This is a genomic window from Paraburkholderia metrosideri (assembly GCF_904848625.1).
Taxonomy (GTDB): domain Bacteria; phylum Pseudomonadota; class Gammaproteobacteria; order Burkholderiales; family Burkholderiaceae; genus Paraburkholderia; species Paraburkholderia metrosideri.
Window position 1 is genome coordinate 1 of sequence record NZ_CAJHCP010000021.1, and the last position, 96404, is coordinate 96404.

Sequence of the window (96404 nt, forward strand, 5' to 3'; positions counted from 1 at the left end):
GGTGGGGTTGTCGTGGGTGGGGTTGTCGTGGGTGGGGTTGTCGTGGGTGGGGTTGTCGTGGGTGGGGTTGTCGTGGGTGGGGTTGTCGTGGGTGGGGTTGTCGTGGGTGGGGTTGTCGTGGGTGGGTGGTCAGCGTTTGGCTTGCTTGACGCGGATTAGTTGGAACCTCCCGCAGTTGCGTCGGGGGGCGGGCGCCAGTTCAGGGTTAGCGTCGCGCCTGCTCCCGACGAGGTTGCGTCTGACGTTTGCGAAGGTGCGTTGCGCGGAGGAAGGCGTGGTGCGGGAAATTTTTGCGCACCTGTTTCGCATGTGGATTTGCTCGATGACGATAGTGCGGAATGGCGAAGCTTGATGACTCTGGATTTTTGGAGTGGAAGTGTTGATGCGCAGCGCTGCGTTTCGGGCGATATTTTTTTGATTAGGATTACAGTTGATTTGGATTGGATGCGTGAGCTGAGCGAATGCGGCGCTGAAGAACGCGGGTGATCTGTCTGGGTCAAGCCGGGATGGGCGCGTGGCTGGACTACTGAGGTTGCTATTAACGCTCGGTTGGCTACGGCAGAGGCGCGTTCGGCCGCTCCACGTCATCCATAGCTCGTAGCGATCGACCCGTTTCTGCTGGCCACAAGTGCTGCGGGTGATCCAAGTGCCCTCCTACCCTGCCGACGGCAGCATTCGTGCGGATATGTGGCGTCCTCGGCGCACCGCGAGTCAGTTTCCTGCGGGCGCGCCGATGCTATGGCTGACCTGTCCGGCGAGACATTGCTGCACGCCGGACGCTCCGTGCGAATTGGCGGTTCCGGAGGCCGGACCACTCAGCACGAGGCACACGCACGGCGCACGGCAGAGTTGCAATGTCCGACGACGGCATTCGATAGGCTCATCGGAATCGCGCGATATAACTCGCCCAAGGAATCGAGTAGTCACTCCCATCCGTTCAAGGTGGATAGTGATTGCTGTAGAGGGATGTTTGGAGAGCGCGCGCGAGGGAGTCGCGGGAGCTTGGGTTTGGGTTTGGGTTTGGGTTTGGGTTTGGGTTTGGGTTTGGGTTTGGGTTTGGGTTTGGGTTTGGGTTTGGGTTTGGGTTTGGGTTTGGGTTTGGGTTTGGGTTTGAGCGCAGAGAATTCATTGAGCGTAGTCGTCGCCGGCTGGAACTCGATCTCCGCAATTGTTGCAATTCGCTCGCTTCGCCATAAACACAGCGAAGGACACAACGATGTGTCTTCCACCGCACCGTTGTGCGCGGCGAATTCGCGCGGGTCTCTCGCCTGCGCGCGGGAAGGCGTCGACTCAACTTTTGGATCAGGCTAAATGGGCGCCCGCGAGTCAATGTGATTCCGTATGAACACGCGTGGAATCGGTATTGAGGGTCGTTGGGGCAATGCGCGATGCCTGCTTTGCTTCGGATTGTCCTCTGTCGCCAACTCGGACTGGGTAGCTCGCTATCCGGCCCCACTACATATCACGTAACGAATACTACGATCTGGCACTATGCTGCGGTTTTGTTCAGGAACCGGCGTCATAGTTGCGAATCCGTCATGGATAGACATAAGATCACCCCTTTTCCGTGAAACACACATTGAAATTTTGGAGAAATTCCATATTAAACAATGAGTTGTTTTTGCCGATCAATTTTCGTTAGTGTTTCACGGGAAGTTTTGCGGCGGAATGACCGGAGCGTGGCGTCTATCGACGGAAGTGATCGAGTCGACTTCTTTTACCTTTCGGTTCTGCTTCCAAATTTTTCTAGCGGTGAACTGAAACGGCGATTGCCCTTGTGAAAAGAGATTGGGATAGATGAAATGGGAAAGTGATGCCCTTTAAATACGATGCGACCCTATTAAACGAGATCGAAGGGAGATCTCCTACGCTTCGGCGGTCGACCTGACCGAACTTCCAACGCACATCGACGAACATGGCGATTCTGGCAATCAAATAGTCACGTCGGCAGGTTGATGCCAGCTCCGCACCGATCCATCGAAGCCACAGATCGTTGCATCTTCTCGGAGCCCCACTCGTGCGATGAGGACGTTCGTGGATTTCGAGGATGCCTTCGGGGATTGCGTTCCACGTGGGAAACGGTCGCGTAATTCACTCCGCCGCGATTAAGGTCGTCGATGCGAAGGGGCACCAAGCGGTATGGACATGTTTTCTTTCCAGATCGCTGAGAGACATCTGGGCGGCTCACTTAGCTCCGGTAGTCCGGCTGCTAGGTCGCTAGACCACCAGCCCCAGACAATCGATGCGGGTAGATCTCAGGGGGAGATGCGTCTTCGGCAAGACCGATGCCGCCATTGATATGCCGCCAAGAATCTCCGTTCGTTATCCCTATCGCGATCATAGCGTCCTATGTGGCGTCGACAGCTAGGCCTGCGCAGTCCGAGACGAGGGGAATCAAACCACGTCGACCCGTCGTACCGGCACCAAGCTAGTTTTTCCGCCGGCTTATCCAGCACCCATCGAGCGCCCACCAAAATTCCTGTTGGCTTGACGAGCAACGCCCCGTCTGTGTGGTCGCAAAATAATTGGCTAGGACGGCGGAGGCGGACACAGATGCAGGAAGACGTGGTGTAACTCAGGGAATAGCAATCAACGGCTTGGGCGTCTTTAATCGACTATGAGCGGCGAGCCTTGTGGTGCTTACGCCGGCGCCGTACGCCAGAGAGGGCATCCATAGGTCGTCTTCTTTCCAACACCAACGCCCAATGCGGCTAGGCATTAGGATTACACCGAGGCCGAGATGCATGCTTCCTTGAAGCTATCCCACGGTGTCAAAACCGAGCTGTTGCGTAGTGATGGCGGCTTGCACCGCTTCATCCGCAGATTCTTCTGCTCATCTTTCCTATGACCTCAAATGTAATTTGAAGCCGATTCACGAGAATAGTCGCAGGTACGACGGGCGGCTTTGGGATCGCCTCCGCTTCGCTTAGTCCCGAAAACCGTTCAGGCATTTAGTCGTCAACGAGTGGCATGAGAACGAACCTAGGGCGGCTCAAAATGCAGGATTAGCAATCTGCTTTTGGCAGGGCCTTCTGCGAGGCATTCTCAAGCGAGGAGATTCGTAAGTCCCACCGACCAGACGCCAGATGCTCACCGACTAATTCACTCACGATGGAATGCGCAGAGTAATCGTCAAGTCAATGCCTAAGGACGCGGAGGCCGACTCCAAAGCATTGATCGAAAAGTCGAGCTATCTTGCCTTGGGGGCCGCCCAAGGTGTCAGACTTGTCCTTCCGAATTCAGCGTCCCGTTGCCGAGGCTGGTTGGACGAAATATATATTTGAAGCGCCTCCGTCAGTAGCGGTAAATAGTCGAGTACAACGCGCTACTTGCTCTTGAAAGTCGCCCGACCCAAATGTTTCTCAAGATATTTCCCCCTGGATGGTATTAGGCAGCGCCGGTAACAACAATCGCAGTCCGGCCCCCTGCTACACGGCGCTCCGTTTATTGCATAGCAAGACGCGCAGCGGGCCGCCACGTCCAAGCTGAATACGAGGGCTATTGCGAGGTCCGAGCGGCCCATCGCCGCTTTAAATCCTGCGCGTTTACTGAGTGCTTCGAAAATCTTTTTCTCTTCAACCAGCGGCCAGTTGCGAGCACTTCATGCGCAGAGAGTGTTAGCAGTCTCTACGCGCCATATATGTCCGAGGTCACGGATGAGAGGCAGAGCGCGGACGGCCAAGCGATCGCAGCCCCGATTCTTTTTCACACGGGAACGTTCCGAATCCGACGGGTCCGTCGAGCCGCTATTCGCCGAAGCCGGTTCCCGTGAGACGCAGCCCTACCGCGCGATTGGGAATGCCCGAAGAGGATCGCGTTCTCGATCACGAAAGCCGCAAGGCATATTCAGATGCCTGTTCGCTGACCGGATCATTAATGAACTGCTAGGAACTGCGAGCGGTGGACTGACAAATATCGATCGAAGTTCGGGGAAGGTGACGCAACCAGACGGTCTACCTGCTGCACCAGGTGTGTCTAGAGTCTAGACACATTGCCGTTCGTTTTGAGTGTCTAGACTCTAGACACTCCGACCCACCCCGGTATTCCTTACCCAAAAAAAAGCCCGCTTAAGCGGGCTTCACTTTTTAAAACGCTCTAACTAGTTTGCTTTCGGCTGCGGCTGAAACATCTGCCCGATAAGCTGCCGGATCTGTATCTCTTGCGCCTCGGTGAGCACGCCGGCCTTAATCTTCACAGTGAAGTTGCCAACGTCTTTGGTGATGCTTCCCGCTTGTTCTCTGCCCGCGAAAAACTTATCTATGCTGCGCGCGCCGGTATTCTCGGATGTGGTCTTCCGCGTAGCCAATGCAGCAATGGCCGGCGCCGCCTTGCCCTGATCCATTTCCCCTCTCACCACCAGCGGCCAGATTTCCATCGCAGCCTTTACCCCATCCTCGCCGTGTTTTTTGATCGCAGCAGCAATGGCTTGCGCAGCGGTCCCGCCAAGCAGTCGAGGCTGAATATCGAGGTCCTTCTTAACGAAATCTGGCAGATTCTCAAACGCCAGAAATTGATAGAGGCCCGCCCGCGATAAGCCCATCGCTTCCGCTAATCGCTTGCGATTCGGGAATTCAGACTCGGACCGTCGAATCGCAACACCAATCTCATAGTCGGCCAGGTCATCGCGGCTAATATTCTCGACCATGGCCAACACGGCCATATCGGAATCGGTGCAATCAGCGACAACAGCCTTGATCGAATCGATGCCCAACATTTTGTGTGCGCGCCACCGCCGTTCGCCCGCGACAATCTGATAGTCGTCGCCCATCCGCCGCACAACGATAGGCTGCATAAGCCCAACTTCGCGGATAGACTCGGCCAGCTCCGTCAGTTTCGCCTCATTGAATACCCGGCGCGGTTGCCAAGGATTCGGCAAAATCCCCGAGACTTGAAGCAGCGATGCAACACCTGTGGACTCCAACTCCTGAACGCGAAGTTGAGCAACGGCCAGAGCTCCCGCGAGGCCCGGCGCCGTCTGCGTCCGGTTGCTGCGTTTGACTTCGTCTTCGTTAATCGACGACGTCTTACGAATGCCGGACGTCTTGGCCAGCAATTGTTCTCGCATATTGCTCATTGCGCGTTCCTCCATTTTTCCGAATAGATTTCATCTATCCATCGGCAGTAGTCGACGAGAGGTTGTCGAACTCGCTGCAACGACTTCGCTGCACTATGGGTGCTGCTGATATCGAACACCGTTGAAAAGGCCAAGGCGCCAGTGCTCATCACCGAACTCGCCGGAACCTCAATTGAATGCAACCAATTTTCATAAGCACTTTGCGCCCACGCGCGCACAATGGGCGCCGACGAATTCCGACCGTAGTCAACTCGCGAAAGCACGAGTGAAACAAAGTCGTACTTCTTATCCTTCTCATACTTGATGAAACTCTTCGACACGTCCGAGAAGAGTCTCCAGAACGACAGCGAACTGATGAAGTCCAAATTCTCGGGCACCATCGGCATGATCATCGCGTCCGCTGCCATGAGAGCGTTCAAGTTCATATACGAGAGAGACGGCGACGTATCCATCAGGATGTAGTCGTACTTCTTTCGCAACGGTTCGAGCCCCTGCCGAAGCACAGTCCAGAAGCGAAAGCCCGGCTTCATTTTTTGCATGGCGGGCAGATGGAATTCGGCGCCGATCAGTTCCGTGTGCGCCGGGATCACATCAATTCCGTCCCAGTACGTCGACTGAACCCGCGCCTCCAGTCCTCCATCGATATCCTGATCGTAGACAAACGGCAACACCGTATCTTCCGGCGTCACGTCCTTCTCCGCGTAGAGCCCACAAAGTTCCGACAGCGATGCCTGTGGGTCAAGGTCAACCACCAGCACCTTGCGACCACGGAGGGAGAGCCCTTGGGCGAGACACATGGTGGTCGTCGTCTTCGCCGACCCTCCCTTCAACTGGGCCGTGATGATGATTTTCCCGTCCAGTTCCTTCAACCGAGTGACGAGCGATGTCTGATAGATATCAGATACCTTTTGCACCCAGATGCGCGCTTCTTCTAAGGTAAAGGTTCGAGTTCGGCCGGTGCCCGCCGCTGTGCCCGGCGGCAACTCGCCATCGCCTTTGGTGGCGAGATACTGAACTTGCGAATGAGAGATGTTGCACATCTCGGCAATCTCGCCTGTTTTAAAGACAGGAGCCATCTTTCGAGGACGCGGAGCGAGAATCGTGTCACGTAATTCGTTTGTGAAAATAGTGACCTTTTCTGCAAACTCGCTAATCTGCTCAAAATGAACTGTTCGGTCTACGGCAGGAAGTTGGCTCGTTCTGACCATTCTGAGGTTTTTCCGTAAAATTCTAGAAAGCTCAGAATACAGGAAATACTCGAAGTTAGCTTCCTAAATCGCTGTTTTTAAGTAAGATTTTTGCAAATTCCTGCCATTTTGCCATTTTCTAGCGACCGTGGATGAGTTTCAAAGCTCTCCAAAGCCGATTATCCAACTGCCGGCCTTGCTGAAGTGCGGCTCAAAAACGCGAATTAGCACAAATGACCTCACCTTCCTCGTTAAACAGCGGCTTCACCTGCCTGCGGCTGCTCAAAAAACCGGCACAAGGTGAGACCGTTTGTGCACTTCTACAATCGCAAAATCAGCGCCGATTCAAGTCAGCACAACGGACCTCACCTTCGTCGTAAAAATGAATCCTATGGAGCTGGCCAACGCAGAAGTAGGCCTTAGCGCGAACATCTTGCACAACCAACCTCACCTAAGCCCACGTATGTCGACAGTCCGGCCACACCTCCACAGCAACGGATCGACATTCCGCTCACGATTCTCTGCACAATCAACCTCACCTTTATCAATTTCAAAAACTCCGGCACAACCAACCTCACCTTCGCGTGCGGACTCAGTTTTTGTTTCTAGCCGCTGGTTTGTTTGTTTTTCTTAACTCGTAAACAAGCCAACCAACCAACAGGCGCATCTCATATCGATTAAATTCAAAGGCTTAACTATCGAAAGGTGAGGTTCAATGTGAAAAAGGTGAGATTGAATGTGCACGAAGGTGCGATTGGTTGTGCGACAAGGTGAGATCGGTTCCCCATCAAGGTGAGGTTCGATGTGCATGGAGGCGTCGCGAATCTGCAGGGTGAGGTGCATTGTGCAAGCGTTCCTCGGTTCGCCCCAAAGCCCGTCTACGTGGGACTTCAGCGCATAACGACCTCGCATGATGGTGAGATTGATTGTGTTGCAGGTGAGGTTTAATGTGCGCTCGCTGAGCGGACTCACCATGCGGACGCAGAAACCCAGCCTGATGGTGAGGTTCTGTGTGTTGACAGCTCACCACTGCGTGCTAAAGTCCCGACAGCAAAAAAGAACGGACAGAGAACATGGCGGCGGACGGTCCCGAAGAAGGTAAGTCGAAGGTAACGTCGCGCCAAATGGCGCTCGCGTTATTTGAAGACATGTTTGATCTCGGATTGCGCATTAATGAGGCCAATCGCGAGATCGGCTACCAGCGCAACGACTTCTTCACCGAAATCGTCAACATGGGTCTGCCGGCGCGCCGCTTTCTCGACGCCGCCTATTTCATCGTCGCGCAGGAGACGGACCCGCGCGACCAGTACGACGTCGAGTTGAACTACTTCAAGTGGTTGATGCGCTATGACAGCCGCAATCTCAAGCACTTGCGCACGATTGCCGATGAAGCTCAGAACGCCAAAGTCCGGGTCACGAACACGCCCATGGACCGTGACCCGAATGAAGACGATCTATGGGTTCAGGTTCAGCTCATAGGGATGGTCGGATTTCACCGTGGGCGCATGCGTTTCGACGTGCATCCTCGTCTCGTTCCGCACATTCGCGATCCGCAAAAATCTCACTGGCTTAGTCTGCGCATTTCAACGGCGTTTACGCGCAGCCTCGCGCGCGCGATTTACGACAAGGTTCTTCCACACGTTCCGGCAGGCAGGACCGATTGGATACAGCTCGACGAGATGCGCAACTGGCCCGGCAGAATGGGCGCGAACGCAGCCATCTTCAAATACTTCAAGCGCGACTGGCTCGAGCCGGCAGTTCGCGAGATTAATGACGTGTCGGACATTGAGCTGACATACGAGACGAGGACGGCGTCTACCTCGTCGAAAAAAATCGACCGTATTCGGTTTCTGCTCAAGCGCAAGGACACGGCGGACGCCGTGCTGGCCAGTTTGGCCGACGCCAGCCACCTTTATAAGACTCTTACGGACGAATTCACGCTGTCGACCAAGCAATTCAGCGAGATCTCGGAAAACCGCGATGTCTGGACCGACGAGCGCATCCAGCAAGCGATCGAGTACACGCGGTTCAGGATCAACCGCGGACAGGTTAAGAAGAGTCCTGCCGGTTATCTGATGAGAGCGCTGCGTGATAACTGGAAAATGTCCGACGCCGAACGGACGATGGTCGATGTGCAGGCGAAGCTCCTTTCCGACGAAGCGCAGGAGCAGGCGGTAAAAGCTGAAGTTCAGAATTCGGTGGCGCGCAGCGTTGCATCGCGCGAAGAAGAGGTTCGTGCGCGCATGAATGAGGATTCGCGTAAGGGACGTGACTTCTTCAACGCTGCCGATGCAAGAACGCGCAACGAGTTGCTGCACGCGTGGATGACGTCGCGCGAAGGCAAGCTGATGCTTCGGCGTATGAAGCTCGATCCATCGACGGTGACGGAGGATGTCATCCTCGCGAACACGGAACTGGTCTGGTATCTGGGGCAGTTCGTCTTCGGGCGGATAAATTCGTCACGAGCGGCTTGATCGCCTAGCCGGAACGGTTCTTCAGGCGTCGCGCACAACTCTCGCAGTTCGCCCACGCCGTGGCTACTGACGTGCAAGACCGCTCCGTCCGGTCTTGTCTGCAAGCGTGCACACTTAGGCTCACGCCTTCCGCTTGTAGTGAGAGGTTTACATTAGCCCATCGAACGGTATAGCCTCTGAATTCGTGTTGTCGAGGCTCGGAAAAAATACTGGGACGGGCGATGACGTCATACCACGGCAAGATTCGCGTTGTGCCCCTGGACGACCACACGGTTGTCCGGCGAGGGCTGGAAGCCCACTTTTCTCAAAGCCCCGACATTGCTGTTATAGCCAGTTTTGAGCGCTCACCTGACCTGGTGGCATCGCTCAAGACTAACAGCGCCGACGTCATCCTCTTCGATTACGCCCCCAGACCGGACGACATCGACGGTCTCAATCACATTCGGTTCATCGCGACTTGTTTTCGGGAGAGTCGTCTTCTGATCCCCTCTGGGAATGACACGCCGTCCACTATCAATATGGACATATGGGCGGGCGGTCATCGTTTCGTCGGCAAAAGCGAAAATTTGCATGAACTGGATCACGCTATCCGCACCGTAGCAGCAGGCAAGCTCCACCTTGGCGCGGCATTGGATACTCAACTCGCGGTCGCCTCCGCAATCAAAAATTCGCGTCAACTGTCACGTCCATCTGAGCCGGACGGCGCCGAAGATTCGCCCTCCGACGACGAAGGCCACGCGCAACTGTCCGATGATCTCTCGTCGAGGCCGCGTGAAGACGAGGGATTGCGCTCCAGCCTGGCGGCGACGCGTGCTTCGGATATCGCAGCCCAATTTGCCTGCAGTCCAAAAATCATCAGCATGCAAGAGCGCTGCGCATTCAGGACGCCGCTCGTTCGTAGCGATGTCGAACTATTCGCCGCACGTAACTCGCTGGAGGATTCGTGAGGCGCCGATGCCTGGGTAAGCTCGTTGTCCTTTTGGCCTTCCTCATGTTCGGATGGTCGGGCAGCGCGCGGGCGGCCGGCTCCCCTTTATTGACGCCCGAAGAGCAAGCGTGGATAAAGACGCATCCCGTTGTGCGCGTCATCGCCGAAAACAATTGGCAGCCGTTTGAATATCTGGAAAACGGAAGAATCGTCGGACTGGTCCCGTCATACATGGAACTGATTTCAGAAATGACGGGTCTGCGCTTTGAAGTCGTGCCGGGAATAGGGTGGGGGCAGGCTCCTGCTGCCTTTCAGCGAGGCGACGCCGACGTTGCCACCGTTATCTCGCGCAGCACTGCCGATCGCCTCGGAACCGACATCATCATCAGCAGGCCGTTTTTTGTTTCAGGCATCTCGATTGTTACGGATGACCAGGCGACTGTGATGTTCGATCTGGAGGATTTGCGCGGAAAACGGCTGGCCCTCAAAGGACAGGGAGGGCTCGAGTATCTGGTCCGCCAGCGGTATCCGTCGATCAAGGTACTTCCATTCGATACTCATGAGGAAGCTCTGCAGACGCTACTCGACGGCAAGGCCGACGCGGCGATAGGTCTCGACGCCACGATTTTGCCGGTGGTGCGGCGTAAGTTCTACGGCAGGCTGCATGTATCAGGTGCTGTTGCCTACTATCCAGTAGCTCTGTCGATGGTAACGCGCAGCGATCTTCCGCTGCTGGCTTCGATAATCGACAAGTCGCTTGCGGCGATACCAGTTCGCCAGGCGGAGGCCATCAAGGAGAGATGGTTGAGGCTTGCCGACTACGGTGAACCTTCGATCGAATCGATCCTTCGTTATCGGGCGCGCGAAGTGTTGGGCGCGCTCGGAATTCTGATCATATTTGCATTACTGACTATTTTCTCTCTCAGGGCGCGTACTGCCGCTATGCGAAGTGAGCGTGAGAAGGCCATGTTCCTCGCCTTCATGAGTCACGAAATCCGCACGCCCATGCATACGATTTTTTCGTCGCTCGAACTGTTGCAGCGCTCACCTTTGAATGAGAAGCAGGCTGAGCGCACTCGTACCGCTGTCATAGCATCGGAGACATTGCTGGAGTTATTGAATGATCTGCTCGAATACTCGAGGCTGGATTCACGCAGGCTGGAATTGGAGCAGATCGCCACGCCGATTGCGGCATGGGCGCGCCAGACCATTGATATGGTGCGGTGGCGCGCGGAAAAGAAACGCCTGACATTGTCTCTCGACGTCACCTGCGCGCCGGAACTGAACCTGATTATCGACCCGACGCGCTTACGCCAGATTGCTTCGAATCTGTTGGTGAATGCCATCAAGTTTACCGAAAGCGGGGTGGTCAAGTTGCGACTGGACTATGCGCCCCCGGCCAAAGCCGGTCGTCCAGGCGCGCTAACGCTTGAAGTCTCTGACACAGGCATTGGCCTGTCTGCCGAGCAGCAATTGCAGATCTTCGACGCCTTCCGGCAAGCCGACACTTCGACGCCCCGTCACTTTGGCGGTACGGGCCTCGGGTTGGCCATTTGCAAGGAGTTGGCGGTGTTGATGCGCGGGAGCATTGCGGTGAGGAGCGAGCCGGGTGGCTTGACCTCGTTCACAGTCCGCGTTCCGGTGCGCAGCGCGGAGTTCGCTGATGCTGAGGCGGTCCGCGTCAAGGGGGCGCCCTCTGTCAATCACGTTGAACGGTCACGTGCAGCGGAAGCCGCAGCGGTGGCCGCCGAGACGTCGTCGAAGCGCCCGTTGCTATTGGTGGTTGACGATCACGAGGCGGTGCAGATCGCGATCCGGGCTCAGTTAGATGAACTGGGATATGACGCGATCATGGTGGGTACCGGGACTGCGGCCCTCGAAGCGTTCGCGACACGCCGCTACGACATGGTGTTACTCGACTGCAACCTGCCCGATATTGACGGTTACACTGTGGCGGACCGTATGAGGGCGCACGAGTCCGTCATGATGGCTGAACATACTCCGATCATCGCGATCTCGGCGGCAGTGGACGAGCAGCACAAGGTGCGATGTATGACCAGCGGGATGGACGGTGCGCTTAGCAAGCCAATTCGCCTGGATATGTTGCGAGAACTCGTTGAACTTTGGTGTCCGGCATGGGCGCCGACCCCGCCCGTCGAATCGATTGAACCCATGCGTAACGACACCATGCAGCAGGTTTATTTACGCAGCTTGAAGGAGGATGTCGAGATTATTTTGCGCGCGATCGAGGAGAAGGATTGGGGCGGGGTGCGATATGCGGTTCATCGCATTAAAGGCTCTTCGCATGTGGCGGGGCAGCCAGAGATAGCTGTGATCGCAGAAAAATTCGAGGCATCTTTAGATTCAACGACGACCCCTTCGTCCGATCAGTTTGCAGAGATGCTGAACGGCCTGAGAGAGGCGCAGGAATCTCTGGAGATAGCGCCCGATAACGCGCGCCGTAATTGATTTTGGTAAATGCGTATGTCATCAACTTCGGTTGGTCGTTGCGCACGACAACCGGACATACCTGTTTGCTGCGCTGCTTTTCCATTCCGTCATACAGCGATCCCTTACACAGTTTCTACTAAATTTCCGGAATGGGAATTTGATGTATTTGTTGGTCGAACGTCGGCCTGAATAACGAAAGCAAGCCGAACGTTGCCTCCAACTTGCCCCGATACGAACTACACGTCAGAGATTGTTCTCCGCCGCTGAGGTCGTCACTTATTCGTCTTTCCAGACCCACTTCCTGTTCTGGCGCCGCCTGCTGCACGTTCAACCGACGGTCACGCGCACATCCCGGCAGAGAGTTGAGATTATTTAGGCTTAACCTTATATCTCGATTTTTTCGGCGCGGATATTATCGGTGCAATTGGAATCGAATGAGAATCGCCGCTATATATCGGCTGATGTTCCGCCGACGAGACAATCGTTTTATTTCGCATTTAACCATTTCGATCTCTAATGGAGATCCGCATCCGCAAAAAGCCAAGTGCAAACGCATTTTCTTTTTAAATTGATTTAGTTCGGTAACCAATTAATCAAAATAGCGATCGCGCGACGCCGTTATGCGTCGGTTTGTGGCGGATGTTCAGAGCTTTGCGGCAGTTTATCTAATGTGGCTGACAGGATAAGCGCTGGTAGATCTCTTTCTTGGGAATCAGTTTTTCTGAATGGTGGATGTTGAGCAATGGTGTCAATCGCTGTGAAGCCATCTTCTGACGGAATTTAGTTAGCTATAAATAACTTCAATTTATATTCGAGCGATGCTTGGTGAAGGATTTCGAGTCATTGATTTGTTTTATGAAAATTCATGCGTTTCGCAACGCGAAATTTGTTAATTTAAGGAATTAATGTGAATAAGTCGTATATTAGTGTATGGAATGAGGCCCTCGGCTCATGGGTGGCGGCGTCTGAAAACACGCGCGCACGCGGTAAGCGGAGCAGCTCACGAGTCGTAGCTGGGATAGGTATCGTGGCGGTCGTGCTGAGTGGGGTGTCGGGCATGGCATTAGCCGCTGTGATCACCGCACCGCTTCAGGCTCAGGACGGACTGTATTCGACCGGTGCTGCTTCGGCTACAGGTGGCGATTCTGTGGCTGTGGGAGCTGGCTTTACAGCATGTCAGCAAGGGGGTACTGCTGTTGGTGCAAGTTCCACTGCCGGGTATAACGGCTCGGCACTCGGCATTCAGTCGAATGCGTCAGGCAATGGCTCGAGCGCTTTGGGGTGGCATGCGACGTCCTCGGGTACCAATTCCACTGCAATTGGCTCCAACACCAATTCTGCTGGAGATAACTCAGTAGCGTTGGGTGAGGGCCGCTGCAGCAAGCGCTAATTCGGTGGCACTTGGTAGTAGCGCCAATGCATCGGCAGCAAACACGGTGGCGCTGGGCGCGAATTCAACGACGACAGCTAACCTGGCTGCAGCGGGGTACAACCCGGGCTCAACGGCGGTGTCGGGTACCGCCTCGGCCGCGAAAGGCGAAGTTTCGGTGGGCTCATCGGGCAACGAGCGCCGCGTGACGAACGTTGCAGCGGAAGCAGCCGTGACGGATGCGGTGAACGTCAGCCAGTTGCAGTCGGAAGCAGCGAAGTCGAACGCAATGGGGACGAACGCAGCAGCGGCGCTGGGCGGTGGGGCGGCCTATAACTCGACTACCGGCGCAATCAGCGCACCGAGCTACAGTGTGGGAGGCACGACAGTCCGCACTGTTGCTGATGCAGTTACCAACCTCGACGGTCGCACGACGCAGAACACTACAAATATTACGAGTGTTTCGGCTTCCGTGACGAACCTGAGCACCCAGATTAACAACGGCGAAGTGGGTCTGGTAAGGCAGGATGTGACGACCGGTAACATCAGTGTCGCAAGTGATATGGGCGGCGATACGGTTGACATGGGGGGCACCGCTGGTCCGCGTACACTGACGGGCGTGGCTAACGGCACGCAAAACACCGATGCAGTGACGATTGCCCAGCTAAAAGCAGTGGGTCTTGTTGATCCGAATGGCCAAACGTTGGCAGCCCTGGTGTATGACAATTTGAGTCTGGGTCATGCAACGTTGGGCGGCACGAACGGCACCGTAATCGGCAATCTGGTTGACGGACGGATCGCGGCGAACAGCATGGATGCTGTAAATGGCGGTCAGTTGTTCACTCTTCAGACTCAATATGACCAACTGAACGTTCGGGTCGGCAATCTTGACGGTCGGGTGAATAACCTGGCTGATCTGACCAATCCGGCATTGTCGGCTTCGGGTAAAAATAGTACGGCTGCGGGTTTGGGTGCGGACGCCTCCGGAGAGAACAGCACGGCACTGGGCACAGATTCAAGCGCAACTGGCAGCAATTCCGTCGCGCTGGGACATGGCTCCGTTGCGGATCGTGACAACTCGGTCTCGATGGGTTCCGTGGGTAACGAACGCCAGGTCACCAACGTAGCAGCGGCTACGGCCGCGACCGATGCGGTCAATCTGGGTCAGGTGAACAACCTGCTGGCCCAAGGCATGGCGCAAACCATGCAACAGGCTAACGACTATACCGATCAGCGCTTTGACCAGGCAGCTCATGCTATCAATAGCGTCGCGAGAAACGCCTATGCCGGCATTGCAGCAGCAATGGCAATGCCGAACATGACGCCGTCGGGACCTGGCCGCACAATCGTTGCCGCGGGTGCGGGTAATTACAAAAACGGTAGCGCAGTCGCAGCAGGCGCGACCTATCGTTCGCAGAACAGCAAGTGGCTGATGAACGCAGCTGTGTCGGTGACGTCTACGGGCGATGCCGGTGTGCGCGCCCAGGTCGGCTACGAGTTCTACATAAGGAATAAGAAAGAAAGTCAGGAAACAGCTTCAAGGTTTCCTGGCGAAAGATGGGTAGCACGGTCTTGCCGGTGACGGCAGACCGTGTTTTTTTGTATCGTCACTCCATTCGCGTTCGACACCTGCTCGCGAACGCGCCAGTTACGGGCGATCTACCTAGAACGACCCAACAATCGATCCCAGTACGATCACCACGATCAGCGCAAGCAACGCACCCAGAATGCCGACGATCACAATGTCGCGATAACTTTCGCGATGCGTCGATCCACACACCGCCAGCAACGTGACCACCGCACCGTTGTGCGGGAGACTATCGAGCGTACCCGACGAAATCACCGCGACCCGATGCAGCAGCGCAGGGTCGATACCATGTTGCGCGGCCAGTTGCAGATAGGTGCCCCCGAGTGCATCGAGCGCGATCGTGAGGCCGCCCGACGCTGAGCCAGTCAACGCGGCCAGCAGGTTCGTTGCGACGGCGAGCGACACAAGCGGACCTCCACCTACGCCGAGCACCCATTCGCGCACTAGCGCAAACGCCGGCAATGCAGCGATCACCGCACCATAACCGACCAGACTGCCGACGCTCAACACAGGCAGCACCGACGCGTTCGCGCCGGCGTCGACGGTGTCGCGCAATGCAGGAAGGCGACTGCGGTTGAGCAGAACAAGCGCGACGATTGCCACTGCGAGCGCCACGCACACGCCCCACACGCCACCCACTGCCGCCAGCGATGTCTCGCCCCAACGAACATCCGATAGATAGTCGGCATCCAGACGCGGCAACACGATCATGCTCATGACGAAGTTGACGACCACGACCAGCACGAGCGGCGTCATCGCGACCCCGAACGACGGCAGATCGCTGCTGATGTGACCATGCTCGATTTCTTCAGGATCGAAACTTTGCGACACGGTCGCGCGTTCGCGCACGAGATTGGCATTCGGCGCAGGCTTCGGTTGATTCAGCGACGCCGATGCGGCCGCACCGAATCCCTCGAAACCTTCATTCGCCGCTTTCGCACGGGACTGTTGCAACGATAGCCACCACAGCCCGAACCCCACCATCACGATACTCGCGATCACACCCAACCCCGGCGCGGCAAACGGCGTCGTGCCGAAGAACGGCATCGGAATCGCGTTCTGGATCGCGGGTGTGCCGGGCAGCGCGGACATCGTGAAGGTCGACGTACCGAGTGCAATTGCCGCCGGCATCAGTCGACGTGGGATGTTGGCAGCCTGGAACAGCGCGGTCGCCATCGGCGCAATCACGAAGAATGCGACGAACAGACTGACGCCGCCATACGTGACCAGGGCGCCACCAATCACCACCGCGAGAATAGCCCGATGCGCACCGAGCTTCTCCGTCATGTAGCTGGCAATTGCTTTCACCGAACCGCTGTCCTCCATCAGCTTGCCGAACAATGCGCCGAGCAGGAACAGCGGGAAGAACTGCGCGACAAAACGCGCCGCGCTGATCATGAAAGTTTGCGTCCAATGCGCGAGAACCGGCTCGCCGGAAATCGCGGCAGCCAGCATCGCGGCAAACGGGGCGAGCAACAGCACGCTCCAGCCGCGATACGCAAAGCCAATCAATACCGCGAGACTGGCGAGCATCGCGAACAACCCGAGACCGGCCGCGAACGGTGACAGGATAATGACGTCCATGATCAGACTCCGTCGAGCAACGCGTCGAGATCGAGCGACGATTCCACGCCTATTTTCGCGGCGTGTTCTGTGAGAAACGCTTCGGCGGAACGACGGCCTTCGTCGCGCAACATCGTCAGAAATGCCCATTCGGCATTCAGCTTCGATGAGTAGCCGAGCTTGGTCATCTCTTCGCTCGAAATGCGGTGAATGCGCATTTCCGCCCAATGCCGGCCTTCGTCGCTGCCGGCGTCCGCTGCGCGTCGCAATAACGCGATCATTCGTAACTCTTTCATGAGCGGTGCGTTAAACGCGACTTCATTGAGGCGGCTGATGATGTCGCGTGCGGAGCGCGGCGTTTCCTCTCGCTCGACCGGATTCACCTGAACCAGCAGCGTGTCGCTCGACGTGCATTCGCGGACTAGGGGCGTGATGGTCGGATTACCTGCATAGCCGCCGTCCCAGTAGTCTTCGCCGTCGATTTTGACAGCCTGAAACAGCGTGGGCAGACAGCCGGATGCAAGCAATACGTCAGGTGACAGATCCGCGTTACGGAACACCCGTGCCTGACCGGTGCGCACCCGCGTGGCGGTGATGAAAAGTTTGATCGGCGCATCGCGCAGATGGGCGAAATCGATCGATTCGTCGAGGATTTCCTGCAGCGGATTGACGCCGCGCGGATTCAGGTCGTACGGCGAAAACATCCGCGCCGCGAGATCCATGGCCATGAACATCGGCGAATGATCGAGTGTCCAGCGTCCCAGCAGCATGTCGAGAGGACTGCGCCGGAACGGGCTGTACGCGGCGCCGTCAGAGACGCGTCGCCAGAATGTTTCGAGCGCTTTACGCGCGCCTTCGGCACCGCCTTGCTGATAGCCGCTCACTAGCACTGCCGCATTCATCGCTCCCGCCGATGTGCCGGAAATGCCTTCTATCTGCAGCCAGGGCTCTTCAAGAATCCGGTCGAGAACGCCCCATGTGAAGGCGCCGTGCGAGCCGCCGCCTTGCAAGGCGAGATCGATAAGAGCGGGTGAGTGACGCGCAGTTTCATGGTTCGTAGCAGCCAAGACAACCCCGTTGTAAGGAGTGCTCTGTGTCGCGAGCTGGCGCCGATTGACGGCGGACGTGCAAACCAGTGGAGCAGAAACGACAGCAACGATGTGAGCGCAGCGGCTGGAAATAAATCCGGCGAGCGCTAATGAATGAACCGCATTGTTACGGAAATACGAATCTTTGAACGTGTGAACAGATTTATTTGACGATTAGGAAATCTGGAGCCACACCTGTTCTATTGAAAGTGGCGGCTGCTTAAAAGTCAAGCGTAATCGGCTTAGTAGCGGTGCTGGAAGGAAGATGGGATGGCCAGAATTTGTTAACTTGCGGCTGCGGGGCAACTGTGGTTGGCCGCGCGGGTACGGGCAATCGGTTATGTATCGACCGGTCATGAAGTGGTCAATAAAAGGGTGTAGGGGCGGCGTGCTTTCGGGGCGGATTTATTGGATTAATTCGGTACTGCGTGGAAAATTTAATATAGGGTTGTTAATCGGGAAAAGCAAAAGGTAGCGAAGTATTATCGATGCTGCTTTTCATGATGACAGACATGCAAAATTACTCGCGTACGGCGGGGTATTTTTGATGTAGCGCAGAAAGCAGCCTACGGGTTTCAGCGTGACACATGGCATTCAATCTGACGTCGGTTCGTAGAATTCTACTGTTGTGGAAGCACGAATGCGTCGCGTGGCGGTGAAAAGATTTAGGCGGGAACGTCCTCATTACACCGAGCGGCAGGCGATTGGGACGATGGAATCTGTGTGGGCCAGCGGGAAGCAGAGATCGGCAGACGCACGGCAACTATCACTAATAAACTTCGCGGCAGGCGAACATATTCATATTACTAATGCAAAACGTGGCAGATAAAGGGCACGATACCTGAAAAAATTAAAGATTTGTCCTTTTGGCGGAGGCCTGAGCGAGACCTTTTCCATCTCCGCTACTTTCGAAAAGCGAAGGAAACATTCGGTAAGAAATGCTTTGCGATGTCACTTATCGTGTCGCCTGCGGGCTACGTTGCGAGTTTGAAACGTTTATAATTCGTCAGTCTTGATTGAGCCTGCAGTTTTTACTGTGTTCTGTGAGAATTCAGTAATAATTGCAACCGAATCTTTTGGCGTTGGCGTTACGATTTATTCATCATATGAACACAGTTGATGAATGATTCTGCAGGTTATTTGCCTCATTTAGCAGGCGCTTGCTGCAAGACTTGTCACATCGGCCGTTGTAAGTGAAATGACGGGTTTGGCCGCCTGGTGGTGCCCTTGAATTTTCCATCGCATACGCTTGCCGTATGCGTGCGGTGCTCAGCTTCTCAGCTCGAATCGGTTGTTCACCTAGAGCGACTACTTCCGTCGAATGGATTCATTTTGTCGGTAAGTAATCCGTAATATAAGGCATGCAGATCAATGATGTGCGTCAGCTCTATGTGCACCGTGAGCTGGCAATGAATGACCGCAGTCTGCGCGTCAAGCTTCAGCTTCATCAGCAATAAACGCGATCAGCGCGTTTTCAGGTTCACCTCTCTCTGTACCCAATAACATCAAAGCGGGACGACCTTGGTCGATCTCGCGGAATTCTCGGGGAAAACCTGCTCTTTGCAATACATACGGATAACGATGAGATATTTCAAATTACTGGGAGTTGCGTCGGCAACAGTGTTGGCGTCGATGGGTGCGGAAAACGTCCAGGCGCAGACCAGCACTATCACGGTCGCAGGCCAGCAATACAAATTGTGCGGACAGGAGAATGGCAACTGTTCATTTCTTGGAACCGGCGCGGTGGTATTCGGCGCCGTACCGCCCACCTCACCGTCGGTCATGCTCAGCGCTCCCCGTACGTTTAGCAACGGCGTCGGCTGCTATGTCGGCGCGGTTTCGTCGACGGATCCCGCATATGGATACGGCAAATCGTGTTGGGTAAGAGCGGTCGCCGCAACGCCTGCGCCGGCACCGACCCCAACACCCACGCCTACGCCGACCCCAACGCCCGCGCCAACCCCGACGCCCACGCCAACTCCGACGCCAACTCCTACACCGACGCCAGCGCCCAGCCCCACAGCAACACCCAACACGACCACAACGGCACCCTCGACAGGCAGTTCGACGCTCACCTGCAGCACGCCGACGCAAACCGCAGGCGGCACCGCGAACGGCATAATCAGCGCAGACACGCCGACCACCGATGGTCTGCGCATCTTCCAGAACAACACGGCGTTCAAGCTCGCGATCACGACGAACGCGCCGGGCGCGGACACGGTCGTCTGGTCGGTCGCGGATTCGAATGGTGCAATCAAGGCGCAGGGGAGTTTCCCGGTCAGCGCGGGCACGCAAACAAACTCGATCCCATGTACATCGACATGGTCCGGTTACGGCGCGCTGACCGCGACGTTGAGTTCTCACGGCGGCACGTTGCCGAACAGCGGCACGCGTCCGGTCGGCATCGCAACGTTTGGCGTGCTGCCGAACCTGAGTCCGGTTCTCGGCGCGGTCACGTATGCGCATCAGGATCAGCACCGTTTCGGCATGCAGGGTTTCAACGGAAACATCGCCGCGTTACACGATCTGGGTATTTCGTGGACGATCGACGACCGCGAGCAATCGGCCATGGAGCCAAACGGTCCCAATACATACACACCGAGCGCCAGCGATCTCGATCCGTTCTATAAAGCCAATCCGGACCAGATGCGCATCGTGCGGCTCGACGGCATTCCCGCCTGGGATTCGAAGACCGGCCAGTTCAACGACAGCTACTACGCGCCCGTGAACATGACCGAGTTCCAGGGCTTCATGGCCAAAGTCGGCACCGACACGAGTCTGATCCGCGCGGCGACCTATCCGAATCAGCAGAAGAACTACTACCAGGTGACGTGGGAACCGAGCCTTGGCTGGGCGGATAGCGACGCTAATTTTGTCGCGATGTACAAGGCGGCTTATCAAGGGATTCACTCGACTGATCCGAATGCTGTCGTGATGGGCACCGCCAACCCGTTCGCCGCGAATTGCGATACGTGCACCACTGGTTATCTGCAGAAGTTCGGCGCGCTGGGTCTATGGAACTACATTGATGCAGTGTCCACGCATGGGTACTGGAATGCCGGCACATATCCGGCGCATCCGCCTGAATTGCAGGACTCGGATCCGGACCCGGCGAATCAGGCCAATGCACTCGACAACCAGATGACGCAGTTGCGCTCAGTCATGCAGGCCGGTAAGCCGAACATGAAACTCTTCTTCACCGAAGCAGGGGTGAGCTACGATCCGGGCCTGAACTATGGTCCGAATGTACCGTCGCAAAACCAGTTGTTCGCGCAAGCGGCTGTTGGCGTGCGGGCGCACATCATCACGCTCGGCGGTGGCGCGCAACTTACGACGCTGTTCTACGGTCCCGATTATCCGGGTGAGGTGGGATACGGCACGTTCTTCGACCTGAACGATGCACAAGGCGCGTACGGCGCGACGAACCTGTCGCCGAAACCTGAAGCGATGGCGTTCGCCACGATGACGCGTGTCCTCGATGGTACGAACACGTTAGGCCGCGTCAGGAATACGCCGTCCGGTACCTTCGCCTACGCGTTCCAGCAACTCGGTAACGGCAAGGTCATCACGGCCGCGTGGACACACAGCAACGCGCAATGGCCGACCACGGCCGGTGCATATAGCCAGACTTATTCGACCAGCTACACGCTTCAGGTGGATAACCCCGGCACGTCAGGCAATGTGACGAAGATCGACGGTTATGGCAATACCAGCACGGTTGCCTACACCAACGGCCAGGTTGCGTTGACGCTCACCGAAGTGCCGCAATACATTGTGTCGGGCAATGCATCTGTCGCGACGGCGAACTCAACCGTCCCGGTCGGATACACGGGGCAATAAGAAATAAAACCCCGAAAGCGGGACGACAGTCCTCGCTTTTGGGGTTTTCTCTTCAAATGCAAAAACGGTGGGCCGTTCAGGCGGCCGGCGTATTGCCGCCGTAAGTCAGCCTGCCGTTTTTCGACAGCAGAATCGCAACGGGCCTCGTCATTTCGAACTCGGAGAAAATGATCGTCACGATGACCGTGATCGGCACCGCGAGGAACGCGCCGGAAACGCCCCACAGTGCAGACCAGATTGCCATGCTTGCCAGAATGGCAAACGGACTCAGGTTTAACGAGTTGCCCATCAGATACGGATCGAGTATGTTGCCGATCAGGAAATGAATGATGATCAACGCCATCACCACGATCAGCACATCATTGAGATCGCCGAATTGCAGCACCGACATCAGCGCCGGAAAAAGAACGCCGAGTACTGAACCGATATACGGCACGTAGTTCAGCAATGCGGTCAGCACCGCCCAGAGTCCGGCAAATTCCAGTCCCATGCCGCGCATCGCGCCCCAGCACAGGCCGCCGAGTACCACGCCCAATAGCGTTTTTAACGCAAGATAAGCGCCAATACGTCGATTGATATCAATGACAATGCTCTTCACGCGCGCCGCATTGTTCGCGTTCGCCGCCATATTCGTGAGCTTTTCACCAAACGTCCGGTGTTCGAACAACAGGAAGCTCGCATAGAGCGCGACGACGAAAACGTTGATGATCACCGATGACAGCGATGCCAGCATCCCCGTCACAATAGCCTGAACATTAAACTGCGCCAGCATGTCGCGTCGCAGAGAGTCCCACGTGGGTTCGTTTTCCAGATGCAATAACGCGGCGACTTTCTGGATCACCGAGAGAATTGAATCCTGATAGCGCGGTGCCAGGGCGACGAGCGCATCGTAGTTCGCAACGAGCATGTCGACTGCGAAAAATATGCCGGCCGCGATCAGAAATATGGATAGCGCGTAACGTAACTGCACGGGCAGTCGCTCTCCGATCAACGGAATGCGCTGCAGCAATCGTGTGAAGCCGACAATCACATAGACGGCGATGATCCCAAATACGATGGGTACGAACACCGCGCGTCCAATGAAGAGTACCCAGCCGACAATCAGCATTAGCACGACAACGCATACGGAAGCCTGCAATCGGTCGGTCATCTGTCATGCCCCATTGATCTGCGAACTGTTTGTCTTTGGATATCGCCAATGAAACGATGTAAGCCGTGATGCAACGGCATGGTACCGGCAAATAGAATTGTGTATCGCCGTTGGCCAGTCGCCGTACGAATACCTTACAGGTGATGATCAGAGCGCGCAGCAAACGGCGGTTGCTCGCTTCAATGCCAAAGATGCGGCGATGCCTCCGTTCAGTGCCAGCAGGGATAGTCGCACAGAAGCGTGACTTTCCAAAAGACGCACGACGATCTTGCGCGCCCGCGCTTCCGGAGTAGTACGCAGCATGCAGTTGCTCAAACCGAAATGCTTCGTCAGTCCTGGTTAATCGACGATCCACCAGGACGGTTGCATCTTATATCGGGCAATAGCGGGGGCAAACCGTGGCAAGCAGATGTCGTGGTGCGGCGCCGCATCGATTATGCATGGAGCAATCAGTCATTGCAGAATGCGCGGATTGCCTTTATCCCGTCGACCGGAAATTCTCCCACTTTCAATAAGCAGTTCCAACTCTCCGATCTGCAAGATTCAATCCAGACGGCCTTGCTATCCCAACCTCCGCGTGTTTTGAAGTCGCACTTTTCTGTGCGACGACAAAGACGCATAAAGCATAAGCGAATACCCTTGTTCAATCGAAACGGCTGACTGACGAACACCCAGTTGCTCTGCGGACAGGTCCGTATCGCACGCGCAGTGGCCGTTTTGTCATTCGCCGATCATTTGACAAAAGCCGCTGGACAGACCATTCTTTTCTTCATGTGTCGTTTGCGGACAGGCGCAACGAGACACATCAGGTTGGCCAGGAGAGAGACAGGTTACGTTCGCCATGCATCACGAAAGTAATTGGAAGGCTAATTAAAAAGGAATCCGGATGGCTTCCGCAGCACAAAAAATGTCAAAGATGCAACTCACCGCAATGGTGGTGGGTGGGATGGTAGGAGCTGGGATTTTCTCCTTACCTCGAACTTTTGCTAATGCCACGGGGCCTCTAGGTGCCGTCTTCGCGTGGCTAATTGCAGGAACCGGCATGTATATGCTGGCGCGGGTTTTCCAGTCGCTTGCTGAGCGAAAACCCGAACTCGACGCAGGTGTCTTTGCTTATGCCAAAGCAGGTTTTGGCGACTATCCCGGCTTTCTCTCCGCCTTCGGCTACTGGATTGGTAGCTGTATCGGCAACGTCTCATACTGGGTGCTGATCAAATCCACGCTCGGCGCATTCTTCCCGGTCTTCGGCGATGGTAATACGATCGTTGCGATTCTCGTCGCTTCGGTGGGTATCTGGCTATTCCACTTCATGATTCTAAAAGGCGTGCAACAGGCGGCATTTATTAATAGTGTCGTCACGGTCGCCAAGGTCATTCCGATTCTGGTATTCATCGTCATCCTGATATTTGGGTTCAGGATGGACCTGTTCAGCGCAAACTTCTACGGCGGAGGGCTCGAGGGGAATCTGTTCGAGCAGGTGCGTGCGACCATGCTGGTGACGGTGTTCGTGTTCCTCGGGATCGAGGGGGCGAGCGTCTATTCGCGTTACGCGAAAGAGCGCACCGATGTCGGTAAGGCGACGATCATGGGCTTCATCATTGTGACTACGCTGATGGTGCTCGTGACCATGCTTCCGTATGCGGTGCTTCAGCGCGCAGACGTGGCGGGTATGCGCCAGCCGTCGATGGCAACCGTGCTTGAAGCAGTGGTCGGACACTGGGGGGCGATCTTCGTCAGCGTGGGTCTGATCATATCTGTGCTGGGCGCCTACCTCGCATGGTCGTTGATCTGCGCAGAAGTGTTGTTCACTGCGGCGAAGACCAAAGACATGCCGGCCATCTTCGCGAAGGAAAATGCCAACAAGGTGCCGGCCAACGCGCTGTGGCTGACTAATATCGTCGTCCAGCTCTTCGTTATCAGCACGTTTTTCTCGCGCGACGCTTTCGCGTTAATGCTGAACCTCACCAGCGCCATGTCGCTGATTCCGTATCTGTTTGTCGCGGCGTACGGTTTCATGTTGTCAAAGCGTGGTGAAAGCTATCAGATGCGTCCGGAGGAGCGAAGACGCGATCTGACCATGGCATCCATCGCGGTGATCTATACGGTTTTCATGATCTATGCGGGCGGGCTGAAATTTATTCTGCTTTCCGCCGTGCTGTATGCGCCAGGAACCGCCCTGTACATCTGGGCGCGCCGCGAGCAAAGCAAGACCGTTTTCACGTCGATAGACTGGATCATCTTTATCGTTGCCGTTATCGGTGCGGTCATTGGCATTTACGGGCTTGTGACAGGAATGATTACGCTCTAGTACGCAGATTGAACACAGCCGGCCAGCGCCGGAAAATTCAGGAGATCGTCATGGCTACAGATGCGAAAACGGACGGGTTCGGTGTGTATTCCGAAGTTGGGCAACTGCGCAAGGTGATGGTGTGCGCGCCAGGAGTGGCCCATCAGCGGCTGACTCCAAGCAATTGCGATGAATTGCTGTTCGACGACGTGCTATGGGTCGAGAACGCCAAGCGCGATCACTTCGACTTCGTGACGAAGATGCGCGACCGTGGTGTCGAAGTACTGGAAATGCACAACTTGCTGGCGGAAACGGTCGCTGTGCCTGAAGGCAAGAAATGGATTCTCGATAATCAGGTGGTGCCGAATCAGGTAGGGCTGGGTTTTATCGATGAACTGCGCAGCTATCTGGAAGGGCTGGAGAACCGCAAGCTGGCCGAGACGCTGATCGGCGGATTGTCGACTCACGACTTTCCGGAAGCACACGGCGGCAAGGCGCTGGAAATGGCGCGGGAAGCCGCTGGGGCCACTGAATATCTGCTGCCGCCACTACCGAACACGCTGTACACACGCGATACGACTTGCTGGATCTACGGCGGCGTGACGCTGAATCCGCTGTACTGGCCGGCACGTCACGAAGAGACGATCCTCACCACGGCGATCTACAAATTTCATCCCGACTTCGCGGGCAAGGTCAATGTATGGTGGGGCGACCCGACCCAGGATCACGGCATGGCCACGCTCGAAGGCGGCGACGTGATGCCGATCGGCAAAGGCGTCGTGTTGATCGGCATGAGCGAACGCACCTCGCGTCAGGCGATCAGCCAGTTGGCCGCCACTTTGTTCGCGAAGGGCGCGGCCGAACGTGTGATCGTCGCGGCCATGCCGAAGATTCGCGCGGCGATGCACCTAGATACGGTGTTCACTTTCGCCGACCGCGACTGCGTGCTGCTCGCGCCGGACTTTATGAACAAGACGCGCACGTTCTCTTATCGGCCGAGTAGTCATCCGAGCGGTGTGGAATTGCATCGCGAGGAAAAGCCGTTTGTCGACGTCGTGGCGGAAGCGCTGGGTCTGAAAAAACTGCGCGTGGTGGAAGCCGGCGGCAGCGACTATCAGCGCGAGCGGACACAGTGGGACAGCGGCGCGAACCTGGTGTGTGCGTCGCCGGGTGTGGTCTATGCCTACGATCGCAACACCTACACGAACACGCTGCTTCGCAAGGAAGGTATCGAGGTCGTGACGATTGTCGGCGCAGAACTCGGCCGCGGCCGCGGCGGTGGTCACTGCATGACGTGCCCGATTCAGCGCGATCCAGTGGATTACTAATCCAGCGGATAACTCGCGCGGTGTTGGCTGCCCGCTGATGCGTCAGCGGGCAGCGGTACGTTCGCGATAGTGCTGATTTCGCCGGCGCGGTTCCGGCGAATCGCAGCGTGTGCCGATACGGGGACCAGTTCAAATGAAGAGGCCCGAATCACCTCAACCGGTCACGCTGATCGAGGCGATCATTCCGGTTGGCAGCCTGATTATGCTGGTGGGCTTGTCGTATTACCTGTTTGGCGATGGCGGGGCGGGCGGCCCCAATCAGGTCGGCCTGGTTATCGCTACGATGATCGCCGTATTCATTGGATGGCGCCGCGGTCATTCGCTGGCGTCCCTCGGTGAAGCGGCTGCGGCGAGTGTCAGTACCGGTATCGGCGCGATCTTCATTCTTCTTGCGGTCGGTGCGTTGATCGGCACCTGGGCGCTCAGCGGCACTCTCGTGGCCATGGTGTACTACGGCCTCAAACTTCTCAGCCCCAATTACTTCTACGTCACTGCGGCCGCTATTTGCGCGTTTGTCTCGCTGAGTATCGGAAGCTCGTGGACGGTCGCAGGCACGATCGGTATCGGCCTGATGGGCATCGCCCAGGGGATGGGGCTGAATCCGGCAATCACCGCCGGCGCGATAATTTCAGGCGCGTATTTCGGCGACAAGTCGTCGCCTCTGTCCGACTCCGCGAATCTTGCCGCTGCGGCAGCTGGCGTCGATCTGTATCGACACCTCCGCGAGATGTTTCTGACTTCAGCCGTGGCGATAGTGGTGACACTCGGCCTGTTTTATTTTCTCGGCAAGCCGGGCGACTTCGATGCAAGCGCCGAGATTGCCGCAATGCGAGGTTCGTTCTACATCTCGCTGTGGTTGTTCCTGCCACTTGTGCTCGTCATTCTGCTGGCGATCTTCAAGATTCCACCCTTCACGGCGATCTTTCTCGGTGCATTGGCCGGTGGTCTGCTCGCTGTCTGCGTCACGCCCGAGCGTGTGATCGCATTCGCATCCGCGAAACAAGGTGTGCCGGCGTGGCTCGCGCTGCTGAAAGGCGTGTGGCTTGCGTTGGCGAGCGGCTACAAGGCGTCGACGGGAAATGCCGCGCTCGATGTGCTGGTCACGCGCGGCGGCATGGACAGCATGCTGAACACGATCTGGCTGATTATCACGGCATTGGCATTTGGCGGCGTGGTGGAGAAGTGCGGCGTGCTCGAGCGGCTGATCGCGCCCGTCATTGCGCGTGCAAAGACGGCGGGTGCGCTGGTCATGTCTCTGGTCGCGGCGATCGTTGCTACCAACGTTGTCACTGCCGATCAATACATCGCTGTCGTGCTGCCCGCGCGGATGTTCAAGACGGCGTTTGCCCGACGAGGTTTCGAGCCGATCGTGCTGTCGCGAGCCGTTGGCGACGCTGCCACACCGACCGGCGCGCTGATTCCATGGAATAGCTGTGGCGCGTATATGGCAGCGACGCTCGGTGTCAGCACGCTGAGTTACGCACCTTATGCGGTCTTCTGCTTCGTGAGTCCATTGTTGACGATCGCCATTGCGTACGCTGGTTTCCGTATGCCACGCCTGCCTTCTCCGCCAACGTCTGCGCCGGAAGGTGATTTAGCGGACCCAGTGTTGTCAAAGCCCGATGACTGAAGTTTTTCGCTGACAACCTTTTCAATCGTCGAAGGTTATTTAAACGGTTGGTTCCGGTTAGCGCGATGTGTCTTTTAACTCAACTTAACGGTTATCGCCTGTTATCCCGCCCCCTCCGTTTTAACCTGTGCGTCGGAATCGCGACGCGCGCAGCACGCATCGGGAACGTCAACGTCTAGGTTAGCTGCCCGGACCTGGAGGCACGGATCCCCAATTGCAGGAACGTGACGTCAGTTCCGATAATGAGCAAAGGAAATCCGCTTCACTTAGGTCTATTGGAATCGTCAGGACGGAAAATCCCGAGGCAACATCCCGCCGCGTCGCAAGACTCCCTGATTGTTGCGATAGCGTCGTCGAGGCTGGGGCGCTCCGACTCTGGCAAGGCGAGCAGGCTCTGCACGAGGTCGAATGGGCCGATGAAGACCGCGTCGATACCACGCACATTCGCAATGCTTGCCGCATTCGTCACGCCCGTGAAGGTTTCGATTTGCACAATCACGCTGATGCGCTCGTGCGCATGCTCCGCGATGGTTCGCAGTTGAGCACCATAAGACGAGCCCCGTGCGATGCCAACGCCGCGCGTGCCACGAGGCGAAAAAATAGGCTGCGCTTACCACCTGTCTCGCGTCGTCCTCTGTTTCCACGCGCGGAACCACCACACCTTGCGCGCCGGCGTCCAAGGCCCGGGCAATCCAACCGGTCGTAGCGTTGGGAACGCGAACCAGCGCGGGTAGCTGCCGGCAATCGGCTGCGCGGAACATATGCTCCATCAGCGCTTTCTAGACCACTCGCAGATCCCACAAGATATCGAGAACATGTTGCGTGGAACTCTCGACGCGCCCCGCCCGATGTGCAATGCCGAGCCGGCGCCATAGCGCCGGTCGCAACGGCCGCATGACGATGCGCGGATCGTGCGATGGAGTAGCGGCTTCATGAGGTAACAACGCTGCACCGTAACCAGCCGCGACCAGACTTCTGATTGCGTCGTTGTAGTTAAGCTGAATGCGTGGCGCAGGATGATGACCGGCCGCCGCAAACCACTCGGTGCTTAGTTGCGAAAGCCGGGTCGTCGAGTCATTGAGAACGAGTGGCTTGGCAGCCAGCCAGCTTGCGGTGACGCGGGCAGGGCATTTCCATTGTGCGGGTATGAAGGCCATGACAGGATCCCGACGCCAGGGCTTGATCAGGAGGCCCGTCATCGTGGGCTGAGGCAACGCGACCAGTCCAATATCCAGCGATCCTTCCGCGAGGCGGCCAAGCGTGCCCTGCGACGTCAGCACCGTAATCTGGACATCGATCGCGGGATGCTGCCGTCCCAATGCTTCAAGCGCTCGCGGCAGCAGGTTCGCTATAGCGCCCGTCGACGCGCCCAGTCGTACACGACCCTCGAGTCCTTGCACCTGCCGCCGCACATCGTCAAGCGCCTGCCCGGCATCGGCCAGCAGATGCCGGGCCTTTTTCAGAAGGGTCTCCCCAATCGCCGTGGGGTGAACGTGTCCGCGCTTGCGTGACAGCAACGGCGCGCCAATGCGTTCCTCCAGTTCCTGAATGTGCAGACTGACTGTTGGCGCTGACAGATGCAGGACGCGCGCGGCGTCCGCAAAGGAACGATGGTCCACGATTGTCACCAGCGTGCGCAGGCGGTCCAGACTAATTTCTCTCATGCCAATACCTGATTGGAAAAAACTGAACGAAGAGGTCAGGAAATTCAACTTTTCATATCTTATTCCCTGCATCAGCATCGGAGTTGTCAGTTCAGGGGATAGAAAATGATTGGTATCGAGAAGAGCGTGAAGGAGGATGAAAACGGGCAACTGTCAGCCAGCGATGTAGAAGCGCAACGATGGGTGGCTGGGCTGACGTTCACCGGTTTATTGATGACCATGCTGGTGATCGCCGGCGCGTATGCCGCGACGACTCCCCGTGACATCGATCAGGCGTGCTTCCAGGCAAAGATAGCCGACGAACACGCGCTCCTGGAAGCTGCGTTCCAGACACCTCCAGAGCAGGACGCAATGGTGGAGGCGAGGCGCGCCTGTTCACACTGAGGCAACCGCAATGGGAACGCCGTCGTGCACACCGCGCCATTGGCGGCTATCAAGGTAGCGGGCGACGACGAGCGGCCACGATTCCTCCCGTTTAGCGTCCAACTCTTATATAAGACATAAGACATTTGACGTTACAGGGCATCCCGATTAAAATTGCGCCAAAAGCAGTGCCCGGAAAAGCCTCGAAGGCTTGAAAAGCCTCCCCCTGAAACGCAATATCAGCAGGTTCCCCATGCTTGAAAACTTTCGTGCTCACGTGGCCGCGCGCGCCGCGCTCGGTATTCCTCCCCTGCCGCTGACGGCACAGCAGACCGCCGAACTGGTCGAGCTCTTGATCAATCCGCCCGCTGGCGAAGAGCAGGCGCTGGTCGATCTGATCACCAACCGCGTGCCCGCTGGCGTGGACGAAGCCGCCCGCGTAAAGGCTGGCTTCCTGGCCGCCGTGGCTAAAGGCGAGACCGCCTGCTCGCTGATCTCGCGCGCCCGCGCCACCGAACTGCTCGGCACGATGCTGGGTGGCTACAACATCCAGCCGTTGATCGAATTGCTGTCTGACGCCGAAGTTGCCGCCGTGGCTGCCGACGCGCTGAAGAAAACCTTGCTGATGTTCGACCAGTTCCACGACGTCAAGGAACTGGCCGACAAGGGCAACGCGCACGCCAAGGCAGTGATGCAGAGCTGGGCCGACGCGGAATGGTTCACGAGCCGTCCGGAAGTGCCGCAAAGCCTGACCATCACCGTGTTCAAGGTAACGGGCGAAACCAATACCGACGACCTGTCGCCGGCCCCGGATGCCACCACCCGCCCGGACATTCCGCTGCACGCGCTGGCCATGCTGAAGAACACCCGTCCCGGTATCACCCCGGAAGAAGACGGCAAACGTGGCCCGGTCAAGTTCATCGAATCGCTGAAGGAAAAGGGTCACCTGGTCGCCTACGTGGGCGACGTGGTCGGCACCGGCTCCTCGCGTAAGTCGGCGACCAACTCGGTGCTGTGGTTCACGGGCGAAGACATTCCCTTCATCCCGAACAAGCGCTTTGGCGGCGTGTGCCTGGGCAGCAAGATCGCCCCGATTTTCTACAACACGATGGAAGACGCCGGCGCATTGCCGATCGAACTCGACGTGTCGCAAATGGAAATGGGCGACGTGGTCGAACTGCGCCCGTACGAAGGTAAGGCGCTGAAGAACGGCGAAGTGATCGCTGAATTCCAGGTCAAGTCCGACGTGCTGTTCGACGAAGTGCGCGCCGGCGGCCGCATTCCGCTGATCATCGGTCGCGGTCTCACCACCAAGGCACGCGAAGCGCTGGGTCTGGCGCCGTCAACCCTGTTCCGCCTGCCGCAGCAGCCGGTCGACAGCGGCAAGGGCTTCTCGCTGGCGCAGAAAATGGTCGGCCGCGCATGTGGCCTGCCGGAAGGCAAGGGCGTGCGCCCGGGCACGTATTGCGAACCGAAGATGACCTCGGTCGGCTCGCAGGACACCACCGGCCCGATGACTCGCGACGAACTCAAGGACTTGGCGTGCCTGGGCTTCTCGGCCGACCTCGTCATGCAGTCGTTCTGCCACACCGCCGCTTATCCGAAGCCGGTGGACGTGAAGACTCACCAGACCCTGCCGAACTTCATCAGCAACCGTGGCGGCATCGCGCTGCGCCCGGGCGACGGCGTGATCCACTCGTGGCTGAACCGCATGCTGTTGCCCGACACCGTCGGCACCGGCGGCGACTCGCACACGCGTTTCCCGATCGGTATCAGCTTCCCGGCTGGCTCGGGCCTGGTCGCCTTCGCGGCGGCTACCGGCACGATGCCGCTGGACATGCCGGAATCGGTGCTGGTCCGCTTCAAGGGCAAGATGCAGCCTGGCGTGACCCTGCGTGACCTGGTCAACGCGATTCCGCTGTACGCGATCAAGCAAGGCATGCTGACGGTAGCCAAGCAAGGCAAGAAGAACATCTTCTCGGGCCGCATTCTCGAAATCGAAGGCCTGCCGGAGTTGAAGGTCGAGCAAGCGTTTGAATTGTCGGATGCTTCGGCTGAACGTTCGGCCGCCGGTTGCTCGGTCCACCTGAACAAGGAACCGATCATCGAGTACCTCAACAGCAACGTCACGCTGCTGAAGTGGATGATCGCTCAAGGCTACCAGGACCCGCGCAGCCTGCAACGCCGCATCGCGGCGATGGAACAGTGGCTGGCCGACCCGCAATTGCTGTCGCCGGACGCCGACGCTGAATACGCTGCTGTCATTGAGATCGACCTGGCTGACATCCACGAGCCTATCGTGGCTTGCCCGAACGATCCGGACGACGTGAAGACGCTGTCGGACGTGGCCGGTGCAAAGATCGACGAAGTGTTCATCGGCTCGTGCATGACCAACATCGGTCACTTCCGTGCGGCGTCGAAGTTGCTGGAAGGCAAGCGCGACATTCCGGTCAAGCTGTGGGTGGCCCCGCCGACCAAGATGGACCAGAAGCAACTGACCGAAGAAGGTCACTACGGCGTCTTCGGCACGGCCGGTGCCCGTACCGAAATGCCGGGCTGCTCGCTGTGCATGGGCAACCAGGCACAGGTGCGCGAAGGCGCAACCGTCATGTCGACGTCGACCCGTAACTTCCCGAACCGTCTGGGCAAGAACACGAACGTGTACCTTGGCTCGGCGGAACTGGCGGCGATCTGCTCACGTCTGGGCAAGATTCCAACCAAGGAAGAGTACATGGCCGACATGGGCGTGCTCAGCGCCGACGGCGACAAGATCTACAAGTACATGAACTTCGACCAGATCGAAGACTTCAAGGAAGTTGCCGACACGGTGAATATGTAAGCGGGCTGTTGGGCTACGGCGTGATGTTCTCGTCGTAGTGCCACGCAATGGCGCCTCAGGCTGAATGCCTTTGGCGCCATTTTTTTTGATGCGGTGGTAGAGCGTGCGTGAAATGACGCCTACGTTGCCAGTTTTTTGTTCAGCCGCCGCATGCCTTCAAAGATCGACCCGGCGACATCCATCGGAAAGTCTTCTGGCAATAACAACGACACTTCGTCGATGGCCGTTTCGGTCCGTGCCGTTAGATCGTCGATCATGATTTCAACGTCGGCGGCGGCAAAACCGACCCGTTGACCTTGTGCAATCCAGTGCCGTCGCTGGATCTGATTGAGCAGATAGTGGACGTTCTTGCCGCGTACTGCCATGGCGAGCTTGACCTTCTGCGCGGCCAGGCGACCCGCGCCGGCACCGATAATCGGATGTGCCGACAGTACATCGTAAAGCGGCGTGGCTTCGTAGCGATTGCCCGGCAAATGGGCGATGCTGAAGTTCTTCGCGTGGCCATCGGTCGCGGCGAGCAGCCAGAAAATCATCTGCGTGACGAAGAAATGGCGACGGTCTGCCGCCGCGCGGCTTGATCCGGACAGCACTTCCATAATCGCCTCTATGCCGGGGCCGCCGTCCGACTCGTACTTGTGAAGTGCCGACGTACCGGTCGCCTGGCACATGTCTTCTTGCGGGAGCCGCACGATCCATGTGGCGTCGCTGGATAGCCTGCGGTCGAACCGCTCGACGATTAGCACTTTCTCATCGTCGAATCGCGCGATCTCACAACGGGCGACAGGTAGCCCGTAAGCGGCGACGATTTGCGAGCACAGCCATTCGTTTTCGACCGACGTGCGCATGTCGGCTCGCATGTTGCCGACCAGCCCCAGCGGAAGCTTGAAAATATGGGTGGTTGGCGTGCTGCCTTCAGGCAACCACCAACGGTCGCGATGCCGCAGCAGCGCGGTCTTTTCCTGCGCGCCCGCGATGGACAGGCGTAGGTCTTCCAGAGGGTCGTCCTGACCCAGCGGCGACGCAGAAGTCGTTCCCCTGAGAAGTTGGGCGATCTCGCTTTCGCTGAGCGCGCGGCCGTTGATGCTTGTGAGGTCGCCGGGTGCTTCGTCGGGCGGCAACATCTGGAGCGCGCCGACGCAATCACGCCCGAGCGCCGCAAGAAGGGGAAACGGCGCGGTGCTGCCCGTTTTATAGCGTGTCGCGATCCGTCGACGAATCGGCTCGCTGTCGGGCAGCAGGTTGTCGAAATAGTCCGCGACGATCTGGCCGCGATACGGCTGATTGCCCGGCGTAAAAGGAAGCGATAGCGAAAGTGGACGCCCTTGAGGATCGCTGATCCAGTCGTCGTGATAGACCAGACGTTCGCCGCTACGCATGGTTTCCCAATGGCCGACCTGCAAACCGTTCATCCACAGGTTCAGGCGGCTTGGGTAGGGGCTTCGCGCCATGCTTACCACTCCTCCCGTTTCCTGTTGACGCTTTTTGGTTTGGTGGCGCCGCGTGAGGTGCCGCTGCTCGTCGAGCTCTTGCTTCTGGAGCGTGCGGGCGCGGCCGGTGAAGCCTTTTGGTTGGGCGAAGAGGGAGTGCTGCGCTTCGCGTTACCCGTCGCTTCTACCAGATCTTTCTTCGTTGCGCGGGTAGCTGCGGTTTTGCGAACTGGTTGTGTGATGGGCGCAGGTGGCAGCGTCTCTTCCACAACGACGTCGCTTTCCGATGAGCCGGCGGCGCGGGGGACGAGCGTCAAATCGACCTGTAGCACCCGCAAAACCCTGAATAGCCGATCCACGCTGACTGCGGCTGGATTGGCCTCGAGTTGCGCGTAGGTTTGCTGCGTTACGCCGAGATGGCTGGCCATACCGGCTTGCGTAAGGCCGGCCGCTTTGCGGAAGCCTTGCAAAATCGGCCTCAACTGGCCCAGCGTTTTAATGGGGTAGTCCACGGTGAATCTCCGCTTCGTGCTTCGACACCATAACAGGTTATACCCTGTTAAACGATGATACAGTCTATGCGCTGTATTTTGAAAATACAAGCTAAAGCCTGTTGAGGTCACGCAGGTTTAACTCCCGCACGGTTCCGAATCACGACTTCTGTCAACGATCGATATGCAACTAACGGTCAATTAAGCGTCTCCCCGTATTCACTGCTACGCAGCCACTTTACCCGCCGCCAGAATCAGCGTTTAAGCCTATACGGCATCGCGCCTGATTTTCGTCAAATAGCGCGTGTTTATTCCATCTCTCTTTCGCATTCGTATGGAATTGGTCCGCCCGAATGCGGGTTCCAAATGACTACACCGCTCGAAACGGTCTTTAAGAGTTGTCTGATGTCTGTGACCAAGCCTCAACCGTATTCTGGCGACCAATAAAGAAGCGGGCGTTATCGGATAAGTGGAATTAATGAAAATTCGTTGATTGGAATGGACATGAAGTTAGATGGAATTTTCAGGCAGAACGCAGAATAAGGCCGCCAATCTGGCATGAAATCCACGTACGTCAGCGCATAGCCGCTGAAAGAACAAAAATATCGTGTGAAAGAGTATTGGGAAATTTCTGCGGGATCTGTACGAAAAGTCATATTTCCATTTCGATATGAAATGAGAGATGCGGTTTTATGTTTAAGTGGCGTAAGGCGATGAGAACATATAAGACTCGAATTCTATAAATAGTGGTTTATATAGACATTCAGTGGAAATAGTAAATGTGCGCGGGGCTAAATAAAATTCGCCGAAAACGCATCGGCGTTTAAAAGCACATATTTTTAACATCTATCAAAAATAACTGTCATGCGCGAAATTGCTGTGATCGGAATGGCATGCCGCCTTCCTGGCGGACTGGACGATCTTGATTCCCTGTTGGCTGCGCTGCGCGAACGCGTCGTTACCGCAGGTCCGATTCCGCCAGACCGTTGGGATTCGGCTCGCTACTACTCGGCGGACGAGAGCGTGAAGGGCAAGGCTTATGTCAACAAGGCCAACTTCCTCAAGCAGGACGTCCGTTCAATGGACGCCGACTTCTTCGATCTTCCTGCGCGCGTTGCCGAAAACCTCGATCCGCAGCAACGCCTGCTGCTCGAACTGATCTGGGAAGCGTTCGAGAACGCCGGTCTCGACCTGCCCAGGCATGCCGGCAGCAAGGTCGGCGTCTACGTGGGCGGCTTCATGCTCGATCACATGGTCACGCTAATGCAGGTCGCGAACCGCACGCGCCATAACGCCAACACGGCGGCCGGCATGATGATGACCATGCTGGCGAACCGCCTGTCGCACGCATTCGATCTTCGCGGACCGAGCCTTTCGATCGACACAGCCTGTTCGTCGTCGCTAGTCGCATTCAGCTATGCATGCCGCGACATCTGGGCGGGCGACTGTGAGGTCGCCGTGGTCGGCGGCGCCAACGTGATGACGCGGCCCGAGTACTCGATCGGCATGAGCAAGGGCCAATTCCTGTCGCGCGACGGCCAATGCAAATCCTTCGACGCCCGCGGTGACGGCTACGGCCGTGGCGAAGGCGGCGGCATCGTCGTATTGAAGACGCTGGAGAGAGCGCTGGCAGACGGCGACACCATTCTGGCGACGGTCGCGGGTGCCGGCGTCAATTCCGACGGCCGCACGCCCGGCATCTCCATGCCGAGCGCGCAAGCGCAGAGCCAGTTGATCCGCGAGGTCTGCGAGCGCTTCGAAATCGATTTGAATCAGGTGCGCTATGTCGAGTGCCATGGCACCGGTACGGCAGTGGGCGATCCGCTCGAAGCAGCATCGATCGGATCGGTTTATGGCAGGGGCCGTCATGGCGATGAACGGGTCGTGCTGGGCTCGATCAAGAGCAATATTGGCCACCTGGAAGCGGGCGCCGGCGTGGTCGGCGTGATCAAGGCCGTGCTCTCGCTGATGCATCGCGAGGCTTTCCCACTCGGCAATCTTCAAACTCCGCACCCCGGCATTGCATTCGAAGAACTCGGCGTGCGTCTCGCCGATGCATCGATTCCGCTGGCCGAGCCGGATGAACCCTTCCTCGTAGCCATCAATTCCTTCGGCTACGGCGGCACGAATGCGCACGTGGTGTTGCGTTCAGCACCGCAAGTGGCGCGCAAGGCCGTTGCTCCAACGTCGGCGCGCCCTGCCGGTTTCCCCCTCTATTTGCCGCTCTCCACGCGCAGTGCGGCCGCGCTCAAGGCGCTCGCGCAACGCTACTCGGATCATCTGTCGAAGCCTGACGCTCAGGTCACCGATCTGCTGCATTCCGCCGCGTTACACCGTGCTGCGTTGAGCCATCGCGCTGTCGTGCTCGGCGCAGACAAGCGCGAGTTGCTCGACGCACTGGCCGCGTTGCAGCAGGGTGAAAAGTCGGACAAGGCCGTCACCGGTCAACAGGTTGCGTCAGGGCATCAGTTGCCTGTGTGGGTGTTCACCGGCATGGGTCCGCAATGGTGGGCGATGGGGCAGGAGCTCTATCGCGACGAGCCTGTCTACCGCGCTGCCGTCGACGAAGCCGACCAGCTCTTTCAGCGTATCGCCGGCTTTTCGATCCTCGCTGAAATGCTGAAGAGCGAAGCCGAATCGCAAATCACGCGAACGATCCACGCGCAGTCGGCGAACTTCATGATTCAGTGGGGCATCGTGGCCGTGCTTCGCGCCGCGGGCGTCACCCCGGGGGCAGTGACGGGCCACAGCGTCGGTGAAGTGACGGCGGCTTGCGTCAGTGGTGCGTTGAGCCTCGAAGACGCGCTGCGCGTGTGCTACGAGCGCAGCCGCTTGCAGGCGACTACCGCAGGCAGCGGCAGCATGCTCGCGGTCGGCCTCGACCGGGAAACCGTCGCAACGTTGCTGCGGCCGTTCGAGGGGCGCGTCGAAGTGGCGGCGGTCAACGGACCCAGCACGCTCACGCTGTCGGGAGAAACGGCGGCGATCGAAGCGCTTGCTGCCGAACTCGCCGCGCGCGAGGTTTTCCACCGCGTGCTGAATGTGGAAGTGCCGTACCACAGCTTTCTGATGGACCCGATTCTCGACGAGCTTAAGTCGTCGCTCGGCTCGGTCGTCGCGCGTGAATCTCAGGTTCCGTTGTACTCGACAGTCACGGGTCGCCGCGCCGAAGGGCCGTCGTTCGGCGCTGCCTACTGGCCGCAAAACGTTCGTCAACCGGTCGCGTTTGCCGACGCCGTCCAATCGTTGCTCGACGATGGCTTCACGACCTTTGTCGAGATCGGCCCTCATCCGGTGTTGTCGAGCGCATTGCGCGATTGCGCCAAGGCGCGCGCAAAAGAAATTCGCCTCGTCGAGACACTACGCCGCCATGATGTCGAACGGGTTCGGCTGCATCGTACGGTCGCGCAGGTCTTCGCAAGCGGTGGCGAGATCGACTGGACGCGGCTCAATGGCGACGGTCAAGCTACCGCGCTGCCGAACTATCCGTGGCAACGAGAGCATTCGTGGCTCGAAACAGAGCGCGCGGTTTATCAACGTGTCAGTCCGACCGATCGTCCAATGCTCGGCTGCGAGCAGTATCCTGCGCTCGACGTGTGGGTCAACGATCTCGAACACGACGGTCTCGCGTATCTGAAGGATCACATTGTGTCCGGTACGTCGATCATGCCGGCCGCCGGCTATGTGGAGACGTTGCTCGAAATCGCCGCATTGCTGCATCCTGATGCACCGGGCTGGCGTCTGAACGACGTGGAGATCCGCGCACCGCTCGTCATTTCCAGCGACCGCGCCATCGACTACGTTTCAAGCTATGAACGCAGCACGAGCCGAGTGGCGATTCGCAGCGTCGAAAGCGGCAAGATCGGCGAAGGTCAACTGCATCTGACCGGTAATGTCGCCGCGTTGCAAACGGCGGAAACCCGTCATGTCGATCTGCAAGCGCTAAAAACTGCGCTCTCTATCGAGCAGGATCCGGCCGTGTTTTATCGCGAGTTGTCGCGTATCGGTTTGCAATATGGTCCGAAATTCCAGTCGGTGCGGGCGCTGCGCGTCGCACCGGAAGGCGGACGCGTGCTCGCGCTGATCGAGCGCGATGCCGATCTGCGCGGCGACGGTTATCGCGCACAGCCGGTCATGCTCGACGCCTGTTTCCAGGTGCTCGTCAGCATGCTCGACGACAACGAATCGACCTTCCTGCCCACCGGTTTCAAGGAACTCCGCTTGCTCGTGCCGGCGTTGCCGGATCACTACTGGTGTGAGGCCGTGCAGGTCAGCGCCACGCCGCGCCATGTCGACGCGGACCTGACGATCATCGATGACGCCGGTCGCGTGCTGGCGGTGATCCGTGGGCTGCGCGTGACTGCATCGTCGGCGAAGGTGGAACGCACCGACGCGTATGGCGATCCGGTGAAGCTGCAAATGCTGCGCTACGAATGGTCCGACGCCGGCCGTCTGTCCGAGCCGCAGCGTCTCGGCCACTGGTTGATCGTCGAAGCTCGCGCCACAGCGCCGCTCGCCGACCGGCTGACCGCCGGGCTCGAAGCATTCGGCGCGCGAGTTTGCGCGCGACTGACCGAGGGCTCCTCGTTCAGCGTTCAGGGCGAGCGGATGACGGTGCGTCCCGATTCGGCTGAGGACATCGCCCGCGCACTGGAAGCCGCTGGCGCACTGCATGGTGTGGTGTTCATCCACGGCGCGAATGCAACGCTCGACGGCACCGACCCGACGGGAACCCAGGCGTTGCTCTTCATGCATGCGGTGACCCGCCGTCTCGCCAGCTTGCCGGTCACGGAGCGGCCACGTGCCTATGTGCTAACGCGTGATGCATTCGATGTCACAGGCAACGATGCACCTGTGCAGCCGGCACAGACTGCGCTGAATGGCTTTGCCCGCGTCGCGTTCAACGAACTCGAAGGCATGCGTTTCAGCACCGTCGACGTTCCAGCCGATGAAACCGACGACGATATCGACGCGGCGATCCTCGAATTGCTGTGTGACGCGCCGGAAGACGAAGTCGCGATCCGTCGTGGGCGCCGGTTCTTCAGCCGCCTGGCTGCCAATGCTTCGTTGACTCAATCGCGCATCGAGTCTCTGCCGCTGACCAGCAGCCGCGCGGTCAAGGTGCGTAGCCTCCGCGAACACGAAGAGGGCGCCGGTAGCGTCAAGCTGATCGAAATTGCCCGCGCGCCATTGCGCGATGACGAAATCGAACTGAAGGTGGACTGCGTCGCGTTGACGATGCGCGCGTTGCGCACCACGAACAACGACACCCTCGATCAGAACTTCGTGGAAGTGGTCGCGACGGTACACGGTGTTGGCGCTGCGGTTGCCGATCTGCGCGCCGGCCAGCGGGTCTACGGTCTCGCGCCTGCCGACTTCGCCAGCCACGTTCGCGGGCCGCGCTCTGCATTCCATCTGGTTCAGTTGGCCGAAAGTGCGGACGCAGCATCGCTGTTGCTGGTGGCGGCGCGTGACGCGGTTGCCGAACGCGTGGTCGACCAGGCAGATCTCGATGAGGACGCTCGCGTACTCGTCGACACAAGCGAACTGGGGCTGTCGATTGGCGCAGCGCTGCGCCGGCGCGGCATCCAGACCACGTTGCTGGCGCGGCAGGCGGCCGGTGACACCACGGGCGCCACCACGTTCACGGCTGGCTGCAACTTGATCGACGCGGGCCACGACGCGCTGGAAGCGGCGGTTGTCGATATCACTCAGGGTAAGGGTTTCGACGCAATCGTCGGTCCGATGGGGACATGGGCCGAGACGTTCGGCTGGCAGGCGCTCGCCGCCGGGGGCGTTCTGCTCGACACCGACCAGCACGCTTGCGCGTTCACGCTGCCACACTCGGTTTCGTCGATCGTGCGTGCCGACCTGTCGGTATTGACACAGCGTGCTGGGCGTTTTGCTGAAGCGCTCAGGCAAGCCGTAGACCGTTCGAACGCAGCTGAACTCACCGCACCCGAAAGCCTCTCGGTATCGATTGTCGATCTCGCCACCCGGAAGTTCGCGTTGCCCGATAGCGACTTGCCGCTGATCGTCAGCTTCGATGACGCATCCACCGCGTTGCAGGTGCGTGTGCACGAAGCGATCACGTTCAAACCCGATGCAACCTATCTGATCACCGGCGGCCTCGGTGGCTTCGGCCAGAAGACCGCGCACTGGATGGCGGAGCGGGGCGCGCGTCATCTCGTGCTGGCAGGCCGCAGCGGCGCCGACACGCCGGAACGGAGCGCATTCGTCGCCGATCTGCGGCAACGCGGAGTGAATGTCGTCTGCATGAAATGTGATCTGGCTCACGAAGGTCAGGTGCGCGATCTGTTCGCGACGATTGCTGCGTCGGCGCCGCCGTTGCGCGGTGTGTTCCACGCGGCGGCAGTCATCATCGACCAGCCGATTGCCGAGCTGAATCCGCAGGATCTGCTTGACGTGATGCGCAGCAAAGCCGAAAGCGCGCGTCTGCTGCACGAACTGACACGCGACATGACGCTCGATCACTTCGTTCTTTACTCATCGATCGCGAATCTGGTGGGTAACAGCCGTCAGGCCAGCTACGTTAGCGCGAACGGTTTTATCGACGGACTCGCGTGGCGTCGCCGCGCCATGGGACTGCCGGCCACCAGCATCAACTGGGGGGCGATTGCCGACGTCGGCGTCGTGACGCGCGATGAAAAGCTCGAACAGTTCATGCGTTACATGGGACTGCGCGGCATGGAATCGGCAGAGGCGCTGAACTGGCTCGAACGCGCGATGTTGCGCGACGTCACGCAACTCGGCGTCACGCTGATCACCAACTGGAGCGAGTGGGGCCGTTACGAAACGTTGGCGGGGCAGTCGCCGCGTTACGCGGAACTGATTGCCGCCGACTCCAGCCCCGACGCTGATCCGGGCGCTGTGTTGCGCGCCGAACTGGCCGGGTTGCCCGCAGCCGACCGTTTCACGGTGCTGGCGAGTCTGGTCGGGTCGCTGATCGCCGACGAACTGGACATCGATGCTGAAGCCATTCCAGTCGACCGGCCCATTCTCGATCTAGGTGTCGATTCGTTGATGGCGACCGAAATTCAGGCGCTACTTGGGCGCGATCTTGGCATCAGCGTGTCGGTGCTCGAGATTCTCGACGACCTGACGATTCGCGCGATTGCCGACAAGGCGTTGAATGCGTTCGGCTGGGGCGAGGGCAGTGACGCCGTCGCGGCAGAAGTCCAGGCCGCGTGATCTCGTCGCGCGCGTGAAAGAATCAAGGAGAGTTGAAGATGAATGCTGAAATGCATGCCGAGCGTTTGCGAGCCAGGCTCCTCGGCAAACAGCGCGGCGCGGCTGCGTCGGGCGATGACGTGCCGTTGGCGCGGAGCGCTTCTGCCAGGACCACGGTCGGTCCCGAGCATTACGACTTCGCACAGTTTCCCGAACTGCGCGAATACGAGAATACGCGCTGGTACTACGACAAGCAGGGCTACGAGTGGAACATGTTCCGCGAGCATGTCGGCGTGGCCAGCGCGGAAGTCGACGTCGCGGGACGACGAATGATCAACTTTTCGTCGTACAACTACCTCGATCTGTCGGGCGATCCGCGTGTGCAGACGGCGGCCAAGCAGGCAATCGACGACTTCGGCACGTCGACCGGATCGGGCCGGATCATCATGGGCGAGATTCCTGTCTTCAACGAGTTCGAGCGGGAACTGGCCGACATGCTCGGCGTCGAGGACGCGGTACTCGGCGTCAGCGGCTACGGTACCAACGTCGCGGCGATTGGCTATCTCGCACGCAAGCAGGATCTCGTGCTGTACGACGAACTGGTTCACAACAGCATGCTGGTCGGCGCGAAACTCAGCGGCGCGCGCCGCTTTGCGTTCCCGCACAACGATTGCGATGCACTGGAGCGATTGCTGGCCGAGCATCGCGGCAATTTCGAGCGCGTGCTGATTCTGACCGAAGGCGTGTTCAGCATGGATGGCGACATCCCTGATATTCCGCGGCTGATCGAGATCAAGAAGCGGCATCACGCGCTGCTGATGGTCGATGAAGCGCATTCGATGGGCGTGATCGGTACGCGGGGTCTGGGCGTGGTCGATTATTTTGGCTTGAACAGCGCGGATATCGACATTCACTATGCGTCGATGAGCAAGGCGTTCGCGACCATCGGCGGCTACATTGCGGGCCGCCGCGAATTGATCACGATGCTCAAGTACTACGCGCCGGGGCTCGGGCTCTACATCGCTTCGCCGATGCCCGCGAATGCCGCTGCGGGTCTTGCGGCATTGCGCATCATGCGCGCCGAGCCGCAGCGTGCCCGCCGCGTGGTGGAGAACGCGAACTACTTCCGCGAACAGGCGGCGCATGCCGGCTTGAATACCGGGCCGAGCGCGGGGTCGGCGGTGATTCCGGTGATGCTGCCCGACGCCGAAGTGGCGTTGTGGATGGCTGCGCGGATGTTCGACAACAACATCTTCACGTTCCCGATGATCTTCCCGGTGGTGCCGCGCGATGCAGCGCGTTTGCGCTTCTTCGTCAACACGGCGCATACGCGCGAACAGATCGACCGCACGATTCGCCTGCTGGCTGAACTGAAGGCTAACGCGCCGGCGAGCAAGGGGCTGTTTTGAAGCAGATTCGCTTTGACGCTTTCGGTCCTCCGTCGCACGCGGCACGGTGTTGCGAGGTGCCGGCGCCGGGCGACCCGTCGGCTTGGGAAGTGCTGGTCGATGTCGAAGCCTGCGCGATCAATCCCGCCGACCTGGCGAAGCTCGCGGGTCGTTACGGCGAACGGCCGAAGCTGCCTGCCACGCTCGGTCTGGAAGCCGCGGGGCGGATCGTCGCGTGTGGTGCGTCGGTGCGCGATCTGGCTGTGGGCGACCGCGTCATTCTGATTGGCAATGACAACTGGTGTCAGCAGCGTCGGGTTGCGGCTTCGACGGTGCTCAAGGTTGCGCCGGAACTCGATCCGCTGCAGCTTGCAGCGCTCAAGGTTGGCGCCTGCACGGCGCTCGAACTGGTGCGCCGTCACGCAGTGCTGGAGCGCGGCTCATGGATCGTGCAGACCGCGCCGCTGTCGAGCGTCGGCCGCGCAGTGATGCAGATCGCGCGGCACGACGGTTTGCGCACGCTGAATATCGTGCGTCGTCCCGATGCGGTCGATGAAGTCAAAGCCGCCGGCGGCGATGTGGCGCTGGTCGATGGCCCGCACATGGTCAAGGCGGCCAAAGCGGTCATGCACGGCGCGCCCGCCATGCTCGCACTCGACGCGGTCGGCGGCGACGGCGTCGCGCGTCTCGCTCCGCTACTCGAACGCGGCGGCACGATCGTCAACTACGGCATGTTGTCCGGCAGACCCATCGAGCTGGGTTGCGACGAAGTGATTTTTGGCGGCGTCGAACTCAAGGGCTTCTGGCTGACTCACCGGCTGTCGCGTATGACCCTCGCCCAGCGCAACACGCTGGTTGCCGAGGCCGTCGAGTTGCTGCGCCGAGGCGTTCTGAGCGCCGAAATCGCCGCGCTCTATCCACTCGATGCAATCGGCAACGCGTTGCGTCACACGGACGAGCCGGGTCGCCGCGGCAAGGTCTTTCTGCTGCCGAACGGACCCATAGCACGGCTCAGCACATCACCTGGCAATGTTGCTCCCGCCCATCTTTAGAGAATCAGGACATTCATGAGTATCGGTTTACATGAGTCCGCATCGCCCGATGCGGAAGCCGCGCGCGTGGCCGAACCCGCCGCGCCGGTTGCACGCCTGATCGGCGTGAGTCGCACATATGGCTACGTGCATGCGCTCGCCGACATCAACCTGGACGTTCAGGCCGGCGAGATGCTGGCGATCGTCGGGCCGTCAGGTAGCGGCAAGACCACGCTGCTGAACCTGATCGGTTTGCTCGACAAACCGTCGACGGGAGAGATCCAGGTGCTGGGCGAATCCACGGCCCGATTGACTTCGCTTGAGTACGCCAAACGGCGGCAAGCGTCGATTGGCTTTGTGTTTCAGAGCTATAACCTGATCCCCGTGCTCGATGCGGTGGACAACGTGTTGCTGCCGCTGCGCCTCGCTGGACGTACGAGTCAGGCGCAGAACACGCGGGCACGCGAACTACTCGACGAAGTCGGGCTGGACGGACATCACCACAAACGCCCGGACCAGATGAGCGGTGGACAGCGTCAACGTGTAGCCATCGCACGCGCATTGATTACGGACCCGCGACTCGTGATCGCCGACGAGCCGACGGCCAGCCTCGACAGCGGCAATACGCGAGCGGCCATGCAACTGTTTCAGCGACTCAACCAGACACATGGCGCCACCTTCGTCTTCTCGACTCACGACGAGCGCGCGCTGAGCTATATGAGCCGATCTATCCGCCTGTGCGACGGACGGCTGCCTGATGGAGAAGAACTCTGATGCATTCGCTTGTTCTCGCGCTTAGAAACGCGTTTAGAAACCGCCGCCGCAGCTTTGTCACGCTTGCCGCGATTGCATTCGGGCTCGCTGCGATCAATCTGTTCAGCGGGTATATCGCCAATGTCTATGCAGGGCTTGAACAGCAAGCCGTGATGGGTGAGCGGCTTGGGCATCTGACCATTTTCAAGCGGGGCTTTCAACTGGAAGGCAAGCTCCATCCGAAGCGCTATTTATTCACGCCGGAAGAAACCGCGAAGATAGAAGCGCTTATTTTGCGCGAGCCGGGCACCAAGCTGGTGTCGCCACGGCTCAGTCTGAATGGCCTGATTTCAAATGGTGAAGCGTCGACGGTATTCATTGGCGAGGGCATTGTTGCCGACCATAACGACAAGCTCGGCGCAACGCTCGATGGTGATGCCGGCGGCCGCCTCGATTCGCATAGAGACGCGGGCGTCGCCGTGTCTTCGGATCTCGCCAAGCTGCTCAACCTGAAAAAAGGCGAGACCTTCAGCTTGTTGGCGTCGACTATCGACGGCCAGGCGAATGCGGTCGATGCCGATGTCGTCGATATCTTCAATACGGGCAGCGCCGGCACCAATGACAAATACGTGCTGACCACGCTCGCACTGGCTCAGTCGCTGATGAACACGGAGTCGGTGGAACGCTTCATCGTGTTGCTCGACAACGCAGGTTTGACGGAGAAGTCGAAGCTGGATCTGAGCCGCCAGATGCGAGCCGAAGGATTCGATGTCGAGATCAGGACGTGGCAGGAAATGTCGAGCTTCTATACGCAAGTCAAAGGCCTGTTCGACATGATCTTCTCGTTCATTGCCAGCATCGTTCTGGTGATCTCCGCGATGAGCGTGGCAAACACGATGTCGATGGCGGTGATCGAAAGAACCCGGGAAATCGGCACGCTGCGCGCGCTGGGTTTGACTAACACGGGCGTGGTCAGACTGTTTGCATTCGAAGGATTCTGGATCGCGTTGCTCGGCTGTTTATTGGGGCTTGTCATCACGATCGTCGCGGCACTTTCTATTAACGCGTCCGGTATCGGCTATACGCCACCCAACTCATCAGACCGCGTGTTGCTGCAAATCGACCTCGACTGGCTGCGGATGGGCGGGATTGCCCTCGCAGTGAGCTTCTTCGCGGTGCTGTGCGCTGCCTATCCGGCTTATCGCGCGACACGTGTCGAAGTAGTCGACGCGTTGAGCTTCGTTTAAGCGGCCGCGTCGCTTTATTGTTTCTTATCAGGTATGACGAACATGCAGATTTTTAAAAAGACCGCTTTTCTGGTGGCGTCGCTCGTTCTCGCGAGTGCTGCTTATGCAACGGATTCACCGGCCAATACCACTTCAACTTCCACACTGGATGCGACGCAGATCGTCGCCGCTAGCGATCGCGCTCGCGGAGGTGGTTTGAACGGCGTTCAATGGACGATCGACATTACTGGCCAGGATTCCGGTGGTCCGATCGACAAGCGCAGTTATCTCGTGCGTGCAAGCGGTGAAGACAGTCTCGCTGAAGCGACTTATCCGCCGCGCGAAGCGGGTAGCCGTCTATTGCAGAATGGCCGCAGCATGTGGTTCGGCAAGGCGACGCTCACCAAACCGGTGTCCATTTCCACACGTCAGAAAATGGTGGGTCCTGCTTCGAATGGCGACATCGCGTCCACCAACTACGCGAAGGATTATGACGCCACGTTGCTTCGTACCGAACAGGTGGACGGGGAAGACGCTTACGTGCTCAATCTGGTTGCGAAGAGCAAGTTCGTTACCTACGACCGGATCGTCTACTACGTTTCCGTGTCGCGTCTCGTTCCGCTGAAGGCCGATTTTTACACCGTCTCGGGAAAGATCTTTAAAACGGCTTCGTTCGAGATGGCTAATCGACTCGATATCGATGGCCGTGCGCAGCCGTTTGTCAGCAAGATGAGTATCCAGGACACCATCGAAAAGTCAAACTACTCGTTGCTGCAATACAGCGAAGTCGCCACGAAGAAATTTGGCGCGGACATGTTCAACCTCGGTTCACTCAATCGCCCCTGATCGCAGGCTATCGAAGTCATGCATCTGAAAAGGGCGAAGGGACGGCAGCGCAAGCAGCGGGCCGGAACGGCGCGTGTCGTGTTCGGTCTGCTTCACACGCTCGCATTGGTATCGAGCGGAATGCCGGGGTCGGCGTGGGGCGCCGACACGCAAGATGACGATGCGTCGTCAGGGCGCTTCACATTGCGTCATCACACGCAGCTTGTCGGCTATGCGACCGAGAGCGTCATCAATGGACGCTCGCTTGCCAATCCGAATAACCAGATTGCGAAACTGCCCACCACGCAGGCTCAGTTCGCCCCTCGGGTGGACCTGACCCTGACGGTCGATCCGTGTTATCTGCAACTCAAGCCACGCGGCTTTTTTGTCTGGCAAGGTAATACGCCAGACGCCAGCGGCACGTCGAGTGATGCGTATCTCAACGAAGGGCGCCTGTCGTGCCAGGCGGGCCCCGTCAACGTCGAAGTAGGCCGCAGCGTGCTGCTTTGGGGCAGTTCGATCATGCTGTCGCCGAGCAATCCGTTTTTCGCGGAAACGGGCAAGACCGATCCAGTGAGGGAGTTGCTTGGCCGTGACATCGTGCGCGTGAGCGCGCAAATCAACCCGGCCTGGAGCGTTGAAGCGATCAGTAACTTTCACGTCGACACACGCGACACGATGAAAGAAAACTTTTCTCCAGTGACGGCGCTCAAGGTCAACTGGACGGGTGAATCGGCGTCGGCAAGCGCGCTGGTTTCGCATCGGGATAACGGCGTGGACCGGATCGGCGCATACGGTACGTGGACGGCGTCGGACGCATTGCTGTTCTATGGCGACGCGTCGCTAGGGCGGGGGCGTAATGCGCTATTTGCCGTTCAGCAGCCTCAGGCTCCGGCCGGGTGGACGTTCGTGCAGAACCAGACCCGCGACAGTTCGTTACGCGCGAGCGCGCTGCTTGGCGCAAGTTACACGCTTACGTCGGGGTGGACCCAGACTCTGGAACTGCTCTACAACGGCGATGGGTACAGCAGCGGCGAACGGCGCTCTTATCAGAAGGCCATTCAATCCGGTAATACGGCGCTTGCGGCAGGCAACCCAGCCGCGGCCGGACTGCTGGGGCAATCGCTTAACCCGCAGCAAAGCCTGCTCGGTCGACGTTACGCAATGGTTCAACTGGGTCGCACGGATCTGTTCAACAAGGTCGATTTGACAATTCGGTATATGCAGGCATTCGATTCGCCGCGGGGCGGCAATCTGGCCTTGTCGGTCAACTACAAATTGAGTCCGGCAGCGGAACTGTTTGCATATGGGCAATGGAACGTGGGGAATTCACAGTCCGAGTTTGCGCAGCTCTACCGGTTTTCCTTGATGAGTGGTTTGCATTACTACTGGAATTGATGTCGCTCAGCGCCGAGGAATCTGCGTGCCGCGCCGTTAAAGGATAGTTAACAAAAGTCAAGAGAACCCGAGTGCCTCGAAGCGTTATTCTTATACCGATTCTTTGGAAATAGACTTGGAAATATAAAAAAACGCTCTAGACTTTACTTCGTACCCTTTTGTCCACGTTAGCCGGCGTTGATCCACACGGCTGCCGCCATGGTCAACGCCGAACTGCCAAACCATCTTCAGCTGGCGTTCAGATACGAAGCAGCCGGGCTTGAAAGCAAACGTATTTTCTACCAGGCAATACCGAATGCACACCACTGACCAGATTCGGTGAGAGCTCACGAAAGGAGGCACGACCCGACACGGAGACAATGACTCTGCACACCAGATCGACGCCACCGAATGCGCTCGGCGGCAGACCGCAGGAGAACACAACTTCCACGGAGTAAGTGATGGCCACTCAATCACCATGGCGAACGCTGTTATCTCTGACTTTCCTGACGTTGACATTGACGGGCAATGCTGCCCGGGCAGATGAAATTCCGATTGTCACGGGCCAGCAATGGACGACTTCAACGGTCGAGGCCAAGAACGCGTATCTCGTGGGTGTCGCCAATCTGATCGATATCGAGCGGGCCTATTACGCGAATCACGGGCAGGCCAGCAACAAGGACATCGCGCCGCGCTTTGCAAAAGGCATGCAGGGTCAAACGCTCGACAGCGTGCGTCAGGGCGTTGACAACTGGTATGCAACCAATCCGACGATGATCCAGCATCCTGTGATCGAGACCATCTGGTTTGAAATGGTCTTGCCTGGCTTGCAAAAGAACCAATAAGGAGCCGATCATGAAACGACTTGGATGGATCGTGACAATTGGGGCTCTGGCGATTACGACCGGATGCACGGATATGAACTCGCGGCAACAGGGAACGCTCAGTGGCGCAGCGCTTGGGGCTGCCGGGGGGGCGGGTATCGCGGCGATTTCGGGCGGTGACGCGTGGACCGGCGCGCTTATCGGCGGCGCGGCGGGCGGTGTGGCCGGGAATATCGCAGGCGGACGCCGGTAAGGTCGCGCGGGCCGGGGCAGCGTGTGACGTGCGTGCGCGTCGGCCCCGGCAAGGTGATCGTTTCGAGTTGCCTACCTGACAATTTGCCCTCAGTTTTTTGTCAATTGAACGTCGTTAGGGACGCGAACGCGTCGCCGCACGGCGTCATGTTGCTTCGCAATAAATCATCTGTTTCTCCATGCGTGCGTGGTCGATCGCCGCGTGCCGCCTGTTCGTCCTGTTAATTTGCGTCGGGTCTGGCCAATCGTTGGCAATTTAATCCATCGCGGAATGTGGCATCCTGCATAGGCCGCATTTGGCTGCCGTCGAAATTGAACGAATGACTAAAAGACTTTAGGATGTCAAAGCGGGATCCAGAGCGCTGAAAAATCCGCACCCCTCACTGTGAGAGCACGAATGCTACGCAAGCTGCTGAAGGTGATAACAATAGGCGTATTGGTTCTGGTCCTGCTTGCCATTGGCGCATTGGCATTGCGTGCATGGTCTTCGCAGCGCGGACCGGCTCTGTCGGTCTGGCATACCTACGTGCCACGCGAGCTGACAGTCGAAGAAATGGATACGGGCGACTGGAATACCTACCTCAAGGCAGAGTCCCGCATTTTCGATGACGTGCGCATGAATGTCGTCGAAAAGCTGAGGCCCTCCGAGCGTGTTCCGTCGAACCGGTACTACGAAGGCGCGCCGATCTACCCTGAACATTTCAAGCAGGACTGGAACCGCTCGTACATCCTCGAACCGTCGGGGCCGCCGGTTGGCGCTGTCGTGATGCTGCACGGTTTGACGGATTCGCCGTTCAGTTTGCGGCACATTGCGCGCCGTTATCGCGACCGGGGCTTTGTCGCGATCGGTATTCGTCTGCCAGGACATGGCACGGTGCCCGCCGGTCTGACCAACGTCGAGTGGCGTGAGTGGGCTGCGGCGACCCGGCTGGCGGTGCGCGAGGCGCGTCGACGGATTGGTCCCGACAAGCCGCTGGAGCTCGTCGGCTTCTCGAACGGCGGGGCGCTGGCGCTGCAATATGCATTGGATTCCATCGACAACCCGGCGCTGAGCCGCCCGACCCGCGTCGTGCTCATTTCACCGATGATCGGTGTGACCAGCTACGCGCGCTTCGCGGGACTCGCCGGGCTGCCGGCCATACTCCCGGCCTTCGAGAACGCCGCGTGGCTCGGCGTGGTTCCGGAGTTCAACCCGTTCAAGTACAACTCGTTTCCGGTGAATGGCGCGCGTCAATCGTATCTGCTCACCAGGACCATCCAGGATCAGATCATCCGCTTGCATCGTGAGAACAAGCTGGTTGAATTGCCGCCGGTACTGACGTTCCAGTCAGTGATCGATTTCACTGTCAGTACGCCGGCTGTGATGTCGTCACTGTACGATCAGCTTCCGCAGAACGGCAGTGAAGTCGTTTTGTTCGATCTGAACCGCAGCGTGCGATTCCGGACCTTCCTGCGCGTGGCGTCATACACGGCGCTTTCGCGGTTATTGCGTGTGGGTCCGCAAAACTATCGGACCACGGTCATCGCGAACGCGTCGCAGGATTCTGCCCATACGGTGGAACGCAGCGTTGATGCGGGCGAAGTGGATGTGCGTGTGAAGCCGTTGGATATCGACTATCCGCAGGATATTTTTTCGCTGTCGCACGTCGCGATTCCGTTTCCAATAACAGACGCGCTCTATGGCATCGCACCCAATGACGAGGAGAACTTCAACGAAAACCTGGGGACGCTTGCACCGCGCGGCGAACGCGGCACGTTGATTCTCACGCTCGACTCGATGTTCAGAATCGCGTCGAATCCATTCTTCCCTTATCTCCTGCAACGTATCGACGAGGGCATAGGCAAGATGCCTGGCCCCGTGGTTCAGGCACCTGAACGCTCGCATGCGACCGCTGCGGGGCAGCCCGCCGACGAAGCGGCCGACGCCGCCGAGCTGGATCAGATGGACGCGTATGGACCGTGACGTCGCGCGGCTTAGTAATTGCGAGTCGTCAGCATGTTCCCTCTGGCGAGTGGTCCGTGATTATCGCGGACCACTCGCCACGAACAGGTCAAGGCTGATAAGCCGGATCGACAATCGCCCAGAAGGCCGCCTTCGGTCGCAGATTCGCGTCGAACAGCAGCGGCAGGTTGTTGCGCGGCGCCGGTGTCGACGTCAGCCACGTATGCTTGTCCGAATAACCCCAGAAGGTCACCGCCTTGATGCTCGGCTCATGGTCGAACAGATCGAACACGGCCCGGTAACGCAGCGCCTGAGCGCGCATCACGTCGTTCGGGACGGGATTGCCGAGGTCGGGCAGACATGCATGCGGATCCCTCCAGCACGCGCCGGAATCGTTATAGAGACTCATGTCGAGTTCGGTCACCTGGTTTTCGAGTCCCATTGCCGCCACGTCGTCGAAAGCCTGCTTGAGGTTCGCGATCGGTGGCCAGTTGACGCTGATATGCATCTGATGCCCTACGCCGTCGATCGGTACGCCCGCAGCGCGTAACTCACGAACCACGGACAGCAGCTTCGCGCGTTTGACTGAGTCGTCGGTGCTGTATTCGTTGATATAGAGCTTGACGTCCGGGTCGGCCGCGCGCGCCGCACGGAACGCAATCGCAATGTAGTCTTTCCCCAGCGCGCGATACCACGGGCTATCTTCACGATAGACCTGGTGCGGATCGTCGCTGATGACTTCATTGACCACGTCCCACGCATAGACCTTGCCACGGAAATGTGTGACCACGTCGGTCACATAACGGCGTAAGCGCGCCGCGACGAGGTCATGATAGTGCGGGTCTTGCGGATCGCCAGCGAAGAACCAGGCGGGCGCTTCTGTCCAGTCACCCGCGTGATAGTGCCACGCGAGCGTGTGGCCTCGCACCGCGATGCCGTGAGCCTGCGCAAATGCGATGATCTGGTCGGCAGGCCCAAAGTTGTATTGGCCTTCCGCGACGCCGATGGTGCCCGGCTTCATCTTGTTCTCCGCCGTGAGGCTCGAGAACTGCGCGGCTAGCAACGCGGCGTCGGCGGGATTTTCTATCGAATCGGGTTCGATCGCAGCGCCGACCTTGAAATGCGCGGCCATCACGTTTTTCAGTTGCGGTGTCGCTTCGGCGGGTGCCGCTGAGAGCGGCGGACCGTCATGAGCAGCCGGTGCATGATTGCTCGCGCAACCTGCCGTCAACGCAGCCGAACAAAGCGTAGCCGCCATATAGAGCAGGCGTGTCGAGGCCGATCTGATACGCATCCGTTGTCTTCCTTTGGTTTGTTTTTTATGTAGATACGTCGTTTAACTCGTCGTAACGTTATCGGTAACATGCGATACTAAGCAGAGGCTGCAACCGTCGCTATGCGGGGTTTACCTGACTTTTTCCATCCGGCGACAAACTAAGACTTTTCGAAATCAGAACATCAGAACAACAGGTGGCTGTGTATTGCGGGATCACTGAACGGTCCGGGACAGAGCCGATATTGAAACCGCATCAGTTTGATAAGCTTGGCCGGATTACACACCTGGTCAGACCAACGCATGGGCATCCGACAACTCGCCAGCGAGCTCAATCTTTCCGTTTCGACTATTTCGCGTGCGTTGAACGACAGCGACGAGGTCAGCGCTGAGACCCGCGAGCGTGTACGCGCCGCGGCACTCCGGCATGGCTATGCGCCGAGCAAAGCTGCCGAGAGCCTGCGTAAGGGCAGGCTCGACATCATCGGGTTGATGCTGCCCATGCGGCGCGAGGAAGAGAACTACACCCTCGGCGTGTTCATGACGCTGGCGGACGGCCTGCAATCCATTCTGTCGCAGCACGGTATGGACCTCGTGATGTACGCGAGCGAATCATGGGACGACGAATGTGCTCGCCTGCGACGTATCGTCGAGCGTCGTCATGTGGACGGAGTGATCCTGGCGGGCACGCGGCATCACGATGAGCGACTCGACTATGTGGCGGCCCGCAACTTCCCGTTTGTCGCGTTGGGCCGCAGCGAGTCGGGGGGGGATCACGCGTGGGTCGACCTCGATTTCAAATCCGCCGCCGAAGCCGGTGTGGCGCGCCTCGTGGCGCTTGGGCATCGGCGGATCGGATTGGGGATTCCCGATAACGACGCCATGCAGGCGCACGTCTATTTGCGCGCATGGCAGGGGGCGATGGCGCAACACGGCCTCGATGTGCCAGGCGACTATGTGCGCCGCGGCGAGTTATCCGAACGCGGCGGGTATCTGATCACGCAGGAGTTGCTGGAACTTGCGCGGGCACCGACTGCAGTGATGTTCCAGAGCGACTGTATGGCGATCGGCGCGTATCGAAAGCTTTACGAACTCGGCAAGACGCCGGGCCGCGATCTGGCTATTTCAGGCGGCGTGCTGACAGGCGAGCTTGCCGAATTTCTCGCGCCGCGTCTGACCGGCTTCACGCTCGACGCGTACGCGCTGGGAAGACGTCTCGCGCAATCGTTACTCGCCCAGTTTCCCGACCTCGCGTCGACCTATGGCGACGCCCGTGAATCATCGCTTTGGCCGCTCACTCTGAGGGAGCGCGATAGCGACGCGTCACCGCCGGCATCGCCCAGAGCCACGAACAAAAAGTAAAGAATGTGGTGATTACAACGGCGGTGCCGACCGGCTGAATCGACCGTTCCCCCTTGCGTCGCACTATCTTGCCGTCTGGACTATCAAGCGCGCTGTCCGGATGGTTGAAGCTACGTCAGCGATTCATTACGGCGAGCGCTCGACGCCACGACACTGACTTCTGGCCGGGTAGAATATTTTCTCCAAAGTACGACCCGGTATCAGCTTATGGAAATCAAGTGGATTGAGGATTTCATCACGCTCGCGCAATACCAAAGCTTCTCACGGGCCGCCGAGTTTCGAAATGTCACGCAGTCCGGCTTTAGTCGACGGATTCAATCCCTTGAGCAATGGGTGGGCGCAGAGCTGATAGACCGCAGCAGCTTCCCTCCCGTTTTGACGCCAGCCGGAAGGCTGTTTCGCGAAACAGCGGAAGATGTTCTGGCGAAGCTATTCGACACGCGCGCCGTCATTCGAACCGAACAGCGCATCGAAGGGACGAGCCTGCAGATATTCGCCGGGCACACCATCGCGCTGAATTTCCTTCCATCGTGGCTCAAGGCGCTGGCCCCGCAGTTCGGCGAAGTTCGCGCCCGCGTCACCCCGACCAACGTTCACGACTCAATCGTTGCGCTTGTGAACGGCAACTGTGAGCTGATGTTCAGCTATCACCATCCTGAGCTGCCCCTTCATCTGGACTCGGCCAAATACGAACACATCACGGTAGGACTCGATACGTTGATGCCGACGACCAAACCGAACCGGCGCTCGGCTCCAGAGTTTCGTTTGCCCGGCACCAGGCAAAACCCGCTGCCGCTCATCTCGTACTCGAAGACGAGCTACTTTGGCCGGTGCCAGGCTTTGTTGCTCAAGCGCCAGAAAGTCGCGCCATCGCTTCGCGTGCACTATGAGTCGGACATGGCCGAGGTGCTCAAGAAGTTCGTCCTCGAAGGCGAAGGTGTAGCGTGGTTGCCGAAGAGCACCATAACCAAAGAGCTTGGCAGCGGAGAACTGGTGCCAGCCGGAACCTCTGCCTGGAATCTGGACGTTGAACTTCGGGTGTACCGAGATTCGTCGAACCGGAGTGATTTCCTGGACACCCTGTGGCATCACCTCCGGGCCCTCTCGCCCGCGCAAAAATAAAGCGGTTCTCCGGTTATGCGGCTACCGCATACCTGCATTCCGAACCAGCATAGACGTTTTATTGGCCACTCCTACCATCCGTCCTACGGTGAAAGGCTCACTTCGGCGGACCTTTCAATTCTCTTCTCCGTAGACCGCCACTTCGGCGTCTGCGTTGCCAACGGACGGATAAAGATGAAGAACAGGCTCACCCTGAGCATCGGCATTGCGATGCTCGTCGGTATTGCGGTCGGCTACGGCTGCCACTCCAATATCGCTGACCCCGCCACACTCAAGTCGGTTGCCGGATACTTCTCGATTCTCACCGACATCTTCCTCCGCCTGATCAAGATGATTATTGCGCCGCTGGTCTTCGCCACGCTCGTCTCCGGGCTGGCGGGCATGGATGGTGGCGAGGATGTGGGGCGCATTGGCTTGCGTTCGATTGGCTGGTTCATCTGTGCGTCGCTTATCTCGCTGGCCATTGGGCTAACCATGGCCAACGCGCTTCAACCAGGCGTTGGGCTGCACCTGACTGAAGGTGCTGCCGAAGTGAACACCGGGCTAAACACCGGCGGATTGAATGTTAAAGATGTGGTCACGCACGCATTCCCGACGAGCCTGCTGGATGCAATGGCTCGCAACGACATTCTTCAAATCCTGGTTTTCTCACTCTTTCTGGGCGTCGGCCTGAGCGCGCTCAAGCGCGACCCGCGCGTGGCCATCGTCATCCAGGGTATCGACGGCATGGTGCCAGTCATGCTCCGCCTCACCAACTACGTGATGCGAGCAGCGCCGTTCGGCGTATTCGGTGCCATCGCATCGGCAGTCACGCTGCGCGGCGTCGACGTCATCTACACGTACGGCAGGCTAATTGGCTCGTTCTACCTCGGCCTGGTCTTATTGTGGGTCGTACTCGTCGGCATTGGTTACGCCTTCCTGGGCCGGAAAGTCTGGACGTTGCTCAAGGCCGTGCGTGAGCCCGCGATGATTGCGTTCTCTACAGCGAGCAGCGAAGCAGCCTATCCGCGTCTCACGGAACAGCTTGAGAGGTTTGGTGTTGAGAAGAAAGTGGTCGGCTTCACGCTGCCGCTTGGCTATGCGTTCAATCTCGACGGCTCCATGATGTACCAGGCGTTCGCGGCTATCTTTATTGCTCAGGCGTTTGGCATACAGATGCCGGTCTCGCAGCAGATCTTCATGCTCCTGATTCTGATGTTGAGCAGCAAAGGTATGGCGAGCGTACCGCGCGGTTCAGTCGTTGTCGTAGCAGCGGTCGCGCCGCTCTTTCATTTGCCGATGGCAGGCGTTGCGCTGGTTCTGGCCGTCGACCAGATACTCGACATGGGTCGAACCATGACAAACGTAATAGGCAACAGTGTCGCGACGGCAGTGATTGCGAAGTGGGAGACTGCTCGCAGCTCGAAGAGCGCCCAGACTTCGTTTGTGCAAGCGGAGGTCGAAGCACAATGAGTACGATGGTTGGAGAGAGTAAGCGCAAATTGGGAATAGTCGGCGGATTGGGTCCGCTGGCCAGCGCAGATGTCTTTTTCAAGCTAATCAAGGCCACGCCTGCGTCGTCCGATGCCGAGCATGTCGACCTGGTCTTCGAGCAACGGCCGTTTAAGGGCTCAGGCTCTGGCAGTGCCGCGACGACCGAGCGCAAGCTCTACATCTTCGACATGATTCGCGACTTCGAGAGGCGCGGCGTGTCGGCCGTTGTCTTGCCATGCTTTCTCAGTCACACCTTCATCGACGAGTTGAAGGCGAACACTCGACTGCCCATTGTGAACATTGTCGAGGCGGTGCGCGACCAGGTTCATCGGCAGTTTCCCGAGGCGCGGCGAATTGGTGTGCTCGCGTCCGACTATGTTCGTGAAAGCCGGCTATTCGAGCGGTATTTTGACTCGCAGGAATTCGAGGTTGTTTATCCGCGCATCGTCGCCGACGACGATGTCACGAAGGCCGTCTACGGTGTGGATGGAATCAAGAGCGGCAACCTTCGAGGACGCCCGGTGGCGTTGTTGCAGGCAGCATGCGACGACCTGGCGGACCAGAAGGTCGACGTGATCGTGCCCGGGATGACGGAAATTGCGCTGATTGCTGGGGAGATGGGGGCGCAGCGCGTGCCTGTCATCGATTCGAACCTGGCATATGCGCAATATGTGTTGGCTGGTCCTGCGCGGCCGGCGGTCTCTGTGTTCAAGGTCGGCGTCGTCGGCGGCGTCGGCCCAGCTGCCACGGTCGACTTCCTCAACAAGGTAGTTCGCAACACGCCGGCATCGCGCGATCAGGAACACATCAAGATGCTCGTCGAGCAGAATCCACAGATTCCCGACAGAACCGAGAATCTCGTGGGCGAGGGCGCCGACCCAACCATTTCCTTATATGCGACCTGCAAGAAACTTGAGGACGGTGACGCAGACGTTATCGTCATACCGTGCAACACGGCGCATGCTTTCGTTGAGCGTATCCAGCCGTATCTAGGTATTCCGATCATCAATATGCTCACCGAGACGGCGCACTATCTGAAGAACACATTTCCTGGATTGCGCGACGTCGGCGTTCTCGCCACCTCAGGCACGATTGAAAGCGGCGTGTACCGGACGGCGTTGGAATCTCATGGCCTGCGGCAAGTCGCACCCGACCCGGTGCTGCAGGCCCGAGTGATGGAAGCAATCTACGGCGAAGCGGGGGTGAAGGCGGGCTTCACCACCGGACGCTGCCTGGAAGACATCGACGCGGCTGTCGAAGGATTGATTGCCCGCGGCGTTGAAGTCATCGTCCTCGGTTGCACTGAATTACCCATCCTTCTGCCTGGCGGACAACTCACCCGACCCGACGGTCACCACGTCCACCTTGTCGACCCTACAGAAGTGCTTGCCAAGCGCTGTGTCGCACTCGCGATGTCTTAGCGTCGGCAGAAACACCTTTTAAAGATTGAAGGCCGCCGCCTTGCACGGTGGCGGGCGCCTTCGTCAAGAATTATCCCCGTGCAGTCATGAATCCTCCGCCGCGACTTACCCGAATTGGGTCTGCCTTTGTCGACTCCTTATTGCCACTCGTTGGTCATGGCTAACCCTTACTTCCGCCTCTCTCAATATTGCGTATTTCGGGAAATCCGATTGCGTTTTTTGCTGCCGACTTGACACCATTGCGCTCCGCAAGCAAAGATGCGCTGGCTTCCGGAAACGTTTCCGGAAACAACGATAGCGACGATGGAAATGACCTGAGCGGTCTCCTGTCGTCAAAAAAACCGAGAGAGATACGGCTCAACCGCAGTTCGAAAAATGAGCCAGAGACGAGCGTGGTTTGATCGCGCGAAAACGGAGACACCATGAAGAAGCTACTGGCCGCGTCCGCGGCACTGGGTTTGGCAATCTCGCTTTCCTGCACCGCCTTGCACGCCGCGACGCTGTCCGTGTGGGCCGTGGATGAGCCGGACAACTACACCGAAAAGATGGCGCAGGAATTCGCCAAGCTGCATCCGGACGTGCATCTGCAAATCCGCAAGGTGGGGTTCGCCGCGCTCAACGACGAGACCATGCGTGCGGTCATGTCCGGCAGCATGCCGGACGTCGTACCGATCGATAACCCGAATACCGCGATGTTCGCGTCGAAGAATGCGTTGCTCGACCTCACGCCGTATCTGGCCAAATCGAAAGTGATCGACGCGAAGCAGATCTTCCCCGGACCGCTGAAGAACGCCAGCTGGAACGGCAAGGTGTATGCGATTCCGCGCGGCACCAACACGCTCGCGCTGTACTACAACGAAGACATGTTCAAGGCGGCGGGCCTTGACCCGAACCGTCCGCCGCAAACGTGGGATGAACTGTACGCAGACGCCAAGAAGCTCACCGACGCGCAGAAAAACGTGTACGGCCTCGCGTTTTCGGCGATCAATAACGAAGAAGGCGTGTTCCAGTTTCTGCCATTCATTCAGGCAACGGGCGCGGATTGGGACAAGCTGAACGATCCGGGTGCGGCTCGCGCGGCGGCGTTCTGGCAGAAGCTGATGGACGCGAAAGTGGCGTCGCCCGATACGCTCACGCATACGCAGTCGGAAGCGGCGGCGACGTTCATCAACGGCAATGCCGCGATGGACATTGACGGCCCGTGGGAATTGAACGCGGTCGAGAAGGGTGCGAAGTTCAAGTGGCGTGTGGCGCTGCTGCCGACCGAGAAAGCGGGTGGTGCACGTGCGTCGGCGCTCGGCGAGCAGAATCACGCCATTCTGCGTGGCGCGAAAGATCCGGATGTCGCGTTCCAGTTCCTCGAATACATGTACTCGCAACGAGGCCGCGACTGGAACGAGTTCGGCATGCTGCCGCCGTCGAAAGACACCAACACGCCGAATCCGAAATGGCCGCAAGCGTACAAGGCGTTCAACGAGCAGATGGAATACGCGCGTGCGCGTGGTCCTAATCCGCAGTGGCCGAAAGTCTCGAAGGCGATTTCCGACGCGATGCAGTCCGTGCTGACGCATCAGGCGGCGCCAGCCCAGGCAATGACCACTGCCGGTCAGGCGGTGCAGGGCGTCGCTCACTAAGCAACGGGTTTTACGTCGCCGTGCTCGGGTTGCCGTGCGTCCTCAAGGACGCACGGTCGGCTCATGCCGTTCCTGTCAGATCAAAGCCATGAACACATTATTGCGCCGCTTCCCGCGCGCCAATGCTTTTGAAATATCGCTGGCGGTGTTTGCGCTGCTGTATCTGCTGATATTCGCCGGGCTGCCGCTCATTTACAACATCGTTTTGTCGTTCCAGCAGGTCGATCTGATGGAGCCCGCGACGTTGCTGCGACCCTTCGTCGGACTGGCGAATTATCGCGACGTGTTTGGACGTCCCGAAGCACGTCAGGTACTGATCAATACGGTGTTGTTCGTCGGTTTATCGCTGACGCTGCAAATCATTATTGGCTTTTTGCTAGCGCTGTTATTTGCACAGGACTTTCCGTTTGCCAGCGCAATGCGCGGTTTGTTCCTCGCCGGCTGGATCATGCCGGGGCTGGTAGTCGGCGTGATCTGGAAACTGATTTTTGCCGGCGATTACGGTGTGCTGAATCATGTGCTGATGCAAACGCATCTGCTGCACGAGAAGATTTTCTGGCTATCGGACCCCGCGTGGTCGCTGTATGCGGTGATTCTCGCAAATGTCTGGCTGGGCGTGCCCTTCAACATGCTGCTTCTGTCAGTGGGACTGGCGGCGATTCCCGCCGACCTGTACGAAGCGGCCGAGCTCGACGGCGCGAATCCATTGCAACGCTTCGTCGGCATCACGCTGCCGATGATGAAAGCCACCCTCGGCGCAGTCATCGCGCTCGGCGCAATCATGACAATGCAGCAATTCGATCTGATTGCCGCGCTGACGCAAGGTGGTCCGGCTAATTCGTCGCAGGTCGCACAGTTCTGGTCGTGGCAATTGTCGCTGCAAACCTTCGAAGTGTCGGCAGGTTCTGCGGTGGCGACGTTGATGCTGTTGCTGGTGCTGGTCGTCGCAGTGATTTACGTGCGCTCGACCCGCAATGAAAGGATGGTCTGACATGAAGCGCTACATCCTTTTTGTGGTCGCGTTGTGTGTGACGGCGGTCTACATGTTCCCGCTGTACTGGATGTACATCACCGTGTTCAAAAGCGCGAGCGAGATGTTCCAGTATCCGCCGAGCTTCTGGCCGCAGCATCCGGAATCGCATTTGTGGCAGGTGTTCAGCGAACGGGGCATGGGCAATTTTTTGTGGAATTCGCTCGTGACCGCGTGCGGTACTGTGGCCGTCACGGTGTTTGTCGGCACGGGGGCCGCTTATGCGCTGGCGTTCGTACAGAACCGCTGGACCAGCTTTGCGATTTTCACGGTATTGGTCTTGCAGGCATTGCCGTCGAGCCTGATGGTGACGCCCATCTTCACCGCATTCAAGGCGCTTGGTCTGCTCGAGACGCCGCGCCTCGCGGTGGTGATCGCGCAGATCACCAAGACGTTGCCGTTTTACATCGTTCTATGCCGTCCGAGTTTCGTACAGGTGCCACGGGAATTGCGCGATGCCGCGCTAGTGGACGGCGCTTCGCCGATGCGCGCGTTCTTCGGCGTGATCTTGCCGCTAGCCGTGAACGGCATTCTCGTGTCGGCCATTCTGGTGTTCCTGCAATCGTTCGGCGAGTACGTGTACGCCCGCTCGCTGATTCTCGACGACCAGTATCAGACTGCGACGGTGGGTCTGTCAGCGTTCGTCGGTGCAACCAAGATCGACTGGATCGGCATCATGACTTACTCGGCCATCTTCGTCACGCCGATTCTGATCGCCTTCATGTTGCTGCAACGCAGGATCGTCGCCGGGCTGACCGCCGGCGCGCTTAAGTGAATCAAGTAACGGATACGTATTTGCCGGTGAACGCCGGCCGGAGAACCGCTGTGGATCGAATTCAGATCGAGCGTCTGAGCAAGAGTTACGGACCCGTGCAGGTGTTGAAAGACATCGATATCCGCGTGCCGGAGGGGTGTTTTGTCGCGCTGATCGGGCCATCGGGTTGTGGCAAGTCGACGTTGTTGCGCACGATTGCCGGACTCGAACGGAGTACCGGTGGCACGTTGCGCATCGACGGCAAGGTGGTGAACGATATGCCGCCGCGTAAGCGCGATGTCGCGATGGTGTTCCAGAGCTATGCGCTGTATCCGCATATGAACATCGAAAAGAACATGTCGTATTCGCTGCGCTTGCGACGCACCGCGCCGCAGGCGATCCGCGAATGCATCGATGGTGTGGCGCGCACGTTGGGACTGGAGCAGTTGCTCGCCCGTATGCCGCGTCAGTTGTCTGGCGGGCAGCGGCAGCGCGTCGCGATGGGTCGCGCGATTGTCAGAAACCCCAAAGTGTTTCTGTTCGATGAGCCGCTGTCGAATCTCGACGCGGCGTTGCGGGTCCACATGCGTTCCGAAATTCGCAAGTTGCATGAGCGGCTGAAAGCGACGTCGGTGTATGTCACGCACGATCAGATCGAGGCGATGACGATGGCCGATCATGTCGTCGTGTTGCGCGCGGGGCAGGTCGAACAGCAGGGTGCGCCGCTGGATCTGTATCACCGTCCCGCTAACAAATTTGTCGCGGGCTTTATCGGCTCGCCATCGATGAACTTTATCGAGGCCGTCATCGGTCCCGACGGACGCAACGCGCAGTTCGGCGGTGCGCAGTCGCAGACGCTTGACCTCGGCCCCGGTCGGACCTTGCCTGCCGGCACGGCGGTCTGGCTCGGCTTGCGTCCGGAGCATCTGCGTTTTCAAGGTGGTGAGCGAGGCATCAACGCCGTGGTCGATAGCGTGGAGACAACGGGGTCGATGACGTTTGCGTCCATCCGGGTGGACGGGGTCGAAGCGATGATGCTGGTCTCGCACGCGGGCGTTTCGTCGATGCGAAGCGGCGATGCAGTGAATCTCGACATTGACAACGAGCACATCCACGTCTTCGACCGGAAGACGGAACGGGCGCTGTAAAGCAACGAACGCACTTTAACGTTTGCACTCCATTGACTTTCGTTCCGCCGTCCGGCGGAGCGGGTATCAACACGCAATGAGAAAGCTTGTATGAAAATCAGCGATGGCAACTGGTTGATCCGTGACGGCCTGAATGTGCTGTACTCGGCTGCGCTGCACAGCGTGGAAACGGTCGGCGATGAACTGCTCGTTCACGCCGCACCGCGCGACGTATCGAGCCGCGAGCGACAACTCGATACCGGCCTGCTCACGTGGCGGTTCTTTTCTCCGCAGGACGGTGTGATCGGCGTGACGATCGAGCATTTTCGCGGCACGCGCTGTACGGGTCCGCATTTCCAGCTTAACCGCGACAATGTGAAGGTCACCACGCGCAATACCGGGGACGAGGCCACGCTCACTAGCGGTTCGCTTAGCGTGCGCATTGCCAAAACAGGCGACTGGTGCGTGGATTTCCTGCGCGACGGTCAGCGCATCACCGGTAGTGGGTTTCGCGGCGCGGGTCATGTCAGCGACGCTAACCAGAGCGATGCACCGTTCATGTTCGAGCGACTCGACCTCAGCGTCGGCGAAAACGTGTATGGACTAGGCGAGCGCTTCACCGCTTTCGTCAAGAACGGGCAAGTGGTCGAGAGCTGGAATCGCGACGGCGGCACCGGCACCGAACAGGCTTATAAAAACGTGCCGTTCTATCTGACCAATCGCGGCTATGGCGTGCTGGTGAATCATCCGGAAAACGTCTCGTTCGAAGTGGGCAGCGAGAAAGTGGCGAAGATGCAATTCAGCGTTGCCGGTGAGAGGCTCGAGTACTACGTGATTGACGGTCCCACGCCGAAAGCGGTGCTCGAACGCTTCACACGTCTGACCGGTCGGCCTGCGTTACCGCCGGCCTGGTCGTTCGGCTTGTGGCTCACCACGTCCTTCACGACGAATTACGACGAAGCGACGGTGAATCATTTCATCGACGGCATGGCGGAGCGCGGCATTCCGCTGCACGTTTTCCACTTCGACTGCTTCTGGATGAAGGCTTTCCACTGGTGCGATTTCGAGTGGAACCGCGAAACCTTCCCCGATCCCAGAGCGATGCTGGCACGGCTGAAGGCGCGTGGGTTGAAGATATGTCTGTGGATCAACCCGTATATCGCGCAGCCGTCGCCGCTGTTTGCCGAAGGCATGGAGAAGGGTTACCTGTTGTGCAAGCCGAATGGCGACGTGTGGCAGTGGAACCGCTGGCAACCTGGCCAGGGCATCGTCGACTTTACGAATCCGGCGGCCGCGCAATGGTACGCAGGCCATTTGCGACGCCTGCTGGACATGGGCGTGGATTGCTTCAAGACGGATTTCGGCGAGCGGATTCCCACCGACGTGGTGTATCACGACGGCTCTGATCCGCAGAAGATGCACAACTACTACAGCTACCTGTACAACAAGGTCGTGTTCGACGTACTGCGAGAGGTGCGCGGCGAAGGTGAGGCGGTGGTCTTCGCGCGCTCGGGTACGGTGGGCAGCCAGCAATTGCCCGTGCATTGGGGCGGCGATTGCAGCGCAACTTACGAGTCGATGGCGGAGACGCTGCGCGGCGGCTTGTCCCTCGGTCTTAGCGGCTTTGGCTTCTGGAGTCACGATATTGGCGGCTTCGAGCACACCGCGCCAGCCGATGTCTATAAGCGCTGGTGCGCTTTCGGGCTGCTGTCGAGCCATAGTCGTCTGCACGGCAGCAAGTCGTATCGTGTTCCATGGTTGTTCGACGATGAAGCGGTCGAAGTGGTGCGGCATTTCACGGAGTGGAAATCGCGCTTGATGCCCTACCTGTTCGACGCTGCAAAGCAGGCTGTGGATCATGGCACGCCGATGTTGCGCGCCATGCTGCTGGAGTTTCCCGGCGATCCCGCGTGCGATTATCTCGATCGTCAGTATCTGCTCGGCGATGCGTTGCTGGTCGCGCCGGTATTTAATGCGGTCGGTGACGTGGATTTCTATCTGCCTGCAGGGCGCTGGACGCATCTGTTCAGTGGCGAGCAGGTCGAAGGCGGCCGCTGGATCCGCGAACGGCACGGATTCATGAGCCTGCCGCTGTTCGTACGGCCCAACACGCTGCTTGCGTTAGGCACCGAAGATCAACGTCCCGACTATGACTACACGAAGCAGAGTGAACTGCATCTGTTCGAACTGGACGATGGCAAGTCAGCCATGGCGACATTACGCGATCTCGGCGGCGCGGCAGTCACGCATGTCAGCGTGACGCGACAAGGCGATACGTTGCGGATCCGGCGGAATGGGGTGCAGGGTCCGCTGCCCCTGGTGTTGCGTCAGTGGAGTGGCTTGCGGGATGCGGGCGGTTTGCCGACACGGGCAGGCGAGACGGGCGTGACGATTACGTTGCCAGCGGGTGAAGGAGACGTGACGGTACACGTTTAACGCAGCGTGTTATCGATCCGGGCGATGCTTCACACGGGGACACACGTTCCCGGCAACGCCTGGAACACGCAGCGATACGCGCCCGGTGCGTAATACAAGAAACGTGGAACAGACGTCACGTAAATTCTTGTCCATTCCGCAGACCTTATAGCCCGAGTAACCTCAAAGGTCAGCGCGCTATCACGGCGGCGTCCACATCCGCTGCACAATCATCCAGCTTGTTAAAGCAGACGCAAACGTTAAACGTTAAACGCGCGGACGTTTCGAATATCGTCCGCGCGTGGTTTGCGTTTGCGTTCAACGTCCGCGAGAAAGCAGATTGTTCACCGACGTGACGCCGTCTACCGACGTGGCGCTTCGTTCAGCCAGCGCGACCTGGGTGCGCTCAGGTACCCAGCCGATCAGCGTAACGTGCCCCGAGTTCGCAAAAACAAACACATGAGACAGGCTCACGCCGTTACGCGCCGCTGACACGCGGACGCTGTGGGCGAGTTGTCCGTCACTCATCGACGAATCGGTGTCAGCATGGACGGCGGGTGTGATTGCGCCGGTAATCAACAGCACGAGAGTGGATGCAATGGCCTTTTTCACAATAACTCCTTTGCAGAGAGGCAAATTTGCCGGCGAACTCCGGCAACAACGCTTCCGGTCGGACTCCAGGATGGGCCACGGAAGTCAACGACAAAAGCCCTGTCCGCGCCATGCATACCCATCTTTTTCGATGGTGCGTCTGGGGATTTTGTCTGTCGGGACGTTTGGAGGAGGTGTTGTCGCCCGGCGAAAAGCTTGCGCGTTCATCGTGGTGGAACGCGAGGGTGGACTTGCGGCGTGGCGCGGGCCAGTCGAAGCCGATCGGGTCATGACCTGTGTGGTGGAATCAGCCAGAGGCAGGCAAGCCCTCTAATGCGATTCCAGGCCGCGTGTCCAGCGCTCTCAAGCTGGGCACGACCCGTGATTCGGCGTCCTATATCGAAATCATAATCCCGAATAAAAACCCGTGCTGGCGGCGGCGAGAACCGCAGCGGGGACGTCCACGATGGCCGCCATTTCTTCGCGTTTCGGGAATACAAAACGCGAAGATCAAAGAAATTGCGCCGGTGACTCGTCAAGCCCGAACTTTTGTCGTTGCATTTGTGCAACATCAAAATTGACTTTCACGCCCGTTCAAACGACTCCACGTCTTTTGCAAGCCGACGCGACGGCAGCGCATGCGGTCTGAGTCAATTTTCGCTGCATGGATTCAAACGGATTTGCCAGGCAGATGACCATGACGACATGGTCACAAAGCGTGTGCTACTTCGTCATCGAATCGCGCGCAACCGCTATGAGCAACAGCGTTTTCCCTGACACGGAAGATCGTTACGGCACGCCATGGCCATACCTATAATCGCCTCGAAATGTGAAGCGGACATTTCAGCAAAGCGGGGAGTGTGCGGAGTTAGTACATGTCCTGAGCGGCTCGGAGACGCCAAAACGAATATAGGATATCTAATGAAAAAAACAGTTATTGCATTGTCCCTGATGGCAGCGGCAGCGGCGGCACACGCGCAAAGTAGCGTCACACTTTACGGTCGTATCGACAACGGCATTCAGTACGAAACCGGCATTCCTGGTGGTCACGCATGGGCCGCTGAAAGCGGTAACTGGGGCTGCTCGTGGTTCGGTTTGGAAGGCTCTGAAGATCTGGGCGGCGGTACGAAGGCGATCTTCCAGTTGGAAGGGCAGTTGAATACGATGACTGGCGCGTCGGCGGGCAATCTGTTCGGCCGTCACGCAACGGTGGGCTTCACGAATGACCACTTCGGTCTGTTCAAGATGGGTAACCTCGGCGCTGGCGAACTGTCGCAGGACAGCTGGGGCACCGACCCGCAGTTGATGCAGCGTTACGCTATCTCGACGCTGGTGCGTGGTCGTAACTGGGCGAGCGCAAGCAACGGTGCAGAGTACAACTCGCCTGTTCTGCTCGGCGGCCTCGTCCTGAAGGGCCAATACTCGCTCACGAACAACACGAGCTGGAATTCGGCACCGGTTAATTCCGCTGGCGTGCCGACCGGCCAGGGCCGTACCAATGCTGTCGAAGGTATCTACACGTTCGGCAGCGGCGACTTCCGTGTGATCTATGACGAAGTCCGCGGCGCTGACGGATCGTTCAACAACGTCTACTCGGCCTCGCGCTCGATCCTGGCTGGCGGCACGTACGTGATCGGTCCTGTGAAGCTGTATGCCGGCTACCAGCACTTGAGCGCACCTGACGCGACCAACGCAAGCATGGGCGTGACCGCTGCATCGCAGCCGAATGGCGTGGGCGCTCCGACCGGCGTGAATCATGAATGGCTCGGCGCTGCATGGCAGGTGACGAGTGCCACGGCCCTGACCGGCGCTGTCTTCCATGCGAATGCGAACAACGGCAACGGTAATGCAACGCTGTTCACGCTCGCAGCGACCTATGCGCTGTCCAAGCGTACGTTCCTTTACACGGAAGCCGGCTACATCCACAACAGCTCGACGTCGAACATCAACCTCGGCAACGGCCCGTACGGCAACAACAACTTTGACCCGGCTACCGGCACGTCGTCCAACGGCAACCCGGACTATGGTCACAGCCAGACTGGTGTCTTCGCCGGCATCATGACCACGTTCTAAGTAGCAAATTGCCTGACCGGCAATCGTAGTGATCTCTGTGTTTCTAGTACTGCTTATATCTCTTTTCGTAGAGAGGCCGGTGCGACGCATCCTCCACCCTCGTCGCCCCGGCTGCTTTTTTCTGTAGTTACTTCAGGGATAGAAAGGTGTACGTAGTTTAGGCTCAAAAGCCTAGGGTTTACTCATGTTTGAAAGCGCTTTCAAAGCCGGTATTCTGTAGAGCATGAACGACGACGGTCAAACTCCACCCAATGTGACACTCGAGGAAATCGCGCGGGCAGCCGGCGTTTCCCCCAGTACGGTGTCGCGCATTCTGAACGGCTCAGCGCGTGTGTTGCCCGCCAAGCAGAAAGCCGTAGAACAGGCTATTGCACACTTCAATTATCGGCCGAACGTGCTGGCGCGCAGCCTCGCGAGCGGCAAGACCGACACCATCGGCGTGCTGACGCAAACCGTGTCCAGCCCGTTTTACGCGGAGTGGTTGCGCGGTATCGAAGACGGACTGTATGAGCCAGGCTTTACGCCGCTCTTTGTCAGCAGTCGCTGGAACGTAAAAGACGAAATGTCGCGCATGGAGCAGTTCATTGCGCGGCGTGTCGACGGCATCATTCTTCTGCATGCGCAAATCGACGAGGCTTCGTTGATCGAGTACTCGAGGCACGCACCGTTGCTCGTACTCGGGCGCTCGGTGCAGAACAGCTCGGTTCTCGCGAGCTTGCCGATCGACAACCTGCAGGGCGCACGCGACGCCACGCGTCACCTGATTGACGAGGGCCATCGCAAGATTGCGTTCATTGCCGGGCCGCGTGATCACGAAGATGCGATCGAGCGCCTCGACGGTTATCGGATGGCGCTAGAAGAAGCGGGTGTCGGTTTCGATCCGGAACTCGTCGAGCAGGGAGATTATCTCGAGACCGGCGGCCTTGCCGCAATGGAGCGGCTATTTGTGCGCGGCGTGTCGTTCAGCGCGGTGTTCTGTGCGAACGATCAAACCGCCTATGGCGCGCGTCTTACCCTGTTCCGTCGCGGGCTACGTGTGCCGGAAGATATCTCTCTGGTCGGCTTCGACGATCTGCCCACCTCGTCATACATGACACCGCCGTTGACCACGGTCCGTCAGCCGACTTATGAAATCGGCCGGCTCGCGGCCCAAGGAATCGTGAAGATGATCCGCAAGCAGTCCATCGAGCTAAGTCCCATTCCGCTCAAGCTCGTGACGCGAGAGACGACGCAGCGAATAGGGCCTTCGCCAACGCCCTCAACAACGCCCGCGCCCAAGCGGTCAAAAGCACGGCGTCAGCAGTAAGCAAGCACATGTAGTTAGCTGGATGCGCCTGTCGGTGCGTTTTTTTTGAACAGCCGTGAAAGCGCTTTCAGAAAGCATAAAAGCAAGTAAGTCGTAAGTGATGAGTCGCAACAGGTAAGCCACAGAAGCAACCACGAAGTAACCGAAAGCAATCTACAAACGGTTCAACAGGAGACGAATAAATGACATTCCGATTTACAGGGCCAGCCGCCGCAGTTCTGCTGAGCATTGCGGCAATCAGCGCACACGCAAACACCACATTGACGGTCGCCGTTTTCCCGAAGCTCGATCAGGAAATCAAGGACGCGCTTCCCGCCTGGAAGAAGCTGCATCCCGACGTGGATGTCAAGGTGTCGTCGCTGGCCATTGCAGATCACCACAACGCGATGACCACCGCGCTCGCGACCAGCTCCGATCTGCCTGACGTGATGGCAGTGGAAGTCGGCTTTATCGGTCGCTTTGCTGCGGGCGGCGGTCTTGAAGATCTGTCGAAGCCGCCGTACAACGCCGGCCAGTACAAGAGCCAGTTCATCGGCTACACCTTCGCTCAAGCCACTACGCAGGACGGCGCGATTGTCGGCATGCCGTCGGACATCGGCCCGGGCACGCTGTTCTATCGCAAGGACATTCTCGACAAGGCCGGCGTGACGGAAGCCGATCTGAACAAGTCGTGGGACTCGTATCTCGCCTCGGGTGTGAAGATCAAGAAAGCGACGGGCGCGTATCTGATGGCGTCGTCGCGCGATATCGAAGACATCTATATTCGTGCCGACCTGAAGCAGGGCGATGGCGTGTACTTCGACAAGGCCGGCAATCCGGTCGTCACGTCGGCGCGTTTCGTTACCGCATTCAAGCTCGCCAAGAAGGCGCGCGACCTCGGCCTCGACGCGAAGATCACGCCGTGGTCGAACGAGTGGGCGGAAAGCTTCAAGCGCGGCACGGTTGCCACGCAGATGATGGGCGCATGGCTCGGCGGTCACCTGTCGTCGTGGATCGCTCCGGACACGAAGGGTCTGTGGCGCGCGGCGAATCTGCCGAACAACTCGTACGCGTCTTTCGGCGGCACGTTCTATTCGATTCCGGTCAAGGCGACGCAAAAGGCGATGTCGTGGGAATTCATCAAGTTCCTGACCACGCGTCAGGACACGCAGCTCGCCTCGTTCCGTTCGATCGACGCGTTCCCCGCACTGCTCTCCGCGCAGAACGACGGCTTCTTTGCTGAGCCGGTTGCATTCCTCGGTAATGAAAAGGCCCGTCTGATCTGGCGCGATGCAGCGTCGCACATTCCGGCGATCCAGCGCAGCAAGTACGACCAGGTGGCTGAAGAAGCGGTCCACTCGGCGCTCGACAAGGTGGTCGACGATAACGAAGACGTCGACACGGCATTGAAAGAAGCGCAAGCCGAGATCACGCACCGCATCCGCCGTTGATGAAACACCACGGCGCGCAGTGGTTCTGTGACGCCGTGGCTGAAGTTAGCCTTAGCGTAGCCGGCGGTGGTTGCCGGTTACGCCCGACTGGACGGAACTACTGATGAGCCTGTCACTGCCCACACCCGAGCCGGGCGCCCATGAAGGGCGCGTGAGCGACGCGCTTGCGCCGCTCGCGGCGCCGCGCAGAAAATCGCTGGTCAATCCAGTGAAGGTCGCGCCGTACCTGTTTCTCGCTCCGTTTTTTCTGTTGTTCGCGTTGTTCATCGCATTTCCGTTGTTGTTCTCGTTGTACCTGTCGTTCCAGAGCTGGGACGCGACAGCGGGACTCGCCAACATGAAGTGGGTGGGCCTGTCGAACTTCACTTTCACGCTGACCGACCCGTGGTACTGGAAGTCGCTGTACAACACGGCGTATATGGCGATCGCGTCCGGCCTGCCGCAACATCTGATTGCGCTGCCGCTCGCATTTTTCCTGCAGACCGCGTTCCGGCGCTGGCGCAATTTCGTCGTCGGACTGTACTTTCTGCCGTTCATCACGTCGAGTGTGGCGATTGCGTTGATCTTCTCGTCGTTGTATTCGACCGACTTCGGCATGATCAATCTCGCCATTACCGAAATCGGCAAACTGCCAGGCCTGCACTGGATCGTGCCCGCGCATCGGATCGAATGGTTGTACAACCCGGCGAATGTCAAGCCGGCGGTGTCGGTGGTGATCTTCTGGCGTTATGTCGGCTGGAATACGGTGCTTTATCTGTCGGCGCTGCAAACTATTCCGAAGGACCTGTATGAGGCCGCGAAGATCGATGGTGCGAATGGCTGGCAACAGTTCACGCGCATCACGATTCCGCTGATCAAGCCGATGATCTTCTTCGCCGTGACACTCTCCATTATTGGCGGTCTGCAACTGTTCGAAGAGCCGTTCATCCTGCTGCCGAATGAAGGCATGGGTACGAGTCAATCGGGTCTGACTACCGCCGTCTATATGTATCGCACGGCTTTCCACGATGGCGACTTCGGCACGGCGAGTTCGATCGCGTGGTTGCTGTTCATTACCATCGCCGCGCTGATGTGGCTTAACACACGCCTCTTCCATCGCAGCGGCATGAACGAGGAGGGACAGCGATGAAACTGTCGCAATTGTCGAATAACAAGGCCCGCTATACCGGCTACGCAATCGTACTGGCGGGCGCGGTGCTGATGTTCTCGCCGTTCTATTTCATGTTCGTCTTCGCCACGCACACGAGTTCGGAAATCTTCTCGATGCCGCCACCGTTGTGGTTCGGTAGCGCGTTTCTGGACAACATGGCGTCGCTGATGCGGCATATCCCGTTCTGGCGCAATCTCGGCTGGAGCTTCTACACCGCCACGATGCAAACCGTGCTGACGTTGCTGGTCACGTCAATGGCAGGTTACGCGTTCGCGATGTACGAGTTCCGCTTCAAGAAGGCGCTGTTCGCGGTCGCACTGACAGCGATGCTGGTGCCGCCGTTCCTCGGCATGATCCCGACCTTCATGACGATGAACCTGCTGGGCTGGATCAACGAGCCGCGCGCGTTGTATGTGCCGGGTGCGGCGGCGGCGCTCGGCGTGTTCCTGATGCGCCAGTACGTGGCGTCGGCGATTCCGTCGGAGTTGATCGAGGCGGCGCGTATCGACGGATGCGGCGAATTCCGCATCTACTGGAGTGTGGTTCTGCCGCTGCTCGGTCCGGCCTTGGGCACGCTCGGCCTGATCAGCTTCATTCAGGCGTGGAACAACTTTCTGTCGGCACTCGTGGTGCTGCGCTCGCCGTCGATGTACACGCTGCCCCTCGCATTGCGCATCTTGCAGAGTCCGACCAATTCGGATTGGGGCGCCGTCATGGCGGGGTCGGCAGTCGCCGTATTGCCGTTGCTCGTGCTGTTCGCGTTTACGTCGCGCCGGTTGATCGACGGTCTGACGACCGGCGCGGTCAAGGCCTGATGCGGTTCTTTCCGATTAACGACTAATCACTCACATTGGCCCCTTACGGGCATGACTATTCAGGGCAACACTATTTATGTCGACATATCGCTTTAAAGAAGATTTCGTTTGGGGCGTCGCTACCAGCTCGTATCAGATTGAAGGTGCAGCGAATGATGACGGCCGTGGCGCGTCGATCTGGGACACCTTCTGCAAGGTGCCGGGCAAGGTGGTGAGGGGCGAGAATGGCGACGTGGCCTGCGATCACTATCATCGTCTGGAGCAGGACCTCGACATGATGGCCGATCTAGGCCTGCAGGCGTACCGGTTTTCGATCGCGTGGCCGCGCGTGCAACCGGATGGCCGTGGCGCGTTCAATGAGAAGGGCCTCGGTTTCTACGAGCGTCTCGTCGATGGTCTGCTGAAGCGCAATATCCAGCCGTTCGCAACGCTGTATCACTGGGACCTGCCGCAAGCATTGCAGGACACGCAAAACGGCTGGGAAAACCGCGACACCGCCTATCGTTTCGCGGACTACGCCAGCAAAATCGGCAGCGTGCTCGGCGACCGTCTGGCGTCGATTGCGACGCACAATGAGCCGTGGTGTACCGCGTGGCTCGGCAACGTGACCGGCTACTTCGCGCCGGGCAACGAGAGCCTGAAGAAAGCGGCCCACGTCGCGCACCATCTGCTGCTGTCGCACGGTCTTGCGTTGCAGGCGCTGCGTGCCGATGGCGTGAAGGCACCGCTCGGCATCGTGCTGAACCAGTCGTCGGCAGACGGCGCGACCGACTCGCCGGAAGATCAGGCGGCCGCGTCGCTCGAATACGAGAAGTTCGTCAGCTGGTACATGGACCCGCTGTTCAAAGGACGTTACCCGGCGCAGGCGCTTGCGTGGTACGGCGAGAATGGCCCGCAGGAAGTGATTCAAGACGGTGACTTCGACATCATCGGCACGCCGATGGACTTCCTCGGCGTGAATTACTACACGCGCATTTTTGCGAGCGCGTCGGGTCCGAAGCGTCCGCCGGGCGTCCTCGGCTTTACCGACATGGATTGGGAAATCTATCCGCAAGGTCTGACGGAATTGCTGACGAAGCTCAACGCCGACTACCACTTGCCGCCGATCTACATCACCGAGAACGGTTGCGCTGCGAAGGACGTGCTGGACCACGGCCGCGTGCGCGACACCGACCGCATCAGTTTCTATGACCTGCATCTGGCTGCGTTGTCGGATGCGGCGAAAAAGGGCGTGGACGTCGCGGGCTATTTCGCGTGGAGCCTGATGGACAACTTCGAATGGGCGTCTGGCTACGACAAGCGTTTCGGCATGGTGTACGTCGATTACGCAACCCAGCAGCGCACTCCGAAGGACAGCGCACTTTGGTATCGCGACGTGATTGCGCAGCACGCCGGCGTGGCGGCCCCACGCTAACGCGGATTGATCGGTACCGCACGCAACCCGCGCGACGCCGCTGAACGTAACAGTACGCAACGTCGCGTGGGACAGCAGGCATAAGGATTCAGGAGAAGCTAGAAATGGGCGAACTCGTATTGCGCAACGTCGCGAAGACGTATGGTGAAGGACCACAGGTCATTCAAGGCATCGATCTTCATATTCCGGATGGTCAGTTCACGGTGTTCGTCGGGCCGTCGGGATGCGGCAAGTCGACCATGCTGCGTATGATCGCCGGACTTGAATCGGTAACCGACGGCGATATTCTGATCGACGGCGTACGGGTCAACGACCTGCAGCCCGCTGACCGTGGCATTTCGATGGTGTTCCAGAGCTACGCGCTGTATCCGCATATGACGGTCGCGGAAAACATGGGCTTCTCGCTGAAGCTGTCGGGCAAGTCGAAACAGGAAGTCCGCGAGGCGGTGGGCCGGGCCGCGGAGATTCTGCAGATCAACCATCTGCTGGAGCGCAAACCCAAGGCATTGTCGGGCGGTCAGCGGCAACGCGTTGCGATTGGCCGCGCCATTGTGCGCAAGCCCCGCGTGTTTCTGTTCGACGAACCGCTATCGAATCTCGACGCAGCGCTGCGCGTGCAGATGCGGATCGAACTCGCGAAGCTGCATCGCGAACTCGGCACGACGATGATCTATGTCACGCACGACCAGGTCGAAGCGATGACACTCGGCCAGAAGATCGTCGTGTTCAACAAAGGACATATCGAACAGATCGGCGCACCGCTCGACCTGTACGACCGGCCCGCGAACCGGTTTGTCGGCGGCTTTATCGGCTCGCCGCAAATGAACATGCTGCCCGCTACGCTCGTGTCGCAAAATGAATCGCAAACGGTCATCACGGTGACCGGCGGCAACAACGAGATCGTATTGCCGGGTCGTCCCGAGCGCGCGCTCACCGGTGAACTGACGCTCGGCGTGCGGCCCGAATACCTCGGCATCGGTGCGCCGGGTGAAGGGCTCCCCGCTCGTGTCGAGCTGGTCGAGCATCTGGGCGACGTGTCGCTCCTGCATGCGCAACTCGATGGCGTCGGCAAGGCGATTTCACTGAAGCTCGACAAGAAAGACGCTCAGCATGCGGTCGGCGCGCGCGTCGGCATCAAGGTGGCGACGTCGTCAGTCACGCTGTTCGATGAAAAAGGCGCTGCGGTGGCATTTGAACACCGTGAAGTGGGAGAGCGGGCGCAGGCTGTCGCTTGACGGGATTTGTCAGGAACATCCGGCTGCAACCCGCAACGGTTCCGCCTCGAATCAAAACATAGCGGTATGAATTGCCTGGGTGGAGAGCGAAATGGAAAAGAGAGTATCGAAAGCCATTTTCAAATCGAGAGCATGCGAGCTGTTCCGGCATGTGGAGATGATGGGGGAAACCGTCGTTGTCACCGACCGTGGTCAGCCCACCATCGAAATCAGGCCTTACCGCAGCAAACAGGAAAATCCGCTTGAAGTGCTGCGCGGGTCGATCGTGCATTTCGATGAAAAGGGGGCATCCCGTCCGGACCCCTCGGAAACGGACGCTCAGTGATGGCAGCCGATACTTCGACGGCGTCGGCGAGATCGTTTTATGGGACGGGCGCCGTGATTAAAACAACCTGTTTTGACGCCATGTGTGCACCCGATGAGCGAATCTCCAATGGGACTTTCATGGCGTGGGAGATTCGGCGCAATCGCACGTCCAGTAAGCCGGAGAAGGATGACGTAGACCAGGTAAACTCCGCATGGCGGCGATACTTGCACGACATTAACATCATTTAACGTTAGGGATAACGTTAGACACGTTTATTCTTATCTGGGATAGTACAGCGAGGGCAAAGTATCGACCGTATCGGAGCGTCGTTTCATCGAAAGAGACCGGCTAACTGACCGGTTCCTGGGCGGCTTCATCGGGTTCGTTGCTGATGAAGCATGCCGCTGCATCAACATCGCGTTACATGACGAGCGTACAGCGTAATCATGTTTCCCTGCGAGAGCCACAAGCTTTGGAAAGTACCGGAAGTAGGGGAGAACTTCCAGAAGTGGTTGTACCGGATTGATAAAGAATATCTGGCCGCGAACCGTAATCACGGTAGCGGGCCCGATTCATAAAAAATAGCTGTACCAATAGGTTTGGGTGGAGATCGCAATGGAAAAGAGAGTATCGAAGGCCATATTCAAGTCCCGTGCATGCGAGCTGTTCCGGCAAGTGGAAATGCTGGGAGAGACCGTTGTCGTCACCGACCGGGGCCAACCCACTATCGAAATCCGGCCTTACCGGAGCAAGCAGGAGAATCCGCTCGAATTACTGCGAGCGTCGATCGTGCATTTCAATATGAAGCACCCGGCTGTTCCCGCTGCATTGGAACAGGAAGAGCGATGATCACGCTCGACACGCTTGCGCTTGTGTGTTGGCTGGGCAGGCAGAAGGCGTTGAGTCAGGCCGCGCACGACGCGATAGATAGGGAGCTGGACGGCGGCGAGATCCTGATCTCGGCGATCAGTGCGCTCGAAATCGCGGAGTTCGTGAAGGAGGGCCGGCTCGGGTTGTCGATGGACGCCCGCAGCTGGCTATCCACGTTTGCGTCGATGGAAGGTGTGCGAATGGTCCCGGTCGACACCGAGATCGCCATTCGCGCGGCCACCTTGCCGCCCGCGCTGACGTCGCACCAGCGTCTGATCGTCGCCACTGCCCGTACCTTTGGCGGCGCGCTCGTCACCTCGGATGCCAAGGTGCGAGCGTCAACTTATGTAGAAACCATCTGGTAATGTGCGCGGCTCTACTTCGTCCGGACCTGCCCGGTGGAGTCGCGCACAACCAGTTCCGCCGGCAGGGTAATACGTTGCGAAGCGGCGCCGATCCCGGCGATCTGCGCGAGCAACGTATTAACGGCGGAGCGAGCCATTTGCTGGAACGGCTGGCGAATCGTAGTGAGTGCCGGATGGAATTGCTCGGCCATCGGGATGTCGTCGAAGCCGATCACCGAGATGTCGTCCGGCACGCGCAAGCCCGCTTCCCGGATCGCAGCGATCACGCCGAATGCGCTCTGGTCGTTGGCCGTGAAAATGGCGGTGGGCGGATCGGCGAGATTGAGCAGATCGAACGTGACGTCGAATGCCATCATTTGCGACAGGTCGCCTTCGGCGACGAGCGCATCTTCGCGCGGCAAGCCGAGCCGGGCCAACGTGTCCTGGTAACCGCGCTGCCGGTCGCGCACCCCTTCAATCGTTTCATTGCCCGCGAGAAACGCGATCCGCTTGTGACCGAGTTCAGCGAGATGCTCGACCGCGAGGCGGGCGCCGCCGTAATTGTCGACCGAGACCGATGGGAAATCGGTGAGCGTGCTGCCGCGCTGATCGACGACGACAACCGGCACCTTTGCATTGGCCAGCGCTTCGAGACACAACGATTCGCGCGGCAGGATGGCGAGAATGCCGTCCGAAAACTGCTGGATCAGTCCCAGCAGATCGTGATGCGGATGACGGTCTTCGTCGAACACGGTGTAGACCAGAATCTCACAGCCCGCGCCGCGCGCTGCACGGCCCGCACCGAGAATCAATTCACTGGAGAACTGGGTGTCGAGAGTCGGCGTGATGATGCCGATGATGCCGTTGCGGCCGCCCGAGAGTTTCTGCGCGGTGCGGTTGACGACATAGCCGATGTCCGACGCGATTCTGATTACTTCGTCGCGGGTTTCGCGCGACACGCCGGGACGGCCGTTGAGCGCGCGCGACGCGGTCATCTGGGACACGCCGGCGAGCTTGGCAACATGCTCGAGCGTAGGGGTCTGCTGTGCCATGCGTGACGAGGGGGTCCGGGTGGTCATGTCGAATTGATTCGCTGACAACGTTAGCGGTAACGTCTTTCTTGCGATTATTCTACCAGAACCGGCTATGATCGCGGCTACGCAAGCTTGATCGACTTGCGCCGTCAGTAGCAGGCAGGTCAGATCACCAGGTAAAATCCCGCATAGCAGTCGTTTGAACACAAGTCTAACATTCGCTAACGTTAAGGCTAACGTTACACGGTTCGTTGACATTCTAATATCCATGAGAGGGGACACAAACATGGCGTACCCGGCTTTTTCCAAAGCGCGGTCTATTGCTGGCGCCGCGGCGCTTGCATTCTCGTTGTCCGCTGTCGTTTCGACAGCCGCATTCGCACAATCGACGATCACCGCGTGGGACCAGCAGACCAATACGTCGTCGAGCAAGATCATCCGCGACGCGTCGGATCGCTTCGAAAAGGCGACCCCGGGCTACAAGGTCGAGAATTCGCACATTCTGAACGAGGCCTACAAGACGAAGCTGAAGGTCGCGTTCGGCGCGAACCAGCCGCCGTGCGTGTTCGAGAACTGGGGCGGCGGTGGCCTGCAGGAGTATGTGAAGTCCGGCCAGATCGTCGACCTTACGCCGTACCTCAGCAAGGATCCGGCGTTTCGCAACCGCTTCATGCAATCGTCGTGGAATGTCACCACGTACGACGGCAAGACCTATGGCGTGGCTGCCGAAAATGCAGCGGCCGCAGTGATCTTCTACAACAAGGACGTTTTCGCGAAGTACGGCATCACGCCGCCGAAAACGTGGGATGAGTTGATGCACGTGGTTGCCGTGCTGAAGTCGCACAACGTGGCAGCGTTCTCGCTCGCGAACAAGAACAAGTGGACCGGTTCGATGTACTACATGTACCTCGTCGACCGCATTGGTGGTCCGCAGGTCGTGAAGGACGCAATCGACGGCAAGGGTAAGGGTTTCGAAGATCCGGCGTTCATCGAAGCAGGCAAGCGCATCCAGGAGCTGGTGAAGGCTGGCGCGTTCGCACCGGGCATCAACGGTCTTGACTACGACTCGGGTGCGTCGCGCCGTCTGCTGTACTCGGGCAAGGCTGCCATGGAGTTGATGGGTGCATGGGAAGCTTCGACGATCGCAAACGAAGATCCGGCGTTCTCGAAGAACCTCGACTTCTTCCCGTTCCCGAGCGTGCCGGGTGGCAAGGGCGATCCGCGTGATCTGATCGGCACGGTTGGCGATGGCTTCCTGAGCATTTCGACCGAGTGCAAGACGCCGGACGCAGCGTTCAAGCTGATCCAGGCACTGACCGACGACAAGGCGATGCAGGCTCGCGCGTCGGATGACCACAAGCTGCCGCCGGTCAATAACGTCAAGATCGACGACCCGTTCACGCAGCGTCTGCAGCAACTGCTTGCCGCCGCTCCGAGCGTGCAGCTCTGGTACGACCAGGCACTGCCGCCGGCCCTCGGCGAAATGCACAAGGACACGACGCAGCAACTGTTCGGTCTGTCGCTGACGCCTGAGGCTGCTGCGCAGCAAATGGAAGCCGCTTCGAAGAAGGGCGGTTAATCTTCAGTCCCTAAGGAAAGTCCGGCCGGCATCGTGAGGTGCCGGCCGGCATACACGCTCGTGAACATCGCACTTTCCGCTACACCCGAACGCCGGCTACGAATTTCGTCGCAAAAGCTCGTCACGGTCGTGTTTCTTGCGCCGTCGCTGCTGTTGCTGGCCGTGTTCCTGCTTTATCCGCTCGTCTCGAGCCTGCGTCTGTCGCTGCTCGACTGGAATGGCCTCGGTAACACAGCCCGTTATATCGGGCTCGCGAACTGGGGGCGACTCGCCCACGACGCCGTGTTCTGGCAATCGCTCAGGAACAACGTGATCCTGGCTGTCGCGTCGATCGTCATCCAGCTTCCCATCGCGCTCGTGCTCGCCGTGCTGCTGGAAAAGGCCGGCCGTGGTTCGCGCCTGCTCAAGGTTCTCTATTTCCTGCCGCTGCTCATGTCGAGCGTGGCAATTGGTGTGCTGTTCAAACAGATCTACGATCCGAACTTCGGCCCGCTCAACGTCGCGCTGCAGGCGTTCGGACTGGATGGTCTCGCGAAGGACTGGCTGGGCGATCCGCATTTGTCGCTGGGTGCAACGATCGCTGTGATCATCTGGCAGAACGCGCCCTTCTACATGATTCTGTTTCTCGCCGGTCTCTCGTCGATGCCGGCCGAGGTCAACGAGGCTGCGCTCCTCGACGGCGCTTCCGAGTGGACCATTTTCTGGCGCATCAAGCTGCCGCACCTGCAAGGCACGGTGCGCACGGCGGTGCTCCTGTCCGTGCTCGGCTCGCTGCGTTACTTCGATCTCGTCTTTGTCATGACCGGCGGCGGCCCTGAAGGCTCGTCCGAGGTGATGGCCACTTATATGTATCGCACGGTGTTCAGCTCGTTCCAGCTCGGCTACGGCAGCACCATCGGCTCGGCGATGTTCCTTATCGTCATCACGGTGGCGGCGGTATCGATGTACTTCACGCGCCGTTTTGCAACCGAGGTCTGAACCATGAATAAAAAACTGCGCTTTCCCCGCGTGGGAATTCCTCTGCTGGCGCTGATCTGGCTGGGTGTCACGACGATCCCGTTTCTCTTCATGGTCGTGTCCAGTTTCAAGAGCCAGGAGGAGACCTTTGCGACATCCGTGTGGGCGCCGCCGAGTCACCTGTATTGGGGCAATTACGCGGCTGTGCTACAGGGGCCGTTCTTCACGTATTTCCGTAACAGCGTGTTCACGGTGGGCGTGTCGGTGCTGCTGATCGTCATCATCAGTGCGATGGCGGCTTATGTGTTTGCGCGCATGCGCTTCAAGCTGAACAAGCTGCTCTTCGGTCTCGTGGTGGCGGGCATGATCGTGCCGCTGCATGCGACGCTGGTGCCGATCTATCTGCTTACGCGCAATCTCGGTCTTTACGATACGGCGTTCGCGCTGATTGGTCCTTATGTGGCCCTCAGTCTGCCGGTGTCCATCTTCATCCTGACCGAGTTCATGCGCCAGATTCCGCGCGAACTCGAAGAAGCGGCACAGCTCGACGGCTGCGGTCCGTTCACCATCTTCTGGCGGATTTTCTTCCCGCTCTCCGGACCGGGACTCGCCACGGTGGCGATCTTCAACGGCATTGGTCTGTGGAACGAGTTCATCTTCGCGTACATGCTGACGTCGACGTCCGAGCACCGTACGTTGCCGCTCGCAATCTGGGACTTCATGGGGCAATACGCGTCGAACATACCGTCGATGCTGGCCGTCCTCGTGCTCACGTCATTGCCGCTGATCGTTGCTTACGCGTTCGGTCAGGAGCGCGTGATCAAGGGGATGATGGCCGGCTCGCTGAAAGGCTGATCCGTATCGCACACCGCCTCCAATCGTGCGGGCTGACAAGTGGCCCGCACACCGAACTTCGCATAAAACGATATGGCAAGCATCTCTCTTTCTAACCTACAGAAGTCCTATGCGAGCGGCAACGCGGTGATCCGCGACGCCAACCTCGAAGTCGGCTCGAACGAATTCTGTGTGTTCCTCGGCCCGTCGGGCTGCGGCAAGTCCACGCTGCTGCGGATGATCGCCGGTCTTGAATCGATCACCGCCGGCGATCTGCGCATCGACGGCAAGCTGATGAACAACGTGTCGCCGGCGGAACGCCGTGTCGCCATGGTGTTCCAGAACTACGCGCTGTATCCGCACATGAGCGTCTACGAGAACATGGCGTTCGGTCTGCGTCAGGCAAAGATCGACAAAGCGACGATCGACACCAAGGTGCGCAGCACCGCGGCTACGCTGCAGCTCGATGGGCTGCTGGAGCGCAAGCCCGCTGCGTTGTCTGGCGGCCAGCGGCAGCGCGTGGCGATTGGCCGTGCGATCGTGCGCGAGCCGGGCGTGTTCCTGTTCGACGAGCCGTTGTCGAATCTCGACGCCGCGCTGCGCGTTCAGACCCGTATCGAGATCGCGCGCCTGCATCGCGAATTCCGCCAGGCGAGCGCGATTTACGTCACGCACGACCAGATCGAGGCGATGGCATTGGCCGACAAGATCGTACTGCTGCAAGCGGGCGCCGATCTGGAGAAGCACGGCAGTATCGCGCAGATCGGCGCGCCGCTCGATCTGTATCACCGTCCCAAAAGCCGCTTCGTCGCGGGTTTCATCGGCTCGCCGAAAATGAACTTCTTGCCGGGTGTCGTGAAGACAATCGACGCCAACGGTATCGAGATCGAACTGACGAGTGGTGAGCGCGTGCGGGCGCACGTCGACGGCCGCAAGCTGCAACTGGGCAACCACGTCACGCTCGGCATCCGGCCTGAGCACCTGGGCCTGCCCAACGGCCAGGCCGGCGCGCAGTCGATTCGCTGCGCGGTGCGTCTGGTGGAGCGGATGGGTGAGCACAGCTACGTTCATATCGACGGCGGCAGTCGTGAAGGCAGCCCGATGATCGCCAAGCTGCCGGGCGATGGCGGCGTGACGCACGACGAGCGAATCGAACTGACGCTCGCGCCGGACGCCTGCCACGTGTTCGACGACCAGGATTTCGCGGTGCCGCGTCTGCATTGATCAGCCGCAATTAAACATAGCTCGCGAGGGCGAGGCGGCGGCAGCCTCGCCACCAAATCGAATCAATGAATTTCGATGTTCATTAGTACTCCGTCTATTCGGAAGACTGAGAAATTCAACCATGAATATGAACGCAGAGCGTGGCCGCAGATAACGCGGCACGGTCCTCTGCGCCTATGAAGAACAACAAGATTGTCGGCGCGCTGCGCGCTACGACCACCAGGATCATTTAAAGGAGTTCTAGATGTTGCTTCGCCAAAGTGATGTTCCGCTTTACCGCAATCCGGAAGCTGCCGTAGACGCGCGCGTCGCCGACTTGCTGGCGCGCATGACCCTGGACGAGAAAATCGCGCAGCTTCACTCTGCGTGGCTGAAGCTGTCGTCCGACGGCAAGCACGAAGCGCGTACGGTGGATTTCGCGCATGGCGATGCCGGCGTGACCGTCGAAACAATTCTGCAACATGGGCTCGGCCAGATCACGCGTCCGCTCGGCACCCACACGGTCGAGCCGAAAGAGGGCGTGCGGGCACTCAACGCGTTGCAACGTCAGATGGTGGAAGACACGCGCCTCGGCATTCCGGTCATGTCGCACGAAGAATGTCTGGTCGGTTTGATGATCAAGGACGCCACGCTGTTTCCGTCGCCGCTGAACTACGCAGCGACGTGGAACCCGGCGCTGGTCGAACAGGTGGGCCAGATCATTGGCGAGCAGGCACGCTCGATTGGCTGTCATCAGGGGCTTGCGCCGGTGCTGGACGTGTCGCGCGATCCGCGTTGGGGCCGCACCGAGGAAACGCTCGGCGAAGACCCGTACCTGGTCGGCGTGCTCGCATGTCACTACATCAAGGGTTTGCAGGGCGAACGGCGCGATCTGCTCGCCACGCTCAAGCATTTCGTCGGCCATTCGGCAAGCGAAGGCGCGCGCAATCACGCGCCCGTCCACGTCGGTCCGCGTGAACTCAACGACGTCTTCATGTTGCCGTTTGAAATGGCGGTCAAGCTGGCGGATGCGGGGTCGGTCATGCCTGCGTATCACGACATCGACGGCGTGCCGTGTCATGCCGACCGCAAGCTGCTCACCGAGACGCTGCGCGACAAGTGGGGCTTCGACGGTCTGGTCGTCGCCGACTATGCGGGTGTCGATCTGCTTTTCAGTCATCACGCAGTCGCGCCCGACAGTGCGGCGGCCGCAGCGCTCGCATTCAATGCGGGGCTCGACGTCGAATTGCCGGGGCACGAATGTGCACTGCATCTGAAGGAGGCGCTGGCACGCGGCGAGATCAGTGAAGCAACGATCAACGCCACGGTGTCACGCGTTCTGCGCACGAAATTCCGTCTCGGCCTGTTCGAGAATCCCTATGCCGATCCGGACCAGGTGGATGTAAAGAGCGACTCCGCTGGCGATACCGCTTACCAGGTAGCGCTCGAGTCGGCGGTGCTTCTGCGCAATGAAGGCGGCGTACTGCCGCTGGACGCGAAGGGCGCGGCGAAGGTCGCGGTGATCGGACCGACCGCCGACGATCCGCTCGCGTTGCTGGCCGGCTACAGCTTTCCGGTGCATCTGATCAACTCCGGCGAGCAGTCGGTGGCGTCGATCAGCACCCCGTTGAAATCGTTGCGGGCGCTGCTCGGCGAAGATCGCGTGATCCATGCTAAAGGCTGCCACATCATCGCGGAGCGCCGCGCGGGTGCACCGGTGTTCCCGGGCGACGTGTCACTGGACACCATGGCCATCACCAATCCGGATGAACTGATCAGCCAGGACACCGCAGGTATTGCCGCAGCGGTCGATGCTGCACGCGAGGCCGGCGTGGCCATCGTGTTCGTAGGCGACCTGTCGGGTCTGTTCCAGTCCGGCACGGTAGGCGAAGGTTCCGATACCGACAGCCTCGACCTGCCGGGCGTCCAGCAGGCGTTGCTGGCGGCGGTGGTCGACAGCGGCACGCCGACGGTCGTCGTGATGACAGGAGGCCGTCCGTACAACCTCGGCGGTCTGGAAGATCGTATCGCGGCGCAAATCATGGCCTTCGCACCGGGCGAGCGCGGCGCGGAGGCGCTCGCGGACCTGCTGGTGGGTCGTGCGAACTTCACGGGCCGCCTGCCGCTGTCCGTGCCGAAAAGCGCCGGTGCGGTGCCGTACGTGTATAACCACAAGCTCAAGAGCGCCGGCACGCCTGTCGCTTATCATTTCGGCAGCCGCTATCCGTTTGGCTTTGGACTCAGCTATACGCAATTCCGTTATGGCAATCTCGACGTGGCGCAACGCGAAGTATCGATTGCCGATGGAACGATCGAACTCAGTTTCTCGGTCGAGAACATCGGTTCGCGCGAAGGCACCGAAATCGTGCAAATCTACGTGCGTGACCGGCTTGCATCCTCAACGCGACCAGTACGCGAATTGAAAGGGTTCGCACGGGTGCCGGTAAAAGCTGGCAATACGGCACAGGTTCATGTGAAGATTCCTGTCGATATGCTCAATTTCACCGACGGGCGCGGTGAGCGTATCGTCGAGCCGGGTGACTTCGATCTGCTGATCGGAAGCTCGAGCCGCGATCTTCACCTGAGCAGCACGGTGACGGTCACCGGAAATGCGGTGCGAACGCTTGAGCGCGACTGGCGTATGGTGAGCGAAGTCGACATCAAGCGGTAAAGGCATAGTGTGGCGCGTCAGCCGACGGGAGGCGGCGCGCCATCTGTTCGTTGTCATACTCGGAACAAGTGGAATATCAGATGTCGTACGCAATCTATCCCAGCCTTGCAGGCAAAACGGTTGTTATTACCGGTGGCGGCAGCGGCATTGGCGCCTCGATGGTCGAGGCTTTCGCGCAGCAGGGCGCGCGGGTCTTTTTCCTCGACGTCGCTGAAGAAGACTCGCTGGCGTTGCAGGAAGCGCTGCGCGGCTCCGCTCATCCTCCGGTATTCCATCGGTGCGATCTGCGCGACGCCAACGCAATTCAGACCACGTTCAACGCGATCGCCGAAGCGGCGGGTCCGATCGAGATTCTCGTCAACAATGCGGGCAATGACGACCGGCACGAGATCGAAGCCGTGACGCCGGAGTACTGGGACGGGCGCATCGCCGTCAATCTACGGCACCAGTTCTTTTGCGCACAGGCTGTAGCAGCCGGCATGCGCAAGCTGGGGCGCGGCGTGATCCTGAATCTCGGCTCGGTGTCGTGGCATCTGGCGTTGCCGAATCTCGCCATCTACATGACCGCGAAGGCCGGTATCGAAGGGCTCACGCGCGGACTCGCGCGCGACCTCGGCGACGCAGGCATTCGCGTGAACTGCATTATCCCGGGCGCGATTCGCACGCCGCGTCAGATGCAATTGTGGCAATCGCCCGAAAGCGAAGCGAAAGTGGTGGCGAGCCAATGTCTGCGTCTGCGGGTCGAACCGGAGCATGTTGCGCGCATGGCGCTGTTTCTCGCGTCCGACGACGCGTCCCGTTGTTCGGGCCGCGACTATTTCGTCGATGCAGGGTGGTACGGCGAATGAATATCCGCATTCCTGTCTGCGTATGGCCGGTCGGTGCCGAACTGGGCGAAGGCCCGGTTTGGCGCGCCGAAGAAAACGCGGTGTACTTCGTTGATATCAAGGGCCGTCATATTCATCGTCTGTCGGTCGATTCGGGTGAGACGCAGACGTGGGATGCACCCGACCAGCCTGGCTTTGTCGTGCCGCTCGCAGACCGCGATCGCGCCTTTATCTGCGGGATGCCGGGTGGCCTGTACCGCTTCGATGCCGGCAGCGGGCAATTCATCAGGCTCACGGCGGTTGAATCGCATCTGCCGGGCAATCGCCTCAATGACGGTTTCGTCGACGCGACCGGCCACCTGTGGTTTGGCTCGATGGATGACGCCGAGCAGCAGCCCACCGGCACGCTGTATCGGGTGAGCGATAGCGGCGACGTGCTTGCGCAGGACGATGGCTACGTCATCACCAACGGTCCCGCCATGAGTCCCGACCGGCGCACGCTCTATCACAACGACACGATGCAGCGCGTGGTGTACGCGTTCGACGTGAGTGAAGACGGCGCGTTGTCTAACAGGCGCACGTTCGCCACCATTTCCGGCGACGGCCACCCGGACGGCATGGCCGTCGATTCAGACGGTTTCGTGTGGGTCGCACTGTTCGGCGGATGGCGTATCGAACGCTATTCGCCCGCAGGCGAACTGGTGGAGCAGGTGCCGTTCCCTTGCGCCAACGTGACGAAACTCGCGTTCGGCGGCAGCGATCTGCAAACCGTCTATGCGTCGACGGCGTGGAAGGGCTTGTCGCCCGCAGAACGTCAGCGGCAGCCGCAGGCCGGCGGTCTGTTTTCGTTTCGCGCGCCAGTGCCGGGGCAACCTCAGGCGCAATGTAGCCGGGGCTTTTCGCAGTAAGCGCATAAGCGTCCGCAGGCTCATCCAGCGTTGCTGTGCCGTGCCATCGTCACGACGATGGCGGCACACGCGCTAACCGTCATGAAACCTCGACCTCCACGCGGAGTCGCCAGGTATCATGTGCGTTCCGTGACTTCAGCGCACTTGCATTGACCGATACCATGACGTTCAGGCCGCCCGTTCCGCCCCGCATGTCCGATGTTGCCGAACGCGCCGGCGTATCGAAGATGACCGTGTCCCGCGTATTGGCCGGGCGCAGCGTGTCGCCGGCCACGCGCGAACGGGTTCAGAAAGTGATCGACGAACTTGGTTATGTGGCCGATGCCGCAGCCGGCGCATTGTCCTCGGGCCGTTCGGAGTTTGTCGCGGTGCTGGTGCCGTCGCTGGCCAGTTCCAACTTCTCCGACACGGTGCGTGGCCTGAATGCCGCGTTGACTCCGCATGGTCTGCAACTGTTGCTGGGCGACACGGATTATCGTCTCGAGCAGGAAGAACTCCTCGTTCGTTCGATGCTGCGCCACCAACCGCGCTGTGTCGCATTGACCGGCGGCCGGCATACCGACGCAACCCGCACGTTGCTCCAGCGCGCGGGCATCCCGGTGGTCGAGATGTGGGATCTCCCCACCGATCCGATCGACACAGCCGTCGGCTTTTCCAACGCGACGGCGGCGCGCGCGATGGTCCGGCATTTGCATGCAAGCGGCTATCGGCGTATCGGCTTTATCGGCGGCGCGAGTGAACGCGATCGACGGGGCCTCGACCGGATGCGCGGTTATATCGCTGAAATGAAATCGCTGGAGCTCGGCGAGCCACGCGTGATCCGGCTCGGCGACTCGCCGATCACGATGAGTCACGGCGCGCCCGCGATCGGCGCGCTGCTCGAAGCATGGCCCGACACCGAGGCGGTGATGTGCGTGAGCGACATGTCGGCGTTTGGCGCGATGATGGAATGTCATCGGCGCGGGTTGTCGGTGCCGGGCGATATCGCGATTGCAGGCTTCGGTAACTTCGAAGTGTCGTGGTGTTCGCAGCCGACTATCACCACCGTATCAGTCGATGCATACGGTATCGGCTTGCGTGCGGGTGAGGCATTGCTCGCGGAGTTGAAGGCGCGCGAGACCGCCGGCACAAACAGCGCCTCCGCTCAGACTCAGCGCGCAAAAGCCATCAAGATCGACTTCACCGTCATTCCCCGCGAAAGCACGTGAAAATGTGCCGCTAAGCGTGTAAAGCGTCGCCGCATGGCCTTGCACACGCCGTGTCGGCGGCACGGATCAGGGATATCCCTTGGTTGTTCGGATGATTTACCACGCGTAACATCCACGGCAAGAAATGTTACCGGTAACTTCAGCGGATCGGATTAGCGCAATGTGCGCCAAACGTTGATATTCCGCCCACGCAGTACCGATACCAATACCGCTACGGAGATACGAATGACCACTGCGCCGCCCACCAGCGCGACCCTTCCCGCGGGAACCAGCGAGTTCGAAGAGCGGACCTACCGCAAGGTCGTGCGCCGCCTGTTGCCCGTTCTGCTGCTGTGTTACGTGGTGGCTTATCTTGACCGCGTGAACGTCGGATTCGCCAAGCTGCAAATGCTCGACGACCTGGGCCTGACCGACACCATGTACGCGATCGGCGCGAGCGTATTCTTCTGGGGCTACTTCATCTTTGAAGTGCCGAGCAACGTTTTCCTGCATAAGTACGGCGCGCGCTTCTGGATCGCGCGAATCATGTTCACGTGGGGCCTGGTTTCGATGGCGCTCGCGTTCGTCGAACCGCTCGCGCACCTCGCGCATGTCGAAACCGCGACGATGTTCTACGCGTTGCGCTTTCTGCTCGGTATCTGCGAAGCCGGCTTTTTTCCCGGCGTGATTCTGTACCTGAACTACTGGTTTCCCGCGCAACGCCAGAGCCGCGTGATGTCGGGCTTCCTGATCGCGATGCCGGTCAGCCTGATGCTGGGCGGCGTGATCTCCGGCTGGCTGATGGAGCACACGGCGGGCCTGTTTGGCTACCAGGGCTGGCAGTGGATGCTGCTGCTCGAAGGCGTACCGTCGCTGCTGACCGCATTCATCGTGTATTTCTCGCTCGATGACGGCATCGAGCGCGCCCGCTGGCTGACGCCGCAGGAAAAGAGCCTGCTGAGCGCGAATCTGCAGAAAGAAGCCACGCACAAGACCGCGCGTTTCGGCTCGGCGGTACGCGATCCGCGCGTGTGGCTGCTGGTGGCGATTCTGCTGACCTTCAACACGGGTTTCTACGGCCTTGCCTTCTGGCTGCCGTCGATCATCAAGGCAACCGGTGTGCAGGATCCCTTGCATATCGGCTTGCTGACGGCTATTCCTTATGGTGTGGCGATCATCGCGACGCTCGCCAACGCGGCTCATTCGAAGAAAACCGGCGAGCGGCGTCTGCATGCGGCGATTCCGGCGCTGATCGGCGGAGTCGGGCTGATTCTGAGCGCGGCGTTTGCGCATCAGATCGTGCTGGCGATCACGTTCCTGACGATCGCAACGGCCGGCATCCTCGCGTTGATGCCGATTTACTGGACCTTCCCGGGCCAGTTGCTGTCGGGTGCGGCGGCTGCCGCCGGCATTGCGATGATCAACGCAATCGGCAATCTGTCAGGCTTTACGGGCTCGATGATTACAGCGGTCGCCAAGAATCTGACGGGCGATATCAACAACGGTACTTATGCGCTCGGTGCGTGTCTGCTGGTCAGCTGTGTGCTGATCCTGCTCGTGCCGCGCAGCATGCTGACACGGACTGCGTCGACAGACGGCAGCAAGTCCGGCAGCCAGGCGGCGCGTGCGATGAAGCACGCGAGCGGCTCAACCCTTCAATGACAGAGAGACAGGCAACATGTCAGCATCCACACCGCGCCGGCTGAGAAGCCAGGAATGGTTCGACGATCCCTCGCACGCGGATATGACGGCGCTGTACGTCGAGCGCTTCATGAATTACGGCCTCACGCGTGAAGAGCTTCAATCGGGTCGTCCCATTATCGGCATCGCGCAAACGGGCAGCGACCTCGCGCCTTGCAACCGTCACCATATCGAACTTGCTGCACGCACGAAGGCCGGCATTCGCGACGCGGGCGGGATTCCGATGGAATTCCCGGTTCATCCGCTCGCGGAACAAAGCCGCCGTCCGACCGCTGCGCTCGACCGCAATCTCGCGTATCTCGGCCTCGTGGAAATCCTGCACGGCTTTCCGCTCGACGGCGTCGTGCTGACGACCGGTTGCGACAAGACCACGCCCGCGTTGCTGATGGCTGCGGCGACCGTGGACATGCCCGCGATCGTTCTGTCGGGCGGCCCGATGCTCGATGGCTGGCATAACGGCAAGCGCGTCGGCTCCGGCACCGTCATCTGGCATGCGCGCAATCTGCTGGCGACCGGCGAGATCGACTACGAAGGCTTCATGGAACTGACGACCGCGTCGTCGCCTTCCATCGGTCACTGCAATACGATGGGCACCGCGCTGTCGATGAACGCCATCGCCGAAGCGCTCGGCATGTCGTTGCCGGGTTGCGCGAGCATTCCGGCGGCGTATCGCGAACGTGGCCAGATGGCGTATGCAACGGGCAAGCGCATCGTCGACCTCGTGCGCGATGACGTGCGTCCGTCGCACATCATGACGAAGGAAGCGTTCGAAAACGCGATCGTGGTGGCGTCGGCGCTGGGTGCATCGAGCAACTGCCCGCCGCATCTGATTGCGATTGCGCGTCACATCGGCGTCGAGTTGAGTCTCGACGATTGGCAACGGGTGGGCGAGCAGGTCCCGCTGATCGTCAATTGCATGCCTGCAGGCGAATTCCTCGGCGAGAGTTTTCACCGTGCGGGCGGTGTGCCTGCCGTGTTCCACGAACTCAAGCAGGCCAACCTCGTGCATGGTGAATGTCTCACCGTGTCGGGTCGCACGATTGCCGAGATCGCGGACAATGCGCCGACGCCGGATCGCGACGTCATCAAGACGACCGACGAGCCGCTCAAACACGGCGCGGGTTTCATCGTGCTGTCGGGCAATTTCTTCGACAGCGCGATCATGAAGATGTCGGTGGTCGGCGATGCTTTCCGCCAGACTTACCTGAGCGAACCGGGCGCGGAAAATACCTTCGAAGCGCGAGCGATCGTGTTCGACGGTCCCGAGGATTATCACGCGCGTATCAACGACCCGTCGCTCGAAATCGACCAGCACTGCATTCTGGTGATTCGCGGCGCGGGCACCGTCGGTTATCCGGGCAGCGCCGAAGTGGTGAACATGGCGCCGCCGACGGAACTCGTGCGCCAGGGCATTACGTCGCTGCCGACGCTCGGCGACGGACGCCAGAGCGGCACCTCCGCGAGTCCGTCGATTCTCAACATGTCGCCGGAAGCGGCCGTTGGCGGCGGAATCGCGCTGTTGCGCACGAACGACCGCATCCGCGTGGATCTGAACTCGCGCAGCGTGAACGTGCTGGTCGACGAAGAAGAACTCGCGCGACGCCGCGAAACGGCGACCTTCGAAATTCCGCAGGCGCAGACGCCGTGGCAGGAGTTGTATCGCAAGACGGTCGGGCAGCTTTCTACCGGCGGCTGTCTCGAACCCGCGACGCTTTATCTCAAGGTGATTGCCGAGCGTGGCAATCCGCGTCATTCGCATTGAAGTGCAGATTGCAGCGCCGGGCTCGATAGACGATATCGCGCCCGGGCGCTTGTCTCCCAACTTTCCTGAAGATATCTATTCTCATGTCCGCAACTTCCCAATCCAGTTTCCTCCCGGACGACGTCAATCAGGCGTTGCTCGTGGGCCGCGTGTGGCGTAAGAGCGATCAGCACGAAGGTCCGTGCGTGGTCGTCGTGCGTAACGGCGAGGTGTTCGACATCACGGCAAGCGTGCCGACCACCGCCGATCTGTTCGAGCGCGAAAACGCTGCACAGGTCGCGCGTACGGCGCCTGGTGTGTCGCTTGGCGCGGCGGCCGATCTCATCGCGGCGAACCAGCCTGGCGCTGCAGCGCCCGCTGTGCGACTGCTGGCACCGTGCGACATTCAGGCGATCAAGGCATGCGGTGTCACGTTTGCGGTGAGCCTGATCGAGCGCGTCATTGAAGAGCAGGCGGGCGGCGATCCGGCGAAGGCGAAAGAAGTGCGCGAGACCATCGCATCGATGATCGGCACGGATCTCTCGAAGATCGAGCCGGGCTCGGAAGCGGCGATGAAGCTGAAGGCAGAACTGGAACGTCGCGGCGCGTGGTCGCAATACATGGAAGTGGGCATCGGCCCGGACGCGGAAGTGTTCTCGAAGTCGCAGCCGATGTCGGCGGTCGGTTTCGGCGCGGACGTGGGCCTGCTCGCCGCGTCGACGTGGAACAACCCGGAGCCGGAGATCGTGCTGGCGGTGAATAGCCGCGGCGAGATCGTCGGCGCGACGTTGGGCAACGACGTGAACCTGCGCGATATCGAAGGCCGCTCGGCGCTGCTGCTCGGCAAGTGCAAGGACAACAATGGTTCGTGCGCGATTGGTCCGTTCGTGCGTCTGTTCGACGACACCTTCTCGCTCGATTCGGTGCGCTCGGCCAGCGTCGCGCTGCGTGTGGAAGGCGCCGACGACGACTTCGTGCTCGAAGGCGTGAGCCACATGAGCGAGATCAGCCGTGATCCGGCAGACCTCGTGTCGCAGACGTGGGGACGTCATCACCAGTACCCGGACGGCTTCATGCTGTTCCTCGGCACGATGTTCTCGCCGATCAAGGATCGCGATGCAGCGGGCGGTGGATTCACGCATCACCTCGGCGATGTAGTGACGATTTCGACGGCGCAACTGGGCGCGCTGACCAATACGGTCCGCCTGAGCACGGAAATCGAGCCGTGGACATTCGGTGTGCGTGCGCTTTATCAGAATCTGGCTGCGCGTGGTTTGCTGAACGCGGCGTAAGCGGCTTGCTTTAGTAGCTTCTTGTTGGCCTGACGAGCAATGGCCTGAGCGGCTGTTGAGTCATCTTTGGCCCTCAACGTATTTTCTGTCGCCTCCGCGCGGTTTCAGACCATCGGGTATGAAACTGCGCGGAGGCTTCATTCTGTATCGACCGGAGAAAGAGAACATGAGCCAGTTTGCAAACTACATCGACGGACAGTGGGTGGAAGGCGCGAGCGTGTCGCGCAACGTCAATCCGTCGAACCTCGATGATGTAATCGGCGAGTTCGCCCAGGCCGACGCTGATCAGACCCAGCGCGCGATCAGCGCCGCGCGCAAGGCGTTTGCGCAGTGGTCGTTGTCCACGCCGCAGCAACGCTTCGACCTGCTCGATCAGGTGGGCAGCACGATCCTCGCGCGCAAGGCCGAGTTGGGGCGGCTCCTCGCGCGGGAAGAAGGCAAGACGTTGCCCGAAGCAATCGGCGAGGTGGGTCGTGCGGCGCAGATTTTCAAATTCTTCGCGGGCGAAACGCTGCGGATTGGCGGCGAAATCGTGCCGTCCGTGCGCCCGGGCATGACGGTCGAAGTGACGCGTGAGCCGCTCGGTGTGATCGGTCTCATCACGCCGTGGAATTTCCCCATCGCGATCCCTGCATGGAAGATCGCACCGGCGTTGGCGTTCGGGAACACGGTGGTGATCAAACCTGCCGATCTCGTGCCGGCCAGCACGTATGAACTCGTCAAGATCATTGCCGAGGCGGGCGCACCGGCTGGCGTGATCAATCTCGTGATGGGACGCGGCTCGGTGGTGGGCGAAGCGCTCGTTTCGTCACCGGATGTGGATGCGGTGAGCTTTACGGGTTCGGTTTCGACCGGGCGTGCTATCGGTGCGAAGTGTTTCGCGTCGGGCAAGAAGTTTCAACTGGAGATGGGCGGAAAGAATCCGATGGTCGTGCTCGACGACGCCGACCTCGCTGTCGCGATCGAAGCGTGTATCAACGGCGCGTTTTACTCGACGGGTCAGCGTTGCACGGCTTCGAGCCGCCTTATCGTGACCGAAGGGATCTATGACCGGTTCATCGACGGAATGAAAGCGCGGATGCAAGCGTTGAAGGTCGGCGACGCGCTGGCTGACGGCACGCATATCGGGCCGGTCGTTGACGACAAGCAGCTTCAGCAGGACGAGCGGTATATCGCCATAGCGCGCGAAGAGGGCGGCACGGTGTTCGGCGGGGAGCGGATCGAGCGCGAGACGCGGGGTTATTTCCTTGCGCCCGCACTGATCACCGAGACGACGTCGGGCATGCGCATCAATCGGGAAGAGGTGTTCGGCCCGGTGGCTTCGGTCATCAAGGTGAAGGACTACGACGCAGCGTTGGCCGCCGCCAACGACACGGAATTCGGTCTCTCTGCAGGCATTTGCACGACCTCGCTGAAGTACGCCAGTCACTTCCGCCGTCATGTGCAGGCCGGCATGGTGATGGTGAATACGGCGACGGCGGGCGTGGATTATCACGTGCCGTTTGGTGGACGCAAGGGTTCGAGTTATGGCCCGCGCGAGCAGGGTAGCTATGCCCGCGAGTTTTATACGACGGTCAAGACGGCCTATGTGAGCCCGGGCACGGTCTGATTTTTGTGGTTATGGCGACGTGCGGCTGCGCAATGACGCTTGATGTTTGCGTAGTTCGCGCGGCTAACTCAGGAACAGGAAGTGAAGGATGTAGAAGCAAAAAGCGCCCGGCCGCTGACGGCTAGGCGAAGCCACCGGGAATCCGGAGGCGGAGGTTCTGATATGTGACAAACCCGCGGTCGCCGCAAAAAACGCGCGATCGCGGGTTCGTTATTTCAAGCTACGGAGCGCGATGACGACACCCGCTCCGCTAAAGCAACAGCCCTTTCGGCCTGATAAAGCTTACTGCGCGACTGCGTGGCCTTCTTGCGACGAACCGCTGGTCACGCCGCCCACTGCGCTGTTTTGAGCAGCAACACGTGCTTCAGCAGCCTGGATGTTAGCCGGGTATTCGTTCGGGTTCGAACGTGCCGGGTTGTAACCAGCCTTTTCGATCTGAACCAGTTGTTCACGCACTTGAGCGCGGGTCAGGGGTTGGTTCGACTGGGCGAAAACAGCAACCGGAGCGGCAAGGGTAGCGGCGATAACAACGGCTTGAACGAGCGACTTCATGATTACTACCTCCAGAGATTTTGTCTTGTTGAGGCTGCAAACTCATTTGTCTGCAGCAGTGATGACAGTCTAGGAGTCAGTGAAAGTAGGGTAAATACCTAATTTGCGAAATCACTGTTTCGAAAATTAGAACAATGTGGGCGTCGAAGCTCGCATTTTGCGCACATTGATACGCGTGTTTCAAACATTTGGATTTGCGCACGGCGTTGTGCGGCGCGGCTCTCCGTCGGGAAGCCGGGTATTTCGGGCCATGTAGCCGCAGCTCTTTTTGGCGGGGATCGGGTTTCCCCGCGAGGCCGGATTGCCCGCGGTCGCGAGCGCGGGCAGCTCGCATGTTGGGATTATTTGCCGATCCAGGGCCTGCCGCGTGCGCGTTGCGGCGGTGTTGCGGTGTTGCCGGACTATCGGGTACCGTCAGCGTCGCGTTGTGCCACGACTCACTTCCTCCGGATATTGTTTTTCATCAGGAAGAATGTCAGGGCGGCGATCACCAGGGCTAGCGCAACGCCGAAGGGGGCGATTTCACGCGAGCCGTCCCACGCTACGGCCTCGCGCAGAAATAGAACCGCGAGAACGGCAATCACGACGCTGACCAGATTCCCCTTCAGGTCTTCGAGATTGCTGACTTCGAGCCACTTCGGCAGCGGCAGCTTATCGTCGACGAATAGCGAATAGAGACCGATGCTGATGATGTAGACCGCGATCGCGATCAGAAATACATCGACTGCTTCGACAATTCCAACCGCAAATATTTTCACCGACTTGGTGGTGAACGAGCGATCCCGAATCGCTTCAACGGCGTTGGTGTAGAGCACGACCGCCTCGTAGAGTATCAACGCCAACGAGCCCAGGAACGTTCCGACGACCGGGACGATCATGATGTAGCGGCTGGAAGCCAGGATACGTCGTACCATCGGAAACCTCTGTCGGCATGAGTGGGCAAGTTGATACCAGATCACACTTTGCTTATGCGCTACGTCAATGAGTTCGACCTTCCGGCTCAGAATTTATAAGTGAAGTGCTGGGGGGAATCAAGCGGTGGATCGGGTCGCTCGCGGTATGAAGAAGTATAGAACTACCGGAAGATTGATTTGGGCGCGCTGAGATTGGTGAACGGATCTGCAGGTCACGATGTTTGTGGCAGCGACGATGCGGATCGAGTGGGCTAGGTACTGACGCAATGCGGTTGACCAACGCGGTTGACGAGTGGGTGCCGTCGACTCTACTCATCGACGGATTACACGCGTTGCTCTTCTGAGGGTTCTTTCCTGCACGAACAGCGATGGACGCAATCGCCTTCTCTCTGCTGAGAGAAGAACTTCGGTGCAACGACCGGAGTAGAAGTTCGCGCGAGAGGAGGGGTCTCGCGTCTGCCTTCTTTATGAGCAACACGAAGAAGAAAAATTATTTTCGCGAATAGTATTGACCAATGAGTTTCCGGTCTGCATAATTCGCCTCCCGTTAGATGACGGACGCGAAGAAAGCAGAGCTTCCAAGCGAATGATCTTTAAAAATTAACAGCCGATAAGTGTGGGCGCTTGATGCGCGATGCGGGTGGGTCCTTCGGGGCTTGCCATAAAGCAGAAGTATCAAGTCTCACACAGTAATGAAAG

General features: G+C 59.1%; 69 protein-coding genes and 3 pseudogenes. 55 read left to right on the plus strand and 17 right to left on the minus strand.

Annotated features, from left to right (window positions below; translation table 11 throughout):
- Nucleotides 1–352, plus strand: a pseudogene (locus tag LMG28727_RS34405) (hypothetical protein); the annotation flags it as partial.
- Nucleotides 352–486 (plus strand): hypothetical protein, encoded by a 135-nt coding sequence (locus LMG28727_RS34605; RefSeq protein WP_268960567.1) that lies wholly within the window; start codon nucleotides 352–354, stop codon nucleotides 484–486. The pseudogene LMG28727_RS34405 and the gene LMG28727_RS34605, both read left to right, overlap by 1 nt.
- 3613 nt (nucleotides 487–4099) lie before the next feature.
- Here LMG28727_RS34605 and LMG28727_RS31620 read toward each other — a convergent pair.
- Nucleotides 4100–5074 (minus strand): ParB/RepB/Spo0J family partition protein, encoded by a 975-nt coding sequence (locus LMG28727_RS31620; protein WP_201646243.1) that lies wholly within the window; start codon nucleotides 5072–5074, stop codon nucleotides 4100–4102.
- On the minus strand, nucleotides 5071–6282 hold the full coding sequence (locus tag LMG28727_RS31625; protein ID WP_201646244.1) for a ParA family protein: 1212 nt from the start codon (nucleotides 6280–6282) through the stop codon (nucleotides 5071–5073). The genes LMG28727_RS31620 and LMG28727_RS31625 overlap by 4 nt, the downstream gene beginning before the upstream one ends.
- Nucleotides 6283–7334: 1052 nt before the next feature.
- Here LMG28727_RS31625 and LMG28727_RS31630 point away from each other — a divergent pair.
- From LMG28727_RS31630 to LMG28727_RS31645, 6 genes and pseudogenes are all read left to right on the plus strand, one after another.
- Nucleotides 7335–8735 (plus strand): replication initiation protein, encoded by a 1401-nt coding sequence (locus LMG28727_RS31630; protein ID WP_201646245.1) that lies wholly within the window; start codon nucleotides 7335–7337, stop codon nucleotides 8733–8735.
- Nucleotides 8736–8956: 221 nt separating this feature from the next.
- A complete protein-coding gene (locus LMG28727_RS31635; protein ID WP_201646246.1) occupies nucleotides 8957–9682 on the plus strand; it encodes a response regulator in 726 nt (241 codons plus the stop codon).
- 32 nt (nucleotides 9683–9714) lie between these two features.
- A complete protein-coding gene (locus LMG28727_RS31640) occupies nucleotides 9715–12132 on the plus strand; it encodes an ATP-binding protein (RefSeq protein WP_201646247.1) in 2418 nt (805 codons plus the stop codon).
- Nucleotides 12133–13021: 889 nt separating this feature from the next.
- Nucleotides 13022–13504, plus strand: coding sequence for an ESPR-type extended signal peptide-containing protein (locus LMG28727_RS34410; RefSeq protein ID WP_407945890.1), 483 nt, complete (start codon nucleotides 13022–13024; stop codon nucleotides 13502–13504).
- Between the two features lie 4 nt (nucleotides 13505–13508).
- Nucleotides 13509–13562, plus strand: a pseudogene (locus LMG28727_RS34880) (hypothetical protein); the annotation flags it as partial.
- Nucleotides 13563–13688: 126 nt separating this feature from the next.
- Entirely contained in the window at nucleotides 13689–15065 is a 1377-nt protein-coding gene (locus LMG28727_RS31645; RefSeq protein ID WP_236592510.1) for a YadA family autotransporter adhesin, read from the plus strand.
- Nucleotides 15066–15146: 81 nt separating this feature from the next.
- Here the strand turns inward: LMG28727_RS31645 and LMG28727_RS31650 are convergent, their stop codons facing one another.
- From LMG28727_RS31650 to LMG28727_RS34420, 4 genes are all read right to left on the minus strand, one after another.
- Entirely contained in the window at nucleotides 15147–16655 is a 1509-nt protein-coding gene (locus LMG28727_RS31650) for a GntP family permease (protein ID WP_201646248.1), read from the minus strand.
- A gap of 2 nt (nucleotides 16656–16657) precedes the next feature.
- Nucleotides 16658–17644: a patatin-like phospholipase family protein gene (locus LMG28727_RS31655; protein ID WP_407945891.1), complete on the minus strand. Its 987-nt coding sequence runs from the start codon at nucleotides 17642–17644 to the stop codon at nucleotides 16658–16660.
- Nucleotides 17645–19227: 1583 nt separating this feature from the next.
- The gene (locus tag LMG28727_RS34415) at nucleotides 19228–19506 is read right to left on the minus strand and encodes a hypothetical protein (RefSeq protein WP_236592520.1); all 279 of its coding nucleotides are present in this window, start codon (nucleotides 19504–19506) and stop codon (nucleotides 19228–19230) included.
- A gap of 39 nt (nucleotides 19507–19545) precedes the next feature.
- Nucleotides 19546–19980, minus strand: coding sequence for a hypothetical protein (locus tag LMG28727_RS34420; RefSeq protein WP_236592522.1), 435 nt, complete (start codon nucleotides 19978–19980; stop codon nucleotides 19546–19548).
- Here LMG28727_RS34420 and LMG28727_RS31660 point away from each other — a divergent pair.
- Nucleotides 19880–21562 (plus strand): hypothetical protein, encoded by a 1683-nt coding sequence (locus LMG28727_RS31660; RefSeq protein WP_236592516.1) that lies wholly within the window; start codon nucleotides 19880–19882, stop codon nucleotides 21560–21562. The genes LMG28727_RS34420 and LMG28727_RS31660 overlap by 101 nt on opposite strands.
- Before the next feature lie 76 nt (nucleotides 21563–21638).
- On the opposite strand, the gene LMG28727_RS31665 is transcribed toward LMG28727_RS31660, so the two are convergent.
- A complete protein-coding gene (locus LMG28727_RS31665; RefSeq protein WP_201646251.1) occupies nucleotides 21639–22712 on the minus strand; it encodes an AI-2E family transporter in 1074 nt (357 codons plus the stop codon).
- 886 nt (nucleotides 22713–23598) lie between these two features.
- Here LMG28727_RS31665 and LMG28727_RS31670 point away from each other — a divergent pair.
- From LMG28727_RS31670 to nhaC, 3 genes are all read left to right on the plus strand, one after another.
- Entirely contained in the window at nucleotides 23599–25020 is a 1422-nt protein-coding gene (locus LMG28727_RS31670; RefSeq protein WP_201646252.1) for a basic amino acid/polyamine antiporter, read from the plus strand.
- A gap of 50 nt (nucleotides 25021–25070) precedes the next feature.
- Nucleotides 25071–26327: an arginine deiminase gene (arcA, locus tag LMG28727_RS31675; protein ID WP_201646253.1), complete on the plus strand. Its 1257-nt coding sequence runs from the start codon at nucleotides 25071–25073 to the stop codon at nucleotides 26325–26327.
- A gap of 133 nt (nucleotides 26328–26460) precedes the next feature.
- A complete protein-coding gene (gene nhaC / locus LMG28727_RS31680) occupies nucleotides 26461–27957 on the plus strand; it encodes a Na+/H+ antiporter NhaC (RefSeq protein ID WP_201646254.1) in 1497 nt (498 codons plus the stop codon).
- Nucleotides 27958–28219: 262 nt separating this feature from the next.
- Here the strand turns inward: nhaC and LMG28727_RS31685 are convergent, their stop codons facing one another.
- From LMG28727_RS31685 to LMG28727_RS31690, 3 genes and pseudogenes are all read right to left on the minus strand, one after another.
- Nucleotides 28220–28558, minus strand: coding sequence for an aldolase/citrate lyase family protein (locus LMG28727_RS31685; protein ID WP_268960568.1), 339 nt, complete (start codon nucleotides 28556–28558; stop codon nucleotides 28220–28222).
- Nucleotides 28559–28571: 13 nt separating this feature from the next.
- A pseudogene (locus LMG28727_RS34885) lies at nucleotides 28572–28727 on the minus strand (aldolase/citrate lyase family protein); the annotation flags it as partial.
- A gap of 9 nt (nucleotides 28728–28736) precedes the next feature.
- Nucleotides 28737–29621 carry a LysR family transcriptional regulator gene (locus LMG28727_RS31690; RefSeq protein WP_201646256.1) on the minus strand — a complete coding sequence of 295 codons (885 nt, stop codon included), beginning with the start codon at nucleotides 29619–29621 and terminating at the stop codon, nucleotides 28737–28739.
- A gap of 105 nt (nucleotides 29622–29726) precedes the next feature.
- On the opposite strand from LMG28727_RS31690, the gene LMG28727_RS31695 reads away from it, so the two are divergent.
- Entirely contained in the window at nucleotides 29727–30005 is a 279-nt protein-coding gene (locus tag LMG28727_RS31695; protein WP_201646257.1) for a hypothetical protein, read from the plus strand.
- A gap of 232 nt (nucleotides 30006–30237) precedes the next feature.
- A complete protein-coding gene (gene acnB, locus LMG28727_RS31700; protein ID WP_201646258.1) occupies nucleotides 30238–32823 on the plus strand; it encodes a bifunctional aconitate hydratase 2/2-methylisocitrate dehydratase in 2586 nt (861 codons plus the stop codon).
- Nucleotides 32824–32942: 119 nt separating this feature from the next.
- On the opposite strand, the gene LMG28727_RS31705 is transcribed toward acnB, so the two are convergent.
- Nucleotides 32943–34271, minus strand: coding sequence for a type II toxin-antitoxin system HipA family toxin (locus LMG28727_RS31705; RefSeq protein WP_201646259.1), 1329 nt, complete (start codon nucleotides 34269–34271; stop codon nucleotides 32943–32945).
- Between the two features lie 2 nt (nucleotides 34272–34273).
- On the minus strand, nucleotides 34274–34762 hold the full coding sequence (locus LMG28727_RS31710; protein WP_201646260.1) for a helix-turn-helix domain-containing protein: 489 nt from the start codon (nucleotides 34760–34762) through the stop codon (nucleotides 34274–34276).
- 843 nt (nucleotides 34763–35605) lie between these two features.
- Between LMG28727_RS31710 and LMG28727_RS31715 the strand changes: the two genes are divergently transcribed.
- The 10 genes from LMG28727_RS31715 to LMG28727_RS31760 all read left to right on the plus strand — a co-directional run bounded on the left by LMG28727_RS31715 (nucleotide 35606) and on the right by LMG28727_RS31760 (nucleotide 51571).
- Nucleotides 35606–41953: a type I polyketide synthase gene (locus LMG28727_RS31715; RefSeq protein WP_201646261.1), complete on the plus strand. Its 6348-nt coding sequence runs from the start codon at nucleotides 35606–35608 to the stop codon at nucleotides 41951–41953.
- 38 nt (nucleotides 41954–41991) lie between these two features.
- Nucleotides 41992–43341 (plus strand): aminotransferase class I/II-fold pyridoxal phosphate-dependent enzyme, encoded by a 1350-nt coding sequence (locus tag LMG28727_RS31720; RefSeq protein ID WP_201646262.1) that lies wholly within the window; start codon nucleotides 41992–41994, stop codon nucleotides 43339–43341.
- Between the two features lie 56 nt (nucleotides 43342–43397).
- Nucleotides 43398–44372: a zinc-dependent alcohol dehydrogenase family protein gene (locus LMG28727_RS31725; protein ID WP_201646263.1), complete on the plus strand. Its 975-nt coding sequence runs from the start codon at nucleotides 43398–43400 to the stop codon at nucleotides 44370–44372.
- 15 nt (nucleotides 44373–44387) lie between these two features.
- The gene (locus tag LMG28727_RS31730) at nucleotides 44388–45125 is read left to right on the plus strand and encodes an ABC transporter ATP-binding protein (RefSeq protein ID WP_201646264.1); all 738 of its coding nucleotides are present in this window, start codon (nucleotides 44388–44390) and stop codon (nucleotides 45123–45125) included.
- Nucleotides 45125–46351, plus strand: a complete 1227-nt coding sequence (locus LMG28727_RS31735) for an ABC transporter permease (RefSeq protein WP_201646265.1) — start codon at nucleotides 45125–45127, stop codon at nucleotides 46349–46351. The genes LMG28727_RS31730 and LMG28727_RS31735 overlap by 1 nt, the downstream gene beginning before the upstream one ends.
- A 42-nt stretch (nucleotides 46352–46393) precedes the next feature.
- Nucleotides 46394–47176 (plus strand): outer membrane lipoprotein-sorting protein, encoded by a 783-nt coding sequence (locus LMG28727_RS31740; protein WP_201646266.1) that lies wholly within the window; start codon nucleotides 46394–46396, stop codon nucleotides 47174–47176.
- 18 nt (nucleotides 47177–47194) lie between these two features.
- Nucleotides 47195–48553, plus strand: a complete 1359-nt coding sequence (locus LMG28727_RS31745) for a hypothetical protein (protein WP_201646267.1) — start codon at nucleotides 47195–47197, stop codon at nucleotides 48551–48553.
- Between the two features lie 440 nt (nucleotides 48554–48993).
- On the plus strand, nucleotides 48994–49377 hold the full coding sequence (locus LMG28727_RS31750) for a hypothetical protein (protein ID WP_201646268.1): 384 nt from the start codon (nucleotides 48994–48996) through the stop codon (nucleotides 49375–49377).
- 10 nt (nucleotides 49378–49387) lie between these two features.
- On the plus strand, nucleotides 49388–49609 hold the full coding sequence (locus LMG28727_RS31755; RefSeq protein ID WP_201646269.1) for a hypothetical protein: 222 nt from the start codon (nucleotides 49388–49390) through the stop codon (nucleotides 49607–49609).
- Between the two features lie 396 nt (nucleotides 49610–50005).
- On the plus strand, nucleotides 50006–51571 hold the full coding sequence (locus LMG28727_RS31760; protein ID WP_201646270.1) for an alpha/beta hydrolase: 1566 nt from the start codon (nucleotides 50006–50008) through the stop codon (nucleotides 51569–51571).
- A gap of 88 nt (nucleotides 51572–51659) precedes the next feature.
- Here LMG28727_RS31760 and LMG28727_RS31765 read toward each other — a convergent pair whose 3' ends face one another.
- Nucleotides 51660–52844 (minus strand): endo-1,4-beta-xylanase, encoded by a 1185-nt coding sequence (locus LMG28727_RS31765; RefSeq protein WP_201646271.1) that lies wholly within the window; start codon nucleotides 52842–52844, stop codon nucleotides 51660–51662.
- Between the two features lie 282 nt (nucleotides 52845–53126).
- On the opposite strand from LMG28727_RS31765, the gene LMG28727_RS31770 reads away from it, so the two are divergent.
- The 9 genes from LMG28727_RS31770 (at nucleotide 53127) to yicI (ending at nucleotide 65182) form a co-directional block, all read left to right on the plus strand.
- Entirely contained in the window at nucleotides 53127–54185 is a 1059-nt protein-coding gene (locus tag LMG28727_RS31770) for a substrate-binding domain-containing protein (RefSeq protein ID WP_201646272.1), read from the plus strand.
- Between the two features lie 207 nt (nucleotides 54186–54392).
- Nucleotides 54393–55307: a LysR substrate-binding domain-containing protein gene (locus tag LMG28727_RS31775; protein WP_201646273.1), complete on the plus strand. Its 915-nt coding sequence runs from the start codon at nucleotides 54393–54395 to the stop codon at nucleotides 55305–55307.
- A 174-nt stretch (nucleotides 55308–55481) separates the two neighbouring features.
- Nucleotides 55482–56759 carry a dicarboxylate/amino acid:cation symporter gene (locus tag LMG28727_RS31780; protein WP_201646305.1) on the plus strand — a complete coding sequence of 426 codons (1278 nt, stop codon included), beginning with the start codon at nucleotides 55482–55484 and terminating at the stop codon, nucleotides 56757–56759.
- Nucleotides 56756–58201: a cysteate racemase gene (gene cuyB / locus LMG28727_RS31785; protein WP_201646274.1), complete on the plus strand. Its 1446-nt coding sequence runs from the start codon at nucleotides 56756–56758 to the stop codon at nucleotides 58199–58201. Before LMG28727_RS31780 ends, cuyB begins: the two co-directional genes overlap by 4 nt.
- A gap of 422 nt (nucleotides 58202–58623) precedes the next feature.
- Complete coding sequence (locus tag LMG28727_RS31790) at nucleotides 58624–59835, plus strand: ABC transporter substrate-binding protein (protein WP_201646275.1); 1212 nt, start codon at nucleotides 58624–58626, stop codon at nucleotides 59833–59835.
- Nucleotides 59836–59923: 88 nt separating this feature from the next.
- Nucleotides 59924–60826 carry a carbohydrate ABC transporter permease gene (locus tag LMG28727_RS31795; protein ID WP_201646276.1) on the plus strand — a complete coding sequence of 301 codons (903 nt, stop codon included), beginning with the start codon at nucleotides 59924–59926 and terminating at the stop codon, nucleotides 60824–60826.
- Nucleotide 60827: 1 nt separating this feature from the next.
- Nucleotides 60828–61640 carry a carbohydrate ABC transporter permease gene (locus LMG28727_RS31800; protein ID WP_201646277.1) on the plus strand — a complete coding sequence of 271 codons (813 nt, stop codon included), beginning with the start codon at nucleotides 60828–60830 and terminating at the stop codon, nucleotides 61638–61640.
- 50 nt (nucleotides 61641–61690) lie between these two features.
- On the plus strand, nucleotides 61691–62767 hold the full coding sequence (locus LMG28727_RS31805; protein WP_201646278.1) for an ABC transporter ATP-binding protein: 1077 nt from the start codon (nucleotides 61691–61693) through the stop codon (nucleotides 62765–62767).
- A 90-nt stretch (nucleotides 62768–62857) separates the two neighbouring features.
- Nucleotides 62858–65182: an alpha-xylosidase gene (gene yicI, locus LMG28727_RS31810; protein WP_201646279.1), complete on the plus strand. Its 2325-nt coding sequence runs from the start codon at nucleotides 62858–62860 to the stop codon at nucleotides 65180–65182.
- A gap of 297 nt (nucleotides 65183–65479) precedes the next feature.
- Here the strand turns inward: yicI and LMG28727_RS31815 are convergent, their stop codons facing one another.
- The gene (locus tag LMG28727_RS31815) at nucleotides 65480–65773 is read right to left on the minus strand and encodes a BON domain-containing protein (RefSeq protein WP_201646280.1); all 294 of its coding nucleotides are present in this window, start codon (nucleotides 65771–65773) and stop codon (nucleotides 65480–65482) included.
- A gap of 900 nt (nucleotides 65774–66673) precedes the next feature.
- Between LMG28727_RS31815 and LMG28727_RS31820 the strand changes: the two genes are divergently transcribed.
- The 10 genes from LMG28727_RS31820 (at nucleotide 66674) to LMG28727_RS31865 (ending at nucleotide 76717) form a co-directional block, all read left to right on the plus strand.
- Nucleotides 66674–67825, plus strand: coding sequence for a porin (locus tag LMG28727_RS31820; RefSeq protein ID WP_201646281.1), 1152 nt, complete (start codon nucleotides 66674–66676; stop codon nucleotides 67823–67825).
- Between the two features lie 223 nt (nucleotides 67826–68048).
- The gene (locus LMG28727_RS31825) at nucleotides 68049–69131 is read left to right on the plus strand and encodes a LacI family DNA-binding transcriptional regulator (RefSeq protein WP_201646282.1); all 1083 of its coding nucleotides are present in this window, start codon (nucleotides 68049–68051) and stop codon (nucleotides 69129–69131) included.
- A 182-nt stretch (nucleotides 69132–69313) separates the two neighbouring features.
- Entirely contained in the window at nucleotides 69314–70561 is a 1248-nt protein-coding gene (locus tag LMG28727_RS31830) for an ABC transporter substrate-binding protein (protein ID WP_201646283.1), read from the plus strand.
- A gap of 103 nt (nucleotides 70562–70664) precedes the next feature.
- Nucleotides 70665–71690, plus strand: a complete 1026-nt coding sequence (locus LMG28727_RS31835) for a carbohydrate ABC transporter permease (RefSeq protein WP_201646284.1) — start codon at nucleotides 70665–70667, stop codon at nucleotides 71688–71690.
- On the plus strand, nucleotides 71687–72526 hold the full coding sequence (locus LMG28727_RS31840) for a carbohydrate ABC transporter permease (RefSeq protein WP_201646285.1): 840 nt from the start codon (nucleotides 71687–71689) through the stop codon (nucleotides 72524–72526). Before LMG28727_RS31835 ends, LMG28727_RS31840 begins: the two co-directional genes overlap by 4 nt.
- A gap of 76 nt (nucleotides 72527–72602) precedes the next feature.
- A complete protein-coding gene (locus tag LMG28727_RS31845) occupies nucleotides 72603–73940 on the plus strand; it encodes a GH1 family beta-glucosidase (RefSeq protein ID WP_201646286.1) in 1338 nt (445 codons plus the stop codon).
- A 104-nt stretch (nucleotides 73941–74044) separates the two neighbouring features.
- Nucleotides 74045–75175 (plus strand): ABC transporter ATP-binding protein, encoded by a 1131-nt coding sequence (locus tag LMG28727_RS31850; RefSeq protein ID WP_201646287.1) that lies wholly within the window; start codon nucleotides 74045–74047, stop codon nucleotides 75173–75175.
- A 91-nt stretch (nucleotides 75176–75266) separates the two neighbouring features.
- Entirely contained in the window at nucleotides 75267–75500 is a 234-nt protein-coding gene (locus tag LMG28727_RS31855) for a type II toxin-antitoxin system Phd/YefM family antitoxin (RefSeq protein WP_201646288.1), read from the plus strand.
- A gap of 597 nt (nucleotides 75501–76097) precedes the next feature.
- Nucleotides 76098–76331, plus strand: a complete 234-nt coding sequence (locus LMG28727_RS31860; protein WP_201646289.1) for a type II toxin-antitoxin system Phd/YefM family antitoxin — start codon at nucleotides 76098–76100, stop codon at nucleotides 76329–76331.
- The gene (locus LMG28727_RS31865) at nucleotides 76328–76717 is read left to right on the plus strand and encodes a type II toxin-antitoxin system VapC family toxin (RefSeq protein WP_201646290.1); all 390 of its coding nucleotides are present in this window, start codon (nucleotides 76328–76330) and stop codon (nucleotides 76715–76717) included. Before LMG28727_RS31860 ends, LMG28727_RS31865 begins: the two co-directional genes overlap by 4 nt.
- 11 nt (nucleotides 76718–76728) lie before the next feature.
- Here LMG28727_RS31865 and LMG28727_RS31870 read toward each other — a convergent pair whose 3' ends face one another.
- Nucleotides 76729–77748 (minus strand): LacI family DNA-binding transcriptional regulator, encoded by a 1020-nt coding sequence (locus LMG28727_RS31870; protein WP_201646291.1) that lies wholly within the window; start codon nucleotides 77746–77748, stop codon nucleotides 76729–76731.
- Between the two features lie 268 nt (nucleotides 77749–78016).
- Here LMG28727_RS31870 and LMG28727_RS31875 point away from each other — a divergent pair, with 268 nt between their 5' ends.
- From LMG28727_RS31875 to LMG28727_RS31930, 12 genes are all read left to right on the plus strand, one after another.
- Nucleotides 78017–79309, plus strand: a complete 1293-nt coding sequence (locus LMG28727_RS31875; protein WP_201646292.1) for an extracellular solute-binding protein — start codon at nucleotides 78017–78019, stop codon at nucleotides 79307–79309.
- A 60-nt stretch (nucleotides 79310–79369) separates the two neighbouring features.
- Nucleotides 79370–80287 (plus strand): carbohydrate ABC transporter permease, encoded by a 918-nt coding sequence (locus LMG28727_RS31880; protein ID WP_236592512.1) that lies wholly within the window; start codon nucleotides 79370–79372, stop codon nucleotides 80285–80287.
- Nucleotides 80288–80290: 3 nt separating this feature from the next.
- On the plus strand, nucleotides 80291–81121 hold the full coding sequence (locus LMG28727_RS31885; RefSeq protein WP_201646293.1) for a carbohydrate ABC transporter permease: 831 nt from the start codon (nucleotides 80291–80293) through the stop codon (nucleotides 81119–81121).
- Nucleotides 81122–81193: 72 nt separating this feature from the next.
- Nucleotides 81194–82324 (plus strand): ABC transporter ATP-binding protein, encoded by a 1131-nt coding sequence (locus LMG28727_RS31890; protein ID WP_201646294.1) that lies wholly within the window; start codon nucleotides 81194–81196, stop codon nucleotides 82322–82324.
- 244 nt (nucleotides 82325–82568) lie between these two features.
- Nucleotides 82569–84974, plus strand: a complete 2406-nt coding sequence (locus LMG28727_RS31895; protein WP_201646295.1) for a glycoside hydrolase family 3 N-terminal domain-containing protein — start codon at nucleotides 82569–82571, stop codon at nucleotides 84972–84974.
- Between the two features lie 80 nt (nucleotides 84975–85054).
- Nucleotides 85055–85822: an SDR family NAD(P)-dependent oxidoreductase gene (locus LMG28727_RS31900; protein WP_201646296.1), complete on the plus strand. Its 768-nt coding sequence runs from the start codon at nucleotides 85055–85057 to the stop codon at nucleotides 85820–85822.
- A complete protein-coding gene (locus LMG28727_RS31905) occupies nucleotides 85819–86709 on the plus strand; it encodes an SMP-30/gluconolactonase/LRE family protein (RefSeq protein ID WP_201646297.1) in 891 nt (296 codons plus the stop codon). The genes LMG28727_RS31900 and LMG28727_RS31905 overlap by 4 nt, the downstream gene beginning before the upstream one ends.
- 191 nt (nucleotides 86710–86900) lie before the next feature.
- Nucleotides 86901–87917, plus strand: coding sequence for a LacI family DNA-binding transcriptional regulator (locus LMG28727_RS31910; protein WP_201646298.1), 1017 nt, complete (start codon nucleotides 86901–86903; stop codon nucleotides 87915–87917).
- A 225-nt stretch (nucleotides 87918–88142) separates the two neighbouring features.
- Nucleotides 88143–89558, plus strand: coding sequence for an MFS transporter (locus LMG28727_RS31915; RefSeq protein ID WP_201646299.1), 1416 nt, complete (start codon nucleotides 88143–88145; stop codon nucleotides 89556–89558).
- 16 nt (nucleotides 89559–89574) lie between these two features.
- Nucleotides 89575–91359, plus strand: coding sequence for an IlvD/Edd family dehydratase (locus tag LMG28727_RS31920; protein ID WP_201646300.1), 1785 nt, complete (start codon nucleotides 89575–89577; stop codon nucleotides 91357–91359).
- A gap of 83 nt (nucleotides 91360–91442) precedes the next feature.
- Nucleotides 91443–92630: a fumarylacetoacetate hydrolase family protein gene (locus LMG28727_RS31925; protein ID WP_201646301.1), complete on the plus strand. Its 1188-nt coding sequence runs from the start codon at nucleotides 91443–91445 to the stop codon at nucleotides 92628–92630.
- Nucleotides 92631–92796: 166 nt separating this feature from the next.
- Complete coding sequence (locus tag LMG28727_RS31930) at nucleotides 92797–94239, plus strand: aldehyde dehydrogenase family protein (protein ID WP_201646302.1); 1443 nt, start codon at nucleotides 92797–92799, stop codon at nucleotides 94237–94239.
- 282 nt (nucleotides 94240–94521) lie between these two features.
- Here the strand turns inward: LMG28727_RS31930 and LMG28727_RS31935 are convergent, their stop codons facing one another.
- Complete coding sequence (locus LMG28727_RS31935) at nucleotides 94522–94791, minus strand: DUF4148 domain-containing protein (RefSeq protein WP_201646303.1); 270 nt, start codon at nucleotides 94789–94791, stop codon at nucleotides 94522–94524.
- 437 nt (nucleotides 94792–95228) lie between these two features.
- A complete protein-coding gene (locus tag LMG28727_RS31940; RefSeq protein ID WP_201646304.1) occupies nucleotides 95229–95705 on the minus strand; it encodes a YqhA family protein in 477 nt (158 codons plus the stop codon).
- Between the last annotated feature and the right edge of the window lie 699 nt (nucleotides 95706–96404).

Bases quoted from the DNA above. Each gene is read 5' to 3' on its own strand.
- LMG28727_RS34605 (WP_268960567.1), top strand. From the start codon at position 352: ATGACTCTGGATTTTTGGAGTGGAAGTGTTGATGCGCAGCGCTGCGTT.
- LMG28727_RS31620 (WP_201646243.1), bottom strand. From the start codon at position 5,074: ATGAGCAATATGCGAGAACAATTGCTGGCCAAGACGTCCGGCATTCGT.
- LMG28727_RS31625 (WP_201646244.1), bottom strand. From the start codon at position 6,282: ATGGTCAGAACGAGCCAACTTCCTGCCGTAGACCGAACAGTTCATTTT.
- LMG28727_RS31630 (WP_201646245.1), top strand. From the start codon at position 7,335: ATGGCGGCGGACGGTCCCGAAGAAGGTAAGTCGAAGGTAACGTCGCGC.
- LMG28727_RS31635 (WP_201646246.1), top strand. From the start codon at position 8,957: ATGACGTCATACCACGGCAAGATTCGCGTTGTGCCCCTGGACGACCAC.
- LMG28727_RS31650 (WP_201646248.1), bottom strand. From the start codon at position 16,655: ATGGACGTCATTATCCTGTCACCGTTCGCGGCCGGTCTCGGGTTGTTC.
- LMG28727_RS34415 (WP_236592520.1), bottom strand. From the start codon at position 19,506: ATGACCGACGGTGAGGTGGGCGGTACGGCGCCGAATACCACCGCGCCG.
- LMG28727_RS31665 (WP_201646251.1), bottom strand. From the start codon at position 22,712: ATGACCGACCGATTGCAGGCTTCCGTATGCGTTGTCGTGCTAATGCTG.
- LMG28727_RS31670 (WP_201646252.1), top strand. From the start codon at position 23,599: ATGGCTTCCGCAGCACAAAAAATGTCAAAGATGCAACTCACCGCAATG.
- arcA (WP_201646253.1), top strand. From the start codon at position 25,071: ATGGCTACAGATGCGAAAACGGACGGGTTCGGTGTGTATTCCGAAGTT.
- nhaC (WP_201646254.1), top strand. From the start codon at position 26,461: ATGAAGAGGCCCGAATCACCTCAACCGGTCACGCTGATCGAGGCGATC.
- LMG28727_RS31690 (WP_201646256.1), bottom strand. From the start codon at position 29,621: ATGAGAGAAATTAGTCTGGACCGCCTGCGCACGCTGGTGACAATCGTG.
- LMG28727_RS31695 (WP_201646257.1), top strand. From the start codon at position 29,727: ATGATTGGTATCGAGAAGAGCGTGAAGGAGGATGAAAACGGGCAACTG.
- acnB (WP_201646258.1), top strand. From the start codon at position 30,238: ATGCTTGAAAACTTTCGTGCTCACGTGGCCGCGCGCGCCGCGCTCGGT.
- LMG28727_RS31705 (WP_201646259.1), bottom strand. From the start codon at position 34,271: ATGGCGCGAAGCCCCTACCCAAGCCGCCTGAACCTGTGGATGAACGGT.
- LMG28727_RS31715 (WP_201646261.1), top strand. From the start codon at position 35,606: ATGCGCGAAATTGCTGTGATCGGAATGGCATGCCGCCTTCCTGGCGGA.
- LMG28727_RS31720 (WP_201646262.1), top strand. From the start codon at position 41,992: ATGAATGCTGAAATGCATGCCGAGCGTTTGCGAGCCAGGCTCCTCGGC.
- LMG28727_RS31730 (WP_201646264.1), top strand. From the start codon at position 44,388: ATGAGTATCGGTTTACATGAGTCCGCATCGCCCGATGCGGAAGCCGCG.
- LMG28727_RS31735 (WP_201646265.1), top strand. From the start codon at position 45,125: ATGCATTCGCTTGTTCTCGCGCTTAGAAACGCGTTTAGAAACCGCCGC.
- LMG28727_RS31740 (WP_201646266.1), top strand. From the start codon at position 46,394: ATGCAGATTTTTAAAAAGACCGCTTTTCTGGTGGCGTCGCTCGTTCTC.
- LMG28727_RS31745 (WP_201646267.1), top strand. From the start codon at position 47,195: ATGCATCTGAAAAGGGCGAAGGGACGGCAGCGCAAGCAGCGGGCCGGA.
- LMG28727_RS31750 (WP_201646268.1), top strand. From the start codon at position 48,994: ATGGCCACTCAATCACCATGGCGAACGCTGTTATCTCTGACTTTCCTG.
- LMG28727_RS31755 (WP_201646269.1), top strand. From the start codon at position 49,388: ATGAAACGACTTGGATGGATCGTGACAATTGGGGCTCTGGCGATTACG.
- LMG28727_RS31760 (WP_201646270.1), top strand. From the start codon at position 50,006: ATGCTACGCAAGCTGCTGAAGGTGATAACAATAGGCGTATTGGTTCTG.
- LMG28727_RS31765 (WP_201646271.1), bottom strand. From the start codon at position 52,844: ATGCGTATCAGATCGGCCTCGACACGCCTGCTCTATATGGCGGCTACG.
- LMG28727_RS31770 (WP_201646272.1), top strand. From the start codon at position 53,127: ATGGGCATCCGACAACTCGCCAGCGAGCTCAATCTTTCCGTTTCGACT.
- LMG28727_RS31775 (WP_201646273.1), top strand. From the start codon at position 54,393: ATGGAAATCAAGTGGATTGAGGATTTCATCACGCTCGCGCAATACCAA.
- LMG28727_RS31780 (WP_201646305.1), top strand. From the start codon at position 55,482: ATGAAGAACAGGCTCACCCTGAGCATCGGCATTGCGATGCTCGTCGGT.
- cuyB (WP_201646274.1), top strand. From the start codon at position 56,756: ATGAGTACGATGGTTGGAGAGAGTAAGCGCAAATTGGGAATAGTCGGC.
- LMG28727_RS31790 (WP_201646275.1), top strand. From the start codon at position 58,624: ATGAAGAAGCTACTGGCCGCGTCCGCGGCACTGGGTTTGGCAATCTCG.
- LMG28727_RS31795 (WP_201646276.1), top strand. From the start codon at position 59,924: ATGAACACATTATTGCGCCGCTTCCCGCGCGCCAATGCTTTTGAAATA.
- LMG28727_RS31800 (WP_201646277.1), top strand. From the start codon at position 60,828: ATGAAGCGCTACATCCTTTTTGTGGTCGCGTTGTGTGTGACGGCGGTC.
- yicI (WP_201646279.1), top strand. From the start codon at position 62,858: ATGAAAATCAGCGATGGCAACTGGTTGATCCGTGACGGCCTGAATGTG.
- LMG28727_RS31820 (WP_201646281.1), top strand. From the start codon at position 66,674: ATGAAAAAAACAGTTATTGCATTGTCCCTGATGGCAGCGGCAGCGGCG.
- LMG28727_RS31825 (WP_201646282.1), top strand. From the start codon at position 68,049: ATGAACGACGACGGTCAAACTCCACCCAATGTGACACTCGAGGAAATC.
- LMG28727_RS31830 (WP_201646283.1), top strand. From the start codon at position 69,314: ATGACATTCCGATTTACAGGGCCAGCCGCCGCAGTTCTGCTGAGCATT.
- LMG28727_RS31835 (WP_201646284.1), top strand. From the start codon at position 70,665: ATGAGCCTGTCACTGCCCACACCCGAGCCGGGCGCCCATGAAGGGCGC.
- LMG28727_RS31840 (WP_201646285.1), top strand. From the start codon at position 71,687: ATGAAACTGTCGCAATTGTCGAATAACAAGGCCCGCTATACCGGCTAC.
- LMG28727_RS31845 (WP_201646286.1), top strand. From the start codon at position 72,603: ATGTCGACATATCGCTTTAAAGAAGATTTCGTTTGGGGCGTCGCTACC.
- LMG28727_RS31850 (WP_201646287.1), top strand. From the start codon at position 74,045: ATGGGCGAACTCGTATTGCGCAACGTCGCGAAGACGTATGGTGAAGGA.
- LMG28727_RS31855 (WP_201646288.1), top strand. From the start codon at position 75,267: ATGGAAAAGAGAGTATCGAAAGCCATTTTCAAATCGAGAGCATGCGAG.
- LMG28727_RS31860 (WP_201646289.1), top strand. From the start codon at position 76,098: ATGGAAAAGAGAGTATCGAAGGCCATATTCAAGTCCCGTGCATGCGAG.
- LMG28727_RS31865 (WP_201646290.1), top strand. From the start codon at position 76,328: ATGATCACGCTCGACACGCTTGCGCTTGTGTGTTGGCTGGGCAGGCAG.
- LMG28727_RS31870 (WP_201646291.1), bottom strand. From the start codon at position 77,748: ATGGCACAGCAGACCCCTACGCTCGAGCATGTTGCCAAGCTCGCCGGC.
- LMG28727_RS31875 (WP_201646292.1), top strand. From the start codon at position 78,017: ATGGCGTACCCGGCTTTTTCCAAAGCGCGGTCTATTGCTGGCGCCGCG.
- LMG28727_RS31885 (WP_201646293.1), top strand. From the start codon at position 80,291: ATGAATAAAAAACTGCGCTTTCCCCGCGTGGGAATTCCTCTGCTGGCG.
- LMG28727_RS31890 (WP_201646294.1), top strand. From the start codon at position 81,194: ATGGCAAGCATCTCTCTTTCTAACCTACAGAAGTCCTATGCGAGCGGC.
- LMG28727_RS31895 (WP_201646295.1), top strand. From the start codon at position 82,569: ATGTTGCTTCGCCAAAGTGATGTTCCGCTTTACCGCAATCCGGAAGCT.
- LMG28727_RS31900 (WP_201646296.1), top strand. From the start codon at position 85,055: ATGTCGTACGCAATCTATCCCAGCCTTGCAGGCAAAACGGTTGTTATT.
- LMG28727_RS31905 (WP_201646297.1), top strand. From the start codon at position 85,819: ATGAATATCCGCATTCCTGTCTGCGTATGGCCGGTCGGTGCCGAACTG.
- LMG28727_RS31910 (WP_201646298.1), top strand. From the start codon at position 86,901: ATGTCCGATGTTGCCGAACGCGCCGGCGTATCGAAGATGACCGTGTCC.
- LMG28727_RS31915 (WP_201646299.1), top strand. From the start codon at position 88,143: ATGACCACTGCGCCGCCCACCAGCGCGACCCTTCCCGCGGGAACCAGC.
- LMG28727_RS31920 (WP_201646300.1), top strand. From the start codon at position 89,575: ATGTCAGCATCCACACCGCGCCGGCTGAGAAGCCAGGAATGGTTCGAC.
- LMG28727_RS31925 (WP_201646301.1), top strand. From the start codon at position 91,443: ATGTCCGCAACTTCCCAATCCAGTTTCCTCCCGGACGACGTCAATCAG.
- LMG28727_RS31930 (WP_201646302.1), top strand. From the start codon at position 92,797: ATGAGCCAGTTTGCAAACTACATCGACGGACAGTGGGTGGAAGGCGCG.
- LMG28727_RS31935 (WP_201646303.1), bottom strand. From the start codon at position 94,791: ATGAAGTCGCTCGTTCAAGCCGTTGTTATCGCCGCTACCCTTGCCGCT.
- LMG28727_RS31940 (WP_201646304.1), bottom strand. From the start codon at position 95,705: ATGGTACGACGTATCCTGGCTTCCAGCCGCTACATCATGATCGTCCCG.